This window comes from Desulfovibrio desulfuricans (assembly GCF_024460775.1).
Lineage (GTDB): Bacteria > Desulfobacterota > Desulfovibrionia > Desulfovibrionales > Desulfovibrionaceae > Desulfovibrio > Desulfovibrio desulfuricans_E.
In genome coordinates, this window is record NZ_JANFYZ010000001.1 from 115,203 (window position 1) to 230,545 (window position 115,343).

Annotated in this window: 89 protein-coding genes, 4 tRNA genes and 1 pseudogene (2 of these 94 cut by a window edge); 36 read left to right on the top strand and 58 right to left on the bottom strand. The window is 55.1% G+C overall.

Annotated elements, in window-relative coordinates; all coding sequences use genetic code 11:
• From NE637_RS00455 to NE637_RS00470, 4 genes are all read left to right on the top strand, one after another.
• Nucleotides 1–22, top strand: the final stretch of a protein-coding gene (locus NE637_RS00455; protein ID WP_215648471.1) for a PTS sugar transporter subunit IIA. 419 nt of this gene lie to the left of the window's left edge; only the last 22 of its 441 coding nucleotides appear in the window; its start codon lies beyond the left edge, outside the window; it ends in the stop codon at nucleotides 20–22.
• Between the two features lies 1 nt (nucleotide 23).
• Nucleotides 24–482: a PTS sugar transporter subunit IIB gene (locus NE637_RS00460; protein ID WP_192111661.1), complete on the top strand. Its 459-nt coding sequence runs from the start codon at nucleotides 24–26 to the stop codon at nucleotides 480–482.
• Between the two features lie 198 nt (nucleotides 483–680).
• On the top strand, nucleotides 681–1,157 hold the full coding sequence (locus NE637_RS00465; RefSeq protein ID WP_227118517.1) for a hypothetical protein: 477 nt from the start codon (nucleotides 681–683) through the stop codon (nucleotides 1,155–1,157).
• 79 nt (nucleotides 1,158–1,236) lie between these two features.
• Nucleotides 1,237–1,313: transfer RNA gene (locus NE637_RS00470), tRNA-Arg, on the top strand.
• Between the two features lie 84 nt (nucleotides 1,314–1,397).
• Here NE637_RS00470 and NE637_RS00475 read toward each other — a convergent pair.
• The 3 genes from NE637_RS00475 to NE637_RS00485 all read right to left on the bottom strand — a co-directional run bounded on the left by NE637_RS00475 (nucleotide 1,398) and on the right by NE637_RS00485 (nucleotide 3,984).
• Nucleotides 1,398–1,955, bottom strand: a complete 558-nt coding sequence (locus NE637_RS00475; protein ID WP_256267553.1) for an SLATT domain-containing protein — start codon at nucleotides 1,953–1,955, stop codon at nucleotides 1,398–1,400.
• Nucleotides 1,956–2,068: 113 nt separating this feature from the next.
• Nucleotides 2,069–3,388, bottom strand: a complete 1,320-nt coding sequence (locus NE637_RS00480) for a reverse transcriptase domain-containing protein (RefSeq protein ID WP_227119112.1) — start codon at nucleotides 3,386–3,388, stop codon at nucleotides 2,069–2,071.
• A gap of 140 nt (nucleotides 3,389–3,528) precedes the next feature.
• Entirely contained in the window at nucleotides 3,529–3,984 is a 456-nt protein-coding gene (locus NE637_RS00485) for a response regulator (protein WP_256186081.1), read from the bottom strand.
• A 361-nt stretch (nucleotides 3,985–4,345) separates the two neighbouring features.
• On the opposite strand from NE637_RS00485, the gene NE637_RS00490 reads away from it, so the two are divergent.
• A complete protein-coding gene (locus tag NE637_RS00490) occupies nucleotides 4,346–6,001 on the top strand; it encodes a multicopper oxidase family protein (RefSeq protein WP_227119114.1) in 1,656 nt (551 codons plus the stop codon).
• Between the two features lie 145 nt (nucleotides 6,002–6,146).
• Nucleotides 6,147–6,725, top strand: coding sequence for a periplasmic heavy metal sensor (locus NE637_RS00495; RefSeq protein WP_227119115.1), 579 nt, complete (start codon nucleotides 6,147–6,149; stop codon nucleotides 6,723–6,725).
• Between the two features lie 100 nt (nucleotides 6,726–6,825).
• Here the strand turns inward: NE637_RS00495 and NE637_RS00500 are convergent, their stop codons facing one another.
• From NE637_RS00500 to NE637_RS00520, 5 genes are all read right to left on the bottom strand, one after another.
• A complete protein-coding gene (locus NE637_RS00500) occupies nucleotides 6,826–9,279 on the bottom strand; it encodes a response regulator (RefSeq protein WP_256186083.1) in 2,454 nt (817 codons plus the stop codon).
• Nucleotides 9,280–9,643: 364 nt separating this feature from the next.
• Nucleotides 9,644–10,126 (bottom strand): hypothetical protein, encoded by a 483-nt coding sequence (locus NE637_RS00505; RefSeq protein ID WP_227119117.1) that lies wholly within the window; start codon nucleotides 10,124–10,126, stop codon nucleotides 9,644–9,646.
• A 73-nt stretch (nucleotides 10,127–10,199) separates the two neighbouring features.
• Complete coding sequence (locus NE637_RS00510) at nucleotides 10,200–11,639, bottom strand: vWA domain-containing protein (protein WP_227119118.1); 1,440 nt, start codon at nucleotides 11,637–11,639, stop codon at nucleotides 10,200–10,202.
• Nucleotides 11,640–11,642: 3 nt separating this feature from the next.
• Nucleotides 11,643–12,635 (bottom strand): AAA family ATPase, encoded by a 993-nt coding sequence (locus NE637_RS00515; RefSeq protein WP_227119119.1) that lies wholly within the window; start codon nucleotides 12,633–12,635, stop codon nucleotides 11,643–11,645.
• Nucleotides 12,636–12,847: 212 nt separating this feature from the next.
• On the bottom strand, nucleotides 12,848–13,801 hold the full coding sequence (locus tag NE637_RS00520; protein ID WP_192111672.1) for an AraC family transcriptional regulator: 954 nt from the start codon (nucleotides 13,799–13,801) through the stop codon (nucleotides 12,848–12,850).
• 339 nt (nucleotides 13,802–14,140) lie between these two features.
• Here NE637_RS00520 and NE637_RS00525 point away from each other — a divergent pair, with 339 nt between their 5' ends.
• The 10 genes and pseudogenes from NE637_RS00525 to NE637_RS00570 all read left to right on the top strand — a co-directional run bounded on the left by NE637_RS00525 (nucleotide 14,141) and on the right by NE637_RS00570 (nucleotide 24,051).
• Nucleotides 14,141–14,677: a flavodoxin family protein gene (locus NE637_RS00525; protein ID WP_227119121.1), complete on the top strand. Its 537-nt coding sequence runs from the start codon at nucleotides 14,141–14,143 to the stop codon at nucleotides 14,675–14,677.
• 159 nt (nucleotides 14,678–14,836) lie between these two features.
• Nucleotides 14,837–15,661: pseudogene (larC, locus tag NE637_RS00530) on the top strand (nickel pincer cofactor biosynthesis protein LarC); the annotation flags it as partial.
• Nucleotides 15,662–15,781: 120 nt separating this feature from the next.
• Nucleotides 15,782–16,546: a nickel pincer cofactor biosynthesis protein LarB gene (gene larB / locus NE637_RS00535; RefSeq protein WP_192111675.1), complete on the top strand. Its 765-nt coding sequence runs from the start codon at nucleotides 15,782–15,784 to the stop codon at nucleotides 16,544–16,546.
• 228 nt (nucleotides 16,547–16,774) lie between these two features.
• Complete coding sequence (locus NE637_RS00540; RefSeq protein ID WP_227119123.1) at nucleotides 16,775–18,184, top strand: aldo/keto reductase; 1,410 nt, start codon at nucleotides 16,775–16,777, stop codon at nucleotides 18,182–18,184.
• A gap of 3 nt (nucleotides 18,185–18,187) precedes the next feature.
• Entirely contained in the window at nucleotides 18,188–19,678 is a 1,491-nt protein-coding gene (locus NE637_RS00545; RefSeq protein ID WP_227119125.1) for a 4Fe-4S binding protein, read from the top strand.
• Between the two features lie 342 nt (nucleotides 19,679–20,020).
• Nucleotides 20,021–21,190 carry an aminotransferase class I/II-fold pyridoxal phosphate-dependent enzyme gene (locus NE637_RS00550; protein ID WP_227119127.1) on the top strand — a complete coding sequence of 390 codons (1,170 nt, stop codon included), beginning with the start codon at nucleotides 20,021–20,023 and terminating at the stop codon, nucleotides 21,188–21,190.
• Nucleotides 21,180–21,848 (top strand): pimeloyl-ACP methyl esterase BioG family protein, encoded by a 669-nt coding sequence (locus NE637_RS00555; protein WP_227119129.1) that lies wholly within the window; start codon nucleotides 21,180–21,182, stop codon nucleotides 21,846–21,848. The genes NE637_RS00550 and NE637_RS00555 overlap by 11 nt, the downstream gene beginning before the upstream one ends.
• Nucleotides 21,845–22,597 carry a malonyl-ACP O-methyltransferase BioC gene (gene bioC / locus NE637_RS00560; protein WP_227119131.1) on the top strand — a complete coding sequence of 251 codons (753 nt, stop codon included), beginning with the start codon at nucleotides 21,845–21,847 and terminating at the stop codon, nucleotides 22,595–22,597. The genes NE637_RS00555 and bioC overlap by 4 nt, the downstream gene beginning before the upstream one ends.
• A gap of 83 nt (nucleotides 22,598–22,680) precedes the next feature.
• Nucleotides 22,681–23,430 carry a hypothetical protein gene (locus NE637_RS00565; protein ID WP_227119133.1) on the top strand — a complete coding sequence of 250 codons (750 nt, stop codon included), beginning with the start codon at nucleotides 22,681–22,683 and terminating at the stop codon, nucleotides 23,428–23,430.
• A gap of 81 nt (nucleotides 23,431–23,511) precedes the next feature.
• Nucleotides 23,512–24,051, top strand: a complete 540-nt coding sequence (locus NE637_RS00570) for a hypothetical protein (RefSeq protein WP_227119135.1) — start codon at nucleotides 23,512–23,514, stop codon at nucleotides 24,049–24,051.
• Here the strand turns inward: NE637_RS00570 and NE637_RS00575 are convergent.
• A complete protein-coding gene (locus NE637_RS00575) occupies nucleotides 24,026–25,132 on the bottom strand; it encodes a 1-propanol dehydrogenase PduQ (RefSeq protein WP_227119137.1) in 1,107 nt (368 codons plus the stop codon). The genes NE637_RS00570 and NE637_RS00575 overlap by 26 nt on opposite strands.
• Before the next feature lie 570 nt (nucleotides 25,133–25,702).
• Between NE637_RS00575 and NE637_RS00580 the strand changes: the two genes are divergently transcribed.
• From NE637_RS00580 to NE637_RS00590, 3 genes are all read left to right on the top strand, one after another.
• The gene (locus tag NE637_RS00580; RefSeq protein ID WP_227119140.1) at nucleotides 25,703–26,791 is read left to right on the top strand and encodes a DMT family transporter; all 1,089 of its coding nucleotides are present in this window, start codon (nucleotides 25,703–25,705) and stop codon (nucleotides 26,789–26,791) included.
• Between the two features lie 6 nt (nucleotides 26,792–26,797).
• Complete coding sequence (locus NE637_RS00585) at nucleotides 26,798–27,067, top strand: hypothetical protein (RefSeq protein ID WP_192111684.1); 270 nt, start codon at nucleotides 26,798–26,800, stop codon at nucleotides 27,065–27,067.
• Nucleotides 27,068–27,234: 167 nt separating this feature from the next.
• A complete protein-coding gene (locus NE637_RS00590) occupies nucleotides 27,235–28,119 on the top strand; it encodes a MerR family transcriptional regulator (protein ID WP_227119142.1) in 885 nt (294 codons plus the stop codon).
• Here NE637_RS00590 and NE637_RS00595 read toward each other — a convergent pair whose 3' ends face one another.
• From NE637_RS00595 to NE637_RS00680, 18 genes are all read right to left on the bottom strand, one after another.
• Entirely contained in the window at nucleotides 28,120–28,716 is a 597-nt protein-coding gene (locus NE637_RS00595; RefSeq protein WP_227119144.1) for a GDSL-type esterase/lipase family protein, read from the bottom strand.
• A 96-nt stretch (nucleotides 28,717–28,812) separates the two neighbouring features.
• The gene (locus NE637_RS00600) at nucleotides 28,813–29,901 is read right to left on the bottom strand and encodes a radical SAM protein (RefSeq protein WP_227119146.1); all 1,089 of its coding nucleotides are present in this window, start codon (nucleotides 29,899–29,901) and stop codon (nucleotides 28,813–28,815) included.
• A gap of 72 nt (nucleotides 29,902–29,973) precedes the next feature.
• Nucleotides 29,974–31,011 carry a radical SAM protein gene (locus tag NE637_RS00605; protein WP_227119148.1) on the bottom strand — a complete coding sequence of 346 codons (1,038 nt, stop codon included), beginning with the start codon at nucleotides 31,009–31,011 and terminating at the stop codon, nucleotides 29,974–29,976.
• Nucleotides 30,998–32,068, bottom strand: coding sequence for a geranylgeranyl reductase family protein (locus tag NE637_RS00610; protein ID WP_227119150.1), 1,071 nt, complete (start codon nucleotides 32,066–32,068; stop codon nucleotides 30,998–31,000). The genes NE637_RS00605 and NE637_RS00610 overlap by 14 nt, the downstream gene beginning before the upstream one ends.
• A 4-nt stretch (nucleotides 32,069–32,072) precedes the next feature.
• The gene (locus NE637_RS00615; RefSeq protein ID WP_227119152.1) at nucleotides 32,073–33,653 is read right to left on the bottom strand and encodes a lipoate--protein ligase family protein; all 1,581 of its coding nucleotides are present in this window, start codon (nucleotides 33,651–33,653) and stop codon (nucleotides 32,073–32,075) included.
• Nucleotides 33,654–33,781: 128 nt separating this feature from the next.
• Nucleotides 33,782–35,053, bottom strand: coding sequence for a (Fe-S)-binding protein (locus NE637_RS00620; RefSeq protein WP_227119154.1), 1,272 nt, complete (start codon nucleotides 35,051–35,053; stop codon nucleotides 33,782–33,784).
• Nucleotides 35,054–35,056: 3 nt separating this feature from the next.
• Nucleotides 35,057–35,482: a glycine cleavage system protein H gene (locus NE637_RS00625; protein WP_192111692.1), complete on the bottom strand. Its 426-nt coding sequence runs from the start codon at nucleotides 35,480–35,482 to the stop codon at nucleotides 35,057–35,059.
• Between the two features lie 31 nt (nucleotides 35,483–35,513).
• Nucleotides 35,514–37,532, bottom strand: coding sequence for a cytochrome c3 family protein (locus NE637_RS00630; protein WP_227119156.1), 2,019 nt, complete (start codon nucleotides 37,530–37,532; stop codon nucleotides 35,514–35,516).
• A gap of 10 nt (nucleotides 37,533–37,542) precedes the next feature.
• Complete coding sequence (gene lipA / locus NE637_RS00635; protein ID WP_227119159.1) at nucleotides 37,543–39,132, bottom strand: lipoyl synthase; 1,590 nt, start codon at nucleotides 39,130–39,132, stop codon at nucleotides 37,543–37,545.
• Between the two features lie 106 nt (nucleotides 39,133–39,238).
• Nucleotides 39,239–40,603 carry a dihydrolipoyl dehydrogenase gene (lpdA, locus tag NE637_RS00640; RefSeq protein ID WP_227119161.1) on the bottom strand — a complete coding sequence of 455 codons (1,365 nt, stop codon included), beginning with the start codon at nucleotides 40,601–40,603 and terminating at the stop codon, nucleotides 39,239–39,241.
• 66 nt (nucleotides 40,604–40,669) lie between these two features.
• Nucleotides 40,670–42,040: a dihydrolipoamide acetyltransferase family protein gene (locus NE637_RS00645; protein WP_227119164.1), complete on the bottom strand. Its 1,371-nt coding sequence runs from the start codon at nucleotides 42,038–42,040 to the stop codon at nucleotides 40,670–40,672.
• 70 nt (nucleotides 42,041–42,110) lie between these two features.
• A complete protein-coding gene (locus tag NE637_RS00650; RefSeq protein WP_227119166.1) occupies nucleotides 42,111–42,890 on the bottom strand; it encodes an acetoin reductase in 780 nt (259 codons plus the stop codon).
• A gap of 111 nt (nucleotides 42,891–43,001) precedes the next feature.
• Nucleotides 43,002–43,316: a DUF6506 family protein gene (locus tag NE637_RS00655; protein ID WP_225529797.1), complete on the bottom strand. Its 315-nt coding sequence runs from the start codon at nucleotides 43,314–43,316 to the stop codon at nucleotides 43,002–43,004.
• A gap of 49 nt (nucleotides 43,317–43,365) precedes the next feature.
• A complete protein-coding gene (locus tag NE637_RS00660) occupies nucleotides 43,366–44,379 on the bottom strand; it encodes an ATP-NAD kinase family protein (RefSeq protein WP_192111699.1) in 1,014 nt (337 codons plus the stop codon).
• 125 nt (nucleotides 44,380–44,504) lie between these two features.
• The gene (locus NE637_RS00665; RefSeq protein WP_275161612.1) at nucleotides 44,505–45,476 is read right to left on the bottom strand and encodes an alpha-ketoacid dehydrogenase subunit beta; all 972 of its coding nucleotides are present in this window, start codon (nucleotides 45,474–45,476) and stop codon (nucleotides 44,505–44,507) included.
• Nucleotides 45,477–45,531: 55 nt separating this feature from the next.
• Nucleotides 45,532–46,494: a thiamine pyrophosphate-dependent dehydrogenase E1 component subunit alpha gene (locus tag NE637_RS00670; protein WP_192111701.1), complete on the bottom strand. Its 963-nt coding sequence runs from the start codon at nucleotides 46,492–46,494 to the stop codon at nucleotides 45,532–45,534.
• Nucleotides 46,495–46,529: 35 nt separating this feature from the next.
• Complete coding sequence (locus NE637_RS00675) at nucleotides 46,530–46,892, bottom strand: Lin0512 family protein (protein WP_227119171.1); 363 nt, start codon at nucleotides 46,890–46,892, stop codon at nucleotides 46,530–46,532.
• A gap of 16 nt (nucleotides 46,893–46,908) precedes the next feature.
• Nucleotides 46,909–48,144 carry a dihydrolipoamide acetyltransferase family protein gene (locus NE637_RS00680; RefSeq protein ID WP_227119173.1) on the bottom strand — a complete coding sequence of 412 codons (1,236 nt, stop codon included), beginning with the start codon at nucleotides 48,142–48,144 and terminating at the stop codon, nucleotides 46,909–46,911.
• Between the two features lie 395 nt (nucleotides 48,145–48,539).
• Between NE637_RS00680 and NE637_RS00685 the strand changes: the two genes are divergently transcribed.
• From NE637_RS00685 to NE637_RS00700, 4 genes are all read left to right on the top strand, one after another.
• Nucleotides 48,540–50,627, top strand: coding sequence for a sigma-54-dependent Fis family transcriptional regulator (locus NE637_RS00685; protein WP_227119175.1), 2,088 nt, complete (start codon nucleotides 48,540–48,542; stop codon nucleotides 50,625–50,627).
• A 363-nt stretch (nucleotides 50,628–50,990) separates the two neighbouring features.
• Entirely contained in the window at nucleotides 50,991–52,061 is a 1,071-nt protein-coding gene (locus NE637_RS00690; protein WP_192111704.1) for a 2,3-butanediol dehydrogenase, read from the top strand.
• Nucleotides 52,062–52,387: 326 nt separating this feature from the next.
• The gene (locus tag NE637_RS00695; protein ID WP_227119177.1) at nucleotides 52,388–52,801 is read left to right on the top strand and encodes an OsmC family protein; all 414 of its coding nucleotides are present in this window, start codon (nucleotides 52,388–52,390) and stop codon (nucleotides 52,799–52,801) included.
• Nucleotides 52,802–53,401: 600 nt separating this feature from the next.
• Nucleotides 53,402–57,010, top strand: coding sequence for an alpha/beta fold hydrolase (locus NE637_RS00700; protein WP_227119179.1), 3,609 nt, complete (start codon nucleotides 53,402–53,404; stop codon nucleotides 57,008–57,010).
• A 128-nt stretch (nucleotides 57,011–57,138) separates the two neighbouring features.
• On the opposite strand, the gene NE637_RS00705 is transcribed toward NE637_RS00700, so the two are convergent.
• The 7 genes from NE637_RS00705 to NE637_RS00735 all read right to left on the bottom strand — a co-directional run bounded on the left by NE637_RS00705 (nucleotide 57,139) and on the right by NE637_RS00735 (nucleotide 67,036).
• A complete protein-coding gene (locus NE637_RS00705) occupies nucleotides 57,139–61,635 on the bottom strand; it encodes an NACHT domain-containing protein (RefSeq protein ID WP_227119416.1) in 4,497 nt (1,498 codons plus the stop codon).
• A 251-nt stretch (nucleotides 61,636–61,886) separates the two neighbouring features.
• Nucleotides 61,887–61,962, bottom strand: a tRNA-Val gene (locus tag NE637_RS00710).
• Nucleotides 61,963–62,101: 139 nt separating this feature from the next.
• Nucleotides 62,102–62,410, bottom strand: a complete 309-nt coding sequence (locus NE637_RS00715) for a c-type cytochrome (RefSeq protein WP_215646607.1) — start codon at nucleotides 62,408–62,410, stop codon at nucleotides 62,102–62,104.
• Nucleotides 62,411–62,749: 339 nt separating this feature from the next.
• A complete protein-coding gene (locus NE637_RS00720) occupies nucleotides 62,750–63,586 on the bottom strand; it encodes a carbohydrate ABC transporter permease (protein ID WP_227119415.1) in 837 nt (278 codons plus the stop codon).
• Complete coding sequence (locus tag NE637_RS00725) at nucleotides 63,583–64,467, bottom strand: carbohydrate ABC transporter permease (RefSeq protein WP_192111710.1); 885 nt, start codon at nucleotides 64,465–64,467, stop codon at nucleotides 63,583–63,585. The genes NE637_RS00720 and NE637_RS00725 overlap by 4 nt, the downstream gene beginning before the upstream one ends.
• A 76-nt stretch (nucleotides 64,468–64,543) precedes the next feature.
• The gene (locus NE637_RS00730; protein ID WP_192111711.1) at nucleotides 64,544–65,827 is read right to left on the bottom strand and encodes an ABC transporter substrate-binding protein; all 1,284 of its coding nucleotides are present in this window, start codon (nucleotides 65,825–65,827) and stop codon (nucleotides 64,544–64,546) included.
• 156 nt (nucleotides 65,828–65,983) lie between these two features.
• Nucleotides 65,984–67,036, bottom strand: coding sequence for an ABC transporter ATP-binding protein (locus tag NE637_RS00735; protein WP_227119414.1), 1,053 nt, complete (start codon nucleotides 67,034–67,036; stop codon nucleotides 65,984–65,986).
• A gap of 256 nt (nucleotides 67,037–67,292) precedes the next feature.
• Between NE637_RS00735 and NE637_RS00740 the strand changes: the two genes are divergently transcribed.
• Entirely contained in the window at nucleotides 67,293–68,111 is an 819-nt protein-coding gene (locus NE637_RS00740; protein ID WP_227119413.1) for a phosphodiesterase, read from the top strand.
• Nucleotides 68,112–68,206: 95 nt separating this feature from the next.
• Here NE637_RS00740 and NE637_RS00745 read toward each other — a convergent pair whose 3' ends face one another.
• The 3 genes from NE637_RS00745 to NE637_RS00755 all read right to left on the bottom strand — a co-directional run bounded on the left by NE637_RS00745 (nucleotide 68,207) and on the right by NE637_RS00755 (nucleotide 73,507).
• On the bottom strand, nucleotides 68,207–69,820 hold the full coding sequence (locus NE637_RS00745; protein WP_227119412.1) for an aldehyde dehydrogenase family protein: 1,614 nt from the start codon (nucleotides 69,818–69,820) through the stop codon (nucleotides 68,207–68,209).
• A 102-nt stretch (nucleotides 69,821–69,922) separates the two neighbouring features.
• Nucleotides 69,923–71,488: a carboxylesterase/lipase family protein gene (locus NE637_RS00750; RefSeq protein ID WP_227119411.1), complete on the bottom strand. Its 1,566-nt coding sequence runs from the start codon at nucleotides 71,486–71,488 to the stop codon at nucleotides 69,923–69,925.
• A gap of 264 nt (nucleotides 71,489–71,752) precedes the next feature.
• Nucleotides 71,753–73,507, bottom strand: a complete 1,755-nt coding sequence (locus NE637_RS00755) for a methyl-accepting chemotaxis protein (RefSeq protein ID WP_227119410.1) — start codon at nucleotides 73,505–73,507, stop codon at nucleotides 71,753–71,755.
• 703 nt (nucleotides 73,508–74,210) lie between these two features.
• Between NE637_RS00755 and NE637_RS00760 the strand changes: the two genes are divergently transcribed.
• From NE637_RS00760 to NE637_RS00780, 5 genes are all read left to right on the top strand, one after another.
• Entirely contained in the window at nucleotides 74,211–75,212 is a 1,002-nt protein-coding gene (locus NE637_RS00760; RefSeq protein ID WP_227119409.1) for a class II glutamine amidotransferase domain-containing protein, read from the top strand.
• Nucleotides 75,200–76,831, top strand: a complete 1,632-nt coding sequence (locus tag NE637_RS00765) for a glutamate synthase-related protein (RefSeq protein WP_192111718.1) — start codon at nucleotides 75,200–75,202, stop codon at nucleotides 76,829–76,831. Before NE637_RS00760 ends, NE637_RS00765 begins: the two co-directional genes overlap by 13 nt.
• A gap of 20 nt (nucleotides 76,832–76,851) precedes the next feature.
• Nucleotides 76,852–79,149, top strand: a complete 2,298-nt coding sequence (locus tag NE637_RS00770; protein ID WP_227119408.1) for an FAD-dependent oxidoreductase — start codon at nucleotides 76,852–76,854, stop codon at nucleotides 79,147–79,149.
• A gap of 242 nt (nucleotides 79,150–79,391) precedes the next feature.
• Complete coding sequence (locus tag NE637_RS00775; RefSeq protein ID WP_192111720.1) at nucleotides 79,392–79,901, top strand: nitroreductase family protein; 510 nt, start codon at nucleotides 79,392–79,394, stop codon at nucleotides 79,899–79,901.
• A gap of 34 nt (nucleotides 79,902–79,935) precedes the next feature.
• Nucleotides 79,936–80,499, top strand: a complete 564-nt coding sequence (locus NE637_RS00780) for a GNAT family N-acetyltransferase (RefSeq protein WP_215646593.1) — start codon at nucleotides 79,936–79,938, stop codon at nucleotides 80,497–80,499.
• A gap of 156 nt (nucleotides 80,500–80,655) precedes the next feature.
• Here the strand turns inward: NE637_RS00780 and gdhA are convergent, their stop codons facing one another.
• Together gdhA and NE637_RS00790 are read right to left on the bottom strand one after the other, a co-directional pair.
• A complete protein-coding gene (gene gdhA / locus NE637_RS00785; RefSeq protein ID WP_227119407.1) occupies nucleotides 80,656–82,005 on the bottom strand; it encodes an NADP-specific glutamate dehydrogenase in 1,350 nt (449 codons plus the stop codon).
• A gap of 215 nt (nucleotides 82,006–82,220) precedes the next feature.
• On the bottom strand, nucleotides 82,221–83,594 hold the full coding sequence (locus NE637_RS00790) for a dihydrolipoyl dehydrogenase family protein (protein ID WP_227119406.1): 1,374 nt from the start codon (nucleotides 83,592–83,594) through the stop codon (nucleotides 82,221–82,223).
• 454 nt (nucleotides 83,595–84,048) lie between these two features.
• On the opposite strand from NE637_RS00790, the gene NE637_RS00795 reads away from it, so the two are divergent.
• Both NE637_RS00795 and brnQ read left to right on the top strand, forming a co-directional pair.
• A complete protein-coding gene (locus NE637_RS00795; RefSeq protein WP_215646587.1) occupies nucleotides 84,049–84,477 on the top strand; it encodes a TOBE domain-containing protein in 429 nt (142 codons plus the stop codon).
• Nucleotides 84,478–84,758: 281 nt separating this feature from the next.
• Nucleotides 84,759–86,060: a branched-chain amino acid transport system II carrier protein gene (gene brnQ / locus NE637_RS00800; RefSeq protein WP_192111725.1), complete on the top strand. Its 1,302-nt coding sequence runs from the start codon at nucleotides 84,759–84,761 to the stop codon at nucleotides 86,058–86,060.
• A gap of 36 nt (nucleotides 86,061–86,096) precedes the next feature.
• Here brnQ and NE637_RS00805 read toward each other — a convergent pair whose 3' ends face one another.
• The 11 genes from NE637_RS00805 to NE637_RS15755 form a co-directional block, all read right to left on the bottom strand.
• A complete protein-coding gene (locus NE637_RS00805) occupies nucleotides 86,097–87,161 on the bottom strand; it encodes a diguanylate cyclase (RefSeq protein WP_215646583.1) in 1,065 nt (354 codons plus the stop codon).
• 803 nt (nucleotides 87,162–87,964) lie between these two features.
• The gene (locus NE637_RS00810; protein WP_227119481.1) at nucleotides 87,965–89,824 is read right to left on the bottom strand and encodes a carbamoyltransferase family protein; all 1,860 of its coding nucleotides are present in this window, start codon (nucleotides 89,822–89,824) and stop codon (nucleotides 87,965–87,967) included.
• A 48-nt stretch (nucleotides 89,825–89,872) separates the two neighbouring features.
• A complete protein-coding gene (locus NE637_RS00815) occupies nucleotides 89,873–90,022 on the bottom strand; it encodes a DUF5989 family protein (protein WP_192111728.1) in 150 nt (49 codons plus the stop codon).
• A gap of 24 nt (nucleotides 90,023–90,046) precedes the next feature.
• On the bottom strand, nucleotides 90,047–90,457 hold the full coding sequence (locus NE637_RS00820) for an SxtJ family membrane protein (protein WP_227119480.1): 411 nt from the start codon (nucleotides 90,455–90,457) through the stop codon (nucleotides 90,047–90,049).
• Nucleotides 90,457–91,590, bottom strand: a complete 1,134-nt coding sequence (locus NE637_RS00825; RefSeq protein WP_256267554.1) for an SGNH/GDSL hydrolase family protein — start codon at nucleotides 91,588–91,590, stop codon at nucleotides 90,457–90,459. The genes NE637_RS00820 and NE637_RS00825 overlap by 1 nt, the downstream gene beginning before the upstream one ends.
• A 299-nt stretch (nucleotides 91,591–91,889) precedes the next feature.
• Nucleotides 91,890–93,509 carry a peptide chain release factor 3 gene (locus NE637_RS00830; RefSeq protein ID WP_227119478.1) on the bottom strand — a complete coding sequence of 540 codons (1,620 nt, stop codon included), beginning with the start codon at nucleotides 93,507–93,509 and terminating at the stop codon, nucleotides 91,890–91,892.
• Between the two features lie 395 nt (nucleotides 93,510–93,904).
• Nucleotides 93,905–94,579: an HD-GYP domain-containing protein gene (locus NE637_RS00835; RefSeq protein WP_227119477.1), complete on the bottom strand. Its 675-nt coding sequence runs from the start codon at nucleotides 94,577–94,579 to the stop codon at nucleotides 93,905–93,907.
• Nucleotides 94,580–94,909: 330 nt separating this feature from the next.
• Nucleotides 94,910–96,406 (bottom strand): glycerol kinase GlpK, encoded by a 1,497-nt coding sequence (glpK, locus tag NE637_RS00840; protein WP_215646572.1) that lies wholly within the window; start codon nucleotides 96,404–96,406, stop codon nucleotides 94,910–94,912.
• Between the two features lie 94 nt (nucleotides 96,407–96,500).
• Nucleotides 96,501–97,226 carry an MIP/aquaporin family protein gene (locus NE637_RS00845; RefSeq protein WP_227119476.1) on the bottom strand — a complete coding sequence of 242 codons (726 nt, stop codon included), beginning with the start codon at nucleotides 97,224–97,226 and terminating at the stop codon, nucleotides 96,501–96,503.
• Nucleotides 97,227–97,631: 405 nt separating this feature from the next.
• Nucleotides 97,632–99,389, bottom strand: a complete 1,758-nt coding sequence (locus NE637_RS00850; protein ID WP_227119475.1) for a methyl-accepting chemotaxis protein — start codon at nucleotides 99,387–99,389, stop codon at nucleotides 97,632–97,634.
• Between the two features lie 365 nt (nucleotides 99,390–99,754).
• The gene (locus NE637_RS15755) at nucleotides 99,755–101,299 is read right to left on the bottom strand and encodes a methyl-accepting chemotaxis protein (RefSeq protein WP_306804674.1); all 1,545 of its coding nucleotides are present in this window, start codon (nucleotides 101,297–101,299) and stop codon (nucleotides 99,755–99,757) included.
• Nucleotides 101,300–102,310: 1,011 nt separating this feature from the next.
• Here NE637_RS15755 and NE637_RS00860 point away from each other — a divergent pair.
• Nucleotides 102,311–103,936 carry a sensor domain-containing diguanylate cyclase gene (locus NE637_RS00860; RefSeq protein WP_256267555.1) on the top strand — a complete coding sequence of 542 codons (1,626 nt, stop codon included), beginning with the start codon at nucleotides 102,311–102,313 and terminating at the stop codon, nucleotides 103,934–103,936.
• Nucleotides 103,937–104,022: 86 nt separating this feature from the next.
• Here the strand turns inward: NE637_RS00860 and NE637_RS00865 are convergent, their stop codons facing one another.
• The 3 genes from NE637_RS00865 to NE637_RS00870 form a co-directional block, all read right to left on the bottom strand.
• On the bottom strand, nucleotides 104,023–106,443 hold the full coding sequence (locus NE637_RS00865) for a methyl-accepting chemotaxis protein (protein WP_227118320.1): 2,421 nt from the start codon (nucleotides 106,441–106,443) through the stop codon (nucleotides 104,023–104,025).
• Between the two features lie 453 nt (nucleotides 106,444–106,896).
• Nucleotides 106,897–107,208 (bottom strand): ASKHA domain-containing protein, encoded by a 312-nt coding sequence (locus tag NE637_RS15840; protein ID WP_227118321.1) that lies wholly within the window; start codon nucleotides 107,206–107,208, stop codon nucleotides 106,897–106,899.
• A gap of 237 nt (nucleotides 107,209–107,445) precedes the next feature.
• Nucleotides 107,446–107,808, bottom strand: coding sequence for a DUF488 domain-containing protein (locus tag NE637_RS00870; protein ID WP_227118322.1), 363 nt, complete (start codon nucleotides 107,806–107,808; stop codon nucleotides 107,446–107,448).
• 281 nt (nucleotides 107,809–108,089) lie between these two features.
• Between NE637_RS00870 and NE637_RS00875 the strand changes: the two genes are divergently transcribed.
• Nucleotides 108,090–108,166, top strand: a tRNA-Pro gene (locus NE637_RS00875).
• Nucleotides 108,167–108,213: 47 nt separating this feature from the next.
• On the opposite strand, the gene NE637_RS00880 is transcribed toward NE637_RS00875, so the two are convergent.
• Nucleotides 108,214–108,408: a hypothetical protein gene (locus tag NE637_RS00880; RefSeq protein WP_192111741.1), complete on the bottom strand. Its 195-nt coding sequence runs from the start codon at nucleotides 108,406–108,408 to the stop codon at nucleotides 108,214–108,216.
• Here NE637_RS00880 and NE637_RS00885 point away from each other — a divergent pair.
• From NE637_RS00885 to NE637_RS00895, 3 genes are all read left to right on the top strand, one after another.
• On the top strand, nucleotides 108,407–109,087 hold the full coding sequence (locus NE637_RS00885; protein ID WP_192111742.1) for an outer membrane protein: 681 nt from the start codon (nucleotides 108,407–108,409) through the stop codon (nucleotides 109,085–109,087). The two genes, NE637_RS00880 and NE637_RS00885, sit on opposite strands and share 2 nt — an antisense overlap.
• A gap of 366 nt (nucleotides 109,088–109,453) precedes the next feature.
• Nucleotides 109,454–109,672, top strand: a complete 219-nt coding sequence (locus NE637_RS00890; protein ID WP_227118403.1) for a helix-turn-helix domain-containing protein — start codon at nucleotides 109,454–109,456, stop codon at nucleotides 109,670–109,672.
• A gap of 49 nt (nucleotides 109,673–109,721) precedes the next feature.
• Nucleotides 109,722–110,765 (top strand): S1 family peptidase, encoded by a 1,044-nt coding sequence (locus tag NE637_RS00895; RefSeq protein WP_227118323.1) that lies wholly within the window; start codon nucleotides 109,722–109,724, stop codon nucleotides 110,763–110,765.
• Between the two features lie 103 nt (nucleotides 110,766–110,868).
• On the opposite strand, the gene NE637_RS00900 is transcribed toward NE637_RS00895, so the two are convergent.
• The 4 genes from NE637_RS00900 to NE637_RS00915 form a co-directional block, all read right to left on the bottom strand.
• Nucleotides 110,869–110,945, bottom strand: a tRNA-Pro gene (locus NE637_RS00900).
• A gap of 54 nt (nucleotides 110,946–110,999) precedes the next feature.
• The gene (locus NE637_RS00905; protein WP_227118324.1) at nucleotides 111,000–113,027 is read right to left on the bottom strand and encodes an alpha-amylase family glycosyl hydrolase; all 2,028 of its coding nucleotides are present in this window, start codon (nucleotides 113,025–113,027) and stop codon (nucleotides 111,000–111,002) included.
• A 116-nt stretch (nucleotides 113,028–113,143) separates the two neighbouring features.
• Nucleotides 113,144–114,049: an NAD(P)-dependent oxidoreductase gene (locus NE637_RS00910; RefSeq protein WP_192111745.1), complete on the bottom strand. Its 906-nt coding sequence runs from the start codon at nucleotides 114,047–114,049 to the stop codon at nucleotides 113,144–113,146.
• Nucleotides 114,050–114,066: 17 nt separating this feature from the next.
• Nucleotides 114,067–115,343, bottom strand: the 3' portion of a protein-coding gene (locus NE637_RS00915) for an SUMF1/EgtB/PvdO family nonheme iron enzyme (RefSeq protein ID WP_256267556.1). 439 nt of this gene lie beyond the right edge of the window; the window shows 1,277 of its 1,716 coding nt (coding positions 440–1,716); its start codon lies beyond the right edge, outside the window; the stop codon is at nucleotides 114,067–114,069.

A 115,343-nucleotide genomic window follows, 5' to 3' on the forward strand; every position in this document is an offset into this window, starting at 1 on the left:
ACGTGACAAAGCCGATAGCTAGTATGTGGTTTCGCGTGGACAATCGCCTGGTTCACGGCCAGGTAATCGAAGCCTGGTTACCCTACACAGGGGCGCGACATCTGGTGGTAGCCAACGACGAACTTGCGGACGACATAATGCGGCAGCAGATAATTGAACTGGCAGTGCCGCAGCGCGTGATGACCCATTTCATCAGCGTAAAGGAACTGGCTGCCACGCTCAATTCCTGCGGCGATGACTGTTTTGTGCTGTTTGCCAATTGTCAGGATGCGCGGCGCGCCTGTGATGCCGGCATCCTCATGCAGGTGCTGAACATGGGCAACCTGCATTACGCGCCGGACAAGCTACAGGTGCTGCCCCATGTGGCCCTTTCCGCACAGGACAGGGAAGACCTGCACGTTATACAGGATCATCTTGTGCAGCTTGATTTTCGCTGCGTTCCCACAGAGACAGTTCGAGGCCCCAATGATCAACTTTTCTGATGTATTCGCTGCTGGGGCTCCCTACGCTTTTTTTTTGCCCTGGCTGGCGCTGCGCGTTCAACCTGCATCGTTGGCCTTGTAGACCGCCCCATCTGTCTGGCCCTGTTCGCTGGCTTTTTTACCGGCGACTGGTCGCTGGCTCTCCCCCTTGGCATAATCATTGAACTGCTCTGGCTTGACGCGCTGGAACTTGGCAGCGTGGTGCCGCCGTATGGCAGCCTGAGCTTTCTGCTGGTGTTTCCCCTGTGCAGACAGTTTGGGCTGGATCAGCCCGGTATGGCGCTGTTGCCGCTCATACTTGCAATGATGGCGGCGTACACGGCGAGCTGGTGTGAACAGCGCCAGCGCATCAGCCTGAACCCGATGGTGGATGCTGTGGTGGCGTGGGGGAGCGGCAGCGGGGGAGTATCGCCGGGCCGGGTTATTCTGTGGGCCGGGCTGTGCCGTGTTTTGTGGCAGGCGGCGCTGTATATTGCGTGCTTTGGGCTGATTTATATGCTGCTGGCGGTGCTTTCGGCGCATCATGCCATACCGGCCCTGCGGGCGGTGACGTGGTCGGCCCTGTATGTGGCGGCCCTGCTTGGGGCGGTGCTGTCGCTGCGCACGCGGCAGGCCTACGCCGTGCTTGTGGGCACGCTGGGCGCGCTGGCCCTGCTCATTTGGGGCGGCAACTAGCGGGGGAGTTTGGCTGTAGGAGCATCTGCGCCATGCCCAGCTTGACATGACCCTAAAGAATCACTACAAAATCCGGATTGCGCTCGTAGCTCAGTTGGATAGAGCGACAACCTCCTAAGTTGTAGGCCACAGGTTCGATTCCTGTCGGGCGCACCATATTTAAGGGCACATGAAGATAACCTTCATGTGCCCTTTGGCATGATTTGACGAAAGGTAATTTTAAAAAAATCAATGAAAAATTTAATTAACCAAACGGTATGTAATTAAAAAAGATGTTATCGCGCAAAATATGTACGCAAAAGAAGCTGACCAAGCGGAGAGTGTATGCAGTTTTTCATAAAAACATATATATTTCGATCTGATTATTTGCTTTTCGGCTAGTTTATAGTCTAAATTGCTGTGGTTTTCCGAACAGCTATTAATTACAGTGTTGTATTCTTCTTGGTATTTTTGTTGATCTTCCGGCGAGAGTCCTGAAATTTTTCGAGTCAACTCCATGAGTTTTAATCCACACTCATGAAAATGGTGTGCGCTTAAGACATCCTTGCTCAGTGAATCCGTGTTTGAGATAATAGCAATAAAAACAGAAAAATTTATTGTAGCGCTAGAAATGAGATTCGCAAATTGCGGGTTGGCTTTAGCCAAGAAAGCGACTGAGGCACTGATTTGAGCAATGGTAATTAGTGTTATTGTAAATATGAGAGATTTTTGTTTTTTTATAAGTCTGTCAGATGCATTAAATCTAGCTTTTGCTGTTTTGTATGCTCGGTCTTCTAATGTAGAGCTGCTGCTAGGCATATAGAAAAGCCTCGATATAAAGGTAAGGAAGTCCTCAGACTCAACAAAGCGCAAGCGCTAGAATAGATAGCCCTTAACGGGTTCCACTCATGCTATGAGTAGACGAGGCTTTATTATTTGTAGCCATTGCCCCAATCTTTGTCAATGCTATCAAGTTGTGATTTGACATACTTCTGATATCGCAGAAGGATTGTAGTACCTTTTGCTTTTTCATTTTCATCAAATAGCCCTCTGATTTTGAGTGCCTTGATCATTTCTGGTATGGTGACAACGTCAAAATTATGTGCATAACTTGCCCATTGTTTTCCTCTAATATGAAAATAAGCTCTGACAATGGACTTTATTTTTGGTGATATGTGTAGTAATTTATATCTTTTTAGATTTCTTTTTATTATTGAATCAATTTCATAGAGTTTAGTAATATCATCAATCATTGAATAATATATAATCCAACCATAACGTTTATTATTTGAGTATGCTCCAGCAGTGCGCATATTTAAATCTTCTATCAATACGTCAGTGGCAATAATATTCTTCCTTGAAGTATTAAGTCTATACTCTGAGAAAATTTTTTGTAACTTTTTTATAAATATTTCAGTGTTCTTGTCTTTAACAGAAATGCACTTTGAATTTATTTTGTATCCTAAAAAATTTACTGTTTCTTCTGTGCTATTTGATTCTGTTTTTTCATCATTGAGTGTTAAAAATTCTGTTTTTACATTACTATTAACAATATCAAGAGTTTTTTCTTTGTTATCTGTTATTATCAAAATGTCATCAACGTATCTGCAATAGTGTTTGACTTTTGAGGATATGTTCTCGTCAAAGTTTAAAAGGTATATTTCTGAAAGGATATTAGAAATTGGAAGTCCCTGGGGTAGCCCAATTGTATTTGATTCAGGTCTTAAGTCAAAATAGCTGTCAAAAGGAACTGTTATATTTGAAATTGCGTGCCTAATTATGTTCAAAATGTTTTCGTCATCAATAAAGCATAATTTTTCTATCAAATTTGCGTGATTAATTGAGGGGTAATAATTTTTAAAATCAAGCCTTATAAAAAAATGCTGATTTTCAGGTAATTTTTGTAAGCTTTTTTTGATTTTAAAAATCAAGCTATTTGGCATTTTAGGAGGCAATAAAACAGAGTAGCTATTTTTTATATAATTAAGCAGTGAATTCAAGACAATTGAATCTCGTATGCATGGAATTGAAATTACACGTGGTTTTTTATCTTTCCCTTTTAAAATCAATTTTTCTAGATACGGAGAAAATTTGTATGTTCCATTGTGTATTTTTTTACTAATATTTTCAGCGTAGTCTGGATGCAGTTCAAAAAAGCGTTTGGCTGATAGGCCGTCTATTCCTCGAGTTAAGCTAAGGCGGACTTTATTTTCAAATATATTTTTTAATTCCTCTGGCGAAAAATAGTCCATCATTTTACCTAACTATCTAATATTTTTATAATTATTTTATAGTCTATCATGAACTCTTGTGTAATATATGAATATTAAAAAGTGATGTCACTTGGAATGTTTGCCCTTTCCTACATGATAACCTCAAACGGTTTCCTCTCTCACCCCTTCTGCAACCACGCGCAGAGCTTCTGGTAGAGCAGCGACACTGAAACGGGCTTGGCGATAAAGTCGTTCATGCCAGCCTCGATGCACAGTTCCCGGTCTTCGGCAAAGGCGTTGGCTGTCATGGCGATAATGGGGATTGTGGCCCCCACCGGGAGCAGGCGAATCTGCCGGGTGGCCTCCAGTCCGTTGATGTGCGGCATCTGCATATCCATAAGTATCAAGTCATAGGTAGCGGCCTGCACCTGCTCAATGGCCTTGCCGCCGTCTTCCGCAAGGTCAACGATAAAGCCCACATCTTCCAGCAGGGCTTGTGCGATCTCACGGTTGATGGGCTCGTCTTCCACCAGCAGAATGCGCTTGCTGCCAAGCTTTTGCCGGATGGTGCGTTCTGCCTCCTCAGCGCTGACTCTTGTCGGTTCGTTGACCGGGGGCGCGTCTTTGCGCAGCACGGCAGTGAAGCGAAAGAGATTTTTTGCTGCGAGTTGTTTGTCTTTTTAGGCTTCGGCTGCGGAACTATATTTTTGTTTTTGGCTTCGGCTGTTATTTTAACGTAGTTTAACAAAGAACGAAATAGCTTGAGGTGGAACGTTAAAGCATATGTATTTTTGATTTCCTCAGCGTATACTGTGTGTTGTATTGTAAAGGTCTGATTTTTTCACAATATGAAGCAAGCAATCTCAGATAGATGTGTATTGAAATCGTCTACATACTTGCCAACACGATATGTCTATACTAATCTTTAGCAAGTTTTTTTGACTCACCAGCGTTAGCAACTCCAGGCTTAGGGATAACCATTCTGAGAGGTGCCAGATGCAGCAAAGTCGTAGAAAATTCCTGTCTCTTTCATCTACAGCAGTCCTGCTCGCAATCGGTGCTGACCTTGGCTTTGGAGGCTTACTCCAAGCCGCAACGACAAATTTTAATTCTACGCAACTACCAGTTCCGAGCAAGTCGGGCCTCTTTGGGCTGCTCGCCCCTGAAGAAAAATTTACCCTCACGACCGCGGAAGTAAAAGGAGCACTGCCCGCAACTGGCGCGCCCATGCTTGCCTATTCAGCCACGCATAAGGGAGCGTCATATCTGAACCCGATTCTTGTATTGCGCAAAGGCCAGCCCTTTGAAGCAACACTTGTAAACGGCTTGGATGAGCCAACCATCATTCATTGGCACGGCGTGGATTGCCCCTGGAAACAGGCAGGGCATCCATCGTATGCCATTGGGCCGAAGAGCAGCTATGAGTATTCTTTTCCAATCACAAACCGGGCAGGTACCTACTGGTATCATCCACATCCCCACGGTCTGACGGCAAAACAAGCATACATGGGCTTGGCTTCTTTCTTCATAGTCCGTGATGACGAGGAAGAATCCTTTGCCAAAGAATATGATTTCCGCCTGGGCGAGACGGATATTCCCATTGTAATTCAGGACAAACGCCTTACACATGATGGCCGCCTGGATTATTCCCCATCCAATGATGATTTGATGATGGGCTATCTGGGAGACACCATACTGGTCAACGGCCAGAGCAACCCCACACTCAAAACTTCCACACGTTTGTATCGCTTCCGCCTGCTCAATGGATCCACCGCCCGTATCTACAACCTTTCGTTCATTTCAGATGGCAGGCAGCTTCCCTTCCTGCTGATCGGCAACGATGGCGGCTTTCTTCCTGCACCACAACAAATTGACGGCCTCTTCCTTTCCCCCGGTGAGCGCGCGGACATACTGCTGGATATGAGCAGCTTCTCCCTGGGGAACGAAATATTTCTTCAAAATGTGCCCTTCGATCCCATGCACAATGAAGGAGAAATGATGGGAATGAGCGGCATGATGAACATGGAGCATTCAACAGGCGCAGCTTCCATGAGTCACGCGAACGGCAGCGGTAGCCAGCATGCTATGGGCGCTGGTGGACATGCCGGAAGTCACGGTAGTCTGGGCGAGGGCAGCACTTATCCCGTTTTGAGGCTGCTGGTGGATAAAAAGGTTACTTATGCCAGAAAACTACCAACGAATCTTTTTGACATTCCCGCCCCCCGCATCGAGGGATTTGATCGCCCCATTAGTTTAGCCATGAGGCATATGGGCGGCTGGACTATTAATGATCACACTTTTGATATGAACAGTTTGCCCATAGTTGTAAAAAAACGTGGCCCTGAAATTTGGCGTATCAGTAATGCCAAAGCCAGCATGCCCCATCCCATGCACCTGCATGGATACTTTTATCGTGTGCTGGAAAGGAGCGGCAGCCCCACGCAAGTAAAAAATCGTGCTGTGGATGCTCACGGGCGGCTTACTACGGATCTCGGCTACAAGGATACCGTACTGGTCTGGCCTGGTGAGACGGTCACTGTGAGTATCGATTTTTCCAGCCCGCAATATCCTGGGGAGCAACTGTTCCTCTTTCATTGTCATAACCTTGAGCATGAAGATCAAGGGATGATGCTTAATGTCAAAATTGCCTAGGCTGTGAGAACGCAGCCCCGCGTGGAACGCTGGCAGCAGGGTTGCCCAGTATGTGAGACTTATCTAGCTGGACATTTCATATTAATTTGATATGTAATAAAAACGTATTCAAAAAAAGTCGCGCCCTCAAAAAAGGAGAACGCTCATGAAATCTTCAAAAATTATTCTTCCCATCCTTCTGGCCGCAACAATGGTTGGCACCACTGCCTATTCAACCACAGCGGCGGCCATGGACGGAAAAATGGGAGGTTGTGGCATGATGGGGGGGGCTGAAATGGGCCCCATGATGCCGCATATGGGCATGGGGGCAATCCCTCCCGGTATGGTCAAGCATGTCAAAGGTCAGCTGAAGCCCGAACAGGTGGCTCCGTTTGACGCAGCCCTGAAGGATTACAGCAAAAAAATTGAGCCCACGCAGCAGGCATTGTTTGTTAAGCATGAAGAACTGAAAGCCCTGCAACATGCGACAAACCCGGATGTGAAGGCTGTAAGCAAGACTGCTACCGAGCTTGCTCAGCTTTTCAGCAAACTCAAGTCAGAGCGTGAAGCCTTTGAAGACAAAATTGCAAAAGATTTTGGCATCAAAGATCTGCACGGTGGCATGATGGGTGGCATGATGGGCGGTGGAATGATGGGCGGCATGAAGCACGATGCCATGGGGCAGACTCCCCCTGCAGCCGCAGCGGATCAAGCGCCCGCGGGACACGAAGGACACAAGCAATAAAAGAAGATCGTTGAACAAAATCTGATTATATGGATTGGGGCCGAGGGATTTGTTAATCCTCCGGCCCCAATTATTTTTAGCTAGTGGCAATTTGCCTTTTTCACCCCTTCTGCAACCAGGCGCAGAGCTTCTGGTAGAGCAGCGACACTGAAACGGGCTTGGCGATAAAGTCGTTCATGCCAGCCTCGATGCACAGTTCGCGGTCTTCGGCAAAGGCGTTGGCTGTCATGGCGATAATGGGGATTGCGGCCCCTTCGGGGAGCAGGCGAATCTGCCGGGTGGCCTCCAGTCCGTTGATGTGCGGCATCTGCATATCCATAAGTATCAAGTCATAGGTAGCGGCCTGCACCCGCTCAATGGCCTTGCCGCCGTCTTCCGCAAGGTCAACGATAAAGCCCACGTCTTCCAGCAGGGCCTGGGCAATCTCACGGTTGATAGGCTCGTCTTCCACCAGCAGAATGCGCTTGCTGCCAAGCTTTTGCCGGATGGTGCGTTCCGCATCCTCAGCGCTGACTCTGGTTGGTTCGTTGTGCGGGGGCGCGTCTTTGCGCAACACGGCAGTGAACCAGAACGTGCTGCCTTTGCCCTCCACGCTGGTCATCCCCGCCTTACCGCCCATGAGTTCTGCAAGCTTTTTGGTGATGGCAAGGCCAAGGCCTGTGCCGCCGTATTTGCGGCTCATGGAATTATCCGCCTGCTCAAATGCGCTGAACAGGCGCGGCTGCATCTCCGGGTTGATGCCAATGCCTGTGTCTTCCACCTCAAAGCGGTACGTCACAGTGCTGTCTGTCTGCGATTCCGGGCGCACTGCCACCTTAACATAGCCGTGATCCGTAAACTTGAGCGCATTGGTGGCGAGGTTGAGCAGGGCCTGCTGCAACCGGCTGTCATCGCCATAGACGGGGCAGGTTTCTGGCGCAGCGTCCACAATCAGCTCAATGCCTTTCTCCTGCGCCTTCTGCCCCAGAATGGAAGTGATGTTCTCAAGCAGGGTAGAAACATGCACTGGCACATGTTGCAACACGAACTTTCCGGCTTCAATTTTTGATAATTCAAGAACATTATTGATAATTTCCAGCAAGTGACTGCTGGCGATCTCGATCTTGGTGAGCTTTTCCACCTGATTGGGGGTGAGGCCCGATTTGCGCAAAATATGGATCATGCCCGTGATGGCGTTCAGGGGGGTGCGAATCTCGTGGCTCATGTTGGCGAGGAAGGCGCTTTTGGCAACGCTGCCAGCCTCTGCTGCGTTTTTGGCAATAATCAGATCCTGGGTGCGCGACTCCACCAGCGCCTCCAGCCGTTCACGGTGGGCCGCAAGCTCGGCCTCAACCTGCTTGCGCTCTGTGATATCCCTGACCAGTCCGATGGCAATCCACCGACCCTGCATGTTCATGGTAGACAGCGCAAGCTCAATGGCAAATTCTTGCCCATCCTTGCGCAGGGCGCTCAATTCAACGCCAGAACCCAGAAAATCCCCCTGGCCGCTGAGGCAAAAATCTTTCAGACCTTCAGCCATTTTATCGCGATAGCGGGGCGGCACCAAAAATTCGTGCAAAACGCGCCCCATAACCTCGTCTGCCGTATAGCCAAAAATGGTCTCCGCCGCCTTGTTCCAAAAGATGATGTGCCCGGAGCAATCCAGCAGAATCAGCGCGTCCTTGATGCTGTTTGTGGTCAGACGGAAGCGCTCCTCATTCTCGCGCAGGGTTTGCTCGCGCTTCTGGATTTCAGCGCCCATCCTGTTGATGCATTCGGCCAGATCGCCAATTTCATCCTTGCCCATTGTATCGACCCGCGCGCTGTAATCGCCTGCGGCGAGCTTTTGGGTGCTTTCTTCCAACCGCGCCAAACGGGCAACAACGTATTTGTTGAGCAGGGAGCCAAGTGCAAGCAAAAGTACAAGATACCCCAGAATGTGCATCACAATCTGGAATATCCATTCAGAATAATACTGGTGGCGCAGTTCTTCAGACGGCAGGAAAATGCTCAAAACTCCACGGAGGTCGCCAACATTGTAGTTGTATGAATCAGCATAGGCCGCAGCAATGGCCTGGGGGGCGTTCTCGCGGCAGCCATGACATCGCAGGCAGTACTCTTCAACCTTGATGGGGCTGGTATAGTGATAGAAGGAAAGGCCGTTCTCTTTCACTTCAACCATCCGGCTTTTGGCGGAAGGGGTGGCCCGGAACCATGCCAGGGCGTCAAGCTCAAGAGGATTTGCCATGTTGGCGGGATTGCGCGGCCTGTCAGACACATTGCTGAACCTGAGCCCGCTGGTGCTCCAGTTATGGAATTCTGCCGAAATTCTGGAGAGCGCATGCGCAGGCAAAAAACCGATGGTGGCATCGGTTACGGGCAGGCCGCTTTCAATGAACTGTTTTTGATAAACACGGCGGGTGGACATGATAATGGCACGGAAGTCCTCTGCATCACGCAGCAATTCTGTGCGGATGGAAGACTCAATTTCGCGATAACCAAAATAGATATCAGCACAAACGATTATGCTGATAATTGCAGCGGTAAGGCACCAAACCTTGTACTTGATGCGCATAGCAGCCTCTCAGTCAGCCTATGGCACGTTATCAGTCTCAGGCCCGTGGTCTTGTGATGTGCGGTGTATCTGGTGATGCGGGAAGGTGAAGCAGGAAAAACAGACTAATAACAAGTTATGACTTGGAAAATGCCTTGTATTGTCTGTATGAATCAGAATTTTTGTGAATATACAGTCGTATGATGATTATGTCAAAATAATACTCATATCTTATGAGTTTATTTCAATATTTAAAAAACCATATATTTTATGCTGATAGATGTGTGATGATTTTTGTGCGCATTATCTAACCATTTTTTTATTGTTAGGTTGCTAATTAAAAGCATGTCCATGTTCACATATTTGCAGTAACACATCATTATAGTTATTGCCCTGCGGCTTGTGCTCCTGCGGCAAGGCGCAAAAAGCGCTCAGCAAGCAGGTTGGGGGCAAGCATTACCTTGGCGGCGGCAGAGGATTGCACGCTGCCGCTCACGCTCATGGGCTGGCTGTTGTCTGCCCTTTCAATTTCTGCTTCCAGGGCGGCGCGCAGGCGCTGGAACGATTCTTCCACTTCCGGGTATTCGTTGGTTTCGCGCCAGGGCAGGGTGAGGCTGCGTGTCCACGAATGCCCTTTGTGCGATGGTGCCTCAAGGGTGTGAAAACGGGTGGGGGTGTAGCCCTGCGCCCGCTCGAACAGGCCGGGATAGCAGTAATCCTGCCGCTCTTCTTCTGGCTGCGGAATGGTTGAAACTATGCTTACTATGGGCAGGGCCAGGGCTTTTTCGTGTTCTTCAAGCCGCACGGAATATTGCAGGATGGGCCGCATGTAGCCTCGTTTTTTGGTTATTTTCCATTCAATATGCATGGCGACCTCGTGTGGTGCTTGGGTGTTGGTTGGAGGCTGGCATCAGTTAAGGCACCTGATTCTGGCGGTCGGTTCAGACCGCGCCCAGCGCGGCCGCGGGTTCCGTCAGGCATACCACCTGACCGAATGGCGGCTGTTGCTCGTGCGGGGCGCTGCAAATCCACAGCACAGGATATTCCGGCTCGGCGGGGTAGCGGTCGCACTCCAGATCGGTAAACCAGATCAGGCAGGTGGGGGCCAGCCGCTCGTCTTCAATATGGGCGCACACAGGGCGGTAATCCGTACCGCCGCCCCCCACGGGGGCAAGGCTGGCGGGCATGTCCATGCGCGTAAGCGTTAGGGTTTTCTGCACCTTGGTATCATGAAACAGTACTGTGAGCGTGGTGTCGTAGGCTTCAAGCACGGTTGCAAGCTCAGTGCAAAACATGGCCAGCGCCTGCTCGTCCACAGAGCCAGAGCAGTCCACGGCCAGCACCACGTGGGGCAGGCGGGCCTCACGCCGGGCTGGCAGGTAGATGTTCTGGTACAGATAGCGGCGGTTGGGCGTTGTCCACGAATAGTCGTTTTGCGCGCACTGCTCCAAAAAACGCTGCAAAAGCGTGCGCCAGTCCAGCTTGGGCCGCCACGCCCGGTTAAGCTGACGGGCCAGACCTGCGGGCATGCTGCCCATGTTGCGGGCGCGCTGCATGGCCTGCATCATGGCTATATCCGCCTCCTGCTCGGCGGCCTTGAGGGCCTGATCGTTCTGCATGCCTTGCGCATCGGGGTGATCCTGCACCTCGCCGGTGAAGCTGGTTTTGCCCTCTGATTGTTCCGGGCGGCCTTTTTCGCGTTTGGCTGCGGCCTTGTTGCCAGCGGCGGACTGCGGGTCGGCGTCTTCGTCCTTTTGCTGCTTGCTGTTTTGCGCGCCTTGCGGAGTGGGCTGCTCCGGTTGCTCTGTCTGCTTGCCACCATCAAAGGCCGCTGCGCCAGCGCCTTCTGTCTGTTCCGCGCCCTGCGCAACCTGCGCGTTCTGCCCGCCCTTGTTGGTGGGGGCGTCTTGCAGGCTTGCCAGTGCATCAAAGATTTCGTCCGCATTCATGCCCGCATAGGCCGGATTGTGGGCAAAGCCCTGAGGCAGGGTAAAGCCGGACTCCACCAAGATGTGATTGATTGCCAGATCGCAGGCGCGGTTCCACTGTTTTGCATCGCGCCCCTTGCGGCGCAGATGATGCCCGAAGGCCAGATGCAGAACCTCGTGCGCCATTGCCCCCACAAGCGTTTTTTGCGAAAGGGCCGTTGAGAATGCAGGGTTGTAGCCAAGGGTTTTGCCGTCTGTCCACATATCCGCGCATGAGGAGTCTGCCTTGTAGCGCAAGCGCAGGGCCAGAGATCCGAAGAAGGGATGCTCCATAACCAGTGCTGCGCGGGCGCGCGTGATGCAGCGCTGGGCCGCCAGGGTTGCAGCATCAGCATCCTCTGTGGTTGCGGCTGGCTTTTGCGGGGTAGACGGCTGGTTCTCGAATGTGTGCATGGCTTAGAGCAGAACTTCCGCGTTTTTTTCTGCCCAGCGGTTGAAGGCCGGGGTGTTCACCACATCCGTATTCTGGCAGACGGCGTCGCGCATCAGCAATACGCTGAATTCTGCGGGCAGGCGCTCGGCATAGGCGGTAAGGGCATCCATGGTGTCTTCTGCCGCGCGCAGGCTCAGCGCCTCGCATGTGGCGTACAGGGCGGCTGGCTCCTGAGGCACCATTGCGGCCTCTGGCTGCGCCAGGATGGAATCCACCGTGGGCAGCTCGCGCCATACGGAGAGAAAACCCATGAACTCCGCCGCGGCTGCGGGGCCGACTGTGCCCTGAAACAGCTCGTATTCCACCTCGCGGGCAGGTGCGGCCTCCAGTATGCGCGAAACAAATTCCCACGAGCGGGGCGAGGCAAAGGCTTTTTCCATGCGCTGCGGGTCAAAATCGTGCAGCAGCCGGGGGCGAAAACGCAAAAAGGCGCACACCTCGCGGCGAATGCCCGCTCCCTGCGCCCAGGCGAGCCAGTCGTCAAGGCTGGCGTCAAATTCCAGATGCACCATGCGGTTAGCCAGGGCAGAAGGCATGCGGTACGAGACGGCCTTGTCCTTTTCCCGATTGCCAGCGGCCACGATGGACCAGCCATCCGGCAGGCGGTATTCGCCAATGGCTCTGTCGAGTATGAGCTGATAGCAGGCCGACTGCACCAGCGGCGGGGCGGCGTTGAGTTCATCAAGAAAGAGTATGCCTTGCGGTGGGTCGCCCGCCCCCGGCAAAAAAGCAGGCGGGCACCATACGGCGGTTCCAGCATCAGTAAGGCGCGGCAAGCCGCGCAGATCAACAGGATCAAGCAGCACGGCCCGGATGTCGCGCAGGGCCATGCCCCGCATGGCGGCAACCTGGGAGACTATCTGGCTTTTGCCCACGCCCGGCGCGCCCCATAAAAATACGGGCTGATGAATGCTGGTGAGGGTCTGCAAAGCGGAAATAACCTGTAAAGGCGTCATGTTTCTTCCTGAAATAGCTGTGATAGGAGAGGGCGCGTGTATCGTGGAGAGGCACCCGATAAAGTAGAAAAATGAAGGAAAAGAAATTGAAAGTCAATATCATCCAAATGGGGGAGCGGATGGCGTGTCCGGGGAGGGGTGTTCTGTTACAGCGCAAGCTTGTCCACCGCATACCGGCGTAAATCGAAATACCCCGTAGCGTGCGGCATGGTTCACATTGTTTTGTGGCTGCCGGATGAGCAGTCGCTTTGGGTGCTGATCAGCCCCTTAATGTCGCGCAGGGGCGGCGTGCCGAACTGGCGGCGATATTCGCGGCTGAATTGCGAGGGGCTTTCGTACCCCACCTGAAAGGCGGCGCTGGTGGCGTCCAGATGCTCCATGAACATGAGGCGTCTGGCCTCGTGCAGGCGCATCCACTTTTGGTATTGCAGCGGGCTCATGCTGGTCATGGCGCGAAAATGGAGATGAAAGGTTGAGGTGCTCATGCCGATCTGTCTGGCAAGGCTGTCTATCTTCAAGGGCTGGACGTAGTTTTTCTTGAGCCAGTCAATGGCCTGCGCGATCTGGAAGCCATGGCTGCCAGCAGCTACGATCTGGCGCAGATAATGCCCCTGTTCGCCCAGCAGAAGGCGATAAAGTATCTCTTTGTGAATCAGGGGCGAGAGCACGGCGATATCCTGCGGGTGGTCGTGCAGGTCAAGCAGCCGCTGAAAGGCGTTGAGCAAGGGCATGCACACCTCGCTGACCCGCATGCCGCGCCCGGATTTTGCCGCGCGTGTGACCGGCAGATTGCTGTCCACCATCATCTGGGCCAGCATGCGCATATCAAGCTTGAGCACCATGCCCAGCAGCGGCACTTCCGGGCTGGCCTCCACCACATTTGCCACCACCGGCAAGCCGACAGATGAAATCAGGTAGTGGTTGGCATCATACAGATATTCTTCATCCCCCAGCATAACGCGCTTGGCACCCTGAGCAACAAGGCAGATAGTTGGCTCATACATGCAGCTTGCGGGCTGGGTCGGCGCTTCGTACCGCACAAGCACAAGGCCCGGCACTGCCGTTTCCAGACGGTGGTTTTGCTCGGTCTGGCGGGCAATGTTGCGGGCCAGCGCCTGCCGCTGAATATTGAGCATGTCGCATTTTTCTTTGTCTTGCTGGGGCATGGTCGTTCTCCCTTTCTGGCTTTTTACCAGAAGAGCATGGATAAAAACAACACAATAGTTTGAATCATCGGACAATCGGGCAATAATTTGAGAGAATCGGACTATGACCTTTTTGCCAAGGCTCTTAAAAGAATAAAGCAGTGGCTGGGGTATAGTGAGCACGTTTGCGTGCCTGACGCAAAGGCAGTTTGACAGCATAAATGCCTGATAAAAAGTTAAAGTAATAGTTTAAATGTTTGGGTTGAAGTTCACAAAAATGCCCTTGAATAGCTAGAATCGGCGTCTGACCAGCAACTGGCAAGGGATTAAATACCTACAAAGCAGCATATGGAGCGAGTAATGAAAAACATCCTGATTTTTTGCGGCAGCCCGCGCAAGGGCGGTAATTCTGATCTCTTGTGCGAGCAGTTTATGGCGGGAGCGCAAGAGGCAGGCCATAAGGTGGAAAAGATTTTTGTGCAGGAACATAAAATCGCTCCATGTCTTGGCTGTGGGTACTGCCAGAGCCATGAGGGAGCCTGCGTGCAAAAGGATGGCATGGAAACCATGCTGGAAAAAATGATCAAGGCCGATGTTCTTGTGCTGGCCTCGCCCGTGTATTTCTATTCTGTGAGCGCGCAGATAAAAGCCCTCATGGACAGGACAGTTGCTCGCTACACTGAAATCAAGAACAAGATCATGTATTACATTATTGCCGCTGCGGACCCTGATTTGTCGCACATGGAGCGAACCATCGAGTGCTTCAGGGGTTTTGCCTACTGCCTTGAAGGATCGGTGGAAAAGGGCGTTGTGTACGGCGTTGGCGCGTGGAACAAGGGTGATATAAAGGGCTCCCCCAGCATGGCGCAGGCCTTTGAAATGGGCAAAAACGTGTAGAGGCAGCACATGCGGTGTGCCGGATTGCCGCCATCATGCAGAAATAGGCAAGAATCAAACTGTATTGTCTATTCCCTGTTGCGGGCAAAATACCTATATTGCGCACGGCGGCGGCAGCCTGCCCTATTTTTCCAGATGCACACCTCTTGCCGGGGCTTTATGAAGATACTGTATTACGATTGCTTTGCCGGAATCAGCGGCGATATGAATCTGGCCGCCCTGATTGATCTTGGGGTCAGCCCCGATTATCTCAAGGCCGAACTGGCCAAGCTCGCCATTGATGACGAGTTTGCGCTCCAGTGTCAGCCAGAAAAATGCAACGGCATTCAGGGGATGCAGGTTCATGTGCGCTTGAACGGTCAACAGCACGGGCACAGCCACGGCCATGAACACCCTCACGGGCATGAGCATGCGCATGTTGGTGTGCCTGCCCACGTGCATGACCACAACCCCGCGCAGGGTAGTCACCTGCCCCACAGGAATCTGGCCGACATCACAGCAATCATCACGCAAAGCACACTGGCAGACCCGGTCAAACAGACGAGCCTGAACATATTCCGCCGCATTGCCGAGGCAGAAGCCAAAGTGCATGGCAAGGCTTTGGAAGACGTGCACTTTCACGAAGTTGGCGCTACGGATTCCATTGTGGACATCGTGGGCGCAGCTATCTGTTTTCATGCCCTTGATGTTGATGCCGTGTGGTCTTCGCCCCTGGAGCTTGGTGGCGGTTTTGTGCGCTGCGCGCACGGCATGATGCCAGTTCCTGCCCCGGCGACAGTCGAGATTCTTCATGGCATCCCCACCACACGCGGCGGGGTGGAGCATGAGGCCACAACCCCAACCGGGGCGGCCATCATTGCCGCTCTGGCCCATGCCTTCAAGGCAGCCCCGGCCATGACAACCCTGAGCACGGGTTACGGCATCGGCCACCGCCAAACAGAGCGGCCCAATATGCTGCGGGTACATCTTGCGGAAGTGGACGAAGTTGCGGTCGCTGGCCCAGCCAGTTGATTCTGCCTGCTCTGGCGTAATCTTGACGCTACAGATTGTACGGGGCAAATAAAGATCGCGGGCAATGAAGCCCGATCATGTTGGAGTAGAGAAATGTCAGGTGGTTCACTGGAAAAACTGCTCACAGATATCAGGGACGGAAGCCTCTCTGTTGCCGATGGCATGAATCTGCTGCGCGAGAGTTCGGTGCTTGATCTTGGGCACACCAAGTTTGATTTGCAGCGTCCGGCGCGCAATGGCTTTCCTGAGGTCATTTACGGCGAGGGCAAAACCCCTGAGCAGGTGGGCGAAATATTCCTCCGCGTGGGCGACCGCAGCAATGTGCTGGCCACAAGGGTTTCGGCAGAAATGGCGGCCCATGTGCAGTCGGTGTGCCCCAATGCCGAATACAATCCTCTTGGGCGCGCCCTTACGCTGGTCGTCAAGCCCATTGTCTGGAAGCAGGGCGAAGTTGCCATTGTTACCGCGGGCACCTCTGACCTGCCCGTGGCGGAAGAAGCCCGTGAGACCTGCCGCATGCTTGGCGTGCGCGCAAAAATTCTTGCAGATGTGGGCGTGGCGGGCATCCACCGCCTGATCAACAACTTGCCGGAGGTGCTTGCCGCCCGCGCCGTCATTGTGATTGCGGGCATGGAGGGCGCACTGGCGAGCGTGGTCGGCGGTCTGGTGCCGCAGCCCGTTGTGGCGGTTCCCACCTCTGTGGGCTATGGGGCATCGTTTGCGGGGTTGTCCGCCTTGCTTGGCATGCTCACCTCCTGCGCCAGCGGCGTCACTGTGACCAATATCGACAACGGCTTCGGCGCTGCCTGCGCCGCCTGCCGCATTATCAATGCCTGCGAGGGCAACAGTAAAACCTAAAACCTGAACGGTCCGGCAGCGGACACTTGCCTTTATATTCCCCCCACAAAATCTGGACAGCGTGATTGCGCGTTCTGCCAGGGCCATGCGTCTTTGTTCCCGGCAGCATGCCGCACAGGCGCAGGACTTGTGCATATTGCCGGGCCGTCTTTATGGCAGTCATACCACTACACAGAGCGGGCAGACAGCCTGCTGGTATCCTGAACATACTTCCACTGCGGAGCTGTTATGGACAAGAATGATAAGTCTTCCGGGGTATCGCGGCGCCGCCTTTTACAGGCCGCGGGGGCAGGCGTTGCAGGGGGCGCGGTGCTTTACGGGCTGGACAAGCTGCGCCTTTTGCCCAGTTTTGAGCAGCCAAAGCCCGTGCCGCCTGCGGAAAGGATGACCTGCCGCGTCAATCCCAAGAATGGGGACAAGGTATCGCTGCTGGGTTTTGGCTGCATGCGCTTTCCCATGCTGCCGGGTGCAGACAGCCCCACCGGGCCGGAAGTGAACGAGCAGGGGGCCTTTGCCCTTGTGGACTATGCCATTGCCCACGGGGTGAACTATTTTGATACGGCGTGGCCGTATCATCGCGGCGTTTCAGAAAGCGTCATTGGCAAGGCCTTGCAGCACTACCCCCGCAAGAGCTTTTATCTGGCCGACAAAATGCCCACGTTTCTTATGCCCACAAGGGAGCAGGCCAGGGAAATTTTTGAAAAGCAGCTTGAAAAATGCAAGGTAGAATACTTCGATTACTATTTGCTGCACGCAATACAGTCTGTTGAGGCGTATCAGACCGTTTACGAAAAGAACGGCGTGCTCGAATATCTGCTTGAAGAGAAAAAGAAAGGCCGCATTCGCAACCTTGGCTGGTCGTTTCACGGCAATGCGCCAACGCTGGAATATCTGCTCTCGCGTGACGTTGCGTGGGATTTTGCCATGGTGCAGCTCAATTATCACGACATGCTGCACGAATACAAAATTGCGCCCAATCAGGCAAAATTCATTCCCAAAGACCCAGCGCCCACGCAGTGGATGTTTGAAAAAATGCAGCAAAGCGGCCTGCCGCTGATTGTCATGGAGCCTCTGCTTGGCGGTCGGCTTGCCCGGCTGAACAAAAAGGCGCTAGCCATCCTGCAGGCGGAAAGGCCCGAGGCCTCGGGCGCATCGTGGGCCTTCAGGTATGTGGCGGGCTTGCCCAACGTGATCACCATGCTGAGCGGCATGACCTACATGGAACACCTTCAGGACAACCTGCGGGCGCTGGCTCCTTACGAGCCGCTTTCCGGCCGCGAAATGGAGGTTCTCAAAGCGGCGCTGAATGTTTTTCTGACCCAGTCAAACATCCGCTGCACCACGTGCGGCTATTGCATGCCATGTCCCTATGGCGTTGATATCCCGTCTGTATTTGCCCACTTTAACCGTTGCCTTGACGATGAGCTGATCCCCAAGGGGACGCGCGACCCTGACTATGAAAAGGCCCGCCGGGCCTACCTTGTGGAATATGAGCGTTCAGTCCCCGAGTTGCGGCAGGCGGCGCGCTGCACAGGGTGCGGCAAATGCCTCACGCATTGCCCGCAGATGATCGCCATCCCGGATGAAATGGCCCGGTTGGGCAAGTTTGTTGAAAATCTGAGAACAAGGCAGGGATAGCCCATGTTACGGATCGTTCGCATCGTGCTGGCCGCGCTCTGTTTTGCTGCAATCTGCCTGCTGTTTGTGGATGTGAGCGGGCTGTTTGCGCCATCGCTTGCCTTTATGGCAAAGGTGCAGCTTGTGCCTGCCCTGCTGGCGGGTAGTCTGGGTATTGTGGCGGGCATAGCCCTGCTGACGCTGGTGTTTGGCAGAGTCTATTGCTCGGCCTTGTGCCCACTTGGCGTGGTGCAGGACATTATCGGCGCAAGGGCGGGCAAGTACCGCTTCCGCTACTCCTCCCCGCGTAGCCTGCTGCGGCTGGCGTTTCTTGGCCTTTTTGCATTTTCCCTGCTGGCGGGCGTGCCGCTGGTTTTTTCGCTGCTTGAACCTTACAGCGCCTTTGGCCGTATGGCGGCTGATCTGCTGGCCCCCCTTTGGGCAACAGGCAGCAACGCGCTAGCCTGGGCCTCCGAACGGGCGGGAAACTATGGTGTGGCTCCCACGCTGGTGTGGCAAAAAGGTTGGGCAGCACTGGCAGCAGCGGCTGTCACCCTTGCCGTGGTTGGGGTCTTGTCATGGCGTTTCGGGCGGTTGTGGTGCAATGCGGTCTGCCCTGTGGGAACTGTTCTGGGATTTCTGAGCCGATTTTCCCTGTTCCAGCCCCGCATAAACGAAAGCGCGTGTAAAAAATGCGGCCTGTGCGAAAAGGCCTGCAAAGCATCCTGTATTGATGCAGAATCTGGAAGCGTTGATGCAAGCCGTTGCGTGGCCTGCTTCAATTGCGTGGGGGTATGCCTTCACGGGGCCATCAGCTATGCCTCCAGGCTGTCAAAAGGACATGCGGAGGAGCACATACAGCCACAGGCTATAGCCCCTGCGGGAACAGCGGCAGAAGGCAAGCTTAATGGCGCACGGCGCAGCGTGCTTGCAGCTCTGGTTGGCGTTGCCGTACCAGGGCTTGCCTTTGGCCGAAGCGTTTCGGCCATTCCGGCGCTTACCCGCAGGCAGAGCCATGAGCGGCAAACGGCCATTGTGCCGCCGGGGGCGCAGTCCGCGCAGATGCTTGGCGCGCGCTGCACCGGGTGTCAGCTCTGCGTTTCTGCCTGTCCCAATCAGGTGTTGCGGGCATCGGATATGGGCAGCGGCATGCTGCAACCCACGCTTTCATTTGAGCGGGGTTATTGCCGCGTCAACTGCGTGACCTGCTCGGAGGTTTGCCCCGCTGGGGCCATACGGCCCATTACTCCGGCAGTAAAAAGCTCCATGCAGATCGGGCGGGCCGTCATTGCCCTTGAGAGCTGTATAACCGTGACGGACAAGGTAGCCTGCACTGCCTGCGCCAAAATATGCCCGCCACGGGTGATAAATCTGGTGGGGCCGGATGATGCCCCCAAAAAGCCGGTTGTGGATGCGGAGCGCTGCACTGGCTGCGGCGCATGTGAATATGTTTGCCCGGCGCGCCCTTTTGCCGCAATCCATGTGGAGGGTGTTGCGGAGCAGAGGCGTATCTGACCTGGCTGGATCTATACCTGCCACGGGCAGGCCACCAAGCTTTATAACTAACAATGGCTGCTTGCGGTTTTACCCCAGGCAGCCATTAGCCTTTTTACCTGATTTCACAGCAAAATAGTTTAGCGTTGGCCAGAATGACAACTTCAAACAGCGCAGCCTCCATGCGGCATGATTGACTTGCCGCCCTTTGCGGGTGACGATATCCAGTTGTGGGAGCGACTGCTTTTTTGCAGAGCCGCTTTTCTGGCGGACGCTTGCGCCGCTTCTTTCAATGCTTTCTGCATGCCTTTGATACGCGGCTGGCCCCTTGCTGCCAGACGAGAGATGCCTAACGGACAGAGAATGATGCAATATACACAGTGGCTTGATGAAAAAAAGCAGAACGGCAGCCTGCGCGCCCTGCGCAATATTGATGCAGTGCGGCGCGAGAAGGAGCAGGCCGGAGCGCCCTTCATCAACCTCAGCTCCAACGATTATCTTTCACTTGGCGACGATGCCGACCTGCGGAAGGAATTCTGGTCGCAACAGGATGCTTCCACCCTGCGCATGAGCGCCTGTTCTTCGCGCCTGCTCACGGGCACCTGCGACCAGCAGGAGGCTTTTGAGCGGGAACTGGCGACGGCCTATGGCGCGGAGGCCGCACTGGTGTTCGGCAGCGGCTACCACGCCAATCAGGGCATTCTGCCCGCCGTGTGTACAAGCCGCACGCTTATTCTGGCCGACAAGCTGGTGCATGCCAGCCTTATTGACGGCATCCGCATGAGCGAGGGAAAGTGCATCCGCTTCAGGCACAATGACTACGCCCAGCTTGAAATGCTGGTGGAAAAGCACGTTGCAGATTACGAGAACATCATCATCGTCACCGAATCCATTTTCAGCATGGACGGCGATGCCTGCGATCTGCCCCGGCTGGTGGCGCTGAAAAAGGCCAACCCCACTGTGCAGCTTTATGTAGATGAGGCCCACGCCGTGGGTGTGCGCGGCGCAAAGGGGCTTGGCTGCTGCGAGGAGCAGGGCTGCGCGGCGGACATTGATTTTCTGGTGGGCACCATGGGCAAGGCCTGGGCCTCGCTGGGCGCGTATGTGATCTGCTCGTCAGCACTGCGGGAATACCTTGTTAATACCGTGCGCCCGTTTATTTTTACCACGGCCCTGCCCCCGGTCAACATTGCCTGGAGCCGCTTTGTGCTTGCGAAGTTTGCCAGCGCCGAGGTTGCGGCCCGCAGGGAGCATCTTGCCGGGCTGGCGGGCATGCTGCATGCTTTTACTGATGGCCTTGGGCAATCGGTGCGCAGCACCTCGCAGATCGTGCCCGTCATTACGGGCGAAAACCAGCGCACACTTGCCATTGCCGGGCATTTACAGCGCGAGGGTTTTTACATTATGGGCATACGCCCGCCCACGGTGCCTGCGGGCAGCTCGCGCCTGCGTATTTCGCTCACAGCCGGAACCGCGCGTGAGGAGGTTGAATCCCTCATAGCCCTGCTGAACAGGTTGCTGCATGAATATTGATTTTTTGCGGCTCGCCGGTTGTCCGACCCTGGAACTGTTTTTTGCCGGGTGGGGCATGGACAGCCGCCCCTTTGCCTGGGCTGCGGATTCCCCGCATACCGCGCACTGCGATTTTGCCGTGTGTTATGACTATTCTGACATGACGCTGGATGCGGAGGCCCTGCGCTCTTACAGCGAGGTGCGGGTGCGGGCATGGTCGCTTGGCGTATATGCGGCCTCTCTGGTCTTGCCGGGCTTGCACTGTGCTGTGAGCAGCGCCCTTGCTATTAACGGAACGCTCACGCCTGTTGATGATACTCTTGGCATACCGGTGGCGGTCTATGATGCCACGCTTGAGAACCTTTCCGCCGAAAGCGTGGATCGTTTTAACCGGCGCATGTGCGGCGCGCACCGGGCCGTTTTTGAAGCGCGCAGATCACCACACAGTTTGGCACGCAGCGTGGATTCACTGCTGGCGGAGCTGAGGCATATCAGGGAATGTTCTGCCCGCCCGGGCAGGGTGCAGTTTACTGGCTGGAACATGGCAATTCTGAGCAAAAGAGACAGGATATTTCCCATTGCAAACATGCGCAAAGCCTGGTCTGCAATTCCGGTGCTGGAGCTGGACGAGCCGCACTATATGCCGGATATTCCTTTTGTATCTGTAGAACTGCCATGAGTGCTTCATCAGTCAGGCGGCGCTTCAGCGCTGCTTCCGCAAGTTATGATGCTGAGGCCCAGGCCCAACGGCAGATTGCCTCGCGCCTCTGGGCATTGGCAGCACCATACATTCCCCGTGGTGCAGCCATACTGGAAATAGGCGCGGGCACGGGCCTGCTGACGCAGCATATCCTGAGCGCACAGCCCAGCAGCCTCACCGTCAACGATCTTTATACCAGCCCGCAAGTGCAGGCCCTTACGCAGCAACAGCCAGACGTGCTTTTCTGCCGCGAGGGGGATGCGGAAACGCTGGACTTCTGCGGCCCGTATGACGCCATTTGCAGTGCCTCAACCGTGCAGTGGTTTGCGGATATTGAAGATTTTTTGCACCGTTGCGCCCGGTATCTGCCCAAGGGCGGGCTACTGGCCTTCAGCAGTTTTTTGCCCGGTAACCTGTACGAAGTTGCCGAACTTACGGGTGTTGGGCTGGACTATCCCGATGCTGCCGCTCTGCAAGGCTATCTTGAGCAGGATTTTGAACTGGTTGCAATGGAGCAGGGCGAAATCACGCTGGATTTTGCCAGCCCGCATGACGTGCTGCTGCACCTGAAGCATACTGGCGTAACGGGCATCAAGTCTGTGGGCTGGAACAAACGCAAATATCTTGAATTTGTTGACGGTTACACTTCCCGCTACAGCATGGGGCAGGGGGTTCGGCTGACTTATCGGCCAGTGTACGTTGTTGCCCTGTCCAAGAGACTGGGGTAGATATTTATTGTCTAATTATGCCATTTTTGTTCCGTTTCTTATCTTTTTAGTATTGTTGTCTGAACAGTAAAGGGAGGCGCTGGATGAAACCTACGGCAAGATTTCTTTACTGGTGCGCCGCCCTGTTGATCCTCTGCCTAGGCCAAGGGGCTTTAGCCGCATCATCCTCCCAAGAGGTTGCCGTTGCGGGCGGAGCCTATGGATTTGAATCAGCCAAGGCATACCTCGAAATGAAGGGACGCGACCTGACAGAAGCACAAGGCAAATTTGAAAGCGATCTTTTTCAAAACCTTGATGAAGCAAACGCCATTAATATCAAATACAGGGCATTACCCCCCAACTATGTGCTGTATAGATTGAACCTAGCGGAAAATATCGAGAAAAACGCCAACAAGCCAGACAAGCTGACCGCATATTGCAAGGAATTTCTGTATATTGACAATACAGAAAGGGAAAGTGCGGATAAGTTTTTAGCCTATAATGAATCCATGACGGAAAAGTTCATTCCGCGTGACACGTATCAGGTCATGGATGAAGATATATTGCGCAACGTACTTGTGCGGTATCTTGAAACATACAGTATGGTGTATGGTTTCAAAAATCCTGATTCCATCAGGATTCGAATAGAAAAGTCCATTCCCTACAAAAATGCCGAGGGCGACTTTGGCATTTTATACTCAATCGCCCTGACAGATAAGGACGATGCTGATGATTCTGCGCCGGAAAAAATGTTTCAGGTTTCATACTGCAATGGGGAGATTGTCAGTTTTGAGCCCTCAGCAAATGACGCGGCGGATGCCGCAGTGCTGAAGATTTGCAAGTCGCGGCCGTAACGGCAAGGTTGGCGCAGCGCTTCCCATCCGTAGCAGAACGCCTGGATATCTGCCCTGCAAAGCATTTCTCTGAAAGATATAGTGCCCGGTGCGCCAACGCCCAATCTTAAGGAAATGCTGCGCATCTATCTGGATTATCTGAAGTACCACGGTTCCATCATGGGCCTCTACAGCCACGGGGCCAACGAATGGACGGCCAACCAGTGGATAGACCTCTTTGAAGTGCTGCACGAGAACCGCTCGGTGAGAACAGCCGGGCTTGCGGAAATAGCCGCCATAGTCAAGGAGCAGTGCGAATCCACCGGGCCGTGGACATACCGCGGCCCCTGGCAATCAGGCCCTGCGGGCGGCGAGACATCGTTCAGGCCGGGGCAGGATTCCCCCTTGATTGGCGCAGGAGTGCCGACAGAATTTACACGGATTATGCGGGCAGGCCGTTGCAGGCAGGGCAGAGGCCCAATATTGGTCTGTATTGACGGCAAACAGGCTATCGCCGCCATCAGTGCGCAAGCGCAAAAAAAGGAGTTACCTGTTGGTAACTCCTTTTTTCATGGGCGTTTGCAGAAAATCCTGCAGATATGTTGTGAGCCCTGTACTACCATGCCTGTTCGAGCAGGGTGACGATGTCGTCGTGCGAGGGCATGCGCGGGTTGCTGCTGGTGCAGATATCTTCCAGCGCGTTGGCGGCCATGGAATCCAGGCTTTGACGGTAAACCTGTTCGTCCACCTTGAGCTCGCGAACCCGTGCGGGAATCTTCATGGAGGTGTTGAGGTCGCGCACGGCGTTTATCAGGTTGCGCGTGCCTTCTTCCACCGTGGTGCTTTCAAGGCCGATAAAGGCTGCAATTTCTGTGTATTTGACGCCCGCGTCAAAGCTGTTGAAGCCGATGACAAAGGGAAGAAGCACGGCATTGGCAAGGCCATGCGGAATGTGGAACAGGCCGCCAAGGCTGTGGGCCATGCTATGGGTAACGCCAAGGCCGCTGTTGGTGAATGCCAGCCCGGCCATGCAGGAGCCAATGAGCATATTGTCGCGCGCGGTCATGTCGTCGCCGTGGTCATAGGCGCGCTTGAGGTAGGTAAAAACATTGCGGATGGCCTGCTCCGCGTAGATGGCGGTAAACACGTTGCTGTAGCGCGAAGTATAGGCTTCCACCGCATGGGTCAGCACGTCCATGCCTGTTGCGGCGGTCACGTGCGGGGGCACGGTGCGCGTAAAGCGGGCATCAAGAATGGCGGCGTCAGGAATGAGCATTTCGTCATTCAGCGGAATTTTCACCGAATTGACCTTGTCGGTGATAACCGCAATGGAGGTCACTTCCGAACCTGTGCCGCTGGTGGTGGGGATGGCGACAAGCGTGGTTTTCCTGTTGCTGTCGGCCTTGCGCCCGAAGTAGGAGATGGCCTTTGCCATATCAATGGCCGAGCCGCCGCCAATGGCGATAATCATGTCTGCCTGGCTGCTCAAAAAAAGGCGCGTAGCTTCAACAACGGCCTGAAGAGATGGGTCAGGTTCCACGCCAGAAAAAAGCGTGTGGCCAATGCCCTTGCGTTTCAGATGGCTCACGGCCTGGTCGGCAAATCCGCTTTTGACCATAAAAGGGTCTGTCACCACAAAGGCATGGCTGGCTGGAAAGGTCTCAAGGGTTTCCAGCGCGTAAGGGCCGTAGCAGATCTTTGTTTTTCCGTAAAACTGGGTCACGTCGTCCTCCACAGGCGGCGCAAAGAAAGAAAGGATATCTTGGCGTCGGCGTATTCTTTTATCGTCAGCGGTTCACGCTTGCTTGCGCTTGAGCAGCCATTTTCACGCCTTTGGGCGTGGATATTTTTGCTACGGATACCAGTCTGTTAGCTCCGTGATAGCCCGACATTGCACAGCCTTTTTGCAAAAGGGCAGTGCGGGCATGATGCTAAGTCAACCTTTACCCCTAGGGGGAAGGTCAAGGGTTTTTGCAAACTTTTTTACTATCCAATGCCATTTTGTGTGAAAAAATGAACCAGCAGGCCTGATTATGAATTTCAAATTAAAACAGACTATTAAGGTCATTGTTATTGCATTAATTATATTTACTAAATATAATTACTACTTTTAATTATCGACATCCGGAACAAAATTTATGTAAAAAGATGCCCATCAAGGGGCATTTTTTTGTAAAAGGCCTTGATCTTCCAGTGCGGAGAATGCTTACGGTGAATCAAAGTGGGCCGAGCCTCCCTTTGAGGGCTGGGTCAGCCCGCAGCCGACACCAATTCCCGAGGGAAGGAGAATGCCATGGAGCAATCAGCACAATTTGGGTCAACAGGTATGGAAACCTCGGCGCAGGCAGCCAAAAAGCAGCTTGCCACAAGTTTCAGAAGACGTGGCATGGTTACTGCCACCATGTCTGGGGTAGCATACGGAACATACACCGCGTTCATGACGCTCGCCATGACCTTGGGCGTGTGGGGAGTATGGTACGGCGGCGATTCCACTCTTTCTGAATTTTCCAAGCTCTTTTTGCTTGGCGCGCTTGGCGCGGCCACCACTGACGCGTGCAGCGCCGTGTGGGCAGTGCTGATTGCCATTGGCAAGGGCAAGTTTGGCGATGTTTTTCGCAGCATGGCCTCCAAGCCCGGCGCTATCCTCATGGCAGCCGCAGTTATCGGCGGCCCCCTTGCCAGTACCTGCTACGTGCTTGGCCTGCAGAGCGCCGGTTCCATCATTGTGCCCATCAGCGCGCTTTGCCCGGCCATCGGCGCCATTCTGAGCCGCATTCTCTTCAAACAGGCCCTGACCCCGCGCACCATGCTGGGTATCTTTATCTGCTTTATGGCCAGCGTCATGATCGGCAGCACTGGCCTTGCCGACAACGCACCGCCGAACCTCTTTGTGGGTATCGCCTTTGGTTTTCTGGCCGCCTTTGGCTGGGGGCTTGAAGGTTGCGTGGGCGGCTACGCCACTTCCATGATTGATCCTGAAATCGGCATCACCATCCGCCAGCTTACCTCGGCCCTGACCAACCTGCTGATTCTTGTGCCCCTGTTTGCCTTTATTGGCGGCGACTCGGCCTTTGGGATGATCCGCACTGTCTTTACCGATGTTGACGCCATGCCCTGGTTTATCGTGGCTGGTTTTGGCGCGTACTTTGCCTTTATGCTCTGGTACAAGGGCAACGCCATGTGCGGAACGGCGCTTGGCATGTCGTGCAACGGCGCGTTCTCTTTCTGGGGACCTTTCTTCTGCTGGCTGGTGCTCGGTCTGTGGTTCGGCATCGATGGTTACGCCCTTGCCCCCATTGCCTGGCTGGCCGCAGTCGTGATGATCGTCGGCATCTTTATCATTGCCGTCAATCCGCTGGATTTTTTCAGAAAGAAGGGATAATTTGCCATGAAAAAGCCGCTTAACTTCGCCATTCTCAAGTATATGACAACGGTTAACGAGGCCTGCACAGAAGATGTGCTGTGCGCGCTCAAAGACGGGTACAGTTCGTTTCGGGCTTTCAACAAGTCTGACGTGCTCAACGCCCTCTTGACCGCGGAAGCCAACGGCCTGCTGGAAGAATCGCGTTATGACCTGGATGATGAAGGCCAGGTGCGCATGTTCTTTCGTGCCCATGCCGAAGGTGCAGCGACCATAAACCGCTACATTTCCAACTAAATGTCCATTGCCGGGGAGGGGTGCGCCTCTCCCCGGCGCAAGGGATGTGCCCGGCCTCGTTTTTGCTTCTGGCTGGTGGCGCAAATGCTCGATATAGGATGTTGTGAGGTTCGGGCAGGCGCATAATCATCCCTTTTTGCCCACCCTTCAAAAATCCGGGCAACGCCATGACAAAACAAGGGTACACCATCAGCCAGATGAGCGAGATCTCCAAGATCTCCAAAAAGGCTCTGCGCTTTTATGACGACCTCGGCCTTATTTCTTCCAAGAGGCATGGGGGCAACAACTACCGCTACTATACGCAGGATGAACTGCTCGCCATCCCGCCGCTGAAATACTACAAGCAGATGGGGTTCAACCTCAGCGAGATCCGCGCCGCTTTTGAAGTGGGCAGCAATACCTCGCTTTCCGCGCTGCGAAAAATATTCATGAGCAAGATTGAATTGTTGCAGCAGGATGAAAAGCTGTTATTTCTGCGGCTTACATCTGTGCGCGACTGGCTTGAACTGCTGCACGAAGCAGAAATTGTGCTGGAAAACTGCCAGCAGAGTGTCTCGGTGAAGTATATTTCGCCGGAACGCATGCTTTTTATGGACCAGACATTTGTTTCTGATATCAAGTCTGCCATCATCAACATGGATTTTACCAACTATGTTGAAGAAGTGGGCAATAATATCACCGGGCCGGTCATCATCAATTTTTCTTCCATAGAAAACAGGGTGCAAAACGAGGAGCAGCCCGTCAAACTGCTGCAAAAAACCGTATTCCCCTGCGGGGAAGACAAAATGGCGGATTATGGCGGGTACTTGGCGGCAAGCTGCTACCACATAGGCTCGCACGAAACCATCGGCAGCACCTACCGCAAACTGCAGCGCTGGTGCGCCTCAAACAACTATGTTTGCGACAATGGCTCGCATGAGCGCTATATTACCGACTTCTGGACCACCAACAATGATTCGCTCTTTGTTACAGAAGTGCTGGTCAAGGTGAGCCGCCGCGGGAGTGTCGTGCACACCCCCAAATTCCATTTTGATTCAGACGACGATCTGTAATCAGCCAAGTACGCGGGCCGCCTGCTGCGCCATCAGCTCGTGGCCCGCTTCGCTTGGGTGCAGACCGTCTGTATAGAGTGCGGAGAGCCAGTCAGAGGCATTGCCATCCGTTGGGCCTGCCTGACCGGGCAAACCCGCAAAAGCCTGCGAAAAATCCACGCATTGCAGAGAAAAATCCTCTGCGAGCACGCGTAACCACTGGTGCAGTGCGGCGTAGTCCGCACAGGCGCGCGGCAGGTCAACGCTGCCCAGCAGGGGAAAGCTTATGGGCGCATGCACAGGAATGGGCACTCCCAGCACCGGGCGCACCCGTGCGCTGAAACTGTGTTGCACCAGCGCAAAAATATTGGCCTTGACTGTCCCAAGCCCTGCTCCCAACGCCAGATCGTTGAACCCGCCCATGATCAGAACCGCGTCAGCGCCCGCCTGCACCACATGGTGGTGAAAGCGGGCCAGCATGCCGCCCGTGGTGTCGCCGTTGATGCCGCAGTTGCGCACGTCAATGCCCGTGCGCCGCGCCAGCAGGGTTGTCCATACCTTGGGGCGCGGAATGCCGTAGCCGTAAGTGAGGCTGTCGCCCAGACAAGCAATAATCATGTTTGCAGCGTATTCCCTTGTGGATGATCGGGCAATATTCGCAACAGGCGGCCCGCGCCAGCAGGGGCGTACGGGCAAGGGCCGCCTGCGCCCGCATCAGGCGGGCAATCCCATCTGCAGGCGAATGCGGCGTACATCCGCCTCTTCAGGTTTGAAAGGATAGTTGCGTATTCCAGGCCCTGGGCGGGAGTTGGCGTAGGGGCGGTTGCAGGCCACCTCGCCGTCGCGCCCGGTGCAGCCGCAGGTGCGGAACGGCTCGCCAGTGTCAATGACTGCATCCAGATCGCCCTTGGAGAGGCCGTATCCCGTGAGGGCGCGGCGGTCGTTATAGGTGAAGAACCGCTCGTGGGCGTGGTCATTGTCGATGAGCCAGCGCGCCAGCTGAATGCGTCGGTACTGGTCAATGGGCGGCGGCAGGCGGTGCGCCAGAGGCGAACCCCCTTCGGGGAAAAACGAAAACAGATGCGTGTTGCCGCCCATGTCGTGCACTCGCTGCATGGCGCGGCACATGTCCTGCTCGGTTTCGCCCATGCCCACCATAAAGTGCGCCCCGGCCATTCCCTTGCCAAATATGTCCAGGCTTTCGCCAAGGCACTGCCAGTAGCGCTTCCATGAGTGCGGGCCGCCAACTCCTGAACCGCGATAGTGGTCAAACAGCTCGGGCGTGGCAAGATCAATGGCTACGCCGACCTTGTCCGCCCCGGCATCGCGCAGTTCCTCAAGGTTTCTGCGGGTAAGGATGGTGGGCGAAACCAGCATGGAAACGGGTATATCAATGGCCTGACGCAAACGGCGGCATATCTCTGCGGCGTCGCGCGGAGCGCGGCTGTTGGTGAGCATGGAAATGCAGATGCGCTTGACGCGCTCCTGACGCCGCACAATGCCCGCCACAATTTCATCAACAGTAAATGCGGGCCAGGTCACGCGGATAAAGCTTTTGCTCGTGCTTTCCTTCTTTTCTTTTGCGCCAGAGAGGCCGCAGTAGGCGCACTTTGCCGCGCAGCCAGAGCGGTAGGTCAGCAGCAGGTTGATGCACGAAAGGCAGGCGTTGCGGTAGAAGGATCCGGGGGCGAAGTCGAGCGTCATGGCTGCGGCAAGGCTCATGCGCGCAACCTCAGGGCTTTGGGGCTGTGTTTGCTGCCAGCAGGGCGGGCATTGGTTCTCAAGTTGGGTGGCTTGGCTCATATGTTGTCTCCAGCAAAAGTTATTGCGGCAAGCGTTGTGCGGGTAACACTTAGGCAGGCCTGGCGGCGGTGGCTACCAGCCCTTTGTTCCCTCGCCCAGCAGCACCGAGCAGCATGTTTTGCGGAATTCCGCCCGTAATCCCATGCGGGCCGCCAGTGCGGCGGCCTCGTGCGAGGGAAGGGCCATCCGGTTGATGCCAGCCCGTAGCGAAAGAACTTCCAGCGCGCTGGCATCCCGCCTCGGGCGGGCGCAGCCGAGGCTTATCTGGCTTTGCGGCATAAGCTCGCGCGCGCGGATCACAAGCCCGCACACGCCGCGCGGGTCTGGCTGGCGCACGTTTTCCATGACTGTTCCGGCAAGGTTCATGTAGGCCACGATCACCAGCAGCCCGGGCGGGTGACGCGCCAGAATTTCCAGCGCGTGGTTTTCGCCCGCAAACCGCCCAAAATGCAGCCCTGCCACAATGTGCGGAACCACGGGCAGCTTTGCCGCAGCCAGAGCTTCAAGGCTTTGCTCCAGCAGTTGGGGGCCGTCCGGCAGATGGTAAACGCTGGCATAGGTCTTTTCGCTGCCAATAACGTCAAGCAGGGCCTGATCCACGCCAGCCCGCCGCAAGGCCAGGGCCGCTCGGTCATCCACCATGCCGCAGTGCACGGAAATGTAGAGTCCGGTTTCCTGCTTTATGGCCGCAATGGTGTCGGTAAAATCCTGCCACGGCACCTGCCCGCGCCCGTTGCAGCCGCCGGAAAGCAGCACCCCCTGCGCGCCCTGCGCCATCAGATCGCGGCACTTTTGCAACAGCCTCTGGGGAGAGCTTACGTCAGGCATATTGAGCAGCAGCTTGCCGCCGCAGTGGGCGCATTGCTGGCGGCAGTCGGCTCCGGTGATGGAAAGCGCCGGGTACTGGCCCTGAACGCCGTCGCGTACATACATGCCGGGCAGATAGAACAGTATTTTTTTGCCGTGGATTTTCCACGAAAGTTCACGCGCTTCATTAAGCCGCGTACTATCCCACCGCAGTTCAGGGGGGATATCCGCCGGCCACGATGAATAGTAGCCGCCGTATGTTCCAGTGGCGGAATTTCCGCAGGATTCTTCAGCTTGCAGCATAATATTCCCTGAATCCTATCCAGAATCTGTTGATGGCCTTGTCGAGCGAGCCGGTGTGCGCCTCCCATAAAAGGCGGCGCTGGTGCGCGTGCGACAGGGCGTCGCCGTAAAAATCGGCCCATTCTTCCTCGTAGCCCAGCAGAAGGGCCAGATCCCCCTCCAGAACGGCCTTGGCAGCCCAGCGGCCAGCCATTTCGCCGCCCTCCACAGCCTGAAAAATACCGGCCCCTGTGATGGGATGGGTGTGCCCTGCCGCATCGCCTGCAAGCACAGTGTCGCCATACACGCAAGGGCGGGGCGATCCTGCGGGTATCCAGCCGCCTGTGAGGCCCAGCGGCCTGTCGGCCACAAGGCCAAGCCCGGCCATGCCGCGCACAAAGCGCCGCAACGCCCAGCGCAGGCCCGGCCTGCCGGGGGTGGACAGCATGCCAAGGCCCACGTTTGCCACATTGCCCTTGGGGAAAACCCAGGCGTAGCCAGCGCGGATGCTTTCATCAAAATAGATGTGCGTGTGTTCCAGATGTTCCAGCAGGGGCAGACGCACCTGAATGGACGGCAGGCAGTGCGGGCGGGGCAGGCCAAGCCAGCGCGCCACGCGCGAAACAGGGCCGTCAGCCCCGATAACAACCTTGGCCGACACGCCTACGGTGGCGCTGTTGGGCGCGGACAGCAGCACTCTGCCGCCCGCGCCGCCTTCACGGCCAACAGCGGCGTGACCGGGAAGAATCCTCGCGCCGCTGCTCACGGCGGCGCGGGCAAGGGCCTGATCGAACATTTCCCTGTCGATCACGCAACCGGGGGCGCTCATATCCTGTATGCAGCGGCCATGCAGAAAGCTGCGCATGCCCGTTGTGCGCTGCACGATATATTCGTCCCCCACATTGGCCTGACCAACCAGCATGGCCGGGATGTATTCCGCGCAGCGCACGGGCCTGCCCACTATGCGCCGCCGCTCGGCAACAATTACGGAAGCCCCGGCCAGAGCAGCCGCTCGCGCGGCGCTTGACCCGGCGGGGCCGCCGCCAACCACAAGAACATCGCAGTTGAGTACGCGCATGGGGCTACCTCCCGGCATGGCCTTGCGCCTGCTGCGCCACACGTAAAATGGAGTGCAGCAGGGGCATGTTCAGGCTTGTCTGGCTGCGGAACTGCCCCTGATGGGCGGCCTCGCTCTGATCCAGCTCGTAGCAGGTGGTGTTTTCTATATCTATGAGAATGCCGGGCAGGCCCATGCGGTCAAAATCTTCCGCATGCTTGATGTAGAATGGCTGGCAGCAGCAGCCGATGAAGGCGGAGACGCCTTGCCCCTTGAGCTTGCCCAGTTCTTCCATGAGATCTTCAAAGTTGGTTATGCAGACCGTGCGCAGTTTGCGCTCATGCCCCAGAGCCCAGGCTTCGCCCACGGAACATTCGCCGCAAGCGCGGCAGGCCTTGGTAAAGCGGAGGTCGCAATCCTTGAGTTTGGCGCAATAGGGCAGCAGCAGGGCTTGCGGCCCGGCGGCCAGCACCTGATCAAAATTCCCGTTGGTGGTGAAGATGCGGTTGCAGTGTTCAATGGGTATGCCGTGGCGGGCAATGGCGGCTTTTTCCATGGCCATGCGCAGGGGAATGCAGATGTCTTCCGCGTTCATGTCGGGTATGGCGATATGCCCTTCGTTGAAGAAGTCATGGATGATGCCGCAGAGGTGCTCCGTATTCAGGGGCTGACCGCGCAGGGCAGCCTCAAGGTCAAAGAGGGCGCGTGCGGGAAAAGACAAAAAGTCTCCGGTAATAAAAACGTTTTTGAGCACACGGCGCGGCATGTTGAGCTGCATGGTCATGCGCACAAGGCCGTAAGGCGATTTGCGCGCGCCTTGCACCACCTCCGTTTTTTCATAGGTGGGGCGCACCATGTCTATCCATTCCTGCGACTGAAAATAGGGCAGCCGCTCGGCCAGCAGGTCTTCTTCCTCGGCGGTCAGGCCGCCGGGCACAAGGTTTATGCCCATGTGCCGCTCAAAGGCATCGGCAAGTGCAGCCTTGATATCGGCGCTGGCGGGTACGCGTCCAAGCTCCCACGCCAGACAGGTGACGCGTTTTTTGACGGAATCAATTTCCTTGGCTTTCAGCTTTTCCACTGGCACACGCAGGCATTTGAGCATGGTTTCCACGTCAAAATCCACCAGCAGCGTACCCTGAAACAGAAATGCCGCGTCGCAGTCCGTGCCGCCCGTGCCGGATATCTTGCGACCCGCAACTTCTATGTCGTTACGGGGGCGAAAGGCCGCGTCAATGCCCATGCCGCGCAGGGCAGTGACGGTTGGCTCGCACAGGCGGCGGAACAGATTGGCATTGGGAATGCCCACGCCAAAAAAGGCTTTGTCGCAGATAAGCTCCCAGCCGATCTGGTTTTCATCAAACAGCAGGCCGCCACCGCCCGTAATGCGGCGATTGATGTCGATTCCCTGCTTGCGGCAGTAGGAAAGGCGTATTTCTTCCTGAATGGACTGATGAAAGCCCACAAGCACCGTTGCCGGTTTGAACTGCAAAAAGCGCAGTGTATCCTGTGAGCGGCCACTGCCGCGAATTTCAAGCAGCACCTCGTCAAGAGCCATGTTCTCCGCCGCCGTAAGCGGCGGCAGATCAAGCAATCGCCACTGCATATGCGCCTCCTGATCGGGTGTACGCGCCTCTTGCAGTCCGGATTACCCTTTCCGCGCTGTACACCCCGTTTGTGCTGCGTTTTGTTGTTCCTGCGCTGCCCGCCGGCATGCCACAGTGTCGTTGGGCATTATGCCTGCGCTGATGCCGCCGTCTGAACTGCTTGTGCCGCGCTGTCTGCCCTGGCTTTTGCCTCACTGGCGTGCGTCTGGAGTGAGCGGGCCACAAGCTGGCTCATGTCCAGCACTTCTATGTTCACCTTGTTGCGCTTGGCATAGGTGGTCATGGTGCGCACGCACTGCTGGCAGTTGGTCACAATGGCTTGCGCTCCGGTGCGTACGGCTTCTTCAACCTTGCGCTTGGACATGGCCGCCGAAAGATCGGGGTCGATCATTTCCAGGTTTCCGCCGCCGCCGCAGCACAGGCAATGCCGCCTGTTATGCTCCATTTCCACAAGCTTCAGGCCGGGAATGCGCGCCATGACCTCGCGCGGCTCGTCAAACACGCGCCCGCCGCGCCCCAGATCGCAGGGGTCGTGGTAGGTCACTGTCATGGGCAGCTCGCCAAGGGGCAGCCTGTTTTCAAGCACGAGCTGCATGACCATTTCAGATGCATGCGCCAGTTCGAATTCCGGCGGGTAGGATTCGCGCCATATCTGGTAGCAGGAGGGGCAGGTAAACACGACCTTGCGCGCCCCCCGCGCCTTCACGGCCTCCACATTATGTTTGATGATGGCGGGCAGATCGGCGCTCTGGCCGGAACCCACAAGGGGGAAGCCGCAGCACCATTCATCGCCGGCCATGATGGTAAAATCCACGCCTGCGGCTTCCAGAATTTCCACAAAGGCCATGGGGATTTTTTGCGCCAGAGGAAAGTACGCACCCACGCAGCCTGTAAAATAGACCACTTCAGCCCTGGCTTTCTGCCCGCCGCCCTTTGGGGGCTTGCGCATGTCGTCCACCCAGTCGCCGCGCTCGTCGTTGTCTTCGGCAAAGACGTTGTGGCTGTCTTCAAGATTGGTGCGGATCATGCGGATTTTTTCCGGGGCGTCGCCCGTGCGCGAAAGTTCTTCGCGCAGGGCGAGCCACAGATCTTTAAGGGGCAGGCCAGCGGGGCATACTTCCTCGCAATCGCCGCAGAGCGAACAGCGGAACACCGAAGTGCCGTATTCCTTGAGGCGCTCCGGCGTGGCCACAGGTTCGCGCCCCAGCACTTCGCCCAAGGCCCGCCAGAAGAAACTGCGGTCGCGCAGGAGCATTTTCAGGTTGTCCATACGCACCTGAGCCGAAAGATCCGCGTCGCCCGATGCCGCCACCGCCGGACACACGGTCAGGCACTGCCCGCATTCGGTGCAGGCGTCGAGCGCCATGCGCTGTCGTATGCTGAATGCTGTGTGACGCATGATTTAATCCTTTTTGAACTTCTTGATGTCCTCTTGCAGCCATGCTTCAAGAACGTCCTTGCCGCCGTGAATGAGGGTATTGATCTGGCTCATGTCGGCGGGCTTGATCCTGTACATCCAGCCCTTGCCGTAGCAGTCGGCGTTGATAATGGTTGGGTTGGCCTCCAGCTCCTCGTTGACTGCCGTAATTTCGCCATCGGCGGGGCTGTAGACGGTGCCAAGCCATTTGCCCGATTCCACCTTGGCAAACTTTTTACCGGCGGTGACGGCCTTGCCCACAAAGGGCAGTTGCACAAACACGATCTGGCCTGCCAGCTTTTCGGCAAAGTCGTCCATGCCAATGACCAGCTCGTCGCCGTCAACGCGGGTCCAGAAGTGGTACTGGTCGTAGTACAGTTCCTCGGGCATGTTGTATCCGGCAATTTCCATGATTTGCTCCTTAATGTGATGGGTTAAGGCCTTAGTGGCGGCCGCGAATGGTCTGAACAAGCAGGAACAGGGGAGCTGTGAACATGTGCCGCAACTGGCTGAAGGGTATGTAAGCCACCGTCAGCGCGGTCAGCACCGCATGTGCGTACCAGCCCCAGCCGTAGATGCGCGCCAGCGTTGCCTGCCCCAGAGGAGCGAGCCCCAGTGCCAGCACATGTCCGGCAAAGGCATAGCCGCTGCCTTCGGGCATGCCCGTGAGGGCAATACGCATGCCTTCAAGCACAAAGCCCGTAAGCGTGATGCCCAGCAGCAGATACAGCGCAAGCCAGTCGTGGCGAGGCGCGTTTGCAGCAGCGCTTTTTTCACGCCGCCACAGCATGGCGGCCAGCAACAGGCCCAGCAACAGGGCAAGCCCGCTCAGATCAAAGAGGAAGGCTCCAGCACCCCAGTTTTTGTCCAGCAGCAGCCAGGGCCATTCCTGCGCGGGCGACAGAAGCGAACCAGTCAGACCCAGCAGACCCCAGACAAAGCGGAACAGGAAGGGGAAGAATATGAGCGCATGCACGGCCCAGCGCAGGTGGGATTCGCGATAGAGCCGCCGTTGCAGGAAGACATCGCAGCACAGGGCAGCCCAGCGGTTTTCCGCGCTTGCGTGCTGGTGCGGCGTGGGGCAGCCGTGGCTCTGGCCCGTTGCGGCATCAGCAGTCTGCGGCTTTTGCGGCGAACCCTTGCCCAGATTGGCGCAGGAGAGCCAGAACAGTCCCATACCAGCAAAGACCAGCACAAATATACCGAGGCCGATCTGCCCGGGGGTATCCTGCACGCTGAACGTAGCCGCGTGGCAACCCATGCACAGCACGCTCTTGGGCGGCAGAATAGCGTTGGCAGCGCCAACCTTGCCGTTGCCCGCAAAGCCGTTTGTGGCACCACCAGCCTCTGTACCGCCCGAGCCTGTAGCGGAAGTGACAGCGGGGCCAGCGCTGTGGCAGCGCACGCAGGAGGCCGTGCCGCTGGCAAGGGTCATGGAATGCGCGTTAAGCGGCCCGGAATTGATGACATAATCAACCTTGCCGTCCTTGAGCACCGGGGTGACGCCGGAAAGATGGCACGCCCCGCAGCTCACATTGCTGTGGGCATCGTGGATTGTCTTTTCGTCATGCCGTGTGTGGCAGGTGAGGCAGTTGACGCGCTCCTGCCTGTTGTGAGGGTACCGTGCCGCATCCTTGTGGCAGGTGAGGCAGTTCATGTCCCCGTGGGTCATGGATTTCATACCCTCGGCGGTGATTCTGGGCATGGCCCCGGCAGGCGCGGCAGCGCTTGATTCCGGCCCGTGGCAAGAGAGGCACATAACCGGCCCCTGCGGTTCCTTGCCCTTGTTAAAGGGCACAGGCGCTGCTTGGGAACCGCCCTGAGGTTTGGCGGCGGAGACGCCAGCGCCAGCGGCTATGCCCTTGCCGGTCTTGAGCCCGTGGCAGGAAAGGCAAGCGGCCACATCGGGCGCTGGTTTGGGCAGGTCTGTCTGAGCCTTGTGGCATACGCCGCAGGATTGGCTCATGTCGCCCGCAGGGCGCAGGCCCTTGGCTCTGGCCTCGGGCGCGAGAACATAGTGCGGGTTGTGACAGGTAACGCAGTTGTTATAGTCCTGCGTTTTCATTACTGGTTTGCCGCCGTGCATCCCTTTTGCCAGATTGTCTTCAATTTCGCCGTGGCATTGCAGGCAGGTTTCCCTATCAAATGCCGTACTGGCGGGCTTGTTGAGCTTGTCGGCCCGTGGGTGCTGGTGATCGGCCTGTTCTGCGTGGCAGTCTGCGCACGACATGTTGGCGTGGGCAGAGGCATGAAAGCCAGATTCATCAATAAACCACGTTCTGCCCGGCCTGACCTCGGTGTTCTGCTGGTCACTGGCAGCATGGGCGGGCAACGCAGCCGCTGACAGCACGATACAGGCCGCTATCATGCAGGCCGCAACAGCATGGGCCGTCAGCGTACGGGCCGCCGGAAACATCGGGGCGGCCATGATTGGGCCGCGTTTGCGCATCCTCAGCTTCATACGTTTCTCCTCAGCACGCTTCGCAAGTATTGGCAGCCAGCGGGGCCGCGTCTGTCAGACTGGTCAGCATGGCCTCCGCGCGGTACGAGCTGCGCACCAGCGGGGCGGAAGCCACGCCTGTAAAGCCCATGGCAAGGGCTGTTGCCTTCCAGTGGTCAAATTCGTCAGGGGCCAGATGCCGCGCCACAGACACATGCGCACCAGAGGGCGCAAGATATTGGCCAAGGGTCAGAAAACGGCAGCCGTGCGCCAGCAGATCGGCCAGGGCGAGGCGAATTTCGCTCCATGTTTCGCCAAGGCCCAGCATGATGCCGGATTTTACGCGCAGGCCCTGACTGGCCGCGTAGCGCAGCACTTCCAGCGAAGTTTGATAGCTGGCCCCAGGGCGCACCTGAGCAAAAAGCCGCCGCACGGTTTCAAGATTATGATTGAACATATCGGGGCGGGCGGCGCACACCGCCTCAAGAGCATTGGGGCCGCCCTGAAAATCCGGCACCAGCACTTCAATGCTGGTCTGCGGGCTTGTCTGGCGTATGGCCTTGATGGTGCGCACAAAATGATCCGCGCCGCCGTCCGGCAGGTCGTCCCGCGTAACAGACGTTATGACCGCATGGTGCAGGCCCAGCCTGTGCACGGCCTGCGCGACGTTGCCCGGCTCGTTGGAATCGAGAGGCGCGGGATGTCCTTTGGCTACGGCGCAATAGCGGCAGCCGCGGGTGCATCTGTCGCCCATGATGATAAAGGTCGATGTGCCGCGCGAATAGCATTCGCCCTTGTTGGGGCACTGGGCCTCCTGACACACGGTGTGCAGGTTGAGGTCGGCCAGCATGTTCTCCACCGGGCGTATCCCGGCATCAGGTCGCAGGGAAACAGTCAGCCAGGCCGGTCTGTTTGCAGCCAGCCCGGTGCGGGGCGCAAAGTCGAACTCGTGGGCAAAGGCCTGCACAAAGCGGTGTGAAACTTCGGCAAAATCAACCTGACTTCCCAGCTCGGCAGCTATGGAGGTAATGCGTTCCGCAGGGTTGCCGCAGGGGGTGATGAGGCGAAACCAGTCCACATCGGTATTCACGTTCAGGGCCATGCCGTGAAAGGTCACCCACTTGCGCACTGCCACGCCCACGCTGGCGACTTTGCCGCCGTTTACCCACACGCCGGGGCCGTGAACGCCCAGTTGCGGCTCAAGCCCGAAGGAGCGCACCACCGAGGCGATGGCGGCCAGCAGCTTTTCCATATACAGATGCAGGTCTTTTTGCCGCAGACGGATAACGGGATAGGCCACAAGCTGGCCGGGGCCGTGAAAGGTCGCCATGCCGCCGCGTTCCACCCAGTAGAGGCCCACGCCCTGACGCTGCAACTGTTCCTCGGTCACGTGCAGATGGGCCGTTGTGCCGCCGCGCCCCATTGTGATGACGGGGTCGTGTTCAAGCAGCAGGAGGGTATCGTCCACGGCGTCGCTGACGCGCGACTCCACGCGGCGCTTCTGAAAGTTCAGGGCTTCGCCGTATTCGATGCGCCCAAGATCCAGCACCTCCAGCGGAACAGGCTGGCCGGGCACGGAGCTGGCATCGGTATCTGGCTGGCAAAGGGATAAGGCGGACATGGCTGCTTCCTTGTAATGCAGAACAGATTCAGCTTGTTTACGGCGGGGGGCCGGGGAGGCCTTTACCCCGGGCCCAACGGCACCCCCGCCGGTTCCTTCAACGGCGTCAGCCCCGCTTGGGCAGGTACAGGGCCCACCCGGCGGCATCACGCGCGGCATCGACAACGGTTTCACAAAAGGCGGGATGCACGCGGAAGCCCTTGGCGAATTCGCGCACCGTGCATTCAAGCTGCATGGCAAGCACCGCCTCGCCGATCAGCTCGGAAGCATTGCTGCCCACGATGTGCACGCCCAGGATTTCGCCCGTGTCGGCATCGGCAACCATTTTTACTGCGCCGTCCACTTCGCCGCGCAACATGGCATAGCCGTTGATGGAATATGGAAAACCGCCCACTTCAACCTCGTAGCCCTTGCGCTCGGCCTGTTCTTCAGAAAGGCCCACGGAGCCCATTTCCGGGCTGCCCCAGATGGCGCGCGAAACAAGGTGGGAGGGGAATTTTGCGGGCACGCCCATGCTGTTTTCCGCCGCGCAGATGCCCATGGCAGAGGCCGCATGGCTGAGCATCCAGCCGCCCGTGCAGTCGCCAATGGCAAAAATGCTCGGGCAGGCTGTGCGGCACTGCTGGTCAACTGCTATGCCGCCGTCTGCATTGAACTTAACGCCAAGCGTTTCCAGACCAAGATTAGCGGCAACAGGCTTGCGGCCAGATACCAGCACCCTGTCGGCATCAACGGTCTGTTCCTTGTCGCCGCTTTTGAGGGTGCAGGTTTTGCCCGCAACCTTGACGAGGGTGTGGCGGGCAATGATCTGCACGCCGCGCTCGCGCAGGGACTGGGACATGCGCTGGCTGGAATCCTGATCTTCGTCAGGCAGAATGCGCGGGCCGGGCACGGCAAAGATGACCTTGCTGCCAAGGATGCTCAGCAGGGTAGCCATTTCAACGCCAATATAGGTAGGATCGGTAATAAGTACCGAGGCCGGGGCTTCCGTCATGTCCAGCAGCTGGTCGCTGGTAAAGGCGGCCTGATCCAGACCGGGAACATCGGGCTTTGCAAGGGTGCTGCCCGTGGCGATGATAATGCTTTTGGCCTCAACCTTTTTGCCCGCCACATCCACAGAAGTGGGCGAGGTTACAACGGCCATGCCGGGGATCACATCCACGCCGTTGTTGGCAAGCAGCGCTTCCATACCCATGCGGATATCATTGGAAACGCCCTGCTTGCGGGCCAGAACAGCGGTAAAATCCAGCTTGCCCACAGTGAGTTCCAGACCGAATTCGCCAGCCTTGCGCGACTGTTCCAGCAGGGTAGCGGCGCGCAGCCATATCTTGCTGGGAATGCAGCCGCGCATAACGCAGGTGCCGCCCATGTTGCCGCCTTCCACCAAGGCCACCTTGCCCTTGAGCTGCGAAGCGCGAATGGCCGCAGCATAGCCGCCGGGGCCGCCACCTATGACAACTACATCGTACATTGTGTTCTCCTGATCTGTGCTGGTTGCTGTATGGGCGCGCATTGACGCAGCCCTGCCGGGAATGCCCTAGAAAAGCAGCAGGGCCGGTTCCGCCAGATATTCCACAAGTGTCTTCAAAAATTCAGCGGCGGGTGCGCCGTCTTCAACGCGGTGGTCAAAGGTAAGGCTCAAACCCATCATGGAGCGGGCCACTATGGCCCCCTCGCGGATAACGGGCTTTTCCACCACGCGGCCCACGCCCAGGATTCCCGTTTCACCGGGCTTGAGAATGGGCGTGAAGAAATCCACCACGGAATGCGCCATGTTGGTGATGGTAAAGGTGCCGCCGCTCATGTCGTCAGGCGTCAGCTCGCCCTTGCGGGCGCGGCCAGCCAGCAGGCGGGCTTCCCTGGCTATTTCGAGCAGGGTCAGCCTGTCCGCATGGTGCAGCACGGGAACCATCAGGCCCTCGGGCAGGGCCACGGCCACGCCCATGTGCACCTCGCCGTGACGGGTGATGGTTTGCCCGTCAAAGGTGGCGTTCATGCGGGGGTGCTTTTTCAAGGCCTTGGAAACGGCCAGAATGAGCATGTCGTTCATGGAAAGGCGGAAGTCTTTGTTCTTTTTGTTGCGGGCCTTGAAGTCGTTGATGATGTGCACGCAGGGGGTTACATCCGCTTCGCTCACAAGGGTGAGCTGGGCGGAGTTTTGCAGGCTGCCCAGCATGTTGTCGGCAATTATCTTGCGCATGCCTTCCATGGGCACGGAGCTTGGCTCGCTGCCGCAAACGGCGCTGGAGCAGGTTGACTGAGACGCATTTTGGGCCGCCGTCGCGAATTTTTCCGGGTGCAGGGCGCGGTCAACATCTTCGCGCACGATCTTGCCGCCTTCGCCCGTGCCTGTGAGGGTGGAGATATCCAGCCCGGCCTTGGCGGCCACGGCGGCGGCAAGGGGCGTGATCTTGATTTTGCCGATAACTTCGTGGCGGGCCTGCACATCGCGCTCAACAATCCGGCCTTCGGGGCCTGAACCTGCTACGCAGGCAAGGTCAATGCCAAGTTCACGCGCCAGCCGCCGCGCGGCAGGAGACGCTATCCCGCCAGTGCCAGAGGGTTGCACAGCGGCTGACGCGTTGGTTTTTTCGGGCTTGGGCGCGCCCGCTTCCGCTGTGGCGGAAGCGGGGGAGTCAGACGCGCCTTCAACCCGGGCGATTGTTTCACCAGGTTCGGCCAGGATGCCAAGCACGGCGCCCACGGCCACTTCCTGTTTGGGCTGCACCATAATCTGGAAGAGCACGCCATCGGCGGGGCTTTCCACCTTATTGGTGATTTTGTCGGTTTCCACTTCAAACAGATCATCGCCCTGCTTGACTGCGGCGCCTTCGGCCACAAACCATTTGGAAACCTTGCCGGTCTTCATGGTCAGACCAAGTTTCGGCATGGCAAGTTCTATGCTCACTGCTGTTCTCCTGCGATGTTGTGTGTTGCGGCGGAAGGCTGCCTTTTTGCCGTCAGCCGGGCCGATGCCGTCAGCGGTAAACCATGCCGCCGTCAATAAGCACGGCCTGCCCGGTCATGTAGTCGGAGTCCGGCCCGGCCAGATAGGAAACAAAGGCGGCCACGTCTTCCGGTGTTTCGGGGCGGCCAAGGGCTATGCCTTCGCAGTACTTTTTGTAGGTTTCGCCCTTGGGGGCGCCTGTGATTTTTGAAAAGCCCTCGTCAATGGCCACCCACATGTCTGTGCCGACCACGCCGGGGCAGTATGCGTTTACGGTGATGCCGCTTGAGGCAAGCTCCCGCGCTGCCGCCTGGGTAAGGCCGCGCACGGCAAACTTGGTGGCGCTGTACGCGCCGATAAGGGCAAAGCCATCGTGCCCGGCAATGGAAGAAGCGCTGATGATCTTGCCCTTCTGCTTGCGGGCCATGAATTTGGTGGCTGCTGCCTGAATACCCCAAAGCACGCCGTTGACGTTAATTCTGAAGATGCGTTCAAGCTCTTCGGGGGTGACGTCCAGCAGAGCCTTGACCTGAGCGATGCCCGCGTTGTTGATCATGACGTCAAACCCGCCCAGTTCCTTTTCCGCGTGATCCACGGCGGCAAAAACCTGCGCGCGGTCACTTACGTCGGCAATAAAGGTGGTGGCTTTGCGGCCAAGGGCGCGCACTTCATCCGCAGTGGCGGCCAGTTTGTCCACGTTCATATCCACAAGGCAGATATCCGCGCCATCCTTTGCCAAACGCAGGGCAATACCGCGTCCTATTCCCTGAGCGGAGCCCGTAACCAGAACAACTTTGCCGTTAATAGCCATAATCGTATCCTCCGTGTTGCCGCATGCCCGGATCAGACCGGACTTAAACCGGGCGCAAACCGGGAATGCACTGGATGGCAGCACCCTGCGGGCCGCAAACAGGTTGTTGCGTCAGGCAAAAATACCGTCGCCGCTGACGTTGCCGAGGCCGGGATGGATGTCAAAGCGCACAACGCCCACAGGCACCTTGACCGCCCGTGCGACCATTGCAGCGCCCTCGTAGCCAAAGCCGCCGCACAGCTCGATGGCAACGCAGCCGTCTTCTTCCACGGCCTTCTGCGCCGCTTCAACGGCCTCCCTGTAGGATGTCACGCCAATGGTCAGCAGTTCCACGCCGGGGGTGCGCGTCCAGCTGCGGTGCTCGGCCTTGACGCCGTTGCCTTCGCCACGCGGACTCAGAAAAATGAATGCAGCCTTGAGTTTCATAAACATGCTCCTGGTGTTGGGGTATTCAGGCATGATGCAGATATGCCGCCTAGTTGGCGTAGCAGACCTGCGCGCCCCGCAAGAACAGCCCTCGTTGCCGGGCGTATTCCATGACGCGGGCCACATCCACCACGCGCATGGTGTCTTCTGACAAACGTATGCTGGCGCTCTGCCCGCGCCGAACCTCCACCTCGCGCTCGCCGTCCAGCGCCAGCACGCAGGGAGTAAGCCCCACCGGCACATCGTCGCCCGGCAAAAGCTGGCGCACGCGGGAAACGCCCACGTCGGCAAACAGGCCGGGGCCGATGGCGGCGCGCACGCGGCAGGCAAAATCGGGGTCAAGATCAAGGGCCAGACCGCGCGGTTCTTCGGGCGAGATGCTCATGAGCTGCCCGGCCACAGTGGAGAGGCCTATGCTGTCTGGCCGACAGCGGGAAACGACTATCTGGCTGACTTTGGTGATGTCCCAGATAGCGCGGGAGCCGAGAAAAAGATCATCGTACACCGCCACGTCCACCAGGGCGATGTCCCTGAACTGACCGTCCACATGCACTTCAAGCAGGCTGGCCTCGCGGCAGCCTTCGTCAATGGTTACGCCGCCGCAGGCGAGCACTCCTGCGGCAAGGCCAGCCACGGTTGCTTCGGCCATGACAGGAAAAACATTGTTGGTGCCTGTGGAGAGCGGCAGAATAGGCGTTTTGCGCGCGCCCTTGCAGGCGGCGCGGCTTGTGCCGTCGCCCCCCATGACGATGATGACCGCAACCCCCTCCTGCTGCATGAGGGCTGCGGCGTTGATGGTGTCCTCCTGCGTGTTGTGCAGGTAAATGTCCACCGGAGCCACGTTCACAGGCGTTTCCAGAGCTTCCAGATCGCTCAGGGCGCGCGGCACGATGCCGTAGCCCTCGGGCATATACAGAACATCACGTACCCCGGCGGCGGCCAGACCAACCAGAATACGGCGCACCATGCGCACCTTCTCCTGATTGTCAAAAACACTGCCGTGCGCGACGATGCGGCGTATGTCCTTGCCTGATGCCGGATTGGCGATAATGGCTGCTTTCACGTTGACTCCGGTGGATGTAGTGAGCAGGCAGGGCCTGCCGCAGTGCTTGCAATGGCTGTTGCAATCGTGCTCCGCCGCTATGGGGCAGGCCTTGTGCCTGAGCCTGCCCCTTGAAAGCGGCTTAATTATCGCAACGACTTGACCGCAGCGACGATCTGATCCGCGCCGGGAATATAGGCCTTTTCCAGCGGCGGGCTGAAGGGAACGGGGCAGTAAGGAGCGCCCACGCGCACAATGGGCGCGTCCAGATAGTCCAGGGCTTCCTCGGCCACCATGGCGGCGATTTCCGCTCCTGCTCCGGCGGTTTTGACGGCTTCGTGCGCAACCACAAGAGCGTGGGTTTTCTTGACGGAATTGAGGATGATGTCCTTGTCGAGGGGCACCAGACAGCGGGGGTCTACCACTTCGGCGCTGATGCCCTGAGCAGCCAGGGTTTCTGCGGCCTGAAGGGCGGAGTGAACCATGAGCGAGGTAGCCACAATGGTTACGTCCGTGCCTTCGCGCTTTACATCGCCCTTGCCAAGCTCAATGGGCGTCGCCTCGTCGCCAACTTCGCCTTCCACGCCGTACAGAATCTTGTGTTCGAGAAAGACAACGGGGTTGTCGTCGCGGATGGCGCTGATGAGCAGCCCCTTGGCGTCTGCCGGGGTGGAGGGGATGCATACCTTGATGCCGGGAATGTGCATGAACCATGCTTCAAGGCTCTGGGAGTGCTGGGCCGCAGCGCCCACGCCAGCGCCCTGGGGCATGCGCAGCACCATGGGCACCTTGGCCTTGCCGCCAAACATGTAGTGCATTTTGGCGGCCTGATTGAAGAGCTGGTCAAGGGCGACGCCGATAAAGTCCACAAACATCAGCTCTGCCACAGGGCGCAGACCGGCTGCGGCAGCGCCGGCGGCAGCGCCCACAATGGCGCTTTCCGTAATGGGGGTGTCGCGCACGCGGCGTTCGCCAAAGTGGTCAAAAAGGCCCTGAGTCACGCCAAAGCAGCCACCGAACTTGCCCACGTCTTCACCGATGATGAACACGTTTTCGTCCCGCTCCATCTCCTGACGCATGGCATCGTTAAGCGCTTGCAGGTAGGTTTTGATCGCCATATTTTTCTCCATTCTGAAAATCTGAAGGTGGTTTCCGCAGTTTCAGGCAAACGCTTTATGCGTACACGTCTTCCAGCAGGTCTTCCGGCTTGGGGAAGGGGCTGTCTTCCGCAAACTTGACGGCGGCTTCAATTTCGGCGGCCACAGATACGGTGATGGCGTCCAGTTCCGCCTGAGTGGCGGTGCCGGTTTCCACCAGCTTTTTGGCAAAACGCGGAATGGGATCCTTGGCCTTCCATTCTTCCAGTTCCTTTTCGCTGCGGTATACGCAGGCATCGCCCTCAAAGTGGCCGCGCCAGCGGTAGGTCTTGCATTCGATGAGCGAGGGCCCCTGTCCCTTGCGCGCGCGTTCTACGGCCATAGTCACGGCTTCGTACACGGCGAGCACGTCGTTGCCGTCAATGACAACGCCGGGCATGTCGTATCCGGCGGCACGGTCGGCAATGTCGGTGATGGCCATGGATTTGCTCTGTGGGCAGGAAATGCCGTAGCCGTTATTTTCATTGATAAAGATAACGGGAAGCTTCCAGGCGCTGGCCATGTTCAGCGATTCCTGCGTGGTGCCCTGGTTGGACGCGCCATCGCCGAAAAAGCAGGCGCATACGCCCTTGGTGTCCTTGTACTGGCAGCTGAAGGCCGCGCCCACGGCAAGAGGCCCGCCGCCGCCCACAATACCGTTGGCGCCAAGAATGCCGATGTTGAAATCGGCAATGTGCATGGAGCCGCCCTTGCCCTTGCAGTAACCAGTGGAGCGGCCATAGATTTCGGCCATCATGAGCTTGAGGTCGCCGCCCTTGGCCAGGCAGTGCCCGTGGCCGCGGTGGGTGCTGGTGATCATGTCCGTCTGCTTCAGCGCGGCGCACGCGCCTGTGGCAACGGCTTCTTCACCAAGGTAGAGGTGAACGAATCCGGGTATTTTGCCAGCTGCAAAAAACTTTTGCAGCTCGCTTTCAAAAAGGCGGATCTTGGTCATGGTGCTGAACATTTCCAGCAGAACCTTTTTGTCGGGATGTTTCATGGTACTCTCCTCAGATTGCTGATTGTGGTGCCGACTCAGTCAATATCTACCGACACGGTCAGGGCCGCGCAGGCCAACACGATGTCGCTGCAACCGGGGCTGAAGCAGGCAACTTCAAGGCCCGGAGTGCGCAAACCGCCCGTAACGACCTCAATGCTCTTTTCCCCGATGGGGATGGCGGCAAGCACTGCCTCCTTGTCCACCAGATCAGGTTCGGGCACGGCAATGCGCGCATGCACATGCACACCCTGAAACGAACCGCGCTCAAGTATCTCCACCAGACCGCACAAACAACTGCGCGAAATGGCGTCCTTTACCGCGCGGTATGCGGCCTTGGTCATGTTTGCGCCGTGCAGATCGGCCCCGGTGCCCAGTTCAACCACGTAACGTTGCAGCATTGGATTCCTCCGCTGGTCAGCCCAGCATGCGCACGGGCTGTTCGAGCATGTCCGCAAGGGTGCGCAGGAAGCTCATGGCCGGGCCGCCATCGGTGACCATGTGGTTGAAGGTGAGGGAAAGGGTCATCATCTTGCGCACGCAGACCTGACCTTCAAAAACGCCCGGCTTTTCCACTACGCGACCAACGCCGAGAATGCCTGTTTCCGGCGGGTTGAGAATGGGGGTGAAGCCGTCCACGCCAAGCATGCTCACGTTGGAAATGGTAAAGGTGCCGCCGGAAATCTCGTCCATGGAGAGGCCGCCCTTGCGGGCGCGGCTGGCAGCATCTCGCACCTTGGCCTTGAGTTCTTCAAGGCTGTAGGTGTCCGCATTCTTGACGTTGGGAACAATGAGGCCCGTATCGAGCGAAACGGCGATGCCAAGGCTCACATGCCTGTGCATGTGGATGCCGTCTGCCTGCAGGGTGGTGTTCATGACGGGGTGCTGCCTGAGTGCGCGGCACACGGCAAAGGCGATGATGTCGTTGAACGAAAGGCGGTATTCCGGGTCTTTTTTGTTGCGGGCCAGCATGGTGTCGCGCAGGGCAACCATTTCAGTAACGTCGGCTTCCACAAAAACGGTCAGTTGCGCCGCGTTTTGCAGGCTGGCCTGCATGTTGTCCGCTATGAGCTTGCGCAGGCCGTCCATGGGGATGACTTCGTCCGCATCAGCATCAGGGGCGGAGCATGGTTGCGCCGTGGCTGCGCTGGCCGGAGCCGGAGATTTTGCGGCGGCTTCGTGAGCGGCGCGAACATCCTTTTCTGTAATAACGCCATCGCGGCCTGTGCCCGTAACCGTTGCCAGATCAACGCCAAGCTCTTTGGCGGCCTTGCGGGCCGCAGGCATGGCGCGGATTTCTCCTTGCACCGCACTGGCCTGCGCATTCTGTCCCTTGGCTCCGGATGCTGCGGGCGCCGGGGAATCGGCAGACACTGCCCCGGCAGCCTTGGCGGCAGGGGCGGCCACAGCCTCGCCCGATTCACCGATGATGCCGATAACCTGCATGACCGGAACAACCTCGCCCTGCGGGCTGACAATCTGCAAAAGAACGCCGCCAGCCGGAGACTCGACCACGTTGGTGATCTTGTCTGTTTCCACTTCCAGCAGGGGTTGCCCCACTGCCACCGCACCGCCTTCGGCCACAAGCCAGCGCGCAATCTTGCCTGTTTTCATGGTGAGGCCCCATTTGGGCATCTGCACTTCGTAGGCCATCCGCTACCTCCTTGCGCCGATGTGGCGCACGCGTTTATGCCTACTTGATTGCAACTCTGATACCACTTTATAACAGGTAATAATCAATGAATAATTTATAAAATACTTTATCTGTGTATTTGATAGTGTTCCAAAATCGAACAGAACGCTGTTCTGTAAGACCAGTTATGATACACTACAATATATAAAAAATTCATGGAGTTGTTTTTTGTGGACGTAATATGAATGTAGCCATGGGCAAAGAGCTATTCCATTTTTTCACGGACGATGCTATTGCTTAAAACAAAGCTGCGGGATCGCATTATTCAGAAGTGGGGCAGATGGTCTTTTTGAAGTGGAAAGGCCAGCGAACCGGCATGCTTGTTGAAAGGGCGTGCGCGTCCGGGAGATAAGTCATGTATGTTCTGCAAAGAAATGGCGATGTCTTTGAAATGCGGCAGGAACCCCTGATGGCGGAAGGCGTCAACCGCTCAGGGTTTTTGTTCAACAGCTATAGCGGCGCACCAAGAGCGAACCGGCGGGAAACGTGGGAATCCTTTATAAGAACCGGTAAAATTGTTGACGACAGCCTGCCCCGGCCCATTGCGGCCTCCTGGATGCGCTGCCGTGATCTGGGGGTGGATCCGCTGCTGCCAAAATGCGCGGAATTTACGCCCATGAGCCAGATCAACGCACAGGCCGAGATATACGCGGAGCTGGCGGCTGGCGTGGAACGTCAGGTGTATGAGCAGATCAAGGAAAAAGGCCTGCTCATGACGGTCTCCGAGGCCAATGGCCGGTTGCTGCGCACCTGCGGCAACAAGGATGTATTGCTTCAGGCAGACCAGCTTTACTTTGGCCCTGGCGCGGTATGGTCTGAAAGAAGCGTGGGAACCAACGCCATAAGTCTGGCCCTTTCTGACGGCATGCCAGCGCAGGTTATGGGCGAGGAGCATTTTTGCAGCAGCCATCAGGCCTGGGGCTGTTCTGCCGCGCCCATTTTTACGCCCTTTGGGCAACTGTGGGGCTGTTTTGACATTTCCGGGCCAACCAGCGCCGATCACCGTCAGGCATTGTGGCTGGCTGTTGGCGCGGCCCGCGAGATTGAGCGTCTGCTGCTCAACGCCTCGCTGAGCAGTATGGAGAACAAATCACGCACCCTGCTCAGCACGCTCTTCAGTTCCATGCCCATTGGCGTGCTGATGGTGGATGAGAGCGGCATCATCACCTATGCCAATGCGCAGGCGGAGCGCCTGCTCGGCTTTAGCGGCGATGTGCGCGGCGGACGCGCCGAGGCATTTTTTGACTACACCCTGTACGCGCGTCAGCAGGCGGAAAAGGGCGGCCAGCCCGAGGGGGTTCCCCTGCGCTGCCTGACCAATTCCTCACTTACAGCCTGTGCCATGCCCTTCATGACGGGCAGGTCAGAAGCGCGCTACACCCTTGTGACCCTTCAGGCCGGAGTGGAGGCCCGCCCCGCGCCGATTGCCCCTGTGCCGCATGTTCCGCGCCGCGAAGGCACGCGCCCCTTTGGCGATATTGTTTACCGCAGCGAAAAAATGTCCCGCACGGTGGAGCAGGCGCGGCATATGGCCAAAAGCCCTGCGGCGGTTTTGTTGCTGGGCGAAACGGGCACGGGCAAGGAACTGTTTGCACGGGCCATCCACAAGGCCAGCCGATGTTCCGATGGGCCGTTTGTGGCCGTAAACTGCGGGGCTTTGCCGCGCGAGCTTATCCAGAGCGAACTTTTTGGCTACGAGCGGGGGGCTTTTACTGGAGCTGTGGAAAAGGGGCGTCCCGGCAAGTTTGAACTGGCCGACAAGGGAACCCTGTTTCTGGATGAAATTTCTGAAATGCCGCTGGAAATGCAGGTCAACCTGCTGCGGCCTCTGGAAGACCGCTGCGTCACAAGGGTGGGCGGCAAGCAGTCCAGGATGGTCGATTTCCGGCTGGTCACTGCCACCAACCGCAATCTGGATGAACTGATGGCTTCGGGCGCGTTTCGTGAAGATCTGTTTTATCGCATCCATGTGCTTGCGCTGGAAATTCCACCATTGCGCGAGCGCAGGGAAGATATAGCCGTCATTGCGGAATACCACTGCAAACGCCTGTGCCGTACCTATGGGCATCCTTTTGGCGGATTTTCTGCCGAGGCTTTGCGTGTGATGGAAGATTACGACTGGCCCGGCAATGTGCGTCAGCTTGTGCACAGCGTGGAATTTGCCGTCAACATGGCGCAGGGCGGCTGTATTTTGCCCGCACACCTGCCTGCGCATTTGCAGTCCTGTGCTGGTGGAACCAATGCAGCCAGCGGGCAACCAGATGGGCAAGCCGTGGCGGCCCTGCCCGGAATGACCGATTTTAACCTGGACAATCAGGAGGCCAAGGTCATTCGCTGCGCATTGAAGCATTATAACGGCAACATGCTCCAGGCCGCCAAGGCGCTGGGCATTGGCCGCAACACCCTATACGCCAAGCTTCGCAAAATTGATCCAGAGGCTTAATCCTTCATAATATTACCATATTGCCACAATCCGGCCTGCTCTTAACCTGATTCCCATTTATGGGGGCATACGGTATGGAGCAGGCCTTTTTTATGGTATCTGCTTTCGCCGGAGCTTGCTGTTTTAGTCCTCGCGGCCTGTTTTTTCTCTGTTCCACTTCCGCCCACGATGGCCTTGCCTTGTTCCACTTCAGAACACTGCCTACGGCTCCGGTATGCCTGTCTGCATGTGCAATTTTTCTCGATCGAGCAGGGGCACGGTCTGCCGGGCATGTCCGCTCATCCGCTGCTGGCGCGGATTTTACGGCATGACCTGTGCAAAGAAGAGAGTATTCGGATTCAACATCTAACAAGCGAGGCAGTTATGGCGGAAACCATGCAGGCGGCAGTTTGGCACGGCAAAAAAGACATCCGCGTTGAAACTGTACCCGTTCCCCCCGCTCCGGCTCCCGGTTGGGTTCAGATCAAGGTTGATTGGTGCGGCATCTGCGGCTCGGATCTGCACGAATACCTGGCTGGCCCCATATTCATTCCCACAGAGGCCCCGCATCCGCTTACGGGCAAGCAGGGGAGCGTCATTCTCGGACACGAGTTCAGCGGCAAGGTTGTGGCGGTGGGCAGCGGCGTTACCAATGTGAAGGTGGGCGACATGGTTGCGCCAGATGCCTGCCAGCACTGCGGCGAGTGTCAGCCTTGCCGCGAAGGGCGTTACAATGTTTGTGAAAAGCTTGCTTTTACGGGCCTGCACAATGACGGCGCATTCGCCCCCTATGTGAATGTGCCTGCGGAATTGTGCTTTATCATGCCCGATGGTGTTTCACCCGAGGCCGGAGCAGTCATGGAACCTCTGGCCACGGGCTTTAAGGCCGTGCGCATGGCGGGCAGCATTCTGGGGCTCAATGTGGTGGTGCTTGGGGCGGGAACCATCGGCCTTGGCACCATTATGGCAGCCAAAGCCGCGGGCGCGGGCAAGATCATCGTGCTTGAAATGTCCCGTGCGCGCATTGCCAAGGCAATGGAGTGCGGCGCGGACATTGTGGTGAACCCCAAGGAGTGCGACCCGGTTGCAAAGGTGAAAGAACTGACAGGCGGCTCCGGGGCTGATGTCTCCTTTGAATGTATCGGCAACAAGCACACCGGGCCGCTGGCCATAGATGTGCTGCGCAACACCGGAACGGCCATTATTGTGGGTATTTTTGAAGAACCCAGTTCCTTCAACTTTTTCAGCCTCAGCGGTACGGACAAAAAGGTCATGGGCACGCTGGCCTACACCATTGAGGATTTCAAGGGGCTTGCCGCGCTCATGGCCAAAGGCGTCATCAAGGCGGAAAACCTGATTACCGGCAAGATCGAGCTGAAGGACATTATGGAAAAGGGCTTTCTTGAGCTGATCAACAACAAGGACGAAAACATCAAGATACTTGTGCGTCCCTGACGCGCTTGACGGCGTGTTTGAGGGATGATCCTGCTGTTTTGCCGCAGTTGTTTGTGCGCGGGGCAGGATATGAAAGAGGGGTTGCGGAATGGTCCGGAACCCCTCGGTTAGTTTATGCACCCATGCGCACCAGCATGCGGTCTGGCTGTTTGTATGGGTATTAAACGTTGGCTGCGTTTTTTGATCAGTCCGGCATTGACTACAGGTAACATGCCTTGCGGGTATTCAAACCAGATTGGAATTTGCAATTGTGTTGCCACGGCAACATGAAAGTAATGATTTTGGAATATTAATTTTCTTTTTAACTGCACAATGGAGAAATAAGCATGTCTAATATCAGCGCAACATATCTTGGTAATCTTCAGGTGGAACTTGTTCATAATCTTAGCGGCACCAAGATTTATACCACGCCAACCCCTGAGCATGGCGGGTCAGGCAAGGCATTTTCTCCCACTGATCTCTGCGCAGCCGCATTGTGTTCATGCGCCATGAGCATGCTGGCAACATATGCGGAAAATCATGGGTTAGATGTGACCGGAACAACTTTGGAAGTTTCCAAAGCCATGACAACCGAGGGGCCAAGTCGCATAGGCAGAATCGAAATAGTTTTCAACATGCCCAACCGGGAATTTAGCAGCAAGGACAAGATGGTAATGGAACGGGCAGCAAATACCTGCGGCGTTCATCACAGCCTGCATCCAGATGTTGAGCAGGTATTTACCTTCCGATGGGGCGATTAGATCTTTTGCTCTGTATGGAGTGCCTGAAATGCTGGCTGCCGTGGCCATGCCCCTGATGGGTAAAAATACGGAACGTTCAGCATCTGCGCCAGATTCAAGGGATACGATCCAGGTTTTGAAAGCCGGTCAGATATGCCGGGCCGGGACGCCATGCTGGTTCATAGCAGTGTGCGGGCGAACCATACCAGTGGATTTTTTGCGCAGGTTGAGCTTGGAGCGGAGTTATTTCGTTCACAGAGTTCTTCCTGTTTCGGCGGTTTCAGTTTTGGTCTGGAGTTTTAGCGGCTGCTTGCATGGTTCATCCATGCCATTGGGTTTGGCGTTCTCCTCTGCCAAGCTCCGTTATATCTGCTTCTGATTATCCACTTCACGAACTAATCCATTGAAAAAAAACTGCTTCTGACCTAGATAAAAAAAGGAATAAAGTCGGTTGTCACCCTGGATCAACTGGGGTGGCACTGCGTTGCTTTGTGTACAAAGAAGACAGCGCAACCATGCTGCGTTTAACCACAATCTCCCCCCGAAAGTGGCTTTTGCGACGGCGCAGGACTATCTGGCATATCAGATAAGCTTTCTGGAAGGTATTGAGGAAAACGCACAATGAAGATTGCCGATATTACCTTTGGGATGCCCAGGAACAAGGCAGCTCTGAATCCGGCTGGAGTTGCCCCTGAAGGCCAGCCAACCACGTTGTCTTCGAGCCTCTCTGCTGCCGGCAATGCCATGCCGTGTTCATCCAGTTCGTCTGGCTTGTCTGGCAGGTGGGCCAGCTTTGAAGCCCTGTTCTGTTCCGTTGTAGAAGAAAACCCGGATAGCCTCGCCCTTTCTGGTGGCGGAAAAAACCTGAGCTTCAGGGAACTGAAGGATTTCTCCGCGCGCATAGCCGCCTTTGTACAGGCGCAAAACTACGGGCCGGAAACGGCAGTAGGGGCGCTGTGCGAGCGCGGAGCCATGTATCTTGCCGCCGCCATTGGCATCATGCGGGCCGGTGCGGTGTATGTTCCAGTGGAGCGTGAACTGCCGCGCCCCAGGCAGGAAGCCATGCTCAGGCCCGTACGGCTGCTGGTGACGGACAGAGCCTCACTGCACGAGGCGGAATACCATCGCTATCGCAACCCCAACATTACCCACGTGCTTTGCCTGGACGCGCCAAATTTTGCGGATGCTCTGGAAAGTGGCGGTCTGAGCAGCACAGAATACTGGGAGCACCTTGCAGAGCTGGGCAGCGACCGGGGGTGGCTGGACGATGTGGACGCCCGCCCCCTTGATCTGGCGCAACTTTGCAGGATGGCAGACAGCCTGCTGCAAAAAACGGGTCTTGCCCCCAATCGTGCCCCCGGCAGCACCTCAGGAAATACACAGGCCAAGGGTAAAAGCGTGCTTGATATCGGCAGCGGCTCCGGCGTGGTGGCGCAGGCTCTGGCCTCTGCCTCCAGCCGATATGCGGCGGTCGAAATTGCCAGAAATGAACTGGACAGGGTGCATGCCTTGCCTTGTGACGCTTCTGTAAGCATCCACCGCATGGAAGCCATAGATATCTGTTTTTTAGATGAGCAATTTGATCTTGTGGTGCTCAACGGCGTTGTGGATTGCTTTCCCGGCTACAATTATCTGCGCAGGGTGCTTGACCACGCAGTAGAACGCCTCACGGCGGGCGGCAGCATTTTTGTGGGCGCTGTGCGCGATATGGATCGCAAGGACGACCTGCGGGCAGCCATCAGGGAGCATGCTCTTGCCACGGGCGATCAGTCGGCCTTGCTGCGTTTTGAGGGCTCGGCAGAGCTGTTTGTGCCACGCCGTTTCTTTAGTGCCTGGGCGGCAGAATGCCCATATCCGGTTGAGGTAAAATTTTCACCTGCTGCTCCCGCGCCCTCTGACAATGGTCAGTCGGGTGTCTTTCGCTATGACGTGCAGATTTGCAGAAGCGCTCATGATGCCAGACCCCACGGAACCAGAGCCATGCGCGAAAGCTTTGGCCTGAGAGATATAGAGGTCTGCCCAGTTGCCCCGCTTGCGGCGGTCAGGCCGGACGCTGCCGCCTATATTGTCTACACCAGCGGCTCCACAGGGCTGCCCAAGGGCGTTGTGGTGGAGCACCGCCACCTCCTGCACATCATCCATGCCCTGCGGGCGTTTTCAGAAGGGTGCGGCACTGTGGGGCTGGTTGCGCCGCTCTCGTTTGATGCGTCCATCCAGCAACTGGCGGTTTCGCTGTTTTGCGGCAAGCCCTTGTATGTCATGGCGGACGAGGAACGTAAAAATCCTGCGGCGTTATGCGCCTGCGCCCGCAAAAGGGGCATTGACCTGTGCGACATGACCCCGGCCTTTTTTAATGTGCTGGTGGATTATCTGCAGGAGCGCCACCAGCCCCTGCCGCTCAGGCGTGTGCTGCTGGCTGGCGAGGTGCTGCGGCCAGATGTCATTCAGAAATTTTATGCCATACCCGGCAACGAAGATGTGGTGCTGTTCAATGTGTACGGCCCTACAGAATGCACGGTAGACAGCAGTTCCTTTCGCATTGATCGCGCCAATCATGCGGATTTTACGGCCTTTCCCATTGGCAGGCCGTTTGAAGGCGTGACTATTTTCGTGCTGGATAAACATCAGCGCCCAGTGCCGGAATCTGTAACCGGGGAACTGTGGATCGCGGGCGCGGGCGTTTCGCGCGGCTATCTGAATGGCGAGAGCGCCGATGCTTTTACCGAATACGCCGGGTGCCGCTGCTATCGCACTGGCGACAATGGCTTTATCCAGAATGGCCTTGTGTACTACCGGGGGAGGGAGGATCAGCAGGTCAAGATCAGGGGCAACCGGGTAGAGATCGGCGAGGTGGAAAAGGCCGTTGGGAGCTTTCCCGGTGTGCGGCAGGTGGCCGTGGTCGCGGATTTCTATCAGGCTGGCAACGACAAAAGTCTTGCCGCCTATGTAGTTGGCGCTGTGAACCCGGTGGATTTGCGCAGCTACCTTGAACAGCAGCTGCCGCCCTTTTGTGTACCGGACTATATTGTGCCAATGCTGGAGCTGCCTCTGTCGCCCAACCGCAAGGTGGATAAAAGGGCGCTGCCGTCCCCGCTGGGCAGGGTAGAGGCCGTTGCAGGGCGCTGCCCGCAAGGGACTGTGGAGCAGACGCTTGCCACCATCTGGAAACGGCTGCTGGGTATGGATGTAAGCGATGCGGAGGCCAGTTTTTTCAGCATGGGCGGGCACAGCATCATGGCCGTGCGCCTTGTTGCCATGATTGAAAAAGAGTTGCGCGTTCATATTGCCGTCAATGAACTGATGGCTCATTCCAGCATTGCACGGTTGGCCGAACTTATAGAGGGCAAGGCATACGTGCGCAACAGCCCCATCATCAAGCTTTGCCATAGTGAAGGCGGAAAAAATCTCTTCCTGTTTCATCCAGTGGGCGGCAGCGTGTTTTGCTACAGCGATCTGGCCCGGCAGCTGGATGGGCGCTACACCCTATATGCCGTTGAGCCTGCGGGCTTTCAGGCTGAAAAAACTGTTCTGAATACGGAGCTGCACAGTGTTCAGGACTTGGCCGCGATTTATCTGGATGAAATCCTCAAGGTAGCAACGGAGAACATCGTTTTTGGCGGCTGGAGTTTCGGGGGCCTCCTTGCCTATGAGGCGGCCTGCCTGTTCGCCGCGCGCGGGGGCGACCCTGGCCAGGTTCTGATACTGGACACTGTGCTGGACAATACCAGGGCCAAGCTGCTTGCAGCCAAGGATGATGTGGAACTGTTGAAAAATCAGCTCCATGAAGCTCTGGCCTTTGATGCGGACAAACTGCGGGACATGAACAGGGCTGAGAGAATGACGTATCTGGTGGAATGCGGCGAAAAAGCCGGACTGCTGCCGCCCCATTTCAGCCCCGCTCAGATGGAAAACCTGTTGCAGACGTACAGGCTCAACGCCATTGCCGCAGCGCGTTATGACAGCCCAACGCCATCTGACTTGCGTATTCTGTATATCCGCGCTCTGGATTTTGCCAGTAATCCCTACATTGACTTTACTGACCAGTATCAGGGCTGGAGCCGTTTTTTGCCTGAAAAAAACATCACCCTCCGCTGGACGGCGGGCACGCATCAAAGCATGCTTTCACCCGGCCTTGCTGATGGCGTGGCAGAGCATATCTGCGACCTTTTTGGGCAGCAGGGTGCAGGTGTGCCGACTGAAGAAGATGAGTGCGGAATGTCGATGGGGTGAGGCGTTTGAGGCCACACACAATATGTCGAAGATGCATCAATAGAGATGAAAGTGATTTGTGCCTAGGGACGTTCTGCCTCTTCAAGCCAGTCATCCATGGCTGAAATGCCTTTGCGAAGCATGGTATCTTACAGATCTAATACCCTGCGCAGCATTTCTCCATTGTCCAGTTCTTCCCTCTCTTCTGCCTCCCGAAATAAGACAGTTAGAAGTTTAACTAAAGATTGGCTGTCGTCTGTTGGCATATATGTGGTGCAATGTTCAAGGAATAGCTCACATGCGCGCAGCGCAGCGTCACAATCACGCTCGCTTAAAGCCAGCATCCATTTTGGAAATTGGTAGAATCTCGAACGATTTTGGGTTGATAGTTTAGCACTAACTGCAAATATTTGCTCTAAAAATGACTCAGGTGGAAAACAAAATGTATCGTCGCGTTTGCGAAAAATAGAGCATAGTGATCTAAAGATTTCCTCATGCTTTGGTGCCCACTCCAAAATACAACCTAATCCTTCAAAACATTTGTTTTCAATATCATGTTTATCTGTATTGTGCCCAAGAACATCAACGGCCGCTTTCCATGCGTCATCAAGATTCACCTTGACTAAGCTATCAATGAAAGTATTTTTATCTATTTTGTCGGAAAGGTACGCCAGCGCGAGGATTTTCCCCCAAGGTTTAGCGGCGTTCGGCATGGCCATATCATTCATGACGTCAAGATACCCTTTTACCATGCCATAATGCTTGCGATAATTGTAATACAAGCACATGTAGGCTGATTCCCATATCACTGATGGGCCATGAGCAACTGCTTTTTGGAAAAGCTGCCAGCCAATATCCTGAGAATAATGGAGCACGGTGGGCAAGCCTTGTAACACCCTGCCACGTACTGCTGGATGCGGATCTTCGGCCAGTTGGTGAAGAATGGGCAACAGCAGATCAGGAAGATTGCCTTGCCCTCTCTCCAACCAGTGCGATGCAATTACAAAAGCTGACTCAGCCGCCACACCGCGCAAGCTATTTAGGCCAATACTTTGTAGATTTTCACAGTTTTCTGCTGCGGGATCTGAGGAATTGCTGCACCAGCATAACAGCGGATAAAGCTTTCCCAGGTCGTCCAACGAACGCACAAGCCATGCACAGCCACAGAGTACTGATTGTAAACAGAAGCCATCGAATCCTGTCCAATTGACCGTATTTATAAGTTGCAGCAAATAATCAAATAATGTTTCTTCTGAGGGCGTACTTTTTGCTGTCCAATTGTCCCTGTGTGAATTGCCGAATTGAATACGCACATATTCAGCGATGCCCCGTAACAGAGCAGCCTGAAATTCAGGTGTAATGTCATCCCAATGGTTACGCGACCATTGATAAAACCGTTCAGGGTCTACGCTCGCTGCATTCGTTAGCTCTTGCGCAACCAACCTTGACCCACCGATAATGTGATCATTTTCTACGTCACTCCAACCCCAGTCATCTTCAAATTTTTTAGACCCATAGTACTGTAATATCTTGAGTAGTCCTGATGAAGAAAAGTTAATTAATTGTTCATGACTGACCGGAGAACGAACAAACCCCCCGCGTGTTTCAATGCTGGGCGCTCGTAGGGGGATTCCGCATAGTCTATCTGCGGTCTTAATGGCCGCAATGCTTTCTGGGATTCTGTACGGGGCAGGAATCTCAATCAGGTAGTCTTGGCGTATTCTCCACACGAAATGTATGTTTGTTTCTTTTTGTTCTAGTCTATCTTCATGCAATAATAGGATTTTATTTTGAATTTTTTGTAAAACATCTATACTCAAGTGCGCTGAGGCAGCGCCCAAAAGGCATGGAAGTTCATAATCAAAATGGATGCATGCAGAACTATCCGTGAGGTGTAAAAGTATGTGTTCAACTAGAGGTAAATTTGATTGCGGATTTTGTGTCAGTCCGCACAATGCCATATAACGTAAAGCGCACTCTGCGTTGCTCCATAGGCACTGTGCCCATGTTCTCCACCAGTTACTATTTTGCTCGGCATGCTTGATGCACGCTCGTTCAACTGCATTAAGTAATATTTCTAAGCTGTTATAATTATGTTTTCCAGTTCTAGAGCGACGGTGACCATGTGATGTTTCAAGCAAAAAATTATTTCGCGTTACACCATCAGCCAATACACTGCCAGTTTTTTCACTCCATTCATCCAGAGCTGAAAGAGCCATGGTAAGGAGATCTTCAGATTTTTGTAACCGCTTTTCAAGAAAGTCTTCCTCGCAAAAGATATGTTCTTCGCAATTCAAAATAATATTGCCAACACGCTGGTTAGTATTGTCTTTATTATGACTTATAAAATTCCACAGCATACCATCATGAGAATCTATGGCATTCACCCACTTTGAGAGTGGTTTGCCAATAAGGTCAAATTGGGAATAACTTGAATTCCGCATGAGAAGAGTAAAAATTTTCTGTAATCCTGGGTGGCCCCAATCATCAAAGCTGTCTAAAGAGGAGATTATAGTTATGGCAGTATTGTCTATGTTGTCTTGTGTTGCATTAGCCAGTAACCAAGACAACAGGGCTACAAATGCAGAAGATGTTGCCTTTGGCCCGCGGCGAAGCCATTGAATGTAACGATGCAGCCAAGGCCAGTTCTGCGTTCTTTGCCATACGGGGAGCAAGTGTTGCTGAAAAAAATCAAACCAAAATTTAGGGTGAGATTTTTCAAAAAAAGCAAAGAAAAGTGTTTCATCGCATTCAAACATCGAATGTAATAAAGAAACATCATCTGCATCTGGGGATGTTTCGGCGAGTGAAGTTGCGAGCAATTTTTTAATGTGGAACGCTTGGTCGTTGTCTGCCAAGGCGCTGCGAAGTTGCTTGCGAAATAATACGATATCCTGATTATACAGCGAAAAAAAGAAATACCGAATTGTGGGGCGGATAAAGGGCACAGCGGGCATGCTTGCCATGAATATAGACAAGGTCTGACCTTGCGCTTGCGCATGTTCAACTGCAAGTACATCAACTAGTGTCTGATGACTGAAAGCATAATTCCCAACTGAGGTTTCGAGCAAGACTCCTTCACTCAGTAAGATTTTGCGCTGCTTGTCATCAATTGAAACTAAACGTTTTGGAATCGATAACCTCTTTTCAGAAATCATACGAGCTGAAATAGCACGCAATGTCTCAAGCGCAGAGCTGCCCAACAACTCATTTTGCATGATGATTTTATCGAGATATATTTCTGAAAGGCTATAGACTGTGGATGGGGTAGGAATTACATCTTTTTCCGAAATATCAAGGAACATCTTCAACATGCGTGGATTGCAAATAAGTTTTTTTTGTTCGGCTGACAGTAATTGGGAATCAACTCCATGGGCAAGTAAAAGCTGGGTAACGTCTGTGTCAAAGTCCAATTCATCCAAGTGTAATTTTTGAGGCCATGAGAGGGCAGATAGCTGTCGATCATACTGCAAGTCAAAAGTCCTGCATGATGCCACCACGCACGCATTGGGTATTTTGCGTGCCTGCTCCATCAAGGTGATGACGGCAGTAAACCTGTGCCGACCTGAAGTTGAGAGGACATCCAGCGAATCGACAACCAGCACTACAAGTAAATTTTCTGCCATTCGTGCAAGTGAATTGAGAAATTTTGCCCTAAATTCATCTATGTCGGAATCTTCGATATCTCGTGTTTGCAGAAAGATACAAAAATAATGAGGGTTGTTCTCAAAATAATCTGCTAGGTCTAATAAAATACAGGTTTTTCCTGAACCTGGCGAGCCATCTATTAAAACAGATTGTTTACTGTTAATGTGGGCTATGAGTTTTTGTTGTTGAGTACGAAGAAAATGGTGTTCTTTAATCTTCCTCTGCCAAACACGACCACGGTTTGAAAATTGAGCAAAATATGTTGTGATTTGTGTTTCAGAGAGGCGTGGCGTTATCCGTAGACCTGCGCTATTCAACAAATCTAATAAACGATGACGGTCGATCGAGTAGTTGCTAACATGTGCTGCCCTTGGGTCTTGACGACGGCAGGTCACACGCCTCACTTCATCGTTGAGAAGCGTAAGAGCAACATGTGGTTGCGTAACATAATAGCTAAGGTGGGTTATAGTTTCTGAGGATAAGTCATCATACGATTTTACTTTGAATTTAACTTGACGAAAAAATGTATAAATTTCATCAGGCGATGCGATTCGTTGTGCTACAATTTGTAAAAATTTTGAATATTCCCCCCCGCTATTTTGGGGCATGTCCTGAATAAAAGCATCAACATCAGGCATCCGTTCTGCACGTTCTTGCAGATGCTTTAAACCACCAAATGGACCTGTAGAATAAAAATAAATCTCACTTTCGGGGATACTTTGCCAATGCTTCCATGCCTTGCACAAATCATCTTTGAGATCAGTTACGTTCCACGTTTCACGTCTTGGGTGGTCAACCTTACACTGGCAGCAAATAATGCTATCATTCTTGTGAATGATCACATCATCTACGCGGACTCTCTCGCAGTTGATCAGGGATGTTGATTCAACATCGATGCTACGCAAGGCTTCGTCTGTGAGCATCTTTGCCAGCCACCACACGGCAAGCATGTCTTGGTAGTCATCACCAATGCTAGAACGCACGCCAGCTTCACTCATTGCAACCGCCTAAAAATAAAAATTGTAGATCACGCCGATGAAGTGTTGTTAACCTTATCCGGTTGCATTTCTTACAGCAAGGTGCGGATATTCTGGTTTTGATGTGGTTGTAATTAAAATTTGTGGCATTGAGAGCAAAAGTGGACTTCGTGGCGATGATTGCCAGTTGCCAAAGTTCATATCGCGTTTGGGAATGGTGTTGGGGAAAACAAAGAAGGGGTTACCTGATTACAGGTAACCCCTTTCATATTTGGTGGGCAGTACAGGACTTGAACCTGTGGCCCCCGCCTTGTAAGGGCGGTGCTCAACCAACTGAGCTAACTGCCCGAAACAGCGTAGCACAGGCAGCTATATGCCCTGTTATTCAGCACATTGCAAGCGCAATTTTGTGCGCTACAGCAGAGCAGCCCCGGTCACAGTGCTGGGGCTGTCAGATTATCAGCCTGATACTTTGCTGCGATTACAGTTATTTCATCTGGTTAAGATATGTCGCAATATCCTTCACCTGCGCGGGGCTCAGGCTCTGCACGGTCTGCTGCATTCGGGCCGCGGCGCCTGTGGCATTGCTCAGGTTTTTGACCCTTTCCATGCCAGCCACCAGCGAATCTACAGGTTTGCCCTTCATTGCCGCAGGGCTGGCCGAATGACAGCCCGAGCACAGCTTGTTGTACATCTCCTGCCCTGTCCCCGCGCTCTCCTGAGCCGCAACAGCAGTACCAGCCAGCAGCAGCCCGGCCGCCAAAAGAATTTTCAATGAGTTAGCAGAAAAGGTCATGGAACTCTCCTGTGGGTTACTCTGTTTGAAAAGTCAGCCTGGCCGCACAGCAGCCAGACTTTTGGTCTTTTTCAGCATATGCCCCAAGACCCGCACTCCACAAGGGGTATTATGCGGCAGGATCGCGGCTGTTTTCCAACCACGTTATCACGAAAAGCCCGCATTGCCGCTTTGGAACGCCTGTCATTGCTAATTGTAGGGCAGGCATTCTGCCTGATGCCATTAAGGGACGCACAGGTGATGAGGTGGTAATACCCACAAACGTTAAGCCCCAGCGGCTGCGGGTCGGCAACCGTTGGGGCTTGGGTATTGTGGTTTGCGCGTGTTGGCGTGTGCGGCCTACTTGATGCCCGCCCGCATGAACGACTGCACAAATTGCCTCTGGAACAGCAAAAACGCCACCAGCAGCGGGCCGGAGGTCATAAGCGTTGCAGCGGTGATGATTGTCCAGTCCACGCCCTGTTCCGTAGCCGAGAATATCTGCAAGCCGACGGTCAGCGGGCGCGAATTGACGGAATTGGTCACAATGAGCGGCCAGAGAAAGTTGTTCCAGTGGGTGCTGATGGAAACCAGCGCATAGGCTGCGTAGGTGGGTTTGGCCAACGGCACGTACACATGCCAGAGCACCTGCAGGGTGTTGGCCCCTTCCACAGCGGCGGCTTCCTCCAGTTCTTTCGGAACGCTCTTGAAGGTCTGGCGCAGCAGAAAAATGCCAAAGGCCGAGGCCATGTAGGGCAGGCTGATGGCAAGGGTGGAATCAAGCACGCCAATCTTGGACATGGTGGAGTAGTTTTCCACCACCAGCACATCTGGCATGATCATGAGCTGCATGAGAATAAGCGCAAAGGCGATGCCCTTGCCCTTGAAGTTGTAGCGGGCAAAGGCGTAGGCCGCCAGAGTGCAGAGCACAAGCTGCATGCCTGTGGTCAGCGTAACCAGCATGATGGTGTTGACGAAATAGCGGGCAAAGGGCGCGGCCTTCCAGGCATTGGCAAAGTTTTCAAGCGTCAGCGGGGCAGTCAGGCTGAAACGGGTAGAAAACTCCGCCGGGTGAAAGGCTGTCCAGATGGCGTAAAAAAGCGGCAAAGCCCACAGAATGGCAAGCATCCAGGCGGCTGTGGTGTCCAGCACGCGCGAAAATCCACGGCTGTCGTACATATTGCGCTGTTCGTTCATCTGTAATGCACCCTTTTTTCAATGATGCCAAACTGCACAAAGGCGGCAAAACCAAGAAAGCCCAGCAGCACCATGGTCAGCGTTGCGCCGTAGCCCGTATCCCAGAATTTGAAGCTGGTTTCGTAAATGTAGTAGAGCAGCAGCGAGGTAGCGTTGTTGGGGCCGCCCTGCGTAAGCACAAAGAGGTGATCCACCATGCGAAAAGCGTTGATGGTGGCGTTGATAAGCACAAAAAGCGTTGTGGGCATGAGCAGGGGAATGACCACGCGGCGGTAATAATAAGCGCGCGAAGCCCCTTCAAGCATGGCCGCTTCCCCAAGGCTGGGTGGGATTTGCTGCAATGCCGCGAGGTAAAAGATCATAAAAAATCCCGCATCCTTCCATACTGCAACACTGATCACGCAGAACAGGGCGGTCTGCTCGCTGCCAAGCCAGTTAATGCCCGTGCTCGCGCCCAGAAAAAAGCGCAACTGCTCAAGCAGGCCGTAATCGGGCGTGTAAAAAAACAGCCAGATGTTGGCCACGGCGATCATTGGCAGCACTGTGGGTACAAAGTAGCACAGCCGCAAAAATGCCTGCCCCTTCAGCCGCGCATTGACCAGAAAGGCCATGAGCATGGCCAGCGACATGGAGCAGGGGATGGTGCAGCAGGCAAAGATGATGTTGTTGCGCAGCGATTTGAGGAAAACCTCGTCGTCCAGCAGATAGCGGTACTGCTCAAGCCCTACGAACTGGGCAGGCGCTCCACCCCGGCCATCCATAAAAAAACTGTGGATAAACGTGCTCACCGCAGGATAGTGCGTAAACGTCACCACCAGGGCAAAGCCGGGGAGCAAAAGCAGCCATGCGTTGATTTGCCGCATGGTTTCGGGTTTGAACATAGGGCTGCTCTCTTGCGTCTGATTGAATCGAAAGAGCTGCCAGAGGGGCAATCCCCCCTGGCAGCACAATGCTTGTTTACTTCTGGTAGCGGCGCAGAATGCGGTCAGCTTCACGCTGGGCATCCTTGAGGGCGGCGTCAGGCTTTTTGGAGCCGTTAACAGAGGCCTGAATGGCATCGTCCAGAGCCTTGGTCACGCGCTGGTTTTCGTGGGTGGAGAGTTCGGGCACGGCGTGGGCCAGTTGGTCGCGGGCCACGGCGGCATAAGGAAAGCCCTTCACGTAGGTTTCCATGCGTTCGGTCTTCCAGGCATCGGGGCGCACGGCCACATAGCCGGTATCAATGCCCCACTGGGCGGCGCGTTCTGCAGTGGTCATCCACTGCACAAACTTGACGGCAGCCTTGCGTTCTTCGGGCGTAGAATTTTTGAAAATGTAGAAGTTGCCGCCGCCGGTGGGCGAGCCCAGGCGGGTATTGGCGGGCAGCATGCCCACGCCGAAGGGGAACTTGGCGTTGGTGCGCACGTTGGTGAGGTTGCCGGTGGTGGTCCACATGATGGCGGTTTTGCGCTCAAAGAAATCGCGGGGCGTGGTGGACCAGTCAATGGTGCCCTTGGGCGAAACTTCGTACTTGTAGGCAAGATCGGTGAGGAACTGGAGGGCTTCAATGTTCTTGGGGTTGTCGAAGAAGACCTTGTTGCCCGCATCGTTCATCAGTTCAACGCCGTTGGTAATGGCAAGGGCCTGAAGCATCCAGTAGGCATAGCCGGTGCTGGGAATGGCAACGCCCCACTGGGTGACCTTGCCGGATTCGTCCTTCTTGGTGAGCTTCTTGCCCATTTCGACCAGTTCCTGCCATGTGGCGGGGCCTTTTTCAGGGTCAAGGCCTGCTTCCTTGAACATCTCCTTGTTCCAGTACATCACGATGGTTGAGCGCTGAAAAGGAATGCCCCAGGTTTTGCCTTCGGTCTGGCTGTTGCGCATAAAGCCGGGAAAGTAATCCTTGGTGAAGGCCATGTTGTCCTTGCCGACAATTTCGTCGTAGGAAACGATGGCGTTTTCATCAATGAGAGTGAACATGTCGGTAGAGAGCAGCACGGCCACATGCGGTGGCTCGCCCCCACGCTGGGCGGTAAGGGCCTTGGTGATAGTGTCGCGGTAATTGCCCGAATATACAGGCGTAATCTTGATGTCAGGGTTTTCTTTCATGAATTCCTGGGTCATGCCCTCCACGATCTTGGTGATGGGCCCGCCCACGGATACGGGAAAGTAAAATGTAAGGTTGGTCTGAGCCGCCAGCGCGCTGCCAGCGCACAGGCAGATACAGAAAATTGCCAAAAACAACGAGCGAATACGTTTCATGGATTTCTCCTCAAAGGGGTTTGGGGGCTGTATCCGTACTATCGCCTGAATGTTACCGAAAAGGGGCAAATGTGTATCAAAATTAGATGATTATGACAGTCGCGCGACAAAAGACAGCAAAATTGGCGCGCAATGCCGCGTGAAGGTGCAAGCGTTCTATGCCGCGCCCATGCGCTTGCCCGATTCTGTCTCAAAAAAGTGCAGGGCATCGGCGGCAAAGTTCAGGCGCAGCTTTTGGCCGGGTTTAAAACCGGGGTTGCCTGCCATTTGCACAGCCACCTGCTGCTGGCCCAGGCTGCAAGCGAGCACGGAATCCGCACCAAGGTATTCCATGCTCAGCACTTCAGCCTCCCACAGGCCGTCAGGCGTTACCTGGATATGCTCGGGGCGGATGCCAAGCGTGCATTCGGCCGCAACAGCGCCTGGCACAGGGCAGCATTCATTGCCCTTGATGACCGCCTGCCCCCTGCACATGGCAACACTCAGAAGGTTCATGGGCGGCGTGCCGATAAAGCTGGCCGCAAAGGTAGTGGCGGGTTTGGAATACATGGCGACAGGGGCATCGTTCTGCACGATATGCCCGTGCTGCATCAGAATGATGGTGTCGGCCATGCTCATGGCTTCTGTCTGGTCGTGGGTAACGTAGACCATTGTCATGCCCAGGCGCTGTTGCAGGTCGCGGATTTCGCGCCGCATTTCGAGCCGGAGCTTGGCATCAAGGTTTGAGAGCGGTTCGTCCATGAGGCACACTGCCGCTTCGGCCACAAGCGCACGGCCAAGGGCCACGCGCTGTTGCTGACCGCCGGAAAGGGCGGAGGGCTTTCTTTCCAGCAGGCCGGAAAGGCCAAGCACGTCAACGGCGTTGTCCAGCCGCCTCATCTGGTCGGCCTCCGGCACTTTGCGCACCTTGAGGCCAAAGAGGATGTTTTCCCGTACTGTGAGGTGAGGAAAAAGCGCGTAAGACTGGAACACCATGGCCAGATGGCGCTCTGCCGGGGGCAGGTCGGTAACGTCGCGGTCGCCAATGTAGATGCGCCCGCCGGAAACGCTCTCAAGCCCGGCAATGAGCCTCAGTGTGGTAGATTTGCCGCAGCCGGAAGGCCCGAGCAACACAAGCAGGGAACCCTCATTGATCTCAAAGGATACGTTCTTTACAGCGTGGGTCGCACCCCACTGTTTACATACGTTTTCAAGACGTATTGCGGACAAGTTCAGCTCCTTTCGTGGATGGGCGCGCTTGTGGGCGTGGTCGGTCAGGCTCCAGAGGCGTAACACAAGGCCGTGCTGCCTGCATGGAGAAAATTTGATTTTAATTACCACTAATTGCGCCTTGTGGCAAGAACGATAGCTTTCGTATTCGTTACATTACAGGCAGCAGCGTTACAGTTTTGTGACAAAGGCTGGCTTGACCGCAACATGCTGCCGTGATTAAAAATAGTTGAAAATGTCGAGGGGAGGTACTGGCATGTTTGTAGCACACATATCTGATCCGCATGTGGGCGCCGGGCGCAGCCTGGCATTCAACGTGTCTGACGGTGCGCTGCTGCTGGAAAAAACCGTGAGCCACATTGCGGCCTTGCCGCAACTGCCCGATTGCCTTGTGCTGAGCGGGGATATTTCGGTGAACGGCCAGCCCGGCGGCTATGTCATTGCGGCAGAGGCGCTGTCTGCGCTGCCCATGCCCGTGTATGTGCTACCCGGCAACCATGATAAGCGTGAAAATCTTGTGGCCGGGCTTGGGCAGTACTGCCCAGCGGATGCGGCGGTTACCCCCTACCTGTGCTATACGGTTGAGGATTTTCCTTTGCGGCTTGTGTTTTTTGACGGAACCCGCCCCGGCTCGCATTCCGGGCATTTTGACGCGCCCGTGGCGGCGTGGCTGGAAAAAACGCTGGCAGCCCAGCCAGGCAGACCCACGCTGGTCTTTACCCACCATCCGCCCTTTATCACAGCCCTTGGCGTGATGGACGAACCATATGAAAATGGCGAGAGCCTTGGCCGCATACTGGAGAAATTCCCCAATGTGAGGCTTTGCTGCGGGCATCTGCACAGGTACATGTTCACCATGTGGCACGGAGTGGCAGCATTGACGGCTCCCCCTGTGTGCATGCACATAGTGCCGGATTTCTGCGCCACTGGCGGGGATGATTTTACAGATGAAGCCCCGGCATTTTTGCTCCACCACTTTGTTGATGGACGGGTGAACACGCACTACTGCCGCGTACCGGGGGAGTTTGCCGAGCGTGGACCATTCAGCTTCTCCCACCCGCCGAAGTTGGGGTAGATGAAAATAATCTCAGTTTTTATGCAATGAAAAAGGCCGCTTACGCGGCCTTTCATGTTTTACTTCAACTTTTAGTTTTCCAGCAAAATCAGCGTCTAGAACAGAAAATCAGTGGACAGAAAGTTGGACTTTCTGTTGCGCACGATGTCCGAAATCAGTTCCTTGTTGGGGGTGGAACCCTTGGCTGCCACCAGTGTGCGGATGGAGAAGGCGCGCAGCGCATCGCTGACAGAGAGCGTGCCTTCCGCAGAGTCCTTGCGGCCTGTGAAGGGGAAGGTATCCGGCCCGCGCTGGCACTGGCTGTTGATGTTGACGCGGCACACCTGATTGACCATGGGGTCAATGAGCGCGGCCACGGCATCGGGGTCTGTGCCGAAGATGCTGGCCTGCTGGCCGAAGGGCGAGGCTATTACCGCCTCCGCGGCTTCCGACACGTCGTTGTACGAAACCACAGGCACCACAGGGGCAAACTGTTCTTCCGTGTGCAGGCGCATGTCTGCGGTGACGCCCGCAACCAGCGTGGGGTAATACAGGGTGCGGTCAAAGGTGCCGCCGCACGGGTTGGCAATGCGCGCGCCCTTGGCAACAGCTTCGTCCACCAGTTCACGCAGGTCGTCTATCTTGCCGGGCACGGGCAGCGGGGTGATTTTGACCCCAGGCTTCCAGGGCAGGCCCATGGGCAGGGCGGCAATGGCCTCGCTGAATTTTGCCAGAAATTCCTCGGTGCGCGAAGCGTGGACGTAAAAGATCTTCAGGGCCGTGCAGCGCTGGCCGTTGAAGCTCAGCGCCCCGGTCACGGCCTCGGATACGGTCAAATCCATGTCGGCGCAGGGCAGCACGATGGCAGCGTTTTTGGCGTCCAGCCCCAGCACGCAGCGCAGCCTGTGGGGCGAGGGATGGTGACGGCGCAGGGCATCGGCAGCGCGGCTTGAGCCGATAAAAGCCAGCACGCTGATGCGGCCAGATTCCAGCGCGGGAATGGCCACGCGCCTGTCGCCAAAGAGGATGTTCACCACCCCGGCGGGGAAGCAGTCGGCAAAGGCCTCAAGCAGGGGCGCATAAAGCAGCTTGCCGATGCGGGGCGTTTTGACGATGACCGGGTTGCCCATGATCAGGGCCGGAATAAGTGTGGTAAAGGTTTCGTTGAGCGGATAGTTGAACGGCCCCATGCACAGCACAGGCCCAAGCGGCGCGCGGCGGATCTGGGCGTAAATGCCGCTCTCGATCACAAATCGGGAGGAGGCGCGGTCAAGGTCTTTAAGGGCATCCACAGTGGCGCGGATGTAGTCGATGGTGCGGTCAAATTCCGCCCGGCAATCGTTGAGCGGCTTGCAGATTTCCCACACCATCAGGCGCACCACCTGATCGCGCACAGCCAGCATGCGGCGGGCAAATTCTTCCACACGGACAATGCGGTCTTCCACGCGCATGGTGGGCCACGCTCCACGGCCATTGTCCCACGCCTTGCTCACGGCTTCCACTGCCGCCAGAGATTCCGCCTCGGTCAGTTCCGGGCAGGAGCCGATGACGCGCTGCTCGCCGTTCACATACAGGGGCGAATGCACGGTGTGCACGGGGCCATTCCACTCAAGCAAACGCCCGCCAACAAGGTAGCGGCGCTCATGGAGCGGTTCAAGAGCGCAATCTTCGGGTATATTGTCCACATCCGGCGAAAAATCAGCGCCGGGCTGGATATTGGCTTCGGTCATGTGTGCCTCCTGAACTTTCAGCAGATGAAAGCAGTGAAAAAGTTGTTGTCGTGTGGAGGGTAAGAAGCCGGGCGCTTCATGTCAATGAAGCCGACCCGCAACTTACTGGTACAGCTGAATATCTTTCCACACTTCATAGACAGCGCCGTGGGGATTCGATTCCACGGTGTTTGTCTGGTCAAAAATATAGGTGAGCCGCCGCCCTGCTTCGTATTGCGGCCACAGGGGCGCAACGCCGGGGCCGTTGGGATTGCCCGTTTTTACAAAGTTCAGCCACGCTCCGTGCATGGACTGCGTAAGCTCCTCGCGGCGTGATGCGGGCGTGAGCAGCCAGAAGGGATGATCATTGGTGGCAAGCGCGGTGGAAATTTCCGTTGAATGTGCAGCGCCCAGCAAAAACAGCTCCGGCAGCAAGGGGGCGTAGTCAAAGCGGTACACATAGGTGCTGTTAAAGGCGCTCTGGGCATCGGCGCTTTTGACCATATCCACCACAAATGCCCGGTCGCCCGCGAGGGTGGTCAGCTTTTTCATGCCCTTTTCATTGGCGTACAGCTCCGATACCGCGGGGATACTGGCAGCAGCGCCATTGTCGCGGAGCATCTTTTCCACCTGTTGCCAGTCCCTGGGCAGCAGGCCCAGCAGGGCAAACAGCGTGCCTTCGTTGCGGTTGGTGCCAAGAATGACCTTAACATCGCGAGCATTGCCCTGGGCCATGGCCTCCCACGGGTGCATGGGCAGCAGGTCGTCCTTGACCGGGCCGGGCATGAAGATGCCGGGATGGCGGCGCGGGCCTTCCTTGAGCGTGAACGTGGCCGCCGCAAGCATGTCCTGCGCGGGCATATCCAGCAGTTTGGCCATGTCTGTACGCGGATTGATACCCAGCTTTTCAAAAAAGATGGTGTTGTTCATCTCGACCATGCGGCGCGATTCGGTATTTCCTGTGACGCCGCTCTCCGCGATGGCCTTCTGGAACAGACCTTTTGCGGCGGGCGATGCCAGCATGTTGTACACGCCCGTGCCGCCTGCGGATTCGCCCGCTATGGTCACGTTGTTCGGGTCGCCGCCAAATGCGGCTATGTTGTCGCGCACCCAGCGCAGGGCGGCAATCTGGTCTGAAACGCCGCAGTTGGATTCAAACCTCTTGTCGTACATGGAAAAATCATAAAAACCCAAGGGGCCGACGCGGTAGTTGAAATTGACAAAGACCACGCCGTCTCTGGCAAAGGACGCGCCGTCGTACATGGGGTCGCTGCCTTCGCCCATGTGGTACGCGCCGCCGTATATCCATACGAATACAGGCAGCTTGGCTTCTTTGGCGGCGGTCAGCGGCGCCCATACGTTGAGGTACAGGCAGTCTTCGCTGGCAGGAACCCGCGAACGCTCAAGCCCGAACATGTTCATGTACTGGATAGGTTTGTTGCCAAAGGCCACGCACTTTTTAACGTCCTGCCAGGGCGTAGGCGGCTGGTTGCGCCGAAAGCGCAGTTCGCCCACTGGCGGTGCGGCATAAGGAATGCCAAGCCATGTTTTGACGCCAGCCGCCGCAAAACCTTGCACCTTGCCGTACTGTGTGGCTGCAAGGGTGTCGGCGGACGTTTCATGCCGGGATACTGGACGGGCACAGGCACACAAGAGCAACACCACCAGGATGAGGATGCGGTTTTTCATGAACGTTCCTGAAAAGGGACAATGGGACGCTTCACAGGGTCACTTGCCTGTACAGGAGTTTGCCTCGCAGGCGCACTGCAACAGACCGCCCGCTGCAGAACGTTTTGCAAATGTGGCGTGTTGCGGACAAAAACGCAAGGAGCGTTTGCCTGTGCGTTTGAGCTAACTTGCATGCCGCCGCATGCCGTTCCACCTGCAAAACAAAGATTCCCGGTCTGCGCCGTGCAAGCGCAAACCGGGAACCAGAATGACGGGGAGAGCAGCCTAGCCCTGCTTCATCTCCTGAATAAGGGCGGCGAGCTTTTTGGCCTGCTCGGTGAGGTCGGCAACGGCTGTGGAAGCCTGATTCATGGCCTCTGCCGTCAGGCGCGAAACCTCATTGACCTCAACAATGCTGCGGTTGATTTCTTCGCTTGCTGCCGACTGTTCTTCACTGGCGGCGGCAATGGCGTTCACCTGATCTGCCGTGGCGGTCACAACTTCCACAATGCCTTGCAGGGCCGCGCCGGATTGCCCGGCCAGATCCGTAGCCACGCCGATGGAGCCCACAGCGTTTTCAACACCCTTCATGCTTTTGGCGGTGCTGTCCTGAATGGCCTGAATGGCCTTGGCCACATCGCTTGTGGAAACCATGGTCTTTTCCGCCAGCTTGCGCACTTCGTCCGCCACAACGGCAAAGCCCCTGCCGGCATCGCCAGCACGGGCGGCCTCGATGGCCGCGTTCAGCGCCAGCAGATTGGTCTGGTCCGCAATGTCGGAAATGACGCCCATAATCTGGTTAATGGCCTGCGCGTGCTCGTTCAGGCGGTTCATGTCTTCCTTGAGTGAAAGCGAATGGGTCTGCACTTCTGTGATGCTTTCCACGGCGTTTTGCACGATCTTTGCGCCAGCAAGAGCCTTGTCGCGGGTTTCAAGCGATGCGCCAGATGCCAGCCCGGCGTTTCTGGCAACGTCCTGAACTGTGGCGTTCATTTCATTCATGGCAGTGGCTGCGCCAGAAAGCATCTTGGAAGATTCTTCCGCGCCTTCATCAGATCGTTTGATCTGGTGCGAGAGATCAGATGAAGCGGAGGAGAGCGCCTCGGCAATGGATTCAAGCTGATGGGCGGCAGCGAGCATGCCTTCCCTCCGGGCAGATTCCGCACGCAGCTTGGCTTCTTCGGCTGCGGCCTGCGCTACTTTTGCGTGATCCAGAGCTTCAGCGGCCTGACGGGTTTTGTCTGCTGCTTCTTCAATGCGGCCATGCAGGTTTTCTATCATCATGCCCAGCGAACTATTGAGCCGCCGGATTTCGAGCGGACAGGATGCTGTGAGTGCGGGCAGGGCGGCCTCCTGACCTTGGGCGACCTTTTCCGCTTCGCCGGTGATTTGCCGCAAGGGCAGGCAGATAATGCGGGTAATCAGCCATGCAAAGCCAAGAATGATAGCAAGGATGCCCCCGCCAATAAGCAGCTCAAGGTTATCGTAATGGTCATTTCTCTCGGCAACCAGATTGGCAACACGGGTGCGTTCCGCCTCAACGCTGTCGATATACACGCCAGTGCCGATGATGACGTCAGTGCCTGGTATCATGCGTGTGTATGCCAGTTTGGGCTGTATGCCAGCCCCCGGCTTGTCAAAGCGGTAAGCCACAAACGCTCCGCCCTTTTTGGCGGCTTCAATCAACTCGCGTATAAAATAGACTCCGTCGCTATCCTTGAGATCAATAACGTTTTTGCCGTTCTGCGCCTTGTTGGTGGGCACATTTATACGGGTGCCGTCTGTTTTGTAGGTAAACAGGTACCCCTCGTCGTTGGGAAAGAAACGCTGATAATCTGTGTATTTTTCAATCAGCGCGTACTGCTCCTTGGGGTCAGAAACTCCCTTGAGCCTGTCGGCAAGATCTTGCGCGGCAACATCCACAACACTTTTCAGGCCGTATTCATATTTTGACTGCAATGCAGCCGAAAGCTGGGGAATGGTTACTTCCGTAAAAACCAGTGTGGACATGTGGGTGTTGGTGAAAAAAAGGGTTGCCATGCCTACGACAAACCCACAGCAAAGGGTAACAAGCCACATTCTCACATTCATCATTTACCTCGCAGGGGGGAATAATCATATTTTATGAAATGCGTTATCAGATGTCTTTTAAAAGGGCATAAATTCTGCCCAGCTAAGTCTGATTCTAAAAAAAATATCGGACAATGCCAATATTATGTTATGGCAATATGTCAAATTTGCAAAAAAATTTGCACATTGTGAGATCTTTGCAGAACTTTACGAGTTTTTTCACGTACAACCACCAGTTTTTATACGTGGTATCAAAACATAAACACTGTAGCTTTTTTTTGATGCATGACATCAATTTATTCTTGCCCATCGAAAAGGTTTGTAGCAAACTCAATTTCCCCCCTGCGCCAGAGGCCGAACGCAACCGCCAGTGTGGATCCGCCGGTTGGAGCGCAGAGGCTGTCTTTGACAGTCCCATGCTTCAACTCGTGGTGCGTTTTGGTCATGTCTTCAGACTATACCAAAAGGTCAGTCAACATTGCACCCTACGAGAGGGTCCATTCGCGTCCCTGTAGCCCAGTTTTGCGGGCTGGTCTTCAAGTGACGCATTTTCCCGAGGTTAACAGCTATGTGCAGAATTGGTTCCATCAAGAGCAAGACGCCTGTACCCCCCTCAATGGCGCTCAATCTAATGCTGCCGCAGCAGGAAGGGCATGACAACTCCGGTTTTGCTATGGTTATGCAAGACCTGGAGGGCGTGTTCAGCCACTACAAAGACAAACCCCTGCTTTCATTGGCCTGCACCCCCGAGGGCGTGCAACTGGTCAACGACTACATGGAAGAAAAGGGTTTTGTGCAGGTTGCCCAGTGGGTGCCTGAAGTGGACAAACGCCCCGGCCTCAAGATTGAGGCCATGCCCCGTTACGTCTTCCGCAACTATGACTACCCGGAGGAATACCGCTCCCGTAGTCAGGAAGATCGCGAAAACCTGCTGCTGGACACGCGCCTTGAGCTGCGGGACTTATTGGCCGAGAAACAGAATGGCTTTGTCTATTCGTTCTGGCCCGATGTGCTGACCCTTAAAGAAATCGGTGATCCTGCCGACATAGCTGTATATTTTCGACTATGGAAAGACGATGGCCGCCTGACCGCGCGCAACATCGTGACCCAGTGCCGCCAGAACACCAACTACGCCATCGTGCGTTACGCGGCGCATCCCTTCTTTTTGCAGGGCTACACTGTGTGCGCCAACGGCGAGAACACGTTTTTCACCAAGAACAAAGAGTTCCAGAAGTCGCTGCACAGGGGCTATGTGGGTTTTGAATCCGACTCGCAGAACTTTCTGTACACCTTGCACTATGTCTTGCATGAGCTGCGTTGGCCCATCAAGTATTACAAGCACGTGATCACGCCCCTGCCTTTTGTGGAGGCGGAACAGCGCGCTGACCGCAAGGTGCTGAATCTTATTCGCGAATCCCTTGCGCACATGGAGATCAACGGCCCCAACACCATCATCGGCCTTCTGCCTGACGGCAAGATGATTACCTGCTGCGACTCCAAAAAGCTGCGGCCCGTTGTTGTGGGCGTAAACTCGGACATGGTGGCCATCGCCTCCGAGGTCTGCGGTCTGAACGCCATCATGCCCGACCGCGACATCTCCAACGACATCTATCCCAATGAACGGGAAATGGTGGTTATTGACAACGATCTGGCGGTGCAGCGATGGAATCAGTAAGAACTCAGGACGTAAGTGTTAACGACCTGCGCTGGAAGATAGAATACCGCCCCGATTTGTGCACCATGTGCGGCTCGTGCGTGGCGGCGTGTACTTTCAACGCCATTGAAGTGGGCATGATGCGCCGCAGCATCACGCTTTCGCGCAAGGCCTTTCCCGACCCGACGCAGGAGCATTCCGCGCGCCCGGTCATCATGCAAAAGGCCAGCATTCCCAACTCCTGCGTGGGTTGCGGCATGTGCGAAAAAATCTGCCCCAACGCGGCCATCAAACCCGTGCGCAACCAGGATACACGGTTTCCTGTGCTGGCGCGTCACCACGGCCCCGTCAAACGGGGCGGGCGCACCAACCTGAACCCGCCGCGCACGCTCGATTCCATCTTTGTGGGTCGCATCAGCCAGATGACCGACCCCGCACTGGATTCCGAGCGTCACACCTTTGATATCCGCTCGCCCCTTGGCCGCGTCATGCTTGCCAAGGAACTGCCCCTGCGCGTTGACGGCGACAGCCTTGTGCTGACCGAGCGCACCCCTCCGGTGCACTGGATTTACCCCGCCATCTTCAGCGACATGAGCATCGGCGCGCTCTCCACCCGCGCGTGGGAAGCCATTGCCCTTGCCGCAGCCTATCTTAATGAACACTGCGGCATGCCCGTGCGCATGTGCTCGGGCGAGGGCGGCATGCCCATCAAGCTGCTGGAATCCGACCAGCTCAAGTACATGATCTTGCAGATCGCCTCCGGTCACTTTGGCTGGAACCGCATCATCAAGGCCATGCCCCGCATGAAGACCGACCCGGCAGGCGTGCTCATCAAGATTGGTCAGGGCGCAAAACCCGGCGACGGCGGCCTGCTGCCCGCAGCCAAGGTGGCTCCGCACATTCAGGCCATCCGTGGCGTACCCAAGGCGACCCTGCATTCGCCGCCGAACCATCAGGGCCTGTATTCCATTGAAGAATCCGTGCAGAAAATGCACCTCTCGCTCAATGCGGCCTTTGGCTTCCGCGTGCCGGTGGCCATCAAGTGCGCGGCATCGGCCACGTCTGTTTCCGTTTACAACAACCTGCTGCGCGATCCTTACAAGATCTGCGGCGGGTTCTTCATCGACGGCATTCAGGGCGGCACTGGCGCTGCCAACGAGGTTTCGCTGGAGCATACCGGGCATCCCATTGTTTCCAAGCTGCGCGACTGCTACATGGCTGCCGTTGCCCAGGGGCTTCAGGGGCAGATTCCCCTGTGGGCTGGCGGCGGCATAGGCCTGACCGGAAACGCGGCTGCGGATGCCTTCAAGATGATCTGCCTTGGCGCCAACGGCGTTATCATCGGCAAGATCCTCATCCAGTTGCTGGGCTGCGTCGGCAATGAGCATGGCCGCTGCAATGCCTGTAATACCGGCAAATGTCCCACGGGCATATGCACCCAGGATCCGCGTCTGGTCAAAAGGCTGGATGTGGACAGGGGCGCGCAGAACATTGTGGACTACATGCTGGCCTTTGACTCCGAACTGCGCAAGCTGCTGGCCCCTGTGGGCAACAGTTCGCTGCCGGTTGGGCGTTCCGACGCCCTGGTTACCACGGACAAGGCTGTGGCCGACAAGCTGGATATCCAGTACGCCTGTTAGACTTTGGCGAGGAGCAGAACATGCTGCGCGTTAGCACGGTAGACGAACACAAGCGCATGTCCACCCAGGATTTGCTGCTGGCCATTGAGGCGGCGGTAGAGAAGGGTGAGACTGACTTTTATATTGAGGCCTCGGGCCAGCACGATATCGGCGGCCCCCTGTGGAACAAGGAAGGAAAAAAGCTGACCTTCAAGGTCAGCAACCCCGGTCAGCGGGTAGGCTCCATGTGCCTGCCCAACACGGAGATTCTGGTTGAAGGCTCCGCCTCGGCGGACGTAGGCTGGTTGAACGCGGGCGGGCGCATTGTGGTGCGCGGCGATGCGGGCGACACTGCGGCCCATTGCGCGGCAGCCGGTACTGTTTATATTGGTGGCCGCGCGGGTACCCGCTCTGGCTCCCTCATGAAGCACGACCCCCTTTATGAAGCCCCGGAACTCTGGGTGCTCAAGAGCGTGGGCAGCTTCTCTTTTGAATTCATGGGCGGCGGCAAGGCCGTTGTGTGCGGCCATGACAGCCAGGACATTGCCTCAGTCATGGGCGAACGCTCCTGCGTCGGCATGGTTGGCGGTGCTGTCTACTTCCGTGGGCCTGTTGGACAGCTGCCCAAGGACGTGCGCCTCAACCCCCTGGATGATGAAGATATCGCCTGGCTTGACGCTGGTCTTGACGACTTTCTGATGGCCATTGACCAGCCCAGCCTGCGCAGCGAACTGTGCGACTGGAGCCAGTGGCAGAAGATCACGCCGCTGCCGTTTGAGGAGCGCGGCCAGAAGGAAGTTGTGAGCCTTGGGCAGTTCCGCAGCAAGGAATGGATACCCAGCGGTATTTTCAGCGATGTTGCCCCCGATGACTTTATGGTCAACGGGCTGGTGGCGCGCGGCGATTACCGCCTGCGTGTGCCCATGTGGCAGAACGCCGAGTTTGCCGCCCCTTGCGAATTCAACTGTCCGGCATCCATCCCTACCCAGCGCAGACTTAATCTTCTGCGTGAAGGTAATGTGGAAGAAGCCTACCGCATGGTGCTGGATTACACGCCGTTCCCCGGTTCCGTCTGCGGCAGCGTGTGCCCCAACCCCTGCATGCAGAGCTGCACGCGCACTGATCTGGACAGCCCCGTGCAGATCGGCAAGCTCGGCTCCTGTTCTGCGGACATCACGGTCGATAAGCCCAAAACCCGCACCGGCAAGCACATTGGCGTGATCGGCGGCGGTGTTGGCGGCCTCACGGCTGCCTGGCAGCTTGCCCGCCTGGGCCACGACGTCACCGTGTACGAAGCCGACTCCGTCATGGGCGGCAAGCTTGAGCAGGTGATTCCCCGTGCCCGTCTGAACCATGACCTGCTGCGCAAGGAACTCAAGCGCATTGAGGACATGGGCGTGACCTTTGTGAACAATTGCCCTGTTGACGCCAAAAAGTTCGAGGAACTGCGCAAAAAGCACTCTGCCCTGGTGGTCGCCACCGGCGGGCATGTGCCGCGCATCTTCCCCTGGCCCGGACACGAAAAGATCGTGGCTGGCATCGACTTTCTGAAAGCCATCAACAAGGGCGAAAAGCCCGCCGTGCCCGACAGCGTGATTGTTATCGGTTGCGGCAACGCGGGTATGGACGCCGCAGTGGGCGCATACGCCATGGGCGCCAAGCAGGTGACCTGCATCGACGTGCAGAAGCCCGCCGCCTTTGCTCACGAAATTGAGCATGTTGAAGGGCTGGGCGGCAAGCTTGTGTGGCCCGTGCAGACCAAGGAAGTCACCGATAACGGCATCATCACCCAGGAAGGGACGCTCATCCCGGGCAAGATGGTCATTATCACCATTGGCGAATCGCCCGACCTTTCATATCTGCCGGAAGGTCTGGAAAAGTTCCGCGAATGGATCGTGCCCAAGCCCGACCTCAGCGTCATGGATGGCGTTTTTGCGGTGGGCGATGTTATCAAGCCCGGCCTGCTGGTGCATGCCATTGGCACGGGCCGCGATGCCGCCTTTGCCGCGGATGCCTTTGTGCGCGGCGAAACCTACACGCCGGAAAAGAAAAAGCTCGTGCCTTCCACGCGTCTGCACACGGCCTATTTTGCCAAGTGCCATGACCGTGACCTGCCCACGCCGCAGGATGAATTCTCCCGCTGCGTGAGCTGCGGCACCTGCCGCGACTGCAAGATGTGCCTCAAATCCTGCCCGGAGAAGGCCATTGACCGTAAAGAAACCGCTGGCGGCGGATTTGAATACGTTTCTGATCCTGCCCGCTGTATCGGTTGCGGCATCTGCGCAGGCATCTGCCCTTGCGGCATCTGGACCATGTATCCCAACTGGGACATGAGCTAGACCTCTGGCGGGCTTTTTGCCTGCCCTGAATGAATGCAAAGCCCCCTTTCTCCCACAAAACGGGTAAGAAAGGGGGCTTTTTGCGCCATTAGCGCCGGGCATCCTGCACTTTTGTTTAAAACAGAATTATTGCATACTGCCCACAGGCACGATTTCTTTGTTTCAGACCGCAATACAATTGTGTCCCTTTATACGCAATCGCAGTATGCGGTTTCACAGCCAGTCTTAGCAGGAGAAGTCCAATGGACGTTTTTGAAGCGCTGTTTACCCGGCGCAGCATACGTAAATTCACGGCTGAGCCTGTGAGCGATGAAGACTTGCAGCTCGTACTCAAGGCCGCCATGTGCGCGCCTAGCGCACACAACAAGCAACCCTGGCACTTTGTGGTTGTGCGCGACAAAGCTCTGCTTGCCTCCATTGCCGAGCGGCACCCCTATGCCAAAATGGCCGCTGAAGCGCCTGTGGTTATTGTGGTCTGCGCCAATCCAGATGAAGCCAAAGCTCCCGGCTACTGGCAGCAGGACTGCACTGCTGCGCTGGAGAACATGCTGATTGCCGCGCGTGGCCTGAACCTTGGCACGGTGTGGTGCGGTATGTACCCCTTTGAAGACCGCGTTGAACCTATCCGCGACCTGCTCAATGTTCCGGCCCAGATCAACATGCTCGGTCTTGTGGTCATGGGGCACCCTGCGCAGCCCTTTGCCGAGGCGGACAGATTCAACGAAAGCAAGGTTCACCTGAACGGCTGGTAAACAGCTTTACTCCGCAACATCGAGGCCTGGACTCATGGATTCACAACCTTTGCGCCCCGGCGCGGGCTGTGCGCCGCACATTGTTGTGGATGACGCGCAACCGGATGATATGGCGGCAGTGCAGGGCATTTACGCCTGGCATGTGCTACACGGGCTGGCGACGTTTGAAGAACTGCCACCCAGTGTGGAAGAAATGGGGCGCCGCCGTCAGGCCGTGCTTGCTCTTGGTTTGCCCTATCTGGTGGCCCGTCAGGACAATACTGTTGTGGGCTATTGTTACGCCGGGCTGTACGGCACGCGGTCTGCTTTCAGATTCTGTCTGGAAGATTCCATCTATGTTGCCCAACAGGCAATGGGGCAAGGTCTTGGGCATGCGCTGCTGCAAACGCTCATTGCGCGGTGCGAGCGCGGCCCCTGGCGGCAGATGGTGGCTGTTATCGGCAACAGCGGCAACGCTGGTTCCATTGCCCTGCATGCGGCGCACGGCTTCAGGCACGCGGGTGTGCTCCAGTCCGCGGGCTACAAGCTCGGCCAGTGGGTTGATGTTGTGCTGATGCAGCGGGCACTGGGCCTTGGAGACACCACCAAGGCACTGTAGCGGCAAAACCGTTGCATCAGGAATTGCCGCGCATTATAGCGTAAACAAAAAAGCCTGTTGCGGTAAGGAATGTGTCCTTCTCAGGAATATTCCAAACCGCAACAGGCCTTTGTTATTCTTGCAGGCAGGCTCAGGGCATAACTGCCAACCGTAGTGTTATACGCCCAAGGCGATCATGGCGTCAGCCACCTTGCGGAAGCCCGCAATGTTCGCGCCCATCACAAGGTTGCCCTTCTGCCCGAATTCTGCGGCAGTGGCGGCGGCGCGCTGGTGAATATCGTACATGATGTGTTTGAGCTGGTTGTCCACCGCTTCAAACGTCCAGCGCTGCATGCTGGCATTCTGCGCCATTTCAAGCTGGCTGACAGACACACCGCCCGCGTTGGCTGCTTTGGCTGGGCCGTAGGCAATGCCGGAAGCAATAAAGGCATGCACTGCGTCAAGCGTAGAGGGCATGTTTGCACCTTCCGCCACGCAACCGCAGCCGTTGGCCAGCAGGGTTTCCGCGTCCGCGAGGTTCAGTTCGTTCTGCGTCGCGCAGGGAAAAGCCGCAAAGCAGGGCACGTTCCACACGGCATTGCGCCCTGCGGGATAGGCCGCCACAGGCGTGTACTTGGCGGAAGAAACCAGATCCGCATAGCGGGTGAGGGGGCCGCGCTCGATTTCTTTCACCTGCTTGAGCACGTCCAGCCTGATGCCTTCAGGGTCATAGATCATGCCGCGCGAGTCGGAAACGGTCACGGGTTTTGCGCCCACCTGAATAAGCTTCTGGCAGCAGTGGATAGCCACGTTGCCCGCGCCGGAGACAGTGCAGACCTTGCCTTCAAGGCTCTGGCCGCGCGCATCGAGCATGGCCTGGGCAAAATACACAGCGCCGTAGCCTGTGGCTTCAGGTCGCGCCAGCGAACCGCCAAAGAGCAGGTTTTTGCCGGTGAGTACGCCTTCGTAGCGCCGGGTCAGGCGCTTGTACTGCCCAAAAAGAAAGCTGATTTCCTGGCTGCCCACGCCAATATCGCCAGCAGGCACGTCAACGGTTGCGCCAATATGCGTCCAGAGTTCCGTCATGAATGCCTGACAGAACCGCATGATTTCCGTCTTGGATTTACCCTTGGGGTTGAAATCCGAGCCGCCCTTGGCCCCGCCGATGGCAAGGCCCGAGAGCGAGTTTTTGAAAATCTGCTCAAAGCCAAGAAATTTCAGCACGCCCTGATTCACGCTGGGGTGAAAGCGCAGGCCGCCCTTGAACGGGCCCAGAGCCGAGTTATACTGAACCCGGTACCCCCGGTTAACCTGAACCTGTCCTGCATCGTCCATCCATTGCACGCGGAAGGAGACGCAGCGTTCCGGCTCCACAATCCGCTCAAGGATTTTCATTTTTGCGTATTCAGTTTGCTTGTCCAGGATGGGTTGCAGACTTTGCAACACCTCTTGCACTGCCTGCAAAAAAACAGGTTCATGGGGATAGGTTTCTTTAAGGTTATTTAACACTCGCTCAACATAAGGCATGTTGCTCTCCTGATAGGGGGGGTAAGGATTGCACAAAAAAACTTCCGCATAACATTGATTCAAGCAGGTTTTTTTTAGACAAGATGATGCAGTTTGACAAGAATTTAAAAAAATACCTAATCCGATATGAGGAATGTGACGCTTGCAACAAAAAGCCCCGGTCGGCTTATGTGGCTGACCGGGGCTGAACGGCTGGGGAAGCGGAAATTTCTGGATCAGCCAGCAAAAGGTTCTTGTTGAGCTTCCAGCGCAGAGTGTAACGCTTCGTCCAGTGTCGGGTGCGCAAACATGAAGGCATTGAGCGCAGAGCCGTGGTATTGCCCTATGAGCAGCAACTGCGCCGCTGTGACAAGGTGCGAAACCCCGTGCCCCAGAGCGGCAATGCCCACAATGCAGCCGTTCTGCCACACGATCTTGATAAAGCCCGACGCATCGCCCCCGGCCTGGGCAATGGCGTTGCCCATGAGTTGCGCCCTGGAAACAGCCACCGGCCCGCACAGTGCCAGGGCCTGCCTTGCGGTAAGGCCCACACGCATGATTTCCAGGCTGCCGTAAACGCAGGAAGGCACCGGCCCGGAAGCGTAGGGGCCGCTTTGCGCTCCAATAATGCGCCGCGCCACATACGCGCCCTGATGCTCCGCAGCATGCGCCAGAAGAGTTTGCCCGTTGATGTCGCCAATGGCGTAAACATTGGGGGCAGCCATAAGATGCTCGTCAACAGTGATGAATCCGCGCGCCTGAAGCGTGCATCCGGCTTTTTCCGCTCCAAGAGTATCCGTATTGGGCGTTCTGCCTACCGCCACAAGGGCCTTGGCGGCGGTCAGTTCCCTGCCGTCCTCAAGCACGAGCACAGCCGCGCCCTCGCGCGTTGTGAGCGATGTCGCTTTAACGCCTGTGATGCAGCTTATGCCGGTTTTGCCAAGAAGTTTGGCCATTTCCTGACCAAGATCGGCATCTTCCGTTGGGGCAAGGTGGGGTGCGGCTTCTACAATGGTGACCTTGCTGCCCATTGCGTTGAAAAAGTCGGCCATTTCAAGGCCGATAGCCCCCGCGCCCACAACAATCAGGCTTTCCGGTATGGCAGGCACGCGCAGCATGTCCGTGCTGTCCAGAACGGCATCATGGTCGGGCGTCATGCCGGGGAATGCGGCGGAGCGGGAACCGCCAGCAAGGATGATGTGCTCTGCCCGCAGATTCTGCACGGTGCCGTCAGCGCCTGTCACCATAACCTCAGAGGGGCTTGCACATGCTGCATGGCCTTCAATAAGCGTTACGCCAAGCTGTTCCAGCCCCTTGCTCAGGGTCTGGGATGATGCTTTGACAAAACGCTGGATGCGTTTTTGCAGAGCATCGTAATCCACTTCAATATTGCCTTTGGCAACGCGTTGGCGCTCAAGACCGCGCAACAATCCTTTTGGAGCGGTTGCGCCCAGCAGCAGCTTGGTGGGGATGCAGCCGCAGTTAAGGCATACGCCGCCCATATGGGTGCTTTCAACCAGCGCAACGGATTTTCCGCCACGGGCAAGTATGCCTGCGGCCTTGGCTCCGCCTGGCCCGCCGCCGATAATGACAACATCAAATGTATTCATGCGCTTCTCCGGATACTGGCAGTTGGGCATGTGGCGCACGCATGTTTATCACGGCGTGCCAGTCTATGGCCCTACTGAAGGCTGCTGTTATTAGGGGAAGGCCGCAGGTCCCGCACTGGGTGCAGTAACGAACGGCTTGTGGCTGAGCATGGTACGGTGTCTTGAGCACATTGTCACCATGCGAGGTCTGGCGGTGGGGATAGCCTGCATATGCCGAGGATAGGGGAAGCGCAGCGCTTTTACCGGGACAGCAAAAAATAATTTTTATAATCACGCATTTAATTAAAATCGGGATGATTTAATTGCATGAAATAACAGCATATTAATATTTATCTGTGTAACGCTGCGAGTGGTTGGCTTTTTTACTGTAAAGCCTGTAGTTTTGCTCCATACAAAGCGGAGGTTGTCCTCCCCCAGATTATTCCAGTCACTCCGCAAACTGAAGGAGAATCATATGGAAACCAGTGCAAGGAACGTTTTTTCCGGCAAAGTTGTTGCCGTTAACTCCGGCGCAGTCAATGATGAAGTGGAATTGGCAGTTGAAGGCGGTATCAATATTGTTGCTTCCATTACCAAGGTGAGCACCAAGAATCTTGGCCTCAAACCCGGCGCCAGCGCAATGGCCCTTATCAAGGCCAGCTTTGTGCTGCTGATGAATGATGCAGAAAACTACCTGCTCTCCACACGCAACCAGTTTGCCGGTACTGTGAGCAAGGTTACCCCCGGCGCGGTCAATGCCGAGGTTATTGTTGAACTGCCCGGTGGCGCTTCCATCGCCTCCATTGTGACCATGGGCAGCATCAAGAACCTTGGCCTGGAACCTGGCAAAAAGGTTACCGCCATTGTTAAGGCCTCGCAGGTTATTCTTGCTGTAGCCAAGTAGATCGATTCATCGAATTTAGGTTTGGGCCATTCTCACTGGCCTTGATCTGTAGCGGCTCTGCTGTTTGCAATAAACGGCAGAGCCGAATTTTTTGCTCTGACCTGCGCAATAACGTGCTGAAAGGTTATTATTTTTGAACGCCTGCCGCGTCTGACCCAAAAAAATATGACCTGACCATATAGCCTGCGGCCTCGCCTTCTGATATTTGAGGCGGCGCGGGTGGCTTGCACCGTGCCACGGCAAAGGGCAGGCCCCTGTAATACTCGTACTACTGGAATTTTATGAACAAAAAACTCGTGCGCGATTCCTTTGTGGTTGGGGCGGCGCTGTTCGCCATGTTTTTTGGCGCGGGAAACGTGGTGTTTCCCCCTTACATCGGCCTGACGGCAGGAACGCAGTGGTTCACGGGTTTTTTGTGCTATTACGCGGCAGATGTGGGCCTTGCCCTGCTGACAATATACGCCTTGCTGGCTTCTTCTTGTATTGACAGAAAGGAAGGGCTTTTCCACAGGCTTGGCGGAACCCCTGCAATGCTCATGATGCTGGCAATCATTCTGTGCATTGGCCCGTTGCTGGCCATCCCGCGCACCGGGGCCACTGCCTTTGCCATTTCTTTTGCGCCGCTTGGGTATTCGTCCAAGGGGTTCAGCCTTGCCAAGGTGCTCTATTCAGTGGCTTTTTTTGGCATTTCGACCTTGCTGGCATACCGCGAATCCAACATGGTGGATGCCATTGCCCGTTACCTTTCGCCCATCAAGATCGGCGGTTTTTTCCTGATTGTGTGCGCCGCCGTTGTGTGGCCGCTGGGAGAAATCAATCCCAACGTGCGCGACGCCAGGGTTGCCTGGAACAGCATCCTCGCCGGATACCAGACGCTGGATGTCATGGCCTCGCTGGTGTTCGGGTATATTATTGTGAATGCGCTCAAGGGCAAGGGCTATACATCCGGCAGCCAGAAGGCGCTTTCTGTTGGCTTGTCGAGCCTTGTGGCAGGCGTGCTGCTGTTCATAATCTATGGCGGGTTGTGCTACCTTGGTGCGACCGGCTCCGGCTTGTACCCGGCCGATACGGAAAAGGGCGCGCTGGTATCCGGCCTTGTGGGCGGGCTTTTTGGCCGTGCCAGCAACGTGCTGCTGGCTGTGATCATGACTGTTTCGTGCATGGCAACAGCGGTGGGGCTGATCGGCACCACCGGTACCTTTATTTCGCAGTTCAGCAAAGGGCGATTCAGTTACCGGGCGGTGGCCGTCACCACTGGCCTGTTCAGCATGGTGATCTCCAACGTGGGGCTCGACAGCATCATTTCCCTTGCGGCCCCGGTGCTGATCTTTCTGTACCCCGGCACTCTCGCTGTTATCGTGCTTTCACTGTTTGACAAGTTCATCAAGAACGACAACATCTTTCGTTTTGCCACCGTTGGCGCTTTGCTGAGCAGCGGCCTGAGCGTGCTTGAAGATTTTGGGCTGCCCGTTGGGCTGACGGCCATGCTGCCTTTTGAATCTGTGGGGCTTGGCTGGATTTTACCCGCCCTGATTTTTGGCATTGCGGGATTTTTTGTACGGCAGGGCAGGGGCAAGGCTTAATTTCAGGCAGTCGGCGCTGGCTGATATGCAGCCGCCTCACGGAGCCGGTATTTCAGGCGCTGCGGCGTCAATTTTGCCAAAGCATCTGTCGTCAATCATGATGTGCTGGGCTGTCAGCTCGTAAATCATGAAGCGCAGAAGTGCCGCGAGGTCTGCGCCGTTGCGTTGATACTGGGCCAGCAGAACGTTAGCCCTGTCCAGCAGGTGTTGATGTGCCTGTATGTGCGAAGGCGCATCCGGGTATCCAATCTGGTTCAGAATGTACTCCTCAAACTGAAAATGCTCCACCGTGTCCGCCAGCAGGCCTTCAACGGCGGTGCCAATTGTTTTTTTGTCAGCGCCGGAACTGTCCAGTTGCAGCAGGTTGTTGACTGTTGCAAAGAGGTTGCGGTGCTGCCGGTCAATTTCATCATGCCCGCATTCGTATGTGTCGCTCCACTGAAGGCGCAATGCGCTTGAAGGGCTGCAAATAAAATTGCTGATACTGCCGTCCAGATCCTCCACTATGACCTGATTGCGGCCGCCAATCTTGGCTCTGTACAGAGCCATATCTGCTCGTTGCATCCATTCTTCCACTGTGTCCGTTGCCCGACAGGCTGCCACGCCAATACTGACGGTAACCCTTGAATTAAAAGAAAAATTGAATTTTTCAAGGTGATCGCGTATATGCTCCGCGAGGGTTACGGCATCAAAAAAAGTGGATGAGGGCAAAACCACAACAAATTCTTCCCCGCCCCAGCGCCCCGGCACGTCAGTTGCGCGTATGTCGGTGCGCAGCATCCTCCCAAAACCTCGTAGCACTTCATCGCCAGCAAGGTGCCCGAACTGGTCATTGATGCGCTTGAAGTTGTCCAGATCCAGCATCAACAAGGTAACCGGATGCCCATAGCGGTGCATGCGCGCCATTTCCTGCTGCAAAATTTCTTCAATGCGCACACGGTTCCAGCAGCCGGTCAGTCTGTCCAGCAAGGCAGCCTTGCGCAAGGCCGCATCCGAGCGCTCCTTTGCCATGAGCGCAAAGCCGGTTGACACCATGATCAAGGAAATAAAGGTGACAATATAGAGAGTTACCTGAACCGGAGAGGTCTGAAAAATGCTCATTATCTGATGGGGTGCAACAATGGCTACACAGAATTTCCACGCAAGTGTGATAATTGACAGCCCAATGCCAAAGAGCATCAGGTTGCGCCCACGCACAGAAAAATCAAACTTGTAGCTTAACAGCGCCTTTTGCACCAGGAATCCCTGAAGAGCCAACATGGCATTGACCAACAGCACGCGAAATATGACTGAGTCAAAGAAAACGAGCACGCCAACAGTAATAATAAGGGGTGGCCCCCAGAACAGAAATCTGTATTTCGGATGTACCCCAAGAAAAATATGAACAGCATAGTAAAAAATTGCATATGAAATAGAAAACAAGGCATTCGCACATACAATAGATAAAAAATCAGGGATAGTTTCGCGCAGTGCAAAGAGAATATAACTTGTGGCATGGATGCACAGGGCCAACCCCCATTCGCGCAAACCATCGCCCGCGTGGCGTTCAGAAGCCGCAAGCGCAGACACCGCAAGTGTAATACAACCGGCGACCAGCATCACGAACATTGTTGGAATATGAAATTCCACTTTAGCTCCAAATTTACCTGAAACAAACTGGAAATATATCTGGTGTGATTACTTATAGTGTGATAAAGTATCATCTTTCAAATTATATAATATTGCAAAGGACGGCAACAAGATTGCCCTGTTAAATGAACAATTATCAATAGCGTTTATTGTTTTACTATAACAGCGTCACGACCATTTGGGCAGCGTGTTGTTTACACGTATACAACAAGAGCGGAACCCCCATTTGGGAGTTCCGCTCTTGTTGTTTGGTGTTTTTATAATGCAGCTATGCGTCAGTCGAGTGTGAAAATGGACTTGAAGTCTACATTTTCCAGCCACTCTGGCTGGTTACGCTTGTCAAAAATCATGTCGCCAAGCACAAGAAAGTCCATCTCTGTACGCATAAAGCAGGTATAGGCATCCAGAGGAGTGCAGACAATGGGTTCGCCACGCACGTTAAAGCTGGTGTTAACGACCATGGGGCAGCCCTGCTCACGCCGGAACGTGTCTATCAGTCCCCAGTAACGGGGATTGGTGCTGCGCGAAACGCTCTGGATGCGGGCAGACCAGTCTACATGCGTGATGGCCGGGACCGTGGAGCGTTGCAGATACAGCCTGTCGTAGAGCGGCAGCTCGCGCACGTTTTCCGGCAGTTGCGTGCGGTGCTTCTGCGCCACAGGGGCGCACACAAGCATGTAGGGCGACTTGGCGTCAAGATCAAACCATTCGGCGCAGTATTCTTCAAGCACAGAAGGCGCAAAGGGCCGGAACCCCTCGCGAAACTTGATCTTGAGGTTCAGCTTTTTTTGCATTTCAGGTCTTCTGGGGTCACCCAGAATAGACCTGTCGCCCAAGGCGCGGGGGCCGTATTCCATGCGGCCCTGAAACCAGCCAACCACAGCGCCGTCCGCCAGATGCTGGGCCACCGTGGAGTAGAGTCCTTCAAGCTTGGCGTATTCGCTGTAGGGGGCGTCAAAACGGCGTGCAACCCGCAGAACGTCGTTGCGCGAAAACTCCGGCCCAAGATAGGAGCCTTGCATGGCATCAATACCGTTGGGGGAAGGGCGCTCGTTGCCGCCCCATATGTGCCAGGCGGCCTGCGCAGCGCCCAGCGCGCCGCCAGAGTCGCCGGAGGCGGGCTGAATCCACACATTCTTGAAGATGCCGCTGCGTATCAGCAGGCCATTGGCAACGCAGTTCAGGGCCACGCCGCCCGCCATGACCAGATTGTCGCAGCCGGTCAGCTCGCGGGCTGTGCGGGCCAGCTTGAGCACGATGTCTTCCGTTACCTGTTGGATAGCCAGCGCCAGGGCCATGTATTCCTGGCCGATTTCGCTCTCCGCATCGCGTGGGGGAATACCCAACAGCTTTTCCCACTTGTCGCGCTTGTACATGCGCAGGCCGGTGGCATAGTCAAAGTATTCCATGTTCAACAGCAGGGAGCCGTCTTCGCGAATGTCCACAAGGCTGTCGCAGATGGCTTTTTTGAGCCTTTCCACAAGCTCCATGTCGCCATCGCCGTAAGGCGCAAGCCCCATGAGCTTGTATTCGCCCGAATTGACCTTGAAGCCGCAGTAAGCGGTAAAAGCCGTGTAGAGCAGGCCCAGCGAGTGCGGGAACTGCTGTTCTTTGAGAATGCGGATGCTGGCGTTCTCGCCAAGGCCAATGGTTGTGGTTGCCCATTCGCCAACGCCGTCAATGGTCAGGATGGCGGCCCTGTCAAAGGGCGAGGGATAAAAGGCGCTGGCAGCGTGCGAAAGATGATGCTCCGGAAAAAGCATCTTGGGCGAGCCGGGGCCGAGCTTGGCTATGGCCTCGCGCAGCATGGAGCGCATGAAGAGCTTTTCCTTGATCCATACTGGAATGGCAGAAAGAAAGCTGCGCAGGCCAGCCGGGGCAAAGCCGTTGTAGGTTTCAAGCAGGCGCTCGAACTTGAGGTAGGGCTTGTCGTAAAAAGCTACAGCCTCAAGATCGGCAATATTCAGCCCGCCCTCGCGCAGCACGTAGGCGGCAGCGTGGCTGGGAAATCCGGAATCGTGTTTGACGCGCGAAAAGCGCTCTTCGTGAGCGGCTGCCACAATTTTGCCGTCCACCAGCAGCACGGCTGCGGAGTCGTGATAATAGGCAGAAATGCCAAGAATGGCTCTGGGCATGAAGGCTCCCATGTGTCGTCGGCGCTGGGTGCGCCTGACCAGATGCTGTTAAAAAACAGAATAAATAAAAGGCGCTATGGCCGAGCCGCTGGTCATCACCACAAGTACGCCAAACAGCAGCAGAACGAGCACAAGGGGAAGCAGCCAGAATTTTTTGCGCTGCATAAAAAATTGCAGCAGGTCTTTAAGAAAATCCATTGATATCTCCTGAAGGAACAAATCCTAAAACGGATGTTCCAGATCTTTTGCTTCAAAGGTATGGTCGCGCGAAACAAAGGTGGAATCCGTGCTTTTTTTCCAGCCTTTGCGGCGCATGGGGTCATGCCCGAAAAGGCGCATGACAAGAGCCAGCGGGGTCACAATAACAAAAAATATGCCGCTCAGCAGCAGGCGCGACATGATGGAGCCAAGCAGCAGGGAAAGACCCAGCCAGAGCTTTGCCAAAGGCGAATACAGACGGGGCCAGATCATGCCCGCCAGCAGCAGCCCCAGAGCAAGGGGCAACAGGGTGAGCGACTTGGTAAACATGACGGCCAACAGACATATCAATGTCATGGCCATAGCGGTATCGGCGCATTCCTTGTTGCTCACGGCAGCAGGCAAAAAGCCGAAATGTAGTTTGCGGTGTTGCATCAGTTTCCTCTTGCAGCGGGGGATGATTGCAGGGCGTCGCGCACGTATGGCTCAAGAATGTCTGCGGCAACAGCGTTGCCAAAGGCATTCCAGTGCTTGTCGCAACTGAAATACAGGTCGGGGTATTTGACGCCGCGTGCAAGCATGGCAGGCATCAAGTCCACATAAGTCGCGCCTGTGCGGCCAGCCAGTTCGCGCAGCTTGCGGGCAAGGGGCGGCTCCTTGCCGTCATAGTGTTCAAAATCCTGATAGGCAGGAATGGTGAACAGAATAACCTTGCGGTTCCCCGCTTCGGCCACAAGCTGCTCGAGTGAATAGCGCATGATGTTCCATTCGTTCTCGGGCACAGAATAGTACATGGAGCCGCCCGAAGGATCATTGGTATTCTCGGGTGTCCAGCGAGGGACAAGCTTCATGTTTTCGATCTTGAAATCATTCAGGTAAATAGCAACCCGGTACAGACAGCTCCATTCCAGCAGGGTGAGCTTGAAGCTCTTTGCCAAGGACTGAACTTTTGTAGGCTGGGGCAGCTTTTTAACCGGGTAAAAAAGCTTGTAATCAGGATAATCGCCAACCAGATATGGGCGGTAATCGTCCGTGTCCTGCGTGTAGTAGAAATCCAGGCTGTTATCTTCAAAATCATTGCGGGGCAGAATGCCCAGCAGAACGACATCGTGCCTGAACTGTTTAACCATATGCTTGTATTGAAGCCATTCCTGAATGGTGCCAAAGCCGCCGGACGTGCCAAAATTGAGCACTTCCTTGCCGGTCGAAGCCTCAAGCCGGTTGGAGAGCCTGTCTTCTGACCTGTTGCCCCAACCTTCAATAAAAGAATCGCCCAGAATAACAACGCGCGGCTGGTCTGCATCCTTGGTGCGCTCCTTGTCGCGCATGCCAAAGGCATTGGAAGCGTACTGGGCCGTAAAGCAGGGCTTTTTGTGCAAATATGTGGATGAAGGGTGGTGCCATACGCCAAAATGCTCGTCGCTGAACGTCCAGAACTTGCTGTTAACGTTCACCAGGCTGTAAGACGGCATCTGAATGTTTGTGTTTATATACTTGATGTAGAAATAGGATGCCACCTCAAGCATGGCTATCAGCATAAACAGAAAAATCAGGAATCTTTTTAGCATAAAGGAGTGGTTGAAAGAAAGTTTCGGGGTTCAGGCGTGTGGGGCTTCCTCACCGAAGGCGGTACCTGAACAAAAAGGCCAAAGCGAGAGCATAATCAAGTAGACCATATATGCCTGCTTTGCCAACTTTTCAAGCACGGTTTTGCGGGGGCAGAAACTCTATATCCCCGTAAGGCGCGGCCTGCGGCACCTCACTATGTAATCAGAATTGAAAATAACCGCACAAAAATCCGTTTTTGCAGGATTTTGTGCGGTTATTCAATTTTATGCAGATGCGAACAGATGAAGTTTTTGTACGGTTATCTGATTTCACGTGTGGTGTGAAAGGTTATCTGCGGCCATTCTTCAATAACTCTTGAGAGCCGCCATTCGCTGCTGGAAAGGATGGCAAGGCAGTCGTCGCCGTCGTAGGCGAGGTTTGACTGCTGGTCGGATTTAAAGGACTCCAGCGCCGCCCGGTCACTGGAGGTTATCCAGCGCGCGGCAGAAATGGGGCAGGGCTCGTACAGGGCGATAACGCCGTATTCGGCCTTGAGTCGGGCAATGATAACGTCAAACTGCAGCACGCCAACCGCGCCAAGAATGTGCGAGCTGTCTGTGATCGGGCGAAAAACCTGAATGGCCCCTTCTTCCGCAAGCTGTTTCAGGCCTTTGGCAAGCTGCTTGGAGCGCAGGGGGTCTGCCAGCTGCACGCGGCGAAAATGCTCGGGCGAGAAATTGGGAATACCCGTAAACTTGAGCACTTCTGAAGTTGTGAGCGTGTCGCCGATTTTCAGCGTGCCGTGGTTATGCAAACCGATAATGTCGCCGGGCCAGGCATCTTCAACGCCTTCACGGTCTTGCGCCATAAAGGTGATTGCCCGCGAAAGCTGCACCTCTTTGCCGATGCGGTGGTGCTTGACCTTCATGCCGCGCTCGAACCTGCCGGAACATATGCGCATAAAGGCAATTCTGTCACGGTGGGCGGGGTCCATGTTTGCCTGAATCTTGAAAACAACGCCGGAAAAATCTTCTTCAAGCGGATTGACCACGCGCTCGCCCGTGGCGCATTCCGCCACGCGGGGGATTGGGCCGGGGGCAAGACGTACAAGAGTGTCGAGCAGTTCCTGAACGCCGAAATTGTTGACCGCGCTGCCAAAAAACACCGGCGTCTGCTTGCCCTTGAGGTACAGTTCCTTGTCAAAAGGAAAGCCCGCGCCTTCCAGCAGGTCAATCTCGGTGCGCAGTTGCTCGGCGGCGTCTTCACCAATCAGTTCGGCAAGTTGCGGATCGTTCAGTCCGTTGATGACCAGAGCTTCCTTGGGGCGGGAGGTCTTTTTGCCGTCCTCCGCAAAAAAACGGATGGCCTGCCGCTCGATGTCGTACACGCCCTGAAAGCTCTTGCCCATGCCAATGGGCCAGGTCATGGGCGCGGCCTGAATGCCCAGGGTCTGCTCAATATCACTCAAGAGGTCAAAGGCATCGCGGCCTTCGCGGTCAAGCTTGTTGATAAAGGTCAAAATGGGCGTGTCGCGCATGCGGCACACTTCCATGAGCTTGCGGGTCTGCGTTTCAACACCCTTGACCGAGTCAATGACCATGAGGGCGGAGTCCACAGCCGTGAGCACGCGGTAGGTATCTTCCGAAAAGTCCTGGTGACCGGGCGTATCAAGCAGATTGATGATATGATCGGCGTAGGTGAACTTCATCACCGAGGATGAAACGGAAATGCCGCGCTCGCGTTCAACTTCCATCCAGTCAGAAGTGGCATGGCGCTGGGCCTTTTTGGCCTTGACCGCGCCCGCCATCTGGATGGCTCCGCCGAACAGCAGCAGCTTTTCCGTGAGGGTTGTCTTGCCTGCGTCAGGGTGGGAAATAATGCCGAAAGTGCGGCGTCTGAGCGCTTCGCGACTCATGGCCGATGATATGTTTGTTTGCATAAATCTGCCTGGAATTCAGAGGTCAGGAGTGTGCCGGTGGGTCAGAATCCGGCTGCATAGCGGCACAAAGGCCTGCCGCATTAAGCGATGGCTGGCTGCGCGGACCCGGCAAAAAAGCAGCACGGCGAATGCCGTGCGTTTGCGCTGCGCTGCAACCATCAGCATCCACACCGTGAGGACAAAATCTCACGAAACACAGCGTGGGCCGTGCATTTGCCAAAACGACAATTTAACCACTTACTTTAAGGCAGTCAAACAGTTTGCATGGGGTGACTGCTTGAATTGCAGATGCCCGGCAGCAGCATGAGCCGCAGGTTCCGCAGGTTGCAAACTGTGAAGGATGTTGCGCACAAGCCCATATGCTGGATTTTCTGGTATGTTTTTTTAATGGGTGTTCAGTCCACACGCAACATGGCAACAAGGTCGCGCAACCTGTCCCTGATGCTCATAAAGGCTTTGACCACATCCGGGTCAAACTGGCTGCCAGTGCCTTTGATGATTTCACGGCAGGCCTCGTCAAAGCTTTTGGCCTGGCGGTAGGGACGTGATTGCAGCATGGCAGAAAGACTGTCTGCCACGGTGATAATGCGCGCGCCCAGGGGAATATGCCCGCCTTTAAGCCCCTGTGGGTAACCGTTGCCGTCAAAACGTTCGTGGTGGGCGCGCACCATATCCACAATGCCGCAATCCCGAAGGCAGGCTATGGGAGCAAGAATGTCGGCCCCCATGTCTGGATGCCTGCGGATTGCCAGCCATTCCTTGGGAGTAAGAGCGGATGTTTTGGCCAGAATGTCGTCAGGAACACCAATTTTGCCAAGATCATGCAGGTGACCAGCCACATGGATTATATCGGCAGCCTGGTGCCCCAGGCCCATCGCAAGGGCCAAAGCCTGCGAAATGATGGCAACTTCTTCTGAATGGGCGAGGGTATAGGTATCCTTGGCGTCTATGGCCTTGCCGAGTGATTCAGCAAGCTGGTGGATGATTTCTGTCACCGCAGAGCTGCAAGGAACGAGTTTTTCGCGGCGGGTGGCGCTTTCGGCAAGGTTAAGGCGAGAATGACACAACATTACGTATCCTTATGGTCGGCGAAATGCGCGGCTCACGTTCAGACGTGCAGGCAGGATTGAAAACACTCTTAAGATGAGGTCTCGAATTAGCAGGTTTGAAATTTAATTTCAATGTCAAATTAGCCACATCCGTAAAAATTTGCAAGGTAGATAATACACATAATAATCAGAAAATGGTATTCAATAACAGCATGTTATAAATATATAGCAACTCATAACCTGCGAAGCTGATTTCGTAACAAAGCCTGATCGCCACGCAAAACAGGGCCGCCCCAATGGAGCAGCCCTGTTGTTTGTACATTGTGCGCCCGGATCTAGCGGGAGCGAAACTTATTCTTCAATCCAGCTTCTGGCCCGCTCCACAGCGCGGTGCCACTGGTGCAGCAGTTCCTGCCGACGGTCTTCGGGCATGTTGGGTTCAAAGCGGCGGTCAAGTTTCCACTGGGCGCAGAGCTGTTCTTCGCTTTCCCAGAATCCCACAGCAAGACCGGCAAGGTAGGCCGCGCCAAGGGCGGTTGTTTCCGTAACCATGGGGCGCTCAACAACCACGCCTGTGAGGTTGGCCTGGCACTGCATGAGCATGTTGTTACGGCTTGCGCCGCCGTCCACGCGCAGGGTGGTCAGGGGAACGCCCGCGTCTTTCTGCATGGCCTCCATGATGTCGAGGGTCTGCAGAGCAATGGATTCAATCGCCGCCCTGGCAATGTGCCCGCGGTTGGTGCCGCGCGTGATGCCCACCATGGTGCCTCGGGCGTACTGATCCCAGTAAGGAGCGCCCATGCCCACAAAGGCGGGCACAAGGTACACGCCGCCGTTGTCCGGCACGGTGATGGCAAGGCTTTCCATTTCAGAAGAATCGCGGATAAAGCCAAGGCCGTCGCGCAGCCACTGCACCACTGCGCCGCCCACAAAAACGCTGCCCTCAAGGGCGTAATAACGGCCCTTGGGCGTTTCCCACGCCACGGTGGTCAGCATGTTGTTTTTGCTTTCGCGGGCCTTGGTGCCGGTGTTGAGCAGCAGGAAGCAGCCCGTGCCATAGGTGTTTTTGGCCATGCCTTCGGTCATGCAGGCATTGCCGTAGGTAGCGGCCTGCTGGTCGCCAGCCACGCCCGCAATGGGCACAGCCTGACCGAAAAATTCGGGATGGGTCTGAGCCATAACACTGGAGGAGGGAGCCACTTCGGGCAGCATGGCGCGCGGCACGCCGATGATTTCAAGCAGTTCATCATCCCACTGGCCAGTGTGGATGTTGAAGAGCAGGGTGCGGCTGGCGTTGGAAGGGTCGGTCACATGCGCGCCGCGCTTGCTGAAGTTCCAGATAAGCCAGGTATCAATGGTGCCGAAAAGCAGTTCGCCCGCTTCGGCCCTGGCGCGCGCGCCGGGCACGTTGTCGAGTATCCAGCGCACCTTGGTGCCGGAAAAATAGGCATCAAGCACAAGGCCGGTTTTCTGACGAATAACCTCAGCCTTGCCCGCAGCGCGCAACTGGTCGCAAAAGCCGGCCGTGCGGCGGTCTTGCCACACAATGGCATTGTATACGGGTGCGCCGGTGGCCTTGTCCCACACAACTGTGGTTTCGCGCTGGTTGGTGATGCCAACTGCGGCCAGTTCGTTGCTCTGCACGTTGGCGTGTTTCAGGCATTCCTTGGCAACATGCGACTGCGTGTCAAAGATTTCATTGGGGTTATGCTCAACCCAGCCGGGCTGGGGGAATATTTGGGTGAATTCCCGCTGCGCAACCTGAACAATATTGGCGTCGCGGTCAAAAAGAATGGCGCGCGAGCTGGTAGTGCCCTGGTCAAGAGACAGAATGTATTTATGAGCCATATAATCCTCCGAAAGCATTGTTGATGTTTGTTGCCGCAGCGCGCAGAAGTCTGAAAACCTGTACGCTGGGCAGCACGGAGTTGCTCAAAACGGTCTAGAGCAGGCCTATGCCCTTGCACACAACATAGGCAAGCACAGCGCCGACCATGGGAGCGCACACCGGAATCCAGGCATAGGCCCAGTCAGAAGAACCCTTGCCGGCAATGGGCAGCACCGCATGCGCAATGCGGGGGCCAAGGTCGCGGGCGGGGTTGATGGCGTAACCGGTGGGGCCGCCAAGGCTGAGGCCCAGAGCCCACACAAGGATGCCCACCATGTAGGGGCCGTAACCAGAAGGCAGGGTGCCATTGTTGGTGTGGAAAATGGCAAAGATGCCAAAAAGCAGCATGAACGTGCCGATAACTTCGCACAGGAAGTTCTGACCGTAGCTGCGGATGGCAGGGGCGGTGCTGAAAACAGCCAGCTTGAGGCCTGGATCTTCAGTGGGTGCCCAGTGGGGCAGGTAGGCAAGCCAGACAATGGCAGCGCCAGTGAAACCGCCAGCGATTTGCGCAAGCATGGTTACGAAAGCCTGACTCGCGCCGTAGACGCCAAGCATGGTTTTGGCCAGGGTCACGGCCGGATTGAGGTCAGCCTGGGGCGCGCCCAGAGCCACCGAGGTAAATACGCCGAGCATAACGGCAAAACCCCAGCCCGCGGTAATAACAATCCAGCCGCCGCCGTTGCCCTTGGAGTCTTTAAGCAAAACGCAGGCAACAACGCCAGCACCAAAGGTAATCAGCATCATCGTTCCAAAAAATTCACCAAGAAGGTTGGTCATGGGCAGATCCTTCACAAGTAGTTGATATGGTTGCAAACCTTGCGGTTTGCCATCTCCTGTTCCAATAGCTTGCTGGTAAAATGGGGGGACTGCTTGGCGCAATGTTCCTTTCTGCTTGGATGCCGAAGGCTCTTTGGTATTTAGGTGTCGTTTTACAAAACGTGCGTGTCTGATGCAGATTGAGCCAAAGCATCACAATTGGTTATATGTTTGTAAGGAATACTAATCCTATATTTGATATATAATGGGATGAAAAAAAGATTGCAAGTACATTACAATTGTTACAAACAGTAAAAATTATCATTCTTAAATATCAGTTCATTCGGGTCGTTTGTAGCATAAAATTGTCAGCAAACCAAAAAGGCCGCCCGAAGGCGGCCATGTATAATGGGAATAAAAGGCGCATCAGCCGTTAGTTTTCATGTCGCGTATAAGGCCTTGCAGTGCAGCCGCCTGCTGGGAGAGGGCACCCACTGCCTTGCTTGCGTGATCCATAGCCTGCGCTGTTTCGGCAGAAATGGTTGCGACTTGCTCGACTGATCTGTTGATTTCTTCGCTGGTTGCCGACTGCTGCTCGCTTGCAGCGGCAATTGCCTGGATTTGATCGTTAACATGCTCTACATACTCAAGTATTTGCCGCAATGCGTCGCCAGAACGGGCAGAGAGCGTGGTTGCCTCTTCAATGGCTGCGCCCACGTCTTCCACATTATCAATATTTTTTCTCGTGCCTTGCTGAATGCCGCTGATGGCATCCCCAACTTCACGGGTGGCTGTCATGGTTTTTTCTGCAAGTTTGCGCACTTCATCAGCCACCACGGCAAAGCCCCGGCCTGCATCGCCAGCACGGGCAGCCTCAATGGCGGCGTTGAGCGCAAGCAGGTTTGTCTGGTCGGCAATATCCGCAATGACGTTCATGATCTGCCCAATGGCTTCGGCCTGTTTGCCCAATGCCCCCATATCCTGCTTGATTGCCAATGATTTTGCATGAATGGACTTAATGTTCTCAACCGCAGTGCTCACAATCTGCACGCCTTCAATGGTCTGTTTTTGAGCGTTGCCAGAAACCCCTGCTGCGAGTTGGGCATTTTTGGCAACCTCAAGCACTGTCGCATTCATTTCTTCCATGGCGGTGGCAGTTTCGTGCACACGGTTTGACTGTTCATCCGCTCCACGGCTGGATTGGGTTATCTGCGTAGAAAGCTGCTCCGCAGCGCCAGAGATTACTTCAACTACTTCTTCAAGTTGCTGGGCTGCCTGCAACATGCCTTCCGCCTTGGCCCTTTCAGCCATCAGCTTTGATTGCTGGGCTTCGGCAGTTGCCTTGCGGGCTGTTTCGGCTTGCAGTTCTGCCTCAGCCTGCCGCGTTGAGGCCTGGGTGAAGCTTTCGCTCAGTTTGTCGCGCATCTCGCGCATGGCGGCAAACAGGCCGCAGTTTTTACGGCTGCCGTGCAGGCTCATATCCACTTCAAGATCGCCGTGGGCAATTTTGCGCGCCACTTCTGCTACATCGGCAGGTTCCGCTCCCAGTTGCGCCATGAATGATCGGATTGTAAAAAATGCCCCAAGCGAGCCAGTAATAATTGAAATTCCGGTCAGAACCCATTGCAGGATCAGGCTTGCGGCAAGCTCGTCCTTTAACGTGTCCAGGTTATGGCTTGCCACGCCGGTCTGTTCTTCAATAAATGGTTCCAGAGCAATTGTGAGGGCTTCTGTGGCATTGTCGAAATCTTCCATGAGTTCGTTGCCAGCCTCTATGCCCTGGTTGATGTAAGTATCAGCCATCTTGCGGCCCAGCGCGTACATGGCGTCGAACGACTTGACCAGTGCGGCAAGCCTCTCCTGTGATTTTTTGTTGTTCTCAAGAGCGAATTTGTTTTCGAATTTTTTTGCATGCTCATGAAAGGTATCGGCGGCTTCCTGCGCCTCTTTGTACCCATCAGGGCTGTGCGTTGCGGAAACGTCAGACAGGAATTGCTGCACCTGCACGGTTTGCAGCTTCATATCCGCAGCCAGCATGGCCAGCGGCATGCTTTCATCGGCCGTCGTGTCGGCTAGGAGGTCGGCCTGGCTCAGGTTATGGCGCATAATCAAGGCGCTGAGCAGTATCAGAAAAAAAATGGAACCAAAGCCCAGCCAAAGCCGGGTTGCTACTTTTAACTGCATGGTGCGCCTCCCCCAAAAGCATGAGGTTGAATGGCCCGCAGCAAGTGCGGACAAAAGTATTACACAGTTATAAACTAATGAAATTGATATGTTAAACGTGGAAATAATTCTCGCAGTTGCCATGAACCACGGAGTATGTGATGCCCTGCAAAGCTGCCTGGAATGCAGATGGGAGCATTCCAAGCATTTTGGTTATAAACAGCCTAATGCGCCTTGCGGACTGTGTCCATACACTGAGGCGTGAAAATATTGCTTATCGATTTCAGAAACTGCGGGATGCGCGTGCGCAAAGATTGCTGCACCAACGCAAAAAGGCCGCCCGGTGATGGACGGCCTTTCGCAAGGAAAGACTGCACTCAGGAGCTTCAGCCCTGATTTTTCATGTCGCGGATAAGCCCTTGCAGCACCTGCGCCTGCTGCGCAAGACCATCAACGGCATGCGCGGCATTTTCCATTGTCTGAGCCGTTTCGGCAGAGATGGTTGCAACCTGCTCAACAGACTTGTTGATCTCCTCACTGGCGGCAGATTGCTGTTCGCTTGCAGCGGCAATGGCCTGTACCTGATCATTCACCAGGTGAACAAGCTCAAGAATCTGCTTAAGCGAATCGCCAGAGCGAATGGAAAGCTTGGTCGCCTCCTCAATGGCGCTGGCGCTCTGTTCCACATTCAGAATATTTTTTCGCGTCCCGGCCTGAATATCGCCAATGGCCCGACCCACCTCCTGAGTGGCAGACATGGTTTTTTCCGCCAGTTTGCGCACTTCATCAGCAACAACGGCAAAGCCGCGCCCGGCATCGCCTGCCCGGGCGGCTTCTATGGCGGCGTTGAGCGCAAGCAGGTTGGTCTGGTCGGCAATGTCGGCAATAACGCCCATCACCTGCCCGATGCTTTCGGCCTGCTTGCCCAGCACGTCCATATCCTGCCGGATGGCAAGGGATTGCGTGTGCACCGACTCAATGCCCTTGACCGCATCGTTGACAATCTGCGCGCCTTCCAGCGCCTGTTGTCGGGTCTGGTCTGCAATGCCGGCGGCCTGTTGCGCATTTTGGGCAACTTCGCGCACGGTGGCATTCATTTGCTCCATGGCCGTGGCTGTTTCACGCACACGGCCTGACTGATCGTCAGCTCCGCTGCGGGATTGGTCTATCTTGACCGCAAGATCCTGCGAAGCGCTGGAGACAATTTCGACCACATTTTCCAGTTGGCGGGCAGCGTGGAGCATCCCTTCGCTTTTGGCGTTCTCTGCAAGAGCTTGCGCTTTTTGGGCTTCCGCAAGGGCTTTTCTGGCTTCTTCGCGGTCATACTCGGCTTCGGTCTGTGCAGTGGAAGAAGCCTTGCGGTAGGTTGCCAGATTGTCTGCCGTGCTGTTCAGCGCCAGAGCCAGAGTGCTCAGGCTGGCAAAACTTCCGGCAGCGAGGCGTTCATCTGACTGCTGGGCGCCAAGGGTAGAGGCAAAAGACACACACTGGCGCATGGCGCGCAGATCCCTGTTGGTCAGGAAATATCCTGCGCAATACACCAGGCAAATGGCAAAAATAAATTCGATCCACATCAGGGTGCGCCGCGATGCGATGTCATCATTCATTTCGGCCATGGCTGTTTCAGCAAGGGTGGTAATATTTGCGTAAAATTTTTCAAAATGTTCGCGAAATGCCACGGCATAGGGCGTGGCTTCCTTTTCATAGGTTTTGTAGGTGAGGTAGCGCTGGTCCGCGGGGATATCCTTTAAGGGAGCAACAAGGCTCTGCCCGTTGTTCATGAATGCAATGGCCGCCTCATGAGCTTTATCCGTCAAAGCTTTGGAGTCTGCGGGCAGCTTGAGGGAGGAGAGTGTGGCAAAGTGTTTTTTAACGGCGGCAATGGCTGTGTCTATTTGCTTGAGATCTTTGTCAATATTGCTGCCAAGCATGCTGTTTCTTGTTAAGCGACTAAAATAATTTATATTTTTTGTTACTTCCAGGGCAATAATTCTACCTGCGATGGCGGTATCGCGGGTGTGGGCATATTTGATCTCAATATTGTTAATTGCCTGCAACGAAAAACAAAATAGCCCGACCATGGCAATGGCCCCAACAGAAATAGTGAGGATGAATTTTCCGCGTAACGTATGCAGTATCTGGCTGATCAAAACAGTTCCTCCATTGGCAATAGTAATAACAAATATGAGCGATTTACAGCGCAATATTGCTAACAAGTCGCATCGGCAGAAACTGTTTTCTGTTTATCAAAGCCGCGTCATGCGTTGGTATCAATAGTAGTGATGCTGCAATTTCATTTTCGGAATTTATGTTACATTGTTTATGTTTCATAAATATAAATATTTTTTTCACATGCTGACAATCGTGCGAAAAACAAATGTCTAAAAATACAGTATTCGATAATATTTGCTTTGGAAATAGTGCCATAATTTTTGTAGTGATGTTAATGATATTGTCCTGACTTTACAGTGTGCTGTTATTAAAATTGAGCTATCTAGTTTACGAATTGATTGCTACTGCCTTGGTAGTGTGCATAGGTCTTCTGCACTAAAAACTGTTCATAATAACGCGATTCATACTTTTACAGTATTTTAAAGAGATGATGAAGCTCAATAATATTTTTATCCCATCTGTCTTTTTACTATATATCCGGTATAAACATGAAAAAAATTTATCCGATAAGTTGATTCCCTTGGAACGGTCTCAATTGATTGGCATGTACCCTGTTTCAAGACATTTTTTATAGTTCTTTTTCAGCATAAATATAATGAGTTATCACACTGTTTGTATCCTGAAAAATTACCTCCATTTCCTTATTATTGATCGAATCAGCAGGATATATGGTTTGTTACCAATATTTTGACAGGAAACAAAAATGTACTGGAACAGATATTGCTAATAATTTCAGGCAGGCAAAAAAATAAAATCTGACAGTCAGTGAGATGGTAATGAACAAACATAGACTTATGAGTATTTTTCGATTTGATACGATCAGGGGGCGTATTCGCGCCTATACTATTGCCATTGTCTGCATTCCAATTACCATTGCGGCGCTTTTTTTTATTTTCTTTCAGCAGGAACGGCTTATTGAAAATGAAAAAAAACAGCTTGCTGAAATTTTGGGTCAAAATAAAAATACAATTAAAGCCTATGTAGATGTGTGCTTTCAGGATGTGTTATTTTTGACAAAGGTTATTAAGGCACACAGATCAGATATGGAGAGTGCTGCAAAAGAATTTAGCGATTACGATGAAAGCCATACAGGCATTTCTGCCGCTGTATTTGTCAATGCACAGGGCATTTCAGAAATTGACTCTATGGGCAAACCTGGTTTGTACGGTGGCGACAGGTATTATTTTAAACAGGCAATGATGGGCCTCAGTGCAATTACTACAGGAATCAAAGGGCGGGTTTCCGGCAAGCCTGTGTGCATGTTTTCAATGCCAGTGACGAATCAGGCTGGGGAATTTGACGGAGTCGTATTTTTATCCATTCTCGTGGGCGAGCTGGACGCATGGCTGCACGGATCTTTTGTGCCGGACAAGCAGGGGCTGATACTGTGCGATGCGCAAGGAAACATACTTGCACCCCACAGGGCAGTTGCAAGCAATGCAGATGATGCTGCAAAGCAAATACCCTTGCAGCTTATGCAACTTGGCGAAGCTGGTCAGATATTCGTGAACGATCAGGGCGTGCGCATGCTCGGCGCTTCAGTTGCCGTTGGGCATGGTGGTTGGCGGCTGGTGTATTTTCGGTCAGTAGACGAAATTCTGGCAGGATACCGGTGGCTTACTATTTTTGTTGGCCTTGGATCGCTCTGCGCAGTATTGTTTATGATGCCACTGATGCTGCGCTTTTGCCGCAGCATTGAAGCTCCGCTTGAGGAGCTTACGGCCTATGCGCTCGAGCTGCGTAAAAACAATTACGAGGCAACAGGGCAGTTGTGTGACCAGAAGAATATGCCCAGCGAACTCAGGATTCTGTTTGATGCGTTTACAGTAATGAGTTTCAGGGTCGCCAGGCAGATCAAAAAGGCCGAGGCTGTGAGCCTGAAAGACGCTCTCACAGGCCTGCACAATCGCCGTTTTTTGCAGGCTATGGGGGCGGAATTCCTTAAAAAAACGCATTCAGCAGGCCAGCAGTGCGCTTGTCTGATGCTTGATATCGACCACTTTAAAAGTATCAACGACACTTTTGGGCACAATGTCGGCGATATGGTGTTGCAGCATACCGCACGGATAATCAATGCCAGCGTGCGCAGTGCAGACCTCCTTGTGCGCTACGGAGGCGAGGAGTTTGTGGTTCTTGTTGCCTGTAAGGATGCCCGGCAAGGTGAAGAGCTTGCCCACCGCATACGACACGCAGTAGCAGCACACCCCTTGCTGAGTGACGGCAACGAGCTTTCGGTAACAATAAGCATCGGGGTGGCTGTATGCGCAGATATGGCGGATATGGCGGAATCACCAGAATCAGCAGAGGCGGCACTGGCCGTCATGCTGATCCGGGCAGACAAAGCCCTGTATGCCGCCAAGGAAGCTGGGCGTGATGCCGTGGTGGTTGCAGCCTGAGGCGGCAACCGCAGATATGCGTTGTGGAACGCTGCGCGAATCGGGCCAGCCCTTTTGTTAATCAGCCATACTGCGCTTTTTGCAGATTAAGCGTCGGATGGCTGGCAGGTTTTGCCGCTGATTTTTTGAATAAGCTTGTTGAGCGCCCCCGCCTGTAATGCGAGCTGTTCCACCGCAGTTACAGACCGTTCCATTCCGCTGGTTGTTTGATCTGCCACGCCGCTGACTTCATTTAACACATGGTGGATTTCTTCGCTTGTTGCCGATTGTTCTTCAACAGCGGTCGCAATGGAGCGCACCTGATCAGTGGTTAACCCCGCCAGTTCCAGAATTTCATGCAATGCTATGCCGGATTGATCCGCCAGTTGCGTTGCTTCTTGCACGGCTAGAGCGGCATCTCCCATACCTTCAGCAGCCTTGCCAGCGCCAGATTGAATGGCGGTTATGGCAGAGCTGACCTCCGCAGTAGCTCTCATGGTTTTTTCTGCAAGCTTTCTGACCTCATCAGCAACCACAGCAAATCCGCGGCCAGCCTCACCAGCACGGGCTGCTTCAATAGCGGCGTTTAAAGCCAGAAGGTTGGTCTGATCGGCAATATCGGTGATGACATCCATGATCTGCCCGATGTCGGCGACCTGATCGCCCAGGCCGCTGATATCTTCTTTCAAAATGTCTGTTTGTCCCTTCACGCGGCTAATTGCAGCAACCGACTGTTGTACTGTAGCAGCGCCTTTCCTGGCCTGCTGCATGGTTTTATCTGCCTGCTGGCTTGCACCGGAGGCATTTTGGGCAATTTCCACAGCGGTGGCGTTCATCTGACTGATGGCCACAGCGGCCTCAGCCGTACGGACATGCAATGTGTTCATGCCCTTGCTCGTTTGCTCCACAACCGTTGAAAGCTCCGCTGCTGCCGTTGAAACCTGCCCGGCAATGGATCCGGCCTGTTCAGCAGTTTCGTAAATAAGCCTGTTTGAGGTGATCAGTTTTTCCTCCTGTTCCCGGAGTTCTGTAAGGACTGTAAACTGGACAAAACAACCAATAAAAGTTGCTGCCGGATCATATATGGGGGTGGCATCAAGTTTTATGAAAAATGCTTTGCCTTTTGCATCGCGCCCTTCAAGTGTGCGGCCAGGGGTTGACTGTTTATCTTTGAGCGCGGCGAGGATTACGTCTGATACTTCTGGATTGTAGCGAAAAAAACTTGTTACATGAGCTTCAAAGTACGTATCGGCCTTTTGGTCCATAGCCAGAAAATCGCACAAAAGCTGATTCAGATATGTGATGCGGCCCTCCTGATTAACCACCAGACAGGGGGTGGCAATGCCGCCGAGTATTCCCTGTACAAATCCAAGTTTCTCCTTGAGTGCAGTAACCATCGCTTCAAGGTCATTTTTCAGTTGATTAAGTTCGGCTGTGCTGCCGTCAGCCCCAAGAATAGCGTGGAGGTTGCCCGCCGCAACTGCGTTGCTATACGCCACCATGCCTCTGATGGTGCGCGTGACGCCGCGCCCCACCAGATATGACAGCAGCGAGGCCAGTACCAGCGCAAGCCCCGTTGCCAGGAGCATTGTTGCGCGTTTTGTTTTATAATCACCGATACGCACAGCCAGTAATACATCCAGTTCAGCGGCGCACGCTTCCCAGTAGCGAAAGGCTGCATCAAGTGCCTTTTCACCTGTGACCATAAATTCACTCTGAGATATTGCTGCTCCAGACGAAATACTGTTGAGCATGACAATAAAAGGTTCTGTGGCCGCCTTGTAGCTTTCAAGCGCGGCCTTAAGCTTGGGCGCAAGCGAAGGGCTGACTCCATAGAAATTGGGGTCTTCGTTCAGGGCCGTCTGGGTATCAGCCAGAATACGGGAATAGTCTGACTCATGGAGCATTGCAGCCAGCGTGTGGAACTCGCGCCGTTCGGTTTCTCCAAGTTTGGACTCGAGCAGGGCCGTGTTGCCAAAATCAAGGATTGACGCGATTCTGCGCTGGGTCTGGGGCAGCGTGAGCAGGGTCATATCCATTGTGTAGTAACTGTCCAAATCAGGATCAAGAATCAGGTTCGAGGTGTCGCCGCAGTGAGTAATCATGCCAGAAATATCTTCCAGCAACTGTGCAAGTCCCTCTTTGAACGCGGCGGCATCATTCTGCCTGCTTTTCAGCTTTTCCCACCGGGCTGCAACATCACCTGGAAAAAGGTGGGAACGGCCACGAATTTTCAGGCCATCAGCGGTGAATTGCAGGTCTGATCCATGAAGCCTGTTTGCCGCCTCAAGTTCGGCAAAAGCCTGATCAACCTTGCGCTGGCCGTCTGGCTGTGCTGCTTTTGGCAGATACTCCAGCAGTTTTTCCAGTGGGCGTTGGAAAGAGTTGCCCTGGGTTTCCAGACTGCTGAAAGAGATTTGTGAATTGATGTTGGATACAGAGATGTAAAGCAAAACGCCCAGCGGCAATACAAAGGCTATTCCAATAGACGTCAACTTTCCGGAAAGTTTGATGTTTCGTAAAGCCATGATAACGGTGCTCCAGAGTAAAGTAACCACACCATTCTGCCTGTGGATAAGCACTGGCAGAATGGTTGGGCATCAGGTGCAAAAAACGCGGAACAGAAAGAATCGTACATTGAGCACGATCTTATCTTGTTGCACAGCATTTTTTGAACTGTTCTTTAATCTGCCCTGAAAGGGGGGAGGAGCAGAGAACGACTTTTTTGGGCAGACACTCTGGCGCACTGTAACACTTATAATTGTGCACACCGCCGCATCTGGTCCAATAAAGTTCACCCAACTCCGGGGGGAGGAGCTCTGGAATGGCAAATCGCATATAAACTTGCTGTATTCTTTTATCCCAAGTTGTATATGTTCTGCAAGTAGTAGTGTTCTGGCGTATTTTTGATCAAATGTAGTAGCATGAAGTGTTGTGCTGCAAGATCATGTTTTTGAATGTTTTTTCAAAAAATTATATATTTATTGGAAACAGGTTATGATGCGATTGGTATTATTATGACGTAATGACTGCGTGTGTTTATGAAAAACGCATACTGGCTGCAAACAGCCTGTGTAGCCTGGCCTTGTGCTCAGTTCAACATAGTCAATTTTGCGGAAAATACCTTTCATTGCTTTGCGCACATGCTGCGACACAAGCGCCATGCAGACACATGAGCGCAAAGTATTGCCCAGAAAGCCCACGTGGTCTTCAAGACATTGAGGGCTGATGCCGCAGGCCGTGAGGCTGCGCGCAGCATATCCCGAATGGCAGCCAGAATACCTCTGTAGCAAGCGCCTACCGGCGGTTTATCACCAATGGTTTTAAGGCTGCACAGCGGGATGTGTACGCAACAAGAAAATCCGGCAATCAGCCGAATGGGTATGCGGAAAAAGAGCACAGAAAAATCCTGCACCCTGGGCGCGCGGGGGGAATCTGATTCAGAAAATGAGGACAGTACATGCGCCAACAGAATTGTCCTTGTTGCGGCAAAGAGAGCGCCACACTACTGGGAGCAAAGCCCCAAAGGGTTAATTCTCTCTTGCCTTCTCCTCAATATAACCTCTCAGCGCCGCGGCATTGTTCATCTCCGTATCTTTTGCAGCGTAAAGCAGTATCACGGTCTGATTCTGGCGAAGGATGGTTTGCAGTTGCGCAACAGCCGCCGGGGCGGCATCAAGCTCGGCGAAATAGCGCTCCTTGAATTCTGGCCATTTGGCTTCATCGTGGGCAAACCACTTGCGCAGGTTGTCTGATGGGGCGATATCTTTAAGCCACACATCCCACAGGGCGGCGCTTTTGGAAATCCCCCGGGGCCACAGCCTGTCCACAAGAACCCGTATTCCTGCTGGTTCGACATCGTGTGCGTATACGCGGCGTAAAATAATATCCATGTCAGGTAATCCTGTTGGAGTGACGGCTTTTATAAAATTGCGCAGCGTGAGGGACAATGCAAGTCAAAATAGCCAGTGACTTACTCGGTAGATTCCTTCGCCCGCAAGCGGATGGATGGAAGAAGGTTTGAGCAAGGCGGCCCGCATTGGGAGTATAGTCGGGAGATTATGGTGGTGTGCCGTGGACTTGCGGCGCTTTGCGCCGCAGTTAAATGAAAAATCTTGGAATGATTATATAAGTTGACAGGCCAGACGGTTCCGCGTAGATACACCTTTCGCGTCGGGATGTAGCGCAGCCTGGGAGCGCACTTGAATGGGGTTCAAGGGGTCGAAGGTTCAAATCCTTTCATCCCGACCAGAGGTTTAAAGGGAATTCATGGAAACATGGATTCCCTTTTCTCGTTTCTAACGGCTGTTTTTCCGCTTCCTACCGACAAAAAGCCAGATTCCTCTGCCTGTAAGTTTAAAAAATCTGTCTTTTTTTACCTCACCACGCATAATTTGTGCCAAAAACAGTTGTCTGACTGTTGTCGTCAAGAAAAAAAAGGAATATGCAGAAAACAAACCTGTTTTTTTGGCAAAACCAAGGAGGGTCATCATGTTTAAGCGTCTCATGCTTGCATTGGTTCTGTCCCTGGCACTCGCGGCTCCTGCGGCTGCGGAAAACACCGGCGTTTATGGCGGCTTGAAATTTATTGATTCCATTCAAAGCACTGGCCCGTTCTCTCTGAGCGGGGATGTGAAGGGTTTTGGCGTTGGCCAGTATTCGCAAAACACCGTTGGGGGCGGTATTTTTGTGGGGTACGACTTTTATCCGCATTTTCAGGTGCCCATGCGCACAGAACTGGAATATGCCATACGAAGCAATATGACCAAAACCTGGGATCAGCAGATTAATGGCAGCACGGCATCGTTTAAGGGCGAGTGGGGCGTGCAAACGCTGTTTGCCAACGCATATTGGGACTTCCACAACTCCACGGCCTTTACTCCCTACCTAGGCGGCGGCCTTGGCATGGGATTCATCAAGACCAAGTACACTGCGGACGTTGACGGCGATGGGGATTCCGGCAGCCTGACGCAGTATGATACCGTTTTTGCATGGAATCTCGGCGCAGGCTGTTCCTACGCCTTTACGGAAAACATCTCGGCAGATCTGGCCTACCGCTTTGTGGGGCTGGGCTATACCGACATCAGCAAGCGTGTTGACGACAACAAGGTTTCCATCGGCAATACTCCGTATGCCAATGAATTCAGCCTTGGCCTGCGCTTTACGTTCTAGGCATAGGAAACGACAAACTGTCAGCTAGATTAGTGGGCCGGGGATTTCTCCGGCCCTTTTTTGAAATAAATCTCAAAGTATCCCATGGGATGCTATAAAGTTTATGCAAGGCAGGCTCAATCCAAAAATCGCTATTGCGTGCCATGGCTGGAGCAAAACGTTGCATGTTGCAAGAGTTATACGGCACAACAACTTCTCTGCCAATGCCCGTGACAACAAATTCCGCGGGCTTCTTCAACCTCCCGCTGCACTGCTGCCTCTTGTCTTTTATAGCCCTGAGAGAGCATGGCACTAAACAGGGGCCTTTCCCGGTCAATTACAGTGGTGCTTAATAGCAGTTATGGAAGGGATAACACGAAAAAGATTATGGGACTGATCGTCCAATCTCTGCGGGAAGGATTGGGCATGAGCCGTTACGCCCTGGCGAAAGAGGCAGGGGTAGACAGTTCATGGCTGCGGCGTTTTGAGCAGGGAAAATCCGGTATTCGGGTAGAAACACTGATTACCCTGGCACGAGGGTTAAAAATTCCTGCGGCAGCTATTGTCACGGCGATGGAGAAGGCGTTGGAAAGCACTGAAAGATAATTAGCAGTACCCTCGTGCAAGATCAATTTAATGTAACTTTGGAGGGGTTATGGAAAGTAGCGATATACGTCCTTTGTTTAACATTTCAGAAGATTCCAATTCACAAATGTTTAATATTCTTTTACGTATTAAAGATATAGCTATAAATATTGTAAAAGAACAAATTGGAGATATGTACGTTTATTTTCCGTTTGAACGCCAGCCATTAGGTGAAATATATATCGATGAAAGACATATTGTTGCGCGTATAAATTGGGAAGTTCCAGGAAGAATACTTTCTGCTAGTAGCTTTTCTGATACAGATATAAGATATATAAAAGAAATTAAAGATATTTTTTATAACAGTGAGTACCTTTCTTTAAAAGAAAATTTTGGAACAGGCTGGTTTGATAGAGAAAAATATACTTATATTGCTACTCATCATAATGGTGAAATTTCATCATTACGCTTCTATCAGTTAATTACTGATTGGTTGAATGATATACTTATTGACATAAGTAAAGAAAATAGAACGCGTATACTACGTGCAATACCTGAACAGCCAATGTACGATATAGAGCCTTTTTTTAAAATGTTATGGGTTCTTGAAAGTGATGCAAATATTTCTCAAGGGACGGGATTTTCCATCAGTGAAAACAGAATCGTGACATGTAGTCATTGTGTATTCGAAGATACTGTTTTGTTTAGGTATGACAACTACAATACCAAGTATGGCATCAAAAATATTAAAAAAAATGACGCTTTAGATCTTGCAATTATTGATATTGATATTCCGCTGGATAACTTTGTGGAGATTGGGCAACCTGATCAAGCTAACCATATGGATCATGTGCTAATACTTGGACACCCAAACTATCGTATTGGAGACACTGTTAATATACAGCCAGGTCTGATTTCCGGTTTCAGAATGTCGCACGGTGTTCGGAGGTTGCTGACGAATGCCCACATAGTTGCTGGATGTAGTGGAGGCCCCGCCTTAGACGCTCACGGGAAAGTTTTGGGGGTGGCTGTGACTGGTGCAGATTGGGAAGGGAACGCCGACAGGACGGAAGATCATGGGATCATCCCAATAAATGCTATTGAACTTTTATAATATGGTCACGGGGCACAACACAAAGACTGGCGGAATAGTGCTGGAAAATCAATCATAAACGAGAAAAGGGAATTCATGTTTCCATGAATTCCCTTTAAATCTCTGGTCGGGATGAAAGGATTTGAACCTTCGACCCCTTGAACCCCATTCAAGTGCGCTCCCAGGCTGCGCTACATCCCGACGCGAAAAGAGTAACTACGCGGAACAGCCCGGTCTGTCAACATTTTTGCAACATTATTTTGCATTTTTTAAGACTAATCCCACAAGCGGCGGAAGATACAGGGTGATATCCCCCTCATACCGACCCGGCAGGGGAGCAGTAAAATGCTCTGCTGGCGGGCTTTTTACCGCCAGATTTCCATGCCCGGCAAAGCGGATTTCGTCAGACGAAAGCAGCTCCGCATACTTGCCGGGGCTTACGGCAAAGCGCAGGCTCTTTTGCGCCTCAAGCTCGTGAAAGTTGAAGGCAAAGAGCAGTTGCCCGCGCTCAAAGGCCAGCAGCCGCTTTTCTTCATGTATAAAGCGGAACATGGGCGGCTGGGCAAAATCCTCAAGGTGGCTTTGCACAAGCGCGAGCATCTGCCTATCCCATGAGGCCAGAGCGTGATATTTCAGCCCCGGGTCGTCAGCCAGCCGCCATTGGCGGTGCGCGTGTTTTTCCGCATCCAGCCATTCGGGATGCCCGAATTCGCAACCCATAAAGTTCAGGTAGCCCGCATCCGCCGTTGCCAGCGTTATAAGCCGCATGAGCCGATAGAAGGCCAGCCCGCGCGATATGTTCCAGCTTTCGGCCTTGTTGCCCATATGCCCGTACATGGCATCGCCCAGCAACCGCCAGATCATGGCATCGCTGCCGTTGATGTGCTGGTCGTGGCATTCCACATAGCTGATGGTGCGGTCGTAGGGCCGATGGTTGGTCATTTCATACCACAGGCTACCCATGTCGCGCGGCTCTTCAATGCATTTGGCCCAGTAATCGGGAATACCCATGGCAAAGCGGTAATCAAAGCCAAGGCCGCCTTGCTCCGGCGGACAGGTCAGCCCCGGCATGCCGGAAAATTCTTCGGCAATGGTCATGGCTGATGGGGCAAGCTCATGCATGAGGGCATTGGCAAGATTGAGATACAGCTCCCCGTTCACATCGGCGCGGGGTAGGCCGTTTTTGCCGTAAAAGCAGCGCCCCACGTGCGAAAAGTCGTCATCCTCGCCAAAATCCGCATAGAGCATGTTGCCCACGGCATCAAAGCGAAAGCCGTCCACGCGGAATTCTTCCAGCCAGTAGCGGCAGTTGGAGAGCAGAAAACGCCGCGTTGCCTCCTGACTGAAATCAAAGGATGGCGTTCCCCACTGGTTTTGCTGCCCGGTAAAAAAGTACCTGCTGCCATCATACTGCGCCAGCCCTTGCTCTGTGTTGGCGCTGGCGTGGCCGTGGGGCACATCAAGTATCACCGCAAGCCCCAGGCCGTGCGCGGTGTCCACAAGCTCCTTAAAGCCGTCCGGGGTGCCGTAGCGCGAGGACGGCGCAAAATAGCTGCTCACCTGATAGCCAAAGGATTTGTACAGCGGATGCTCCAGTATGCCCATGAGTTGCACCGCCGTATAGCCGCAAGCCTTGATGCGGGGCAGGATGTCGCGGCAAAAATCCTCATAGCTGCCCACGCTGTCGCCCTTGTGCGCCTGCGCGGATTGCGCCATGCCCACATGGGCCTCGTAAATACGGGGAAAAGCCTGCCGGGCAGGGCGGCGATGTTTGAAGCGGTAAGGTTCATCCGGCAGCCACAGGCGGGCGCACCATTGCTCCGGCACTGCCGCGTTCTGTTCCACCCAGTTGGCAAAGGCTGGCACGCGTTTGAGGGCCTTGCCGGGGTGCTGCGCGTCCTGCGCTTGCGCGGGAACCAGCCGCAATTCCACATAAGTGCCGTGTTGCAAGGCATCACCGGGCAGTTCCAGCTCAAAAATGCCGTCTGCACGGCGCTCAAAGCGGAATTTGGCGTGGCGCTGAAAGTTCAGTTTGTCGGTGGTGAGCCACAGGCTTTCGGCATTGGGCATGTATTCGCGCCAGCGCCATATGCTGCCTGCGGGTGTTGTGAGGCGGTGAGCGCCAAAGGTGAGGTGCTCACCAGCGTAGGCGCGCAACGAGCCGTGATGGATGCGTATACGCTCAATTTCTGCCATATAGGCATGGGTGCGTCGTTGAATGAAGGGGCGGTACTGCTCCAGGGCTGGGTCATCCAACGGACTGCCGGGAGAAGCGGAAGGCATGGCGGATCTCCTGATTATGGTTGCCCGAAAGCGGCGGGCGCAGGCTCGTCATGCATTGCCCGTCCGACCCGGAAGCCGGACGGGCACAAGGGCCATTGCTGGCCCGGAAGCGTCAGTTATTTGCAGCAGGCGCGCCAATCCTTGGCCGAAAGTTCGGCAAGGCATTCCACAAGAGCCTGAGTGCCCTTGCTGCCCTGGCCCTTGGCCTGCATGATGCGGTAAAGCTGGTCGGCCAGGGTGATGCCGGGCAGCACAAGCTTCATGCGGCGGCATTCGTCAAGGCAGAGGCCCAGATCCTTGATGAAGTGGTCGATGAAGAAGCCGGGGGCAAAGTCGCCCTTGAGCATGCGGCGACCAAGGGTATTCATGGCAAAGCTGCCGCCGGAACCGGCAACCACGAGCTCCATCCACTTGGCAACGTCAAGGCCTGCTTCCTGCGCAAAGAGGAAGGATTCGCAGGTGCTGATCATCACGCCAGCAATGGCGGCCTGATTGGCAAGTTTGCCCTTCTGGCCAAAGCCAGCGCCGCCGCAGTGCAGAATGTTGGTGCCCATCTTGTTGAAGCAGGGCAGTACGCGCTCGTAAGCCGCGTTGTCGCCGCCCACAAAGATGGAGAGCTTGGCATCGCGCGCGCCCACGTCGCCGCCGGTAACCGGGGCGTCCAGCGATTCGCAGCCCTGCTTTTTGGCGGCAGCGGCAATGCGCTCGGCCAGCACGGGGCTGGAGGTGCTCATGTCGCACACAATGCCGCCAGCGGCCAGGCCGCGCAGCACGCCGTTTTCGCCCAGCGTCACTTCTTCCACATCGTGGGGATAGCCCACAATGGTAAAGACCACGTCAGAGGCTTCGGCCACGGCGCGGGGGGTATCGGCCCACTTGGCGCCCTTGGCGAGCAGGGGTTCGGTCTTGGCCTTGGTGCGGTTATATACGGTCAGCGGCCAGCCGGCTGCCTGAAGGTGCCCAGCCATCGAAAGGCCCATAACACCCGTGCCAATCCAGCCAATACGCATTTTGTCAGCCATTGATTCTCTCCTTTTGTCTACTGAAAACGGCGTTCAAGGATTGCTTTCTGCATGGCCTCGCGCGAAACGGTTTTGTTTTTGCGCACCGCGTCCACGTGGAGCCGATACAGTTCAAGGTTTCGATGCATGTTCTCGTTGAAGGGGTCATTGCCGCTGAAATCCTTTGCAAGGGATGCATCTGCGGCGGCAAGAACTTCTGGAGCAAGCAACGCGCTTTCTTCTACCTTGCTGCGGTAAAAGGTGAGGGACTTTTCAATGCTCGTATCAAGCATCACAAGGCCCCTGTTGGCAGTATCCAATATCTGCTTGAGCTTTTCAAGGGCCGCACCCTTGGCGGAAGCCTTTTCACGCTCCATACTTTCGATTTGCGTTTTCAAACTGTTACGTCTGCTGGAGTAATTTCTTATGGTTTCGATCATATATACGCCGGTACGCAGCAGCGATTGCGCTTCAAGCTGCTTCTGGCGTTCCAGCATGAGATTGTTTTCCTTGATTGTATTTCGCAGATCCTGAAGATTCTTGCGGGAGGCCTCATCCGGCGCGGCTGCCAGCAGGCGGTCGAGTTCATCAAGAGGATTACGGGCGGTCTGACCGTCCTGCGCCAGCGGGGCCAGTTTTTCGCCAGCCTTGTTCCATTCTGCGGTCAGTTCCTGCGGACGCCCGCCCCCGGGGGTGTTGATACCCGATATTACGGGGCGAAGGCCCAGATCGCGGGCGTGTGCGGGGCCGTCTGTGAGAAAGAAGGGCATTTCTTCCCTGCGGCCCGGCAGAATCTCCGCATCGCCGGAGAGGAAGGAGCCGCCCTTGCGCACAAAGCCGCCAGCAGAGCCGTGCAAACGGCCAGCCATTGAAAAGCGAAAGGCATCCAGCACCATTTCCGCCGCATTGCCAGCGGTGTCGTAAATGCCAAGCGGGTTGGGCTTGCGCGAGCCAATGTTTGCCATGCCCTCTGCCCGTGCACCCTGTTCCGGCCTGTAAACGGCGTAGTCAGCCTTGTTCTCCCCTGTGGGCAGGGCAAAAAAATCCTCCTGCAACAGCAGCTGGCTGCCAGCAGTCTGCCCGCCGCGCGCGGCGTATTCCCATTCCGTTTCTGTGGGCAGGCGCACAAAGCCCACGTTGCGCTGGTCGCCTGCAAAGCGCGGCAGCGAATCTGGCGCGTTCTGCAAAAGCCATGTGGTGTAACGGCGGGTAAAGTCCACGGCATCGTACCAGCTCATGTCCGTAGCGGGACGGGCCGCGTCTGCGCCAGGATTTGCCGTATCCGGGCAGGCATTGTCCATCACGGCATGCCATT

Excerpts from the sequence above, each read along its gene's own strand:
- NE637_RS00460 (WP_192111661.1), top strand. The coding sequence starts at position 24 with ATGTGGTTTCGCGTGGACAATCGCCTGGTTCACGGCCAGGTAATCGAA.
- NE637_RS00475 (WP_256267553.1), bottom strand. The coding sequence starts at position 1,955 with ATGCCTAGCAGCAGCTCTACATTAGAAGACCGAGCATACAAAACAGCA.
- NE637_RS00480 (WP_227119112.1), bottom strand. The coding sequence starts at position 3,388 with ATGGACTATTTTTCGCCAGAGGAATTAAAAAATATATTTGAAAATAAA.
- NE637_RS00490 (WP_227119114.1), top strand. The coding sequence starts at position 4,346 with ATGCAGCAAAGTCGTAGAAAATTCCTGTCTCTTTCATCTACAGCAGTC.
- NE637_RS00495 (WP_227119115.1), top strand. The coding sequence starts at position 6,147 with ATGAAATCTTCAAAAATTATTCTTCCCATCCTTCTGGCCGCAACAATG.
- NE637_RS00500 (WP_256186083.1), bottom strand. The coding sequence starts at position 9,279 with ATGCGCATCAAGTACAAGGTTTGGTGCCTTACCGCTGCAATTATCAGC.
- NE637_RS00505 (WP_227119117.1), bottom strand. The coding sequence starts at position 10,126 with ATGCATATTGAATGGAAAATAACCAAAAAACGAGGCTACATGCGGCCC.
- NE637_RS00510 (WP_227119118.1), bottom strand. The coding sequence starts at position 11,639 with ATGCACACATTCGAGAACCAGCCGTCTACCCCGCAAAAGCCAGCCGCA.
- NE637_RS00515 (WP_227119119.1), bottom strand. The coding sequence starts at position 12,635 with ATGACGCCTTTACAGGTTATTTCCGCTTTGCAGACCCTCACCAGCATT.
- NE637_RS00520 (WP_192111672.1), bottom strand. The coding sequence starts at position 13,801 with ATGCCCCAGCAAGACAAAGAAAAATGCGACATGCTCAATATTCAGCGG.
- NE637_RS00525 (WP_227119121.1), top strand. The coding sequence starts at position 14,141 with ATGAAAAACATCCTGATTTTTTGCGGCAGCCCGCGCAAGGGCGGTAAT.
- larB (WP_192111675.1), top strand. The coding sequence starts at position 15,782 with ATGTCAGGTGGTTCACTGGAAAAACTGCTCACAGATATCAGGGACGGA.
- NE637_RS00540 (WP_227119123.1), top strand. The coding sequence starts at position 16,775 with ATGGACAAGAATGATAAGTCTTCCGGGGTATCGCGGCGCCGCCTTTTA.
- NE637_RS00545 (WP_227119125.1), top strand. The coding sequence starts at position 18,188 with ATGTTACGGATCGTTCGCATCGTGCTGGCCGCGCTCTGTTTTGCTGCA.
- NE637_RS00550 (WP_227119127.1), top strand. The coding sequence starts at position 20,021 with ATGATGCAATATACACAGTGGCTTGATGAAAAAAAGCAGAACGGCAGC.
- NE637_RS00555 (WP_227119129.1), top strand. The coding sequence starts at position 21,180 with ATGAATATTGATTTTTTGCGGCTCGCCGGTTGTCCGACCCTGGAACTG.
- bioC (WP_227119131.1), top strand. The coding sequence starts at position 21,845 with ATGAGTGCTTCATCAGTCAGGCGGCGCTTCAGCGCTGCTTCCGCAAGT.
- NE637_RS00565 (WP_227119133.1), top strand. The coding sequence starts at position 22,681 with ATGAAACCTACGGCAAGATTTCTTTACTGGTGCGCCGCCCTGTTGATC.
- NE637_RS00580 (WP_227119140.1), top strand. The coding sequence starts at position 25,703 with ATGGAGCAATCAGCACAATTTGGGTCAACAGGTATGGAAACCTCGGCG.
- NE637_RS00585 (WP_192111684.1), top strand. The coding sequence starts at position 26,798 with ATGAAAAAGCCGCTTAACTTCGCCATTCTCAAGTATATGACAACGGTT.
- NE637_RS00590 (WP_227119142.1), top strand. The coding sequence starts at position 27,235 with ATGACAAAACAAGGGTACACCATCAGCCAGATGAGCGAGATCTCCAAG.
- NE637_RS00595 (WP_227119144.1), bottom strand. The coding sequence starts at position 28,716 with ATGATTATTGCTTGTCTGGGCGACAGCCTCACTTACGGCTACGGCATT.
- NE637_RS00600 (WP_227119146.1), bottom strand. The coding sequence starts at position 29,901 with ATGAGCCAAGCCACCCAACTTGAGAACCAATGCCCGCCCTGCTGGCAG.
- NE637_RS00605 (WP_227119148.1), bottom strand. The coding sequence starts at position 31,011 with ATGCTGCAAGCTGAAGAATCCTGCGGAAATTCCGCCACTGGAACATAC.
- NE637_RS00610 (WP_227119150.1), bottom strand. The coding sequence starts at position 32,068 with ATGCGCGTACTCAACTGCGATGTTCTTGTGGTTGGCGGCGGCCCCGCC.
- NE637_RS00615 (WP_227119152.1), bottom strand. The coding sequence starts at position 33,653 with ATGCAGTGGCGATTGCTTGATCTGCCGCCGCTTACGGCGGCGGAGAAC.
- NE637_RS00620 (WP_227119154.1), bottom strand. The coding sequence starts at position 35,053 with ATGCGTCACACAGCATTCAGCATACGACAGCGCATGGCGCTCGACGCC.
- NE637_RS00625 (WP_192111692.1), bottom strand. The coding sequence starts at position 35,482 with ATGGAAATTGCCGGATACAACATGCCCGAGGAACTGTACTACGACCAG.
- NE637_RS00630 (WP_227119156.1), bottom strand. The coding sequence starts at position 37,532 with ATGAAGCTGAGGATGCGCAAACGCGGCCCAATCATGGCCGCCCCGATG.
- lipA (WP_227119159.1), bottom strand. The coding sequence starts at position 39,132 with ATGTCCGCCTTATCCCTTTGCCAGCCAGATACCGATGCCAGCTCCGTG.
- lpdA (WP_227119161.1), bottom strand. The coding sequence starts at position 40,603 with ATGTACGATGTAGTTGTCATAGGTGGCGGCCCCGGCGGCTATGCTGCG.
- NE637_RS00650 (WP_227119166.1), bottom strand. The coding sequence starts at position 42,890 with ATGGCTATTAACGGCAAAGTTGTTCTGGTTACGGGCTCCGCTCAGGGA.
- NE637_RS00655 (WP_225529797.1), bottom strand. The coding sequence starts at position 43,316 with ATGAAACTCAAGGCTGCATTCATTTTTCTGAGTCCGCGTGGCGAAGGC.
- NE637_RS00665 (WP_275161612.1), bottom strand. The coding sequence starts at position 45,476 with ATGGCGATCAAAACCTACCTGCAAGCGCTTAACGATGCCATGCGTCAG.
- NE637_RS00670 (WP_192111701.1), bottom strand. The coding sequence starts at position 46,494 with ATGAAACATCCCGACAAAAAGGTTCTGCTGGAAATGTTCAGCACCATG.
- NE637_RS00675 (WP_227119171.1), bottom strand. The coding sequence starts at position 46,892 with ATGCTGCAACGTTACGTGGTTGAACTGGGCACCGGGGCCGATCTGCAC.
- NE637_RS00680 (WP_227119173.1), bottom strand. The coding sequence starts at position 48,144 with ATGGCCTACGAAGTGCAGATGCCCAAATGGGGCCTCACCATGAAAACA.
- NE637_RS00685 (WP_227119175.1), top strand. The coding sequence starts at position 48,540 with ATGTATGTTCTGCAAAGAAATGGCGATGTCTTTGAAATGCGGCAGGAA.
- NE637_RS00690 (WP_192111704.1), top strand. The coding sequence starts at position 50,991 with ATGGCGGAAACCATGCAGGCGGCAGTTTGGCACGGCAAAAAAGACATC.
- NE637_RS00695 (WP_227119177.1), top strand. The coding sequence starts at position 52,388 with ATGTCTAATATCAGCGCAACATATCTTGGTAATCTTCAGGTGGAACTT.
- NE637_RS00700 (WP_227119179.1), top strand. The coding sequence starts at position 53,402 with ATGAAGATTGCCGATATTACCTTTGGGATGCCCAGGAACAAGGCAGCT.
- NE637_RS00705 (WP_227119416.1), bottom strand. The coding sequence starts at position 61,635 with ATGAGTGAAGCTGGCGTGCGTTCTAGCATTGGTGATGACTACCAAGAC.
- NE637_RS00715 (WP_215646607.1), bottom strand. The coding sequence starts at position 62,410 with ATGACCTTTTCTGCTAACTCATTGAAAATTCTTTTGGCGGCCGGGCTG.
- NE637_RS00720 (WP_227119415.1), bottom strand. The coding sequence starts at position 63,586 with ATGAACGAACAGCGCAATATGTACGACAGCCGTGGATTTTCGCGCGTG.
- NE637_RS00725 (WP_192111710.1), bottom strand. The coding sequence starts at position 64,467 with ATGTTCAAACCCGAAACCATGCGGCAAATCAACGCATGGCTGCTTTTG.
- NE637_RS00730 (WP_192111711.1), bottom strand. The coding sequence starts at position 65,827 with ATGAAACGTATTCGCTCGTTGTTTTTGGCAATTTTCTGTATCTGCCTG.
- NE637_RS00740 (WP_227119413.1), top strand. The coding sequence starts at position 67,293 with ATGTTTGTAGCACACATATCTGATCCGCATGTGGGCGCCGGGCGCAGC.
- NE637_RS00745 (WP_227119412.1), bottom strand. The coding sequence starts at position 69,820 with ATGACCGAAGCCAATATCCAGCCCGGCGCTGATTTTTCGCCGGATGTG.
- NE637_RS00750 (WP_227119411.1), bottom strand. The coding sequence starts at position 71,488 with ATGAAAAACCGCATCCTCATCCTGGTGGTGTTGCTCTTGTGTGCCTGT.
- NE637_RS00755 (WP_227119410.1), bottom strand. The coding sequence starts at position 73,507 with ATGGCAACCCTTTTTTTCACCAACACCCACATGTCCACACTGGTTTTT.
- NE637_RS00760 (WP_227119409.1), top strand. The coding sequence starts at position 74,211 with ATGGTTATGCAAGACCTGGAGGGCGTGTTCAGCCACTACAAAGACAAA.
- NE637_RS00765 (WP_192111718.1), top strand. The coding sequence starts at position 75,200 with ATGGAATCAGTAAGAACTCAGGACGTAAGTGTTAACGACCTGCGCTGG.
- NE637_RS00770 (WP_227119408.1), top strand. The coding sequence starts at position 76,852 with ATGCTGCGCGTTAGCACGGTAGACGAACACAAGCGCATGTCCACCCAG.
- NE637_RS00775 (WP_192111720.1), top strand. The coding sequence starts at position 79,392 with ATGGACGTTTTTGAAGCGCTGTTTACCCGGCGCAGCATACGTAAATTC.
- NE637_RS00780 (WP_215646593.1), top strand. The coding sequence starts at position 79,936 with ATGGATTCACAACCTTTGCGCCCCGGCGCGGGCTGTGCGCCGCACATT.
- gdhA (WP_227119407.1), bottom strand. The coding sequence starts at position 82,005 with ATGCCTTATGTTGAGCGAGTGTTAAATAACCTTAAAGAAACCTATCCC.
- NE637_RS00790 (WP_227119406.1), bottom strand. The coding sequence starts at position 83,594 with ATGAATACATTTGATGTTGTCATTATCGGCGGCGGGCCAGGCGGAGCC.
- NE637_RS00795 (WP_215646587.1), top strand. The coding sequence starts at position 84,049 with ATGGAAACCAGTGCAAGGAACGTTTTTTCCGGCAAAGTTGTTGCCGTT.
- brnQ (WP_192111725.1), top strand. The coding sequence starts at position 84,759 with ATGAACAAAAAACTCGTGCGCGATTCCTTTGTGGTTGGGGCGGCGCTG.
- NE637_RS00805 (WP_215646583.1), bottom strand. The coding sequence starts at position 87,161 with ATGAGCATTTTTCAGACCTCTCCGGTTCAGGTAACTCTCTATATTGTC.
- NE637_RS00810 (WP_227119481.1), bottom strand. The coding sequence starts at position 89,824 with ATGCCCAGAGCCATTCTTGGCATTTCTGCCTATTATCACGACTCCGCA.
- NE637_RS00815 (WP_192111728.1), bottom strand. The coding sequence starts at position 90,022 with ATGGATTTTCTTAAAGACCTGCTGCAATTTTTTATGCAGCGCAAAAAA.
- NE637_RS00820 (WP_227119480.1), bottom strand. The coding sequence starts at position 90,457 with ATGCAACACCGCAAACTACATTTCGGCTTTTTGCCTGCTGCCGTGAGC.
- NE637_RS00825 (WP_256267554.1), bottom strand. The coding sequence starts at position 91,590 with ATGCTAAAAAGATTCCTGATTTTTCTGTTTATGCTGATAGCCATGCTT.
- NE637_RS00830 (WP_227119478.1), bottom strand. The coding sequence starts at position 93,509 with ATGCAAACAAACATATCATCGGCCATGAGTCGCGAAGCGCTCAGACGC.
- NE637_RS00835 (WP_227119477.1), bottom strand. The coding sequence starts at position 94,579 with ATGTTGTGTCATTCTCGCCTTAACCTTGCCGAAAGCGCCACCCGCCGC.
- glpK (WP_215646572.1), bottom strand. The coding sequence starts at position 96,406 with ATGGCTCATAAATACATTCTGTCTCTTGACCAGGGCACTACCAGCTCG.
- NE637_RS00845 (WP_227119476.1), bottom strand. The coding sequence starts at position 97,226 with ATGACCAACCTTCTTGGTGAATTTTTTGGAACGATGATGCTGATTACC.
- NE637_RS00850 (WP_227119475.1), bottom strand. The coding sequence starts at position 99,389 with ATGCAGTTAAAAGTAGCAACCCGGCTTTGGCTGGGCTTTGGTTCCATT.
- NE637_RS15755 (WP_306804674.1), bottom strand. The coding sequence starts at position 101,299 with ATGCTTGGCAGCAATATTGACAAAGATCTCAAGCAAATAGACACAGCC.
- NE637_RS00860 (WP_256267555.1), top strand. The coding sequence starts at position 102,311 with ATGGTAATGAACAAACATAGACTTATGAGTATTTTTCGATTTGATACG.
- NE637_RS00865 (WP_227118320.1), bottom strand. The coding sequence starts at position 106,443 with ATGGCTTTACGAAACATCAAACTTTCCGGAAAGTTGACGTCTATTGGA.
- NE637_RS00870 (WP_227118322.1), bottom strand. The coding sequence starts at position 107,808 with ATGGATATTATTTTACGCCGCGTATACGCACACGATGTCGAACCAGCA.
- NE637_RS00885 (WP_192111742.1), top strand. The coding sequence starts at position 108,407 with ATGTTTAAGCGTCTCATGCTTGCATTGGTTCTGTCCCTGGCACTCGCG.
- NE637_RS00880 (WP_192111741.1), bottom strand. The coding sequence starts at position 108,408 with ATGATGACCCTCCTTGGTTTTGCCAAAAAAACAGGTTTGTTTTCTGCA.
- NE637_RS00890 (WP_227118403.1), top strand. The coding sequence starts at position 109,454 with ATGGGACTGATCGTCCAATCTCTGCGGGAAGGATTGGGCATGAGCCGT.
- NE637_RS00895 (WP_227118323.1), top strand. The coding sequence starts at position 109,722 with ATGGAAAGTAGCGATATACGTCCTTTGTTTAACATTTCAGAAGATTCC.
- NE637_RS00905 (WP_227118324.1), bottom strand. The coding sequence starts at position 113,027 with ATGCCTTCCGCTTCTCCCGGCAGTCCGTTGGATGACCCAGCCCTGGAG.
- NE637_RS00910 (WP_192111745.1), bottom strand. The coding sequence starts at position 114,049 with ATGGCTGACAAAATGCGTATTGGCTGGATTGGCACGGGTGTTATGGGC.